General features: G+C 60.3%; 111 protein-coding genes, 1 pseudogene and 1 riboswitch (2 of these 113 cut by a window edge). Of the genes and pseudogenes, 47 read left to right on the forward strand and 65 right to left on the reverse strand.

What is annotated here, in order from left to right; genetic code table 11:
* A protein-coding gene (locus CQ002_RS05580) for a BON domain-containing protein (RefSeq protein WP_012722284.1) crosses the window boundary here: on the forward strand, positions 1–127 show its 3' portion. It extends 455 nt beyond the left edge of the window; 127 of the gene's 582 nt are visible here — the last part of the coding sequence; its start codon lies beyond the left edge, outside the window; it ends in the stop codon at positions 125–127.
* Between the two features lie 58 nt (positions 128–185).
* On the opposite strand, the gene CQ002_RS05585 is transcribed toward CQ002_RS05580, so the two are convergent.
* On the reverse strand, positions 186–959 hold the full coding sequence (locus tag CQ002_RS05585) for an OmpA family protein (RefSeq protein WP_021491873.1): 774 nt from the start codon (positions 957–959) through the stop codon (positions 186–188).
* A gap of 193 nt (positions 960–1,152) precedes the next feature.
* A complete protein-coding gene (locus CQ002_RS05590) occupies positions 1,153–1,797 on the reverse strand; it encodes an MBL fold metallo-hydrolase (RefSeq protein WP_034102243.1) in 645 nt (214 codons plus the stop codon).
* A gap of 210 nt (positions 1,798–2,007) precedes the next feature.
* Between CQ002_RS05590 and CQ002_RS28720 the strand changes: the two genes are divergently transcribed.
* Positions 2,008–2,172, forward strand: a complete 165-nt coding sequence (locus tag CQ002_RS28720) for a hypothetical protein (RefSeq protein ID WP_177431150.1) — start codon at positions 2,008–2,010, stop codon at positions 2,170–2,172.
* 85 nt (positions 2,173–2,257) lie between these two features.
* Here CQ002_RS28720 and CQ002_RS05605 read toward each other — a convergent pair whose 3' ends face one another.
* The 5 genes from CQ002_RS05605 to CQ002_RS05625 form a co-directional block, all read right to left on the reverse strand.
* Positions 2,258–4,987: a LuxR C-terminal-related transcriptional regulator gene (locus CQ002_RS05605; RefSeq protein WP_105161664.1), complete on the reverse strand. Its 2,730-nt coding sequence runs from the start codon at positions 4,985–4,987 to the stop codon at positions 2,258–2,260.
* 239 nt (positions 4,988–5,226) lie between these two features.
* Positions 5,227–6,591 carry a DUF1329 domain-containing protein gene (locus CQ002_RS05610; protein WP_034102240.1) on the reverse strand — a complete coding sequence of 455 codons (1,365 nt, stop codon included), beginning with the start codon at positions 6,589–6,591 and terminating at the stop codon, positions 5,227–5,229.
* A gap of 30 nt (positions 6,592–6,621) precedes the next feature.
* Complete coding sequence (locus CQ002_RS05615; RefSeq protein ID WP_034102239.1) at positions 6,622–8,484, reverse strand: DUF1302 domain-containing protein; 1,863 nt, start codon at positions 8,482–8,484, stop codon at positions 6,622–6,624.
* A 330-nt stretch (positions 8,485–8,814) separates the two neighbouring features.
* Positions 8,815–10,497, reverse strand: coding sequence for a fatty acid--CoA ligase (locus tag CQ002_RS05620; protein WP_034102238.1), 1,683 nt, complete (start codon positions 10,495–10,497; stop codon positions 8,815–8,817).
* A 132-nt stretch (positions 10,498–10,629) separates the two neighbouring features.
* Positions 10,630–11,262 (reverse strand): LysE family translocator, encoded by a 633-nt coding sequence (locus CQ002_RS05625; RefSeq protein WP_010213066.1) that lies wholly within the window; start codon positions 11,260–11,262, stop codon positions 10,630–10,632.
* Between the two features lie 85 nt (positions 11,263–11,347).
* On the opposite strand from CQ002_RS05625, the gene CQ002_RS05630 reads away from it, so the two are divergent.
* The 3 genes from CQ002_RS05630 to CQ002_RS05640 all read left to right on the forward strand — a co-directional run bounded on the left by CQ002_RS05630 (position 11,348) and on the right by CQ002_RS05640 (position 14,187).
* Positions 11,348–12,313: a 2-hydroxyacid dehydrogenase gene (locus CQ002_RS05630; RefSeq protein ID WP_034102236.1), complete on the forward strand. Its 966-nt coding sequence runs from the start codon at positions 11,348–11,350 to the stop codon at positions 12,311–12,313.
* 30 nt (positions 12,314–12,343) lie between these two features.
* Positions 12,344–13,342, forward strand: coding sequence for a class I SAM-dependent methyltransferase (locus CQ002_RS05635; RefSeq protein ID WP_034102235.1), 999 nt, complete (start codon positions 12,344–12,346; stop codon positions 13,340–13,342).
* Positions 13,343–13,393: 51 nt separating this feature from the next.
* Positions 13,394–13,513: riboswitch (yybP-ykoY riboswitch) on the forward strand.
* A gap of 89 nt (positions 13,514–13,602) precedes the next feature.
* On the forward strand, positions 13,603–14,187 hold the full coding sequence (locus CQ002_RS05640) for a TMEM165/GDT1 family protein (RefSeq protein WP_004372026.1): 585 nt from the start codon (positions 13,603–13,605) through the stop codon (positions 14,185–14,187).
* A gap of 143 nt (positions 14,188–14,330) precedes the next feature.
* Here the strand turns inward: CQ002_RS05640 and CQ002_RS05645 are convergent, their stop codons facing one another.
* Positions 14,331–15,149, reverse strand: coding sequence for a M48 family metallopeptidase (locus CQ002_RS05645; RefSeq protein ID WP_105163099.1), 819 nt, complete (start codon positions 15,147–15,149; stop codon positions 14,331–14,333).
* 1,326 nt (positions 15,150–16,475) lie between these two features.
* Between CQ002_RS05645 and CQ002_RS28725 the strand changes: the two are divergent.
* Positions 16,476–16,676 (forward strand): annotated as a pseudogene (locus CQ002_RS28725) (HAMP domain-containing protein); the annotation flags it as partial.
* Between the two features lie 153 nt (positions 16,677–16,829).
* Positions 16,830–17,534, forward strand: a complete 705-nt coding sequence (locus tag CQ002_RS28730; protein ID WP_371919440.1) for a methyl-accepting chemotaxis protein — start codon at positions 16,830–16,832, stop codon at positions 17,532–17,534.
* Between the two features lie 111 nt (positions 17,535–17,645).
* On the opposite strand, the gene CQ002_RS05655 is transcribed toward CQ002_RS28730, so the two are convergent.
* The 3 genes from CQ002_RS05655 to CQ002_RS05665 are packed head-to-tail and all read right to left on the reverse strand — an operon-like array spanning position 17,646 to position 18,758.
* Complete coding sequence (locus CQ002_RS05655; RefSeq protein WP_034102233.1) at positions 17,646–18,266, reverse strand: SOS response-associated peptidase; 621 nt, start codon at positions 18,264–18,266, stop codon at positions 17,646–17,648.
* Positions 18,267–18,302: 36 nt separating this feature from the next.
* Positions 18,303–18,563: a putative signal transducing protein gene (locus tag CQ002_RS05660; protein ID WP_034102232.1), complete on the reverse strand. Its 261-nt coding sequence runs from the start codon at positions 18,561–18,563 to the stop codon at positions 18,303–18,305.
* A gap of 12 nt (positions 18,564–18,575) precedes the next feature.
* Positions 18,576–18,758 (reverse strand): CPXCG motif-containing cysteine-rich protein, encoded by a 183-nt coding sequence (locus CQ002_RS05665; protein ID WP_034102231.1) that lies wholly within the window; start codon positions 18,756–18,758, stop codon positions 18,576–18,578.
* A gap of 132 nt (positions 18,759–18,890) precedes the next feature.
* Here CQ002_RS05665 and CQ002_RS05670 point away from each other — a divergent pair, with 132 nt between their 5' ends.
* Positions 18,891–20,054, forward strand: coding sequence for a 1-acyl-sn-glycerol-3-phosphate acyltransferase (locus tag CQ002_RS05670; protein WP_177431151.1), 1,164 nt, complete (start codon positions 18,891–18,893; stop codon positions 20,052–20,054).
* A gap of 135 nt (positions 20,055–20,189) precedes the next feature.
* On the opposite strand, the gene CQ002_RS05675 is transcribed toward CQ002_RS05670, so the two are convergent.
* Entirely contained in the window at positions 20,190–20,447 is a 258-nt protein-coding gene (locus tag CQ002_RS05675) for a hypothetical protein (protein WP_034102229.1), read from the reverse strand.
* Positions 20,448–20,630: 183 nt separating this feature from the next.
* On the opposite strand from CQ002_RS05675, the gene CQ002_RS05680 reads away from it, so the two are divergent.
* Positions 20,631–20,840 (forward strand): hypothetical protein, encoded by a 210-nt coding sequence (locus tag CQ002_RS05680; RefSeq protein WP_034102228.1) that lies wholly within the window; start codon positions 20,631–20,633, stop codon positions 20,838–20,840.
* 56 nt (positions 20,841–20,896) lie between these two features.
* Here CQ002_RS05680 and CQ002_RS05685 read toward each other — a convergent pair whose 3' ends face one another.
* Positions 20,897–21,484, reverse strand: coding sequence for a YajG family lipoprotein (locus CQ002_RS05685; protein ID WP_034102227.1), 588 nt, complete (start codon positions 21,482–21,484; stop codon positions 20,897–20,899).
* 194 nt (positions 21,485–21,678) lie between these two features.
* Here CQ002_RS05685 and CQ002_RS05690 point away from each other — a divergent pair, with 194 nt between their 5' ends.
* Positions 21,679–21,912, forward strand: a complete 234-nt coding sequence (locus CQ002_RS05690) for a hypothetical protein (RefSeq protein ID WP_034102226.1) — start codon at positions 21,679–21,681, stop codon at positions 21,910–21,912.
* Positions 21,913–21,920: 8 nt separating this feature from the next.
* Here the strand turns inward: CQ002_RS05690 and CQ002_RS05695 are convergent, their stop codons facing one another.
* Positions 21,921–22,241, reverse strand: coding sequence for a hypothetical protein (locus tag CQ002_RS05695; RefSeq protein ID WP_069021785.1), 321 nt, complete (start codon positions 22,239–22,241; stop codon positions 21,921–21,923).
* 395 nt (positions 22,242–22,636) lie between these two features.
* Here CQ002_RS05695 and mqo point away from each other — a divergent pair, with 395 nt between their 5' ends.
* The gene (mqo, locus tag CQ002_RS05700) at positions 22,637–24,145 is read left to right on the forward strand and encodes a malate dehydrogenase (quinone) (protein WP_034102224.1); all 1,509 of its coding nucleotides are present in this window, start codon (positions 22,637–22,639) and stop codon (positions 24,143–24,145) included.
* Positions 24,146–24,214: 69 nt separating this feature from the next.
* On the opposite strand, the gene CQ002_RS05705 is transcribed toward mqo, so the two are convergent.
* The 4 genes from CQ002_RS05705 to CQ002_RS05720 all read right to left on the reverse strand — a co-directional run bounded on the left by CQ002_RS05705 (position 24,215) and on the right by CQ002_RS05720 (position 26,260).
* Complete coding sequence (locus tag CQ002_RS05705) at positions 24,215–24,502, reverse strand: PA4642 family protein (RefSeq protein ID WP_016976601.1); 288 nt, start codon at positions 24,500–24,502, stop codon at positions 24,215–24,217.
* Positions 24,503–24,710: 208 nt separating this feature from the next.
* On the reverse strand, positions 24,711–25,196 hold the full coding sequence (locus tag CQ002_RS05710; RefSeq protein WP_034102223.1) for a hypothetical protein: 486 nt from the start codon (positions 25,194–25,196) through the stop codon (positions 24,711–24,713).
* 35 nt (positions 25,197–25,231) lie between these two features.
* The gene (locus tag CQ002_RS05715; protein ID WP_034102222.1) at positions 25,232–25,699 is read right to left on the reverse strand and encodes a WbuC family cupin fold metalloprotein; all 468 of its coding nucleotides are present in this window, start codon (positions 25,697–25,699) and stop codon (positions 25,232–25,234) included.
* Between the two features lie 3 nt (positions 25,700–25,702).
* On the reverse strand, positions 25,703–26,260 hold the full coding sequence (locus CQ002_RS05720; protein ID WP_034102221.1) for a hypoxanthine-guanine phosphoribosyltransferase: 558 nt from the start codon (positions 26,258–26,260) through the stop codon (positions 25,703–25,705).
* A gap of 164 nt (positions 26,261–26,424) precedes the next feature.
* Between CQ002_RS05720 and upp the strand changes: the two genes are divergently transcribed.
* Positions 26,425–27,063 (forward strand): uracil phosphoribosyltransferase, encoded by a 639-nt coding sequence (upp, locus tag CQ002_RS05725; protein ID WP_025856322.1) that lies wholly within the window; start codon positions 26,425–26,427, stop codon positions 27,061–27,063.
* Between the two features lie 2 nt (positions 27,064–27,065).
* On the forward strand, positions 27,066–28,340 hold the full coding sequence (locus tag CQ002_RS05730) for a uracil-xanthine permease family protein (RefSeq protein ID WP_105161662.1): 1,275 nt from the start codon (positions 27,066–27,068) through the stop codon (positions 28,338–28,340).
* A gap of 75 nt (positions 28,341–28,415) precedes the next feature.
* Here CQ002_RS05730 and hisC read toward each other — a convergent pair whose 3' ends face one another.
* The 10 genes from hisC to CQ002_RS05780 form a co-directional block, all read right to left on the reverse strand.
* Positions 28,416–29,468 carry a histidinol-phosphate transaminase gene (hisC, locus tag CQ002_RS05735; protein ID WP_105161661.1) on the reverse strand — a complete coding sequence of 351 codons (1,053 nt, stop codon included), beginning with the start codon at positions 29,466–29,468 and terminating at the stop codon, positions 28,416–28,418.
* A gap of 3 nt (positions 29,469–29,471) precedes the next feature.
* Complete coding sequence (gene hisD / locus CQ002_RS05740) at positions 29,472–30,794, reverse strand: histidinol dehydrogenase (protein WP_034102218.1); 1,323 nt, start codon at positions 30,792–30,794, stop codon at positions 29,472–29,474.
* Between the two features lie 127 nt (positions 30,795–30,921).
* Positions 30,922–31,557, reverse strand: a complete 636-nt coding sequence (gene hisG / locus CQ002_RS05745) for an ATP phosphoribosyltransferase (protein WP_003188599.1) — start codon at positions 31,555–31,557, stop codon at positions 30,922–30,924.
* A gap of 185 nt (positions 31,558–31,742) precedes the next feature.
* On the reverse strand, positions 31,743–33,008 hold the full coding sequence (murA, locus tag CQ002_RS05750) for a UDP-N-acetylglucosamine 1-carboxyvinyltransferase (protein ID WP_034102217.1): 1,266 nt from the start codon (positions 33,006–33,008) through the stop codon (positions 31,743–31,745).
* 23 nt (positions 33,009–33,031) lie between these two features.
* Positions 33,032–33,271, reverse strand: a complete 240-nt coding sequence (locus CQ002_RS05755; protein ID WP_034102215.1) for a BolA family protein — start codon at positions 33,269–33,271, stop codon at positions 33,032–33,034.
* A gap of 114 nt (positions 33,272–33,385) precedes the next feature.
* A complete protein-coding gene (locus tag CQ002_RS05760; RefSeq protein WP_034102213.1) occupies positions 33,386–33,691 on the reverse strand; it encodes a lipid asymmetry maintenance protein MlaB in 306 nt (101 codons plus the stop codon).
* Entirely contained in the window at positions 33,688–34,335 is a 648-nt protein-coding gene (locus tag CQ002_RS05765) for a phospholipid-binding protein MlaC (RefSeq protein ID WP_034102210.1), read from the reverse strand. Before CQ002_RS05765 ends, CQ002_RS05760 begins: the two co-directional genes overlap by 4 nt.
* An 11-nt stretch (positions 34,336–34,346) precedes the next feature.
* Positions 34,347–34,814, reverse strand: a complete 468-nt coding sequence (mlaD, locus tag CQ002_RS05770) for an outer membrane lipid asymmetry maintenance protein MlaD (RefSeq protein WP_003171814.1) — start codon at positions 34,812–34,814, stop codon at positions 34,347–34,349.
* The gene (gene mlaE / locus CQ002_RS05775) at positions 34,814–35,611 is read right to left on the reverse strand and encodes a lipid asymmetry maintenance ABC transporter permease subunit MlaE (RefSeq protein WP_034102208.1); all 798 of its coding nucleotides are present in this window, start codon (positions 35,609–35,611) and stop codon (positions 34,814–34,816) included. Before mlaE ends, mlaD begins: the two co-directional genes overlap by 1 nt.
* Entirely contained in the window at positions 35,611–36,420 is an 810-nt protein-coding gene (locus CQ002_RS05780; protein ID WP_003171811.1) for an ATP-binding cassette domain-containing protein, read from the reverse strand. Before CQ002_RS05780 ends, mlaE begins: the two co-directional genes overlap by 1 nt.
* A gap of 324 nt (positions 36,421–36,744) precedes the next feature.
* Between CQ002_RS05780 and CQ002_RS05785 the strand changes: the two genes are divergently transcribed.
* The 10 genes from CQ002_RS05785 to CQ002_RS05830 all read left to right on the forward strand — a co-directional run bounded on the left by CQ002_RS05785 (position 36,745) and on the right by CQ002_RS05830 (position 43,754).
* Complete coding sequence (locus CQ002_RS05785) at positions 36,745–37,719, forward strand: KpsF/GutQ family sugar-phosphate isomerase (RefSeq protein ID WP_069021777.1); 975 nt, start codon at positions 36,745–36,747, stop codon at positions 37,717–37,719.
* Positions 37,720–38,244 carry an HAD family hydrolase gene (locus tag CQ002_RS05790; protein WP_034102204.1) on the forward strand — a complete coding sequence of 175 codons (525 nt, stop codon included), beginning with the start codon at positions 37,720–37,722 and terminating at the stop codon, positions 38,242–38,244.
* Between the two features lie 8 nt (positions 38,245–38,252).
* A complete protein-coding gene (lptC, locus tag CQ002_RS05795) occupies positions 38,253–38,825 on the forward strand; it encodes an LPS export ABC transporter periplasmic protein LptC (RefSeq protein WP_034102202.1) in 573 nt (190 codons plus the stop codon).
* The gene (lptA, locus tag CQ002_RS05800; RefSeq protein ID WP_034102200.1) at positions 38,812–39,345 is read left to right on the forward strand and encodes a lipopolysaccharide transport periplasmic protein LptA; all 534 of its coding nucleotides are present in this window, start codon (positions 38,812–38,814) and stop codon (positions 39,343–39,345) included. Before lptC ends, lptA begins: the two co-directional genes overlap by 14 nt.
* Positions 39,345–40,070 (forward strand): LPS export ABC transporter ATP-binding protein, encoded by a 726-nt coding sequence (gene lptB / locus CQ002_RS05805; RefSeq protein ID WP_003171806.1) that lies wholly within the window; start codon positions 39,345–39,347, stop codon positions 40,068–40,070. Before lptA ends, lptB begins: the two co-directional genes overlap by 1 nt.
* A gap of 185 nt (positions 40,071–40,255) precedes the next feature.
* Positions 40,256–41,749 carry an RNA polymerase factor sigma-54 gene (locus tag CQ002_RS05810; protein ID WP_105161660.1) on the forward strand — a complete coding sequence of 498 codons (1,494 nt, stop codon included), beginning with the start codon at positions 40,256–40,258 and terminating at the stop codon, positions 41,747–41,749.
* Between the two features lie 75 nt (positions 41,750–41,824).
* A complete protein-coding gene (hpf, locus tag CQ002_RS05815) occupies positions 41,825–42,130 on the forward strand; it encodes a ribosome hibernation-promoting factor, HPF/YfiA family (protein WP_034102196.1) in 306 nt (101 codons plus the stop codon).
* 10 nt (positions 42,131–42,140) lie between these two features.
* A complete protein-coding gene (gene ptsN / locus CQ002_RS05820) occupies positions 42,141–42,605 on the forward strand; it encodes a PTS IIA-like nitrogen regulatory protein PtsN (RefSeq protein ID WP_034102194.1) in 465 nt (154 codons plus the stop codon).
* 2 nt (positions 42,606–42,607) lie between these two features.
* On the forward strand, positions 42,608–43,465 hold the full coding sequence (gene rapZ / locus CQ002_RS05825; RefSeq protein WP_034102193.1) for an RNase adapter RapZ: 858 nt from the start codon (positions 42,608–42,610) through the stop codon (positions 43,463–43,465).
* Positions 43,466–43,481: 16 nt separating this feature from the next.
* On the forward strand, positions 43,482–43,754 hold the full coding sequence (locus CQ002_RS05830; RefSeq protein WP_012722237.1) for an HPr family phosphocarrier protein: 273 nt from the start codon (positions 43,482–43,484) through the stop codon (positions 43,752–43,754).
* A gap of 97 nt (positions 43,755–43,851) precedes the next feature.
* On the opposite strand, the gene CQ002_RS05835 is transcribed toward CQ002_RS05830, so the two are convergent.
* From CQ002_RS05835 to pmbA, 6 genes are all read right to left on the reverse strand, one after another.
* On the reverse strand, positions 43,852–44,745 hold the full coding sequence (locus CQ002_RS05835) for a ZIP family metal transporter (RefSeq protein WP_034102191.1): 894 nt from the start codon (positions 44,743–44,745) through the stop codon (positions 43,852–43,854).
* 33 nt (positions 44,746–44,778) lie between these two features.
* Positions 44,779–45,390 (reverse strand): superoxide dismutase, encoded by a 612-nt coding sequence (locus CQ002_RS05840; RefSeq protein ID WP_034102190.1) that lies wholly within the window; start codon positions 45,388–45,390, stop codon positions 44,779–44,781.
* A 1-nt stretch (position 45,391) separates the two neighbouring features.
* Positions 45,392–45,820, reverse strand: coding sequence for a hypothetical protein (locus tag CQ002_RS05845; protein WP_034102189.1), 429 nt, complete (start codon positions 45,818–45,820; stop codon positions 45,392–45,394).
* 27 nt (positions 45,821–45,847) lie between these two features.
* A complete protein-coding gene (locus CQ002_RS05850; RefSeq protein ID WP_034102188.1) occupies positions 45,848–47,224 on the reverse strand; it encodes a lyase family protein in 1,377 nt (458 codons plus the stop codon).
* Positions 47,217–47,612: a hypothetical protein gene (locus tag CQ002_RS05855; protein ID WP_034102187.1), complete on the reverse strand. Its 396-nt coding sequence runs from the start codon at positions 47,610–47,612 to the stop codon at positions 47,217–47,219. Before CQ002_RS05855 ends, CQ002_RS05850 begins: the two co-directional genes overlap by 8 nt.
* Before the next feature lie 152 nt (positions 47,613–47,764).
* Entirely contained in the window at positions 47,765–49,111 is a 1,347-nt protein-coding gene (pmbA, locus tag CQ002_RS05860) for a metalloprotease PmbA (protein WP_034102186.1), read from the reverse strand.
* A 108-nt stretch (positions 49,112–49,219) separates the two neighbouring features.
* On the opposite strand from pmbA, the gene yjgA reads away from it, so the two are divergent.
* The gene (gene yjgA / locus CQ002_RS05865; protein WP_025856302.1) at positions 49,220–49,741 is read left to right on the forward strand and encodes a ribosome biogenesis factor YjgA; all 522 of its coding nucleotides are present in this window, start codon (positions 49,220–49,222) and stop codon (positions 49,739–49,741) included.
* 45 nt (positions 49,742–49,786) lie between these two features.
* Here yjgA and tldD read toward each other — a convergent pair whose 3' ends face one another.
* The 8 genes from tldD to mreB all read right to left on the reverse strand — a co-directional run bounded on the left by tldD (position 49,787) and on the right by mreB (position 61,058).
* Entirely contained in the window at positions 49,787–51,229 is a 1,443-nt protein-coding gene (gene tldD, locus CQ002_RS05870; RefSeq protein WP_012722229.1) for a metalloprotease TldD, read from the reverse strand.
* A gap of 16 nt (positions 51,230–51,245) precedes the next feature.
* Positions 51,246–52,094, reverse strand: coding sequence for a carbon-nitrogen hydrolase family protein (locus CQ002_RS05875; protein WP_098465789.1), 849 nt, complete (start codon positions 52,092–52,094; stop codon positions 51,246–51,248).
* A 48-nt stretch (positions 52,095–52,142) separates the two neighbouring features.
* Positions 52,143–55,958 (reverse strand): YhdP family protein, encoded by a 3,816-nt coding sequence (locus CQ002_RS05880; RefSeq protein ID WP_105161659.1) that lies wholly within the window; start codon positions 55,956–55,958, stop codon positions 52,143–52,145.
* Positions 55,959–56,034: 76 nt separating this feature from the next.
* Complete coding sequence (rng, locus tag CQ002_RS05885) at positions 56,035–57,492, reverse strand: ribonuclease G (protein WP_010213134.1); 1,458 nt, start codon at positions 57,490–57,492, stop codon at positions 56,035–56,037.
* A 70-nt stretch (positions 57,493–57,562) separates the two neighbouring features.
* Complete coding sequence (locus CQ002_RS05890; RefSeq protein WP_105161658.1) at positions 57,563–58,159, reverse strand: nucleoside triphosphate pyrophosphatase; 597 nt, start codon at positions 58,157–58,159, stop codon at positions 57,563–57,565.
* A gap of 51 nt (positions 58,160–58,210) precedes the next feature.
* Complete coding sequence (gene mreD / locus CQ002_RS05895; protein ID WP_003171788.1) at positions 58,211–58,699, reverse strand: rod shape-determining protein MreD; 489 nt, start codon at positions 58,697–58,699, stop codon at positions 58,211–58,213.
* Positions 58,699–59,880 carry a rod shape-determining protein MreC gene (gene mreC / locus CQ002_RS05900; protein ID WP_080758216.1) on the reverse strand — a complete coding sequence of 394 codons (1,182 nt, stop codon included), beginning with the start codon at positions 59,878–59,880 and terminating at the stop codon, positions 58,699–58,701. Before mreC ends, mreD begins: the two co-directional genes overlap by 1 nt.
* Positions 59,881–60,020: 140 nt before the next feature.
* Positions 60,021–61,058: a rod shape-determining protein MreB gene (mreB, locus tag CQ002_RS05905; RefSeq protein WP_002555108.1), complete on the reverse strand. Its 1,038-nt coding sequence runs from the start codon at positions 61,056–61,058 to the stop codon at positions 60,021–60,023.
* 210 nt (positions 61,059–61,268) lie between these two features.
* Between mreB and gatC the strand changes: the two genes are divergently transcribed.
* The 6 genes from gatC (at position 61,269) to CQ002_RS05935 (ending at position 66,481) form a co-directional block, all read left to right on the forward strand.
* Positions 61,269–61,556 carry an Asp-tRNA(Asn)/Glu-tRNA(Gln) amidotransferase subunit GatC gene (gene gatC, locus CQ002_RS05910; RefSeq protein WP_034102181.1) on the forward strand — a complete coding sequence of 96 codons (288 nt, stop codon included), beginning with the start codon at positions 61,269–61,271 and terminating at the stop codon, positions 61,554–61,556.
* Positions 61,557–61,572: 16 nt separating this feature from the next.
* Positions 61,573–63,024, forward strand: coding sequence for an Asp-tRNA(Asn)/Glu-tRNA(Gln) amidotransferase subunit GatA (gene gatA / locus CQ002_RS05915; protein WP_105161657.1), 1,452 nt, complete (start codon positions 61,573–61,575; stop codon positions 63,022–63,024).
* A 10-nt stretch (positions 63,025–63,034) separates the two neighbouring features.
* Positions 63,035–64,480: an Asp-tRNA(Asn)/Glu-tRNA(Gln) amidotransferase subunit GatB gene (gene gatB / locus CQ002_RS05920; protein ID WP_034102179.1), complete on the forward strand. Its 1,446-nt coding sequence runs from the start codon at positions 63,035–63,037 to the stop codon at positions 64,478–64,480.
* Between the two features lie 144 nt (positions 64,481–64,624).
* A complete protein-coding gene (locus CQ002_RS05925) occupies positions 64,625–64,996 on the forward strand; it encodes a septal ring lytic transglycosylase RlpA family protein (protein ID WP_105161656.1) in 372 nt (123 codons plus the stop codon).
* Between the two features lie 58 nt (positions 64,997–65,054).
* On the forward strand, positions 65,055–66,101 hold the full coding sequence (locus CQ002_RS05930; protein WP_034102177.1) for a calcium/sodium antiporter: 1,047 nt from the start codon (positions 65,055–65,057) through the stop codon (positions 66,099–66,101).
* Positions 66,098–66,481, forward strand: a complete 384-nt coding sequence (locus CQ002_RS05935) for a carboxymuconolactone decarboxylase family protein (protein ID WP_105161655.1) — start codon at positions 66,098–66,100, stop codon at positions 66,479–66,481. Before CQ002_RS05930 ends, CQ002_RS05935 begins: the two co-directional genes overlap by 4 nt.
* 109 nt (positions 66,482–66,590) lie before the next feature.
* Here the strand turns inward: CQ002_RS05935 and CQ002_RS05940 are convergent, their stop codons facing one another.
* The 5 genes from CQ002_RS05940 to kdgD all read right to left on the reverse strand — a co-directional run bounded on the left by CQ002_RS05940 (position 66,591) and on the right by kdgD (position 73,178).
* Positions 66,591–67,532, reverse strand: a complete 942-nt coding sequence (locus tag CQ002_RS05940) for an AEC family transporter (protein WP_034102175.1) — start codon at positions 67,530–67,532, stop codon at positions 66,591–66,593.
* Between the two features lie 123 nt (positions 67,533–67,655).
* Positions 67,656–69,209 carry a galactarate dehydratase gene (gene garD, locus CQ002_RS05945; RefSeq protein WP_034102174.1) on the reverse strand — a complete coding sequence of 518 codons (1,554 nt, stop codon included), beginning with the start codon at positions 69,207–69,209 and terminating at the stop codon, positions 67,656–67,658.
* An 11-nt stretch (positions 69,210–69,220) separates the two neighbouring features.
* Positions 69,221–70,585, reverse strand: coding sequence for an MFS transporter (locus CQ002_RS05950; protein WP_034102173.1), 1,365 nt, complete (start codon positions 70,583–70,585; stop codon positions 69,221–69,223).
* Positions 70,586–70,766: 181 nt separating this feature from the next.
* Positions 70,767–72,212, reverse strand: a complete 1,446-nt coding sequence (locus CQ002_RS05955; RefSeq protein WP_034102172.1) for an aldehyde dehydrogenase family protein — start codon at positions 72,210–72,212, stop codon at positions 70,767–70,769.
* 54 nt (positions 72,213–72,266) lie between these two features.
* The gene (gene kdgD / locus CQ002_RS05960) at positions 72,267–73,178 is read right to left on the reverse strand and encodes a 5-dehydro-4-deoxyglucarate dehydratase (RefSeq protein ID WP_034102171.1); all 912 of its coding nucleotides are present in this window, start codon (positions 73,176–73,178) and stop codon (positions 72,267–72,269) included.
* A 234-nt stretch (positions 73,179–73,412) separates the two neighbouring features.
* Between kdgD and CQ002_RS05965 the strand changes: the two genes are divergently transcribed.
* Positions 73,413–74,567, forward strand: coding sequence for a phospholipase (locus CQ002_RS05965; RefSeq protein WP_105161654.1), 1,155 nt, complete (start codon positions 73,413–73,415; stop codon positions 74,565–74,567).
* A 132-nt stretch (positions 74,568–74,699) separates the two neighbouring features.
* The gene (locus CQ002_RS05970; RefSeq protein ID WP_144401124.1) at positions 74,700–75,074 is read left to right on the forward strand and encodes a hypothetical protein; all 375 of its coding nucleotides are present in this window, start codon (positions 74,700–74,702) and stop codon (positions 75,072–75,074) included.
* A gap of 1 nt (position 75,075) precedes the next feature.
* Here the strand turns inward: CQ002_RS05970 and CQ002_RS05975 are convergent, their stop codons facing one another.
* The 8 genes from CQ002_RS05975 to rplM form a co-directional block, all read right to left on the reverse strand.
* On the reverse strand, positions 75,076–75,825 hold the full coding sequence (locus CQ002_RS05975; RefSeq protein WP_034102166.1) for a FadR/GntR family transcriptional regulator: 750 nt from the start codon (positions 75,823–75,825) through the stop codon (positions 75,076–75,078).
* A 158-nt stretch (positions 75,826–75,983) separates the two neighbouring features.
* A complete protein-coding gene (locus CQ002_RS05980; protein WP_025856284.1) occupies positions 75,984–76,403 on the reverse strand; it encodes a ClpXP protease specificity-enhancing factor in 420 nt (139 codons plus the stop codon).
* A 17-nt stretch (positions 76,404–76,420) separates the two neighbouring features.
* Positions 76,421–77,038 (reverse strand): glutathione S-transferase N-terminal domain-containing protein, encoded by a 618-nt coding sequence (locus CQ002_RS05985; RefSeq protein ID WP_024073431.1) that lies wholly within the window; start codon positions 77,036–77,038, stop codon positions 76,421–76,423.
* 149 nt (positions 77,039–77,187) lie between these two features.
* Positions 77,188–77,967, reverse strand: coding sequence for a cytochrome c1 (locus tag CQ002_RS05990; RefSeq protein ID WP_034102164.1), 780 nt, complete (start codon positions 77,965–77,967; stop codon positions 77,188–77,190).
* Positions 77,967–79,178, reverse strand: a complete 1,212-nt coding sequence (locus tag CQ002_RS05995; RefSeq protein ID WP_034102162.1) for a cytochrome bc complex cytochrome b subunit — start codon at positions 79,176–79,178, stop codon at positions 77,967–77,969. The genes CQ002_RS05990 and CQ002_RS05995 overlap by 1 nt, the downstream gene beginning before the upstream one ends.
* Positions 79,178–79,771: a ubiquinol-cytochrome c reductase iron-sulfur subunit gene (petA, locus tag CQ002_RS06000; RefSeq protein ID WP_034102161.1), complete on the reverse strand. Its 594-nt coding sequence runs from the start codon at positions 79,769–79,771 to the stop codon at positions 79,178–79,180. Before petA ends, CQ002_RS05995 begins: the two co-directional genes overlap by 1 nt.
* Positions 79,772–80,037: 266 nt before the next feature.
* Positions 80,038–80,430, reverse strand: a complete 393-nt coding sequence (rpsI, locus tag CQ002_RS06005; protein WP_002555064.1) for a 30S ribosomal protein S9 — start codon at positions 80,428–80,430, stop codon at positions 80,038–80,040.
* 14 nt (positions 80,431–80,444) lie between these two features.
* The gene (rplM, locus tag CQ002_RS06010) at positions 80,445–80,873 is read right to left on the reverse strand and encodes a 50S ribosomal protein L13 (RefSeq protein WP_003188508.1); all 429 of its coding nucleotides are present in this window, start codon (positions 80,871–80,873) and stop codon (positions 80,445–80,447) included.
* Positions 80,874–81,121: 248 nt separating this feature from the next.
* Between rplM and CQ002_RS06015 the strand changes: the two genes are divergently transcribed.
* Entirely contained in the window at positions 81,122–82,162 is a 1,041-nt protein-coding gene (locus CQ002_RS06015) for an NADP(H)-dependent aldo-keto reductase (protein WP_034102159.1), read from the forward strand.
* A 112-nt stretch (positions 82,163–82,274) separates the two neighbouring features.
* On the opposite strand, the gene CQ002_RS06020 is transcribed toward CQ002_RS06015, so the two are convergent.
* Positions 82,275–83,411: an acyl-CoA dehydrogenase family protein gene (locus CQ002_RS06020; protein ID WP_034102157.1), complete on the reverse strand. Its 1,137-nt coding sequence runs from the start codon at positions 83,409–83,411 to the stop codon at positions 82,275–82,277.
* Positions 83,412–83,631: 220 nt separating this feature from the next.
* Between CQ002_RS06020 and CQ002_RS06025 the strand changes: the two genes are divergently transcribed.
* On the forward strand, positions 83,632–84,552 hold the full coding sequence (locus CQ002_RS06025) for a GlxA family transcriptional regulator (RefSeq protein ID WP_174555873.1): 921 nt from the start codon (positions 83,632–83,634) through the stop codon (positions 84,550–84,552).
* Between the two features lie 190 nt (positions 84,553–84,742).
* Here the strand turns inward: CQ002_RS06025 and zapE are convergent, their stop codons facing one another.
* The 3 genes from zapE to CQ002_RS06040 form a co-directional block, all read right to left on the reverse strand.
* Positions 84,743–85,837, reverse strand: a complete 1,095-nt coding sequence (gene zapE, locus CQ002_RS06030) for a cell division protein ZapE (RefSeq protein ID WP_034102154.1) — start codon at positions 85,835–85,837, stop codon at positions 84,743–84,745.
* Between the two features lie 79 nt (positions 85,838–85,916).
* Positions 85,917–87,272 (reverse strand): tryptophan--tRNA ligase, encoded by a 1,356-nt coding sequence (locus CQ002_RS06035; RefSeq protein ID WP_034102152.1) that lies wholly within the window; start codon positions 87,270–87,272, stop codon positions 85,917–85,919.
* Between the two features lie 24 nt (positions 87,273–87,296).
* Positions 87,297–87,926 (reverse strand): alpha/beta hydrolase, encoded by a 630-nt coding sequence (locus CQ002_RS06040; protein WP_105161653.1) that lies wholly within the window; start codon positions 87,924–87,926, stop codon positions 87,297–87,299.
* A gap of 147 nt (positions 87,927–88,073) precedes the next feature.
* On the opposite strand from CQ002_RS06040, the gene CQ002_RS06045 reads away from it, so the two are divergent.
* Positions 88,074–88,511: a YhcB family protein gene (locus tag CQ002_RS06045; protein ID WP_003171734.1), complete on the forward strand. Its 438-nt coding sequence runs from the start codon at positions 88,074–88,076 to the stop codon at positions 88,509–88,511.
* A 134-nt stretch (positions 88,512–88,645) separates the two neighbouring features.
* Here the strand turns inward: CQ002_RS06045 and CQ002_RS06050 are convergent, their stop codons facing one another.
* The 3 genes from CQ002_RS06050 to CQ002_RS06060 all read right to left on the reverse strand — a co-directional run bounded on the left by CQ002_RS06050 (position 88,646) and on the right by CQ002_RS06060 (position 92,286).
* Positions 88,646–90,370: an ABC transporter ATP-binding protein/permease gene (locus CQ002_RS06050; protein WP_105161652.1), complete on the reverse strand. Its 1,725-nt coding sequence runs from the start codon at positions 90,368–90,370 to the stop codon at positions 88,646–88,648.
* Between the two features lie 100 nt (positions 90,371–90,470).
* Positions 90,471–91,031, reverse strand: coding sequence for a response regulator transcription factor (locus CQ002_RS06055; RefSeq protein WP_003171731.1), 561 nt, complete (start codon positions 91,029–91,031; stop codon positions 90,471–90,473).
* Positions 91,024–92,286 (reverse strand): ATP-binding protein, encoded by a 1,263-nt coding sequence (locus CQ002_RS06060; protein WP_034102146.1) that lies wholly within the window; start codon positions 92,284–92,286, stop codon positions 91,024–91,026. Before CQ002_RS06060 ends, CQ002_RS06055 begins: the two co-directional genes overlap by 8 nt.
* Before the next feature lie 205 nt (positions 92,287–92,491).
* On the opposite strand from CQ002_RS06060, the gene CQ002_RS06065 reads away from it, so the two are divergent.
* The 11 genes from CQ002_RS06065 (at position 92,492) to CQ002_RS06115 (ending at position 110,007) form a co-directional block, all read left to right on the forward strand.
* Complete coding sequence (locus CQ002_RS06065) at positions 92,492–93,202, forward strand: SIMPL domain-containing protein (protein ID WP_034102144.1); 711 nt, start codon at positions 92,492–92,494, stop codon at positions 93,200–93,202.
* Between the two features lie 229 nt (positions 93,203–93,431).
* Positions 93,432–97,301, forward strand: a complete 3,870-nt coding sequence (locus CQ002_RS06070; protein ID WP_146117454.1) for a dermonecrotic toxin domain-containing protein — start codon at positions 93,432–93,434, stop codon at positions 97,299–97,301.
* A 108-nt stretch (positions 97,302–97,409) separates the two neighbouring features.
* A complete protein-coding gene (locus CQ002_RS06075; protein WP_105161651.1) occupies positions 97,410–99,011 on the forward strand; it encodes an ABC transporter substrate-binding protein in 1,602 nt (533 codons plus the stop codon).
* Between the two features lie 258 nt (positions 99,012–99,269).
* Positions 99,270–100,898 carry an ABC transporter substrate-binding protein gene (locus CQ002_RS06080; protein WP_034102141.1) on the forward strand — a complete coding sequence of 543 codons (1,629 nt, stop codon included), beginning with the start codon at positions 99,270–99,272 and terminating at the stop codon, positions 100,896–100,898.
* 304 nt (positions 100,899–101,202) lie between these two features.
* Positions 101,203–102,807, forward strand: a complete 1,605-nt coding sequence (locus CQ002_RS06085) for an ABC transporter substrate-binding protein (protein ID WP_105161650.1) — start codon at positions 101,203–101,205, stop codon at positions 102,805–102,807.
* A gap of 170 nt (positions 102,808–102,977) precedes the next feature.
* Positions 102,978–104,372, forward strand: coding sequence for an OprD family outer membrane porin (locus CQ002_RS06090; protein WP_105161649.1), 1,395 nt, complete (start codon positions 102,978–102,980; stop codon positions 104,370–104,372).
* Between the two features lie 80 nt (positions 104,373–104,452).
* Positions 104,453–106,048: an ABC transporter substrate-binding protein gene (locus tag CQ002_RS06095; RefSeq protein ID WP_034102135.1), complete on the forward strand. Its 1,596-nt coding sequence runs from the start codon at positions 104,453–104,455 to the stop codon at positions 106,046–106,048.
* Positions 106,049–106,124: 76 nt separating this feature from the next.
* The gene (locus tag CQ002_RS06100) at positions 106,125–107,135 is read left to right on the forward strand and encodes an ABC transporter permease subunit (RefSeq protein ID WP_034102486.1); all 1,011 of its coding nucleotides are present in this window, start codon (positions 106,125–106,127) and stop codon (positions 107,133–107,135) included.
* Positions 107,136–107,145: 10 nt separating this feature from the next.
* Entirely contained in the window at positions 107,146–108,057 is a 912-nt protein-coding gene (locus tag CQ002_RS06105; protein WP_105161648.1) for an ABC transporter permease subunit, read from the forward strand.
* 10 nt (positions 108,058–108,067) lie between these two features.
* Positions 108,068–109,036 (forward strand): ABC transporter ATP-binding protein, encoded by a 969-nt coding sequence (locus CQ002_RS06110; protein ID WP_034102134.1) that lies wholly within the window; start codon positions 108,068–108,070, stop codon positions 109,034–109,036.
* A complete protein-coding gene (locus CQ002_RS06115; RefSeq protein ID WP_034102132.1) occupies positions 109,036–110,007 on the forward strand; it encodes a peptide ABC transporter ATP-binding protein in 972 nt (323 codons plus the stop codon). Before CQ002_RS06110 ends, CQ002_RS06115 begins: the two co-directional genes overlap by 1 nt.
* Before the next feature lie 117 nt (positions 110,008–110,124).
* Here CQ002_RS06115 and CQ002_RS06120 read toward each other — a convergent pair whose 3' ends face one another.
* From CQ002_RS06120 to CQ002_RS06130, 3 genes are all read right to left on the reverse strand, one after another.
* Positions 110,125–110,388 (reverse strand): hypothetical protein, encoded by a 264-nt coding sequence (locus tag CQ002_RS06120; protein WP_034102130.1) that lies wholly within the window; start codon positions 110,386–110,388, stop codon positions 110,125–110,127.
* Between the two features lie 98 nt (positions 110,389–110,486).
* Complete coding sequence (locus CQ002_RS06125; protein ID WP_034102128.1) at positions 110,487–110,732, reverse strand: hypothetical protein; 246 nt, start codon at positions 110,730–110,732, stop codon at positions 110,487–110,489.
* Positions 110,733–110,867: 135 nt separating this feature from the next.
* Positions 110,868–112,451, reverse strand: a complete 1,584-nt coding sequence (locus CQ002_RS06130; RefSeq protein WP_034102126.1) for a peptide chain release factor 3 — start codon at positions 112,449–112,451, stop codon at positions 110,868–110,870.
* A gap of 295 nt (positions 112,452–112,746) precedes the next feature.
* Here CQ002_RS06130 and CQ002_RS06135 point away from each other — a divergent pair, with 295 nt between their 5' ends.
* On the forward strand, positions 112,747–113,002 hold the 5' portion of the coding sequence (locus CQ002_RS06135; protein ID WP_238339890.1) for an ABC transporter permease. 497 nt of this gene lie beyond the right edge of the window; 256 of the gene's 753 nt are visible here — the first part of the coding sequence; its start codon is at positions 112,747–112,749; its stop codon lies off the right edge, out of view.

Below are 113,002 nucleotides of genomic sequence, written 5' to 3' on the forward strand. Positions count from 1 at the left end.
CACCGACAACGGCATCGTCTACCTGATGGGCCTGCTCACCCAGGCGGAAGCCACTCGCGCCGCCAACCTGGTGCAGGGTGTGTCCGGCGTGCAGAAAATCGTGAAGGTCTTCGAGTACATCGATTGATGTAACCGACAGCCATAAAAAAGGGCGCCTTACGGCGCCCTTTTTTATGAACGAATATTTACTGGTACTGGGAGTACGGGTTGCCCTGGAACTGGTTGTTCTGTTGCGGCGCCTGTTGCTGGGCGCCTGGCTGGCCGTACTGCTGGCCCGGGATCGGACCGAGGTTCACTTCCACACGACGGTTCTGCGCACGGCCGTTGACGTCGGCGTTGCTGGCAATCGGGTTATCCGGCCCGGCGCCACGGGCGCTCAGGTTGGCACCGTTGACGCCCTGGGAAGTCAGGTAGTTGGCCACGCTCTGCGCACGACGCTGGGACAGGTCCATGTTCAACTGGCGGCTACCCGTGCTGTCGGTGTAACCGACGATCTGGATGGTGTTCTGGTTGAACTGCTTGAGGGAGTTGGCCAAGTTGTTCAGTGGCTGGTAGAAGCTGCTGGAGATCGCATCGGAGTTGGTCGCGAAGGTGATGTTGCCCGGCATGATCAGCTTGATCTGATCGCCCTGGCGCTGAACTTCAACACCGGTATTGGCCATGCTTTCACGCAGTTTCTTTTCCTGCTGGTCCGCGTAGTAGCCATAGCCGGCAGCGCCAGCACCCGCAACGACGGCACCGATCAGTGCGCCCTTGCCACGGTTGTTGTGATCGATGGCCGCGCCGGCCAAGGCACCAGCGAGGGCACCCAGCCCACCGTACTTGGCGGTCTTGCTCATCCCGCCGGACTCATTACTTGCCTGCCCCTGGCTGCTGCCGTCATAAGGGTTAGGGGATGCGCAGCCGGACAACAAAGCTACGCAGGTAGCGACAACAAGCAGACGACGCGAAGTGAACATGAAGGGAGCTCCTACTTTTGCATTCTATGGTGCAAAGGACATTGGCAATGGACCTGTGCCGAGTTTGGAACGCGATAAACGGTAAAAATTCCGTGGCTACAGAAACCGTAGCAGACGCTCGCTGAACACGACCTGAGTTTTTTGCTACAACGTTTGCCTGCCAGGCAAAAGCCCCTCCCCAGCCATTATTCCTTCACGCCCGCACGAAAGGATTCTCACGCATTTCATCACCCAAGCGGGTGTCCGGCCCGTGACCGGTGACCACGGTCGCGCCCTCGTCCAGGGTATACAGACGCTGCTTGATCGAACGCACGATGGTGGCCTGGTCGCCGCCCCATAGATCCGTACGCCCCACGCCTCGACGGAACAGTGTATCGCCGGCAATCAGCAGCTTGGCATCGGCAAACCAGAAGCTCATCGAACCCGGCGTATGCCCTGGCGTGTGCAACGCCACGCCGCAGCCGCACGCCAGCTCTTCATCATCTTCCAGCCAGCGGTCCGGAGCAGGCACCGGGGTATAGGGCACACGAAACATCTGGCACTGCATTTCCAGGTTATCCCAAAGGAATTGATCCTCTTTGTGCAGGTGCAACGTGGCGCCGGTCTTCTCTTTCAACTGGCCAGACGCCAGGAAGTGATCCAGGTGGGCATGGGTGTGGATGATGCTCACCACCTTGAGCCCCAGGGCATCGAGCCGCGCCAGGATAAGTTCATGGTTGCCGCCCGGATCGACGACGATGGCTTGCTTGCTAATGGGGTCGCCGATGATGGTGCAGTTGCACTGCAACGGGCCAACGGGGAAGGTTTCGCGAATGAGCGTGGGGGGCGTTAGCGTCATGGGAGGAGTCTCTGAGTCGTACTAAATGCAATTAAACTATAATTTGATGAAGCGACGCCTGGAACGCGAACTACACGACGGGTTATATGACGCGAACACTCAGCTCGGCGAGTCAGACTATTTGCTGGGCGCCCGTCACCTCTTTCGTGCTGGCGCCATGCCCCTCCTGGCCGGGCCGACGATGACGACGCGAGTTCAGGAGCCCGCTACATGGAGCTGGCAGAAGTGCTGATGCGCAACGGCTCGAATACCGAGCGGGGTCTGCAGGAACTGTGGACACGCAGCGTCTTCAATATCTCGGTTTCAACCACCGACGACACTTGCGCAACCAGGGCTATATCCTGGAGCCAGGCAATGGACCGCGCCTTTCGGTGAGCCACTGGCGGACCGTGGCTGAAGTAGCGGGTGGTTCACCCCGAGAACAAGGCTGCATGGCTGCGGGTTTCGCAACAGCCCAGGCTTAACCAATCAGCCTCAACTCCTGCGCCCGCGCCACCGCTTGCGTACGTCGTTCGACACCCAACTTGCTGTTGATATGGCTCGCGTGGGTCTTGACCGTGTGTAAAGAGATGAACAGCCGGTTACTGATCTCCTGGTTGGAACAGCCCTGAGCGATCAGTTGCAGTACCGCCAGCTCGCGCGTGCTCAGGGTTTCGTGGGTCGACGCAATCTCCGCCACCACGACCGCCGGCAACAGCGCCAGCAGGCTCTGGTTCAGCAGGCCATGGGGGTCCTTGGCGAGCTGCTCGCGCATCCACTCCGGGTGGGTTTCCAGCAAACGCTGGAAGGGTTGCAACGCGCCACCGGCGCCCGCCTCAAGTGCCTGGGCCAGTACCGGACGCGCCTTGGCTTCCTGGCCGCCTTCCAGCAGCAACTGCGCCTGTTGCGTCAGGGCCATGAGGGCGATCATCTGGCGCCCGTCGTCATGGGCCTGTTGTGCCAGTTCTTCGAGGCGTTGCAACGCCGCGGCGGGTTGATGGCGAGTAGCATCCAGCGCTGCCTGCTGCAGCCCGATGTGCTGAGGCAGGTGCGGGTGGAATTCCGGTGCGGCGGCGGCATGCTCACCGTTGTAGGTCTGCCCCAGGCGGGTCAGCCAGGCGTCGGCCAGGTCGGTACGGCCCTGGGCCAGCCAGAGTTCGCATTTGATCAGGGTGATCATCGCCAGGTAGTAGATCGGCGGCACGTCCCAGATATGCATGAGGCGCTCGGCCTCGGCGAGTTCGGCAAAGGCCTTGGCGAACTCGCCCCGGCGCCCTTCGAAACTGGCGATCACACAATGGCCGATCAACACGCTGATGTCGCGGCAAGCACGGGCTTCGGCAAGGCCGGCGCGCAAACGGGTAAGCCCGGCTTCGGGCTGGAACCGCACCAGCAGCAGATAACCCTCATAGAGCGATAAGCGCGCACGCACCGCGTACAAGCGCTGGGGCGCCAGCCCGTGCAGGCGCTGCAGGCCCTGGCGCACTTCATCCAGGGAACGCAGGATTTCACCGCGCGCCTGCAGCACCCGTGCCCGGTCGTAATGGGCCAAGGCCTCGAACAATGGGTTGCCGACGCGTTGCGCCAGCTCCAGGGACTCGCGATTCAAGCCACGCGCACGCCACAGGTCGGCATCGACAATGGCCAGGTTGGACAAGGTCGACAGGCACATCAACCGCTGGCCATAACGCCGTTGCGGCAAGCTTTCCAAGGCTTCGCTGCAATAGCGCTGGGTCAGTTCGCGGTCCCCCCGGCCCCGGGCGATGATGCCGCTCAACGCCAGCCATTGGGCCAACATCGACTTTTGCGCGGTGGCCGACGGTGCCGGCAGGAAGCGGCTGAGGTAGCTGGACAGTTCTTCGGCCGCATCCAACTGGCAGGCCAGGCCCAGCGCCCAGCTGTAGAGCACGATCAAGCGCGGCGTACTGATCAGCAGGCTGTCGGGCAAGTCCATTTTCCAGCGCAGCAGCATGCCGACATTCTGCTCGGCCAACAGCTGTTCTTCGGACAGGTTCTGCACCAGGTTGGCCGCGACATCCAGGTGGCCGGCGCGCAATGCTTGCTCCACCGCCTCATCGATCAAGCCCTGGGCATTGAACCAGCGGCACGCGCGCAGGTGCAGGCTGGCCGCCGGCAGTACATTACTGCTGGCTCGACGGGTGCGCAGCAGGTCGGAAAACAGGTGGTGATAACGGTACCAATGGCCCTGCTCGTCCAGTGGCACCAGGAACACTTGGTGAGCTTGCAGGTAGCGCAGGATGTCGGCGCTGTCATGGGCCTCACGCACCGCGTCGCAGAGTTCGCTGCAAAAACGATCCTGCGGGGCCGTGTCGTACAGAAACGCCTGGACTTCGGCCGGCAGGCAGTCGATGACTTCTTCCAGCAAGTAATCGCGAATCAGCCCTTCGCCGCCGTGCAGGCTCTGTGGCAAGGCGCCGTCACTGCCGGCTTCGGAGGCGGCCAGCAACCAGAAACGCAGGCCGGCGACCCAGCCTTCGCTTCGGCGGATCAGGTTATCGAGGGCTTCGCCGCGCAACGAGCTGCTGTGGCGATCCAGCACTGCCAGCGATTCGCCGTGCGTCAGGCGCAGGTCCTGCTCATGCAGCTCCAGCAGGTGACGCGACAACCGCAACCGTGCCAGATGCAAGTCCGGGCGTTGGCGGCTGGTGACCAGCACCACCAGGCCGTCGGGCAGATGGTTGAGGAAAAACTGCAGGCAGCGGTCGAGCACCGGCCCCTGGGCCAGATGGTAGTCATCCAGCACCAGCAACAGGGGGGCGCGGGTAGACAGGTGCACGGTCAGCTCATCGAGCAGGCCATCCAGCCATTCTTCGAAGGCAAAGGGTTGGTGACGCTGGCGCATTTTCAGCAGGCCCAACGATTGGGCGCCAATTTGCGGGAAGAATTGCTGCAAACCGTCGAGCAGGCGCTCGAGGAAACGCCCGGGGTCGTTGTCCCGAGGGCTCAGGCCCAGCCACAGGCTTTGCCAATGCGCCGGCAGGCTCTGGCAGAACTCCACCGCCAACGAACTCTTGCCGAACCCCGCCGGTGCGCTGACCAGCAACAACCGCCCTTCCAGGCCGGCACTCAGGCGTTCGCACAGGCGTGGACGCAGCACATAGCCGTCAGGTAGGGGTGGCCTGTAGAAGCGACCTTCCAGGGTTGGGATTACCGCACTGGCAGGCCCTTGGATTCGGGACAGATCAGTCATCGCCGGGCTCTTGTAGAAGGCTGTTGTCGGCATTGCAGATGTCCGCAGACTAGCGGTAAAAGCGGCAGGTTTGTAGATCTTTGCAGGATTTGCCTGAAAAAGAACTGAGACAAGACATATCGCGACAAACAAAAATGGGAGGGCACTTGCTCCCGATAGCGGTGGCTCAGTCAATACGCGCTGACTGTCACACCGCTATCGGGGGCAAGCCCCCTCCCACATTGAGTGACGCGTGCAGCTTAGCGGACACCATCCTGGCGCAGGGCCGCCGGGGTGAAGTCGCTGGTGGTGGCGGTGAAGCCGAAGTCATACGCCTGCTTCTCTTCGTTCTTCATGCCCAAGGCCAGGTAGCGGCCGGACTGCAGGTCGTAAAGAGTTTCCAGGGCGTACCACGGGACTTGTTTGTCGTAGTAGTTCTCGGCATGCGCTTCGGCGACGCGCCACAGTTGGCCACGGCCGTCGTAGTGGTCGATGACCGCCGCTTGCCAAGTGTCTTCGTCGATGAAGAAGTCACGCTTGGCGTAGATGTGGCGCTGGCCTTCCTTCAAGGTGGCCACGACGTGCCAGACGCGGCGCAGCTCGTAGCGAGCCAGGTCCTGGTTGATATGGCCGGCCTTGATGATGTCGGCGTATTTGAGCTTCGGATCGTCGATCTTGTAGCTGTTGGACGCGATGTAGATCTCCTTCTTGCCTTCCAGCTTCCAGTCGTAGCGATCCGGTGCACCGTTGTACATATCGAGGTTGTCGGAGGTACGCAGGCCGTCGGCGGCGGTACCCGGGCCGTCATAGGACACTTGTGGCGCCCGACGCACGCGGCGCTGGCCGGCGTTGTAGACCCACGCCGAACGCGGCTCCTTCACCTGGTCCAGGGTTTCGTGCACCAGCAGCACACCACCGGCCAGGCGCGCTGGAGCGGTCACTTGTTGCTTGAAGTAGAACAGCACGTTGCCCGGGTTCTTCGGGTCGAAGTCTTTCATTTTGTCGCGGAACACGAACTGGTCTTTGAAATACACCAGGCTGAACGAGCCGTTGGTTTGCGGGGTGGCCTGGGTGACCAGGCGGGTCACGCTGCCGCCGCGATAACGGGTGATGTGGTTCCAGATCACCTCGACGCCGCTTTTTGGAATCGGGAACGGCACGGCGGTTTCAAAGTTTTCCAGGCCGTTGCCGCCAGACACCAGGTTGGTGGTGGTGGCGTTCTTCTTGATGGCCGCAAACACATCGGCCGGCACGGTAGCGCCGCGATGGGTCGGGTAGACCGGCATCTTGAAGGTCTCCGGGTAACGCTTGAACATCGCGTACTGCCCCGGCGCCAGCTTGTCTTTGTACTGCTCGACGTTTGCCGCAGTGATGGTGAATTGCGGTTGTTCACTGGCGTAGGGGTTGGCCAGGAACCCACGGGCATCGACGGCACCGGCGTTGGTTGGCAGCGGCGACCATTTTGGAATGGTGCCGGCGGCGTTGCCGGCCATCTCGGCGCCCATCGGAGTCAGGGTCGTGCCCAGCTTGGCGGCTTCATCCGCCGAGACTGCCGCCATGACGTTGCTCGCCAGGATCGACAGCCCAAGCACACCCACGTGCAACAGACTTTTGGTTATTTTCATGTTGTTGTTCTTCCTGAAAATACAGTGTGCTTAGAAGTTGGCGCCGAAGCTCAAGGCGACGAAGTCGCGATCATCCACCGTACTGAACTTGCCACCAAAGAAGTTGGTGTAGGCCAGGCTGGCGGTATAAGTGTTCTGATACTCGGCATCTAGGCCCAGGCTGACCGCCTTGCGACCTTCTTCGAAGTTACCGCCAGGGCCTGGCGAGTAACCTTTGACGTCGTGGGACCACGCCACGTTTGGCTTGAGGTTGACGCCTGCGAACACGTCCGGGTATTCCCAGATGGCGCGAGCGCGGTAGCCCCAGGATGTGGCGGTGGTGTAACCGTCGTTGTTGCAGTTGGTGTTCAAGCTGGCAGCATTAGGCAGGCCACCCCCTTGCGCTGTGGAGTTGTTGAGCGTGTTGCAGAACCCCCCTGGCAGCGAACCCGGACCAAAGACCGGATCACGGCCATAACGCGCTTCGGATTTACTTTCCAGCCCACCGACATGGGTAACGCCGATTTCACCGACAGTGGTCAAACGGCTCGCGCCCATGACTTGATCGAAGAAGTGCGTGAAGGTGGTTTGGAACTGGGTGACTTCCTTGCGGTTGTAGCCGTGCAGGTCCTGGCCCGGACTCCCCTTCAACACAGACGCATTGTTGAAGGGGGCAAGTGGCGTTACACCGGCAAAAAGAATGTCTGTCGTGCTCAGTTGTACAGGGGCATTAGGGCGGTAGCTCAACTCCCCGCTCCAGGCTGTACCGGTGGGGAGTGTGGTGGAGAAACTCAAGCCATAGAGACGAATGTCCTCCGGGTATTCAACGTAGTAGTTGGAGTTACCCGCGACCACCAACGGACGCAGTTGGGCTGGCACACCAGGGGTTGCACCGGTGTATTTGGATTGCGGTGCACCCTGGGCACTGAAGATCGGCGCACGACTGTGGTAGTTCATGAAGTAAGCGCCGAACTCTGTGTCCAGCGGCTCGAAGTTGTAATGGAACGCAACACCGAACTGCCCGCTGTCGCGCGCATCGCGATCGGGGCCGCGACGCACCAATACGCCTTCGTTATTGACGTCGACGCCATTTGCGGCAAGCCCTGGCAGTACTGCGGCAGGCAGGAAGCGACGGCTGTTCAACACCCGCAAGTTGTCACTGCAGCCATCGGAAATAACATCAGGCTGAGAGAAGAAAGTGCCGCAGTTATCGGTAACGGTCTGGTCCCACTCCAACTGATAGAACGCTTCCGCCGACAGGTTATCGGTCAATGTTTGCGATACATAGAACATGTTGACTGGAATCAAGCCTTCCTTGATTTCAGCCCCCGGACGACGGAATGCCGACACGTCGATCGGGTTGATGGAGTTGATGCCACCACCGATGAAAGTACTCTCACCCCAGCTGACAACCTGCTTGCCCAGCCGCACCGACCCTGGCTGATCGGCAATCGCATAATTGTGATAGACGAAGGCATCAAGAATCTGCCCGCCCGAAGACTTGGCGCCTTCTTTACGGTTGTTGTCGCTGATGTCCTTGAACAGACGGCTTTCGTCCTTGAGCTCAAAGTCATACCAGTACTTGCCACGCACAAACACACCGGTGTCGCCGTACTTCAGTTCCAGGTCATGAATACCCTTGAAGATCTTCGAGAACGTTTCACCGCGCTTGAAGTTCAAGTGGCCGTCGTCGGAGGTCTGCGACAAGCCTCTGCCGCCGTTGTTGACACCGATCAGATCCCGATTGGCCTTGGCTGTCGACCAACTGGCACCCACGGAAAGCGACGAGTCAAAACTCCCCTCGATTTCACCGATATTGAAACTGACGCCGAATGCGGGCCCGGCGAGCGTAGAAGCGAGACTGACGGCCAGGGGCAGTCTTGCCCGGCGCCAGAACTGGTTTACTGAGGTCATCGACGCTACTCCATGTGCATTATTGTTATGGCAGTGAGTTCTTTCCCTGATGCGTGTAACGGCCGGAATACAACGACTCCAATGCCGCTCGGCAGCCGAGCCCCCATGGCCCGAAGCGGAACATCCTTGAAAAACTCTGGATGGGACTATAGCCAGCAGGGGGTACCGCTTGATCCCTCTAAAGTGTGATTTGCATCACCAACCCGTCTGCCACAGTCCTTTCGCCATGTCGGCGAGGGCCGACGCGGCAAGGATGGCTGAAAATCGGCAAATCACAAGTGAAGGCGCGATATAGAGCACTGCCGTGCCACAACGGCACGGCAAATCAGCTCAGAGGGTGGACAGGAACGTGCTGTTGTTGGCTTGCCATTCAATGATGTCGATACGGATACGTTTTTTGTCGAGTTTTCCTACGCTGGTCTTGGGAATTTCCGTAACAACGGCGATCTGGCTTGGAATCGCCCACTTGCTCAAGTGGCCCAGTTCCACGAACGGCTTGAGGTGTTCCTTCAGCTCGCGGGCCCCTATCACATGGCCATCACGCACCACCAGCAAGGCAAACGGACGCTCGCCCCACTGCGGGTCGGCGATGCCCACCACCGCTACTTCGCGTACCGCCGGGTGACGGCTGACCAGGTCTTCGAGGGCCAGGGAAGAGATCCACTCGCCGCCAGTCTTGATCACATCCTTGATGCGGTCGCGGATATCGATCACGCCGAAGGCATCCAGCGTGGCCACATCGCCGGTGTGCATCCAGCCGCCAGCCCACAGCTCGGCGCCCTTTTGCGGCTCGTTGAAATAGCCTTCGCTGAGCCACGGTGCGCGCAGCACCAGCTCGCCCTGGGACTCGCCGTCGGCGGGCAGGAAGTTACCGTCAGCGTCGATGATCGCCGCTTCCACCAATGGCCCGGGCACGCCAGCCTTGATGCGGTAAGTGGTGCGTTCATCCTCGGTGCCGGCCATCAGTTCTTCGTTGAGGTGGGCGCAGGACACCAGCGGCCCGGTCTCGGACATGCCGTAGGCGGCGGTCAACTGAATGCCACGCGCCTTGGACGCTTCATACAGAGAACGGTTGAGTGCACTGCCGCCGATGACGATTTTCCAACCACCAAAATCCACGCCCTGGGCAGCCTTGGCGTTGAGCAGCATTTGCAGGATGGTCGGTACGCAGTGGGAGAACGTGACCTTTTCCTTGCGCCACAGCTCCACCAGGTATTCCGGGTCGTAGCGACCGGGATACACCTGCTTGAGGCCCAGCATGGTCGCCACATACGGCAGGCCCCAGGCGTGTACGTGGAACATCGGCGTGATCGGCATGTACACATCGTTGGTACCGAGCAGCCGCACGCTGTCGACGCTGCCCATGATGGTCGCCACGCCGATGGTGTGCAGCACCAGCTGGCGATGGGTGAAGTACACGCCCTTGGGGTTACCGGTCGTGCCGGTGGTGTAGAACGTGGTGGCAACGGAGTGTTCGTCGAAGTCCTGGAAGTCGTACTTCGGGCTGGCGGCGGCCAGCAGGGTTTCATATTCGCCTACCAGGTTGGGCAGCTCGGCGGTCGTGGAGTCACCATCGGTGAGCAGCAGGGTCTTGTCGACGGTGGTGAGCTGGCCGGCGATGGCCTGGTAGAGGCCCACGAACTCACTGTTGACCAGCACGAAGCGGTCCTCGGCATGGTTCATGGTGTACAGGATCTGTTCCGGAGACAGGCGCACATTGATGGTGTGGATCACAGCGCCAATCATCGGAATGGCAAACATGCATTCCAGGTAACGGTGACTGTCCCAGTCCATCACCGCCACCGTATCACCGGCCTTGACGCCCGCTTCGGTCAACACGTTGGCCAGGCGCGCGACGCGCTCGATCAGGGTCGGGTAGGTATAGCGCAGCTTGTCGCGGTAGATGATCTCCCGGGTTTTCTCGTAACGGGCGCCGGACATCAATAGGCGTTTGATCAACAGCGGGTATTGGTACGCACCTTCGGCGGGCGGGATAACACGGGTCTGCAACATACGAATCCCTTTTTATGACTGCACAGTCTTGGCTTGAAGATCTGCACTGTAGAGACCTTATGTTTCAGCCAAATCAGCCAAAGGAATGATTTGCAGACCCCAATGAATGCTAGCTTTGCGCCAGCATTCGGCTCATTTCATGCTGGTGAAGGCCAGCTTTACCCCGATGGCAATCAGCACGGCGCCCATGGTCCGATCAAACCAATGCCCCATCCGCGCAAACCCGGCTCGCACCCGTTGCTGGCTGAACAGCATGGCCACCAGGCAGAACCACAGCGCTGTCGCCACCGCCAGGTACACGCCGTAACCGGCCTGGATTGCCAGCGGCGTGTGCGGGTTGATCACCACGGTGAACAGCGACAGGAAAAACAGCGTGGCCTTGGGGTTCAAGCCGTTGGTCACGAAACCGGCGGTAAACGCGCCGCGCGGAGTGCGCTCGCCAGCTTCGCGGTGCAACTCGCCCTCGGCGGCAGGCTTGGCCGGCTGCGCGCGCAGAGCCTTGAAGCCGATGTACAACAGGTAGGCCGCCGCCGCCCACTTGAGCGCGTTGAACAGCACGATGGACTGGGACACGATCAAGCCGATTCCCAGCAACGAATAACCCACGTGCAGGAAAATCGCCGACCCCACGCCCAGCGCGGTCCAGGTCCCGGCGCGGCGGCCGTGGGTAACACTTTCACGCACCACCACCGCGAAATCCGGGCCTGGGCTGGCCACCGCCAATAAGTGAATCAGGGCTACGGTCAAGAACTCGGCGGCGTACATGCTCACTCCAATTAAGTAACTGATTATTTCATCTGATAGGCTCGGAAGATTACGCCTTCGAACCCTGTCGCAAAAGGTACAGTTGATGACGAACAATCGCCGCGCCGTCTTCCTTGATCACCCGTCCCTGGACCTGGGGGACCTTGACCTCAGCGACTTGCGCAACAGTTTCAGCGAGTTGCAGCTGTTTTCGGACACCACGCCGCAGAACCTGGTTGAACGCCTGCAGGGCGCCCAAGTGGTGATCAGCAACAAGATCGCCCTGAACAGTGAAACCTTGGCGGCCTGCCCGGAACTCAAGCTGATCCTGGTGTCGGCTACCGGCACCAACAATGTTGACCTTGAAGCCGCTCGCGCCCATGGCATCACCGTGAGCAACTGCCAGGGCTACGGCACGCCATCGGTGGCGCAGCACACGATCATGCTGCTGCTCAACCTGGCGACGCGCTTGAAGGACTACCAACGGGACGTGAGCGCCGGCAAGTGGCAGGAGGCCAAGCAGTTCTGCCTGTTGGACCACCCTATCATCGAGCTGGAAGGCAAGACCCTCGGCCTGCTCGGTCATGGCGAGTTGGGTGGCGCCGTGGCACGCCTGGCCGAAGCCTTCGGCATGCGCGTGATACTCGGCGCAATTCCAGGACGCCCCGCGCGCGCCGACCGTGTGCCGCTGGATGAACTGCTGAAGCAGGTCGACGCGCTCACCTTGCACTGCCCGCTCAACGAACATACCCGTGACTTAATCGGCGCTCGCGAACTGGCGCTGCTCAAGCCCGGCGCGTTGGTGGTCAACACCGCACGCGGTGGGTTGATCAACGAGCAAGCGCTGGCCGATGCGTTGCGCAACGGCCACCTGGGTGGTGCGGCGACCGATGTGCTGAGCGTGGAACCCCCAGTCAACGGCAACCCGTTGTTGGCCGGCGATATCCCTCGCCTGATCGTTACGCCGCACAATGCCTGGGGCAGCCGTGAGGCGCGCCAGCGCATCGTCGGCCAATTGGCGGAAAACGCCCGGGGCTTTTTCAGCGACACCCCGCTGCGCGTTGTGAGTTGATAAACTGCGCCCCTTTTCAAGGAGCAGACCATGGATCCGCGCAGTGAAGTACTGCTTCGTCAGGCCGAACTTTTTCAAGGCAACCTGCTGTTGGTGGGCTTGCCTGCCGACGACTTGCTCGGCCGCCTGCCCAACGCACACGGCTGGAGCTGGCATGCTGGCGACCAGGCGGCGCTTGATGCACGCTTCGCCGAGCGCAGCCACTTCGGCGTGAACGTACCTGAGCGTGCGTTTGATGCAGCCGTGATCTTCCTGCCCAAGTCCAAGGACCTTACCGATTACCTGCTCAACGCCGTGGCTGCACGCTTGCCCGGCGCCGAACTGTTTCTGGTCGGCGAGAAAAAAGCCGGTATCGAAAGCGCCGCCAAGCAGATGATCCCCTTCGGCAAACCGCGCAAGCTCGACAATGCACGGCATTGCCAGTTGTGGCAGGTCACCGTGGCCAACGCACCGCAAGCGATCGAGCTGGAGAGCCTGGCACAGTTCTTCGAAGTGCCACTGGCCGAAGGTCCGCTGAAGGTGGTGAGCCTGCCGGGCGTGTTCAGCCACGGTCGCCTGGACCGCGGCACGGAGTTGCTGCTGGCGCACCTGGACAAGCTGCCGAGCGGTCATCTGCTGGATTTCGGTTGCGGCGCTGGCGTACTGGGGGCTGCGGTAAAACGTCGCTACCCGCACAACGCCGTGACGATGCTGGATGTGGACGCCTTTGCCGCCGCCAGCAGCCGCCTGACCCTGACCGCAAACGGCCTGGAGGCCGAGGTGTTGACCGGTGATGGCATCGACGCCGCACCGATGGGTTTGAACGCGATTTTGAGCAACCCGCCGTTCCACGTCGGGGTGCATACCGACTATTTCGCCACTGAGAACCTGCTGCGAAAAGCAGCCAAACATCTGGCAAAAGGCGGCGAACTCCGCTTGGTTGCCAACAGCTTCCTGAAGTATCAACCGCTGATCGAAGAGCATCTGGGCGTGTGCGCGGTGAAGGCCGAAGGCAATGGTTTTCGCATCTACCGCGCCAAGCGTGGCTGACGGGCGTTTGAAAAAGAAGGCTTGCCGAATGGGTTTTGCCTAGGCAGAATCCGCTCCGTCCTAGGGGAGTAGTCTCCCACGAGCGCCACGCTCGTCCGGCATACGTCAACATACTTGGTCAGCAGACCATGGCGTATGCGACCCAGGAGTCCGCACAGACGGACCGGGGTTTGACAAGACCTATGACACGCACACCTTACCCGGGGCGGGAAGGCTGTACGTGTCATAGCCGTGTCGACCCGCCCCTGGAAACCTACCTGATGCTGGATTCACTGCTCGTTCCTACCGCAATCGTTGCCTTGGCCGAAATCGGCGACAAGACCCAACTGCTCGCGCTCATTCTTGCTGCCCGCTTTCGCAAACCCTGGCCCATCATCGCCGGCATCGTTGCCGCGACCCTGGCCAACCACGCGGCTGCCGGTGCAGTCGGGGCTTGGTTCGGGAGCTTCTTCTCGGATGCGGTGTTGCACTGGATCCTGGCGGCGAGCTTCTGCGCCACGGCGTTGTGGACCTTGGTGCCGGATAAACTCGACGATGACGAAGCCAGCACCACGCGAAAATTCGGGCCGTTCCTGACCACGCTGATCGCGTTCTTCCTGGCGGAAATCGGTGACAAGACACAGATCGCCACGGTGATGTTGGCGGCGCAGTACCCAGAACTGTGGCTGGTGATTATCGGGACGACCTTGGGCATGCTGATTGCCAACGTGCCGGTGGTATTGGCGGGGAATTTTGCGGCGGAAAAACTACCGTTGACCTTGATTCGTCGACTGGCGGCAACAGCGTTCTTCATCCTGGCTATCGTCGCCGTGTACAAAGCCATGCAAAGCAGCGGTTGGATCTAAGGGTTCAAGACGGTAAACCCGATCCAATGTGGGAGCAGGCTTGCTCGCGAAGGCGGCGTGTCAGACAACAGGTATATTGACTGACCTGACGCTTTGACGAGCAAGCCCGCTCCCACAGTTGGATGTTCACCGGCCCTGGAATATCAAGATTTCTTGGCCTGCTGGTACAACGGCGTCACTTTCGGAATCGCCGCCTGCAACGAGGCGATCCGGCTGTCGGACGCCGGGTGAGTGCTCATGAACTCTGGCGGCGCGCCTTCCGAAGCCTTGGCCATCTTGTTCCACAGCGTGATGGCGGCATTCGGGTTGTAACCCGCACGGGCCGACAGTTCCAGACCGATCAGGTCAGCTTCGTTTTCATTGCTGCGGCTGTTGGGCAAGGTCATGCCGTAGTTCGCCACGGTATCGGCCAATGCCAGGCTGTCCTGGCCGAGGCCGAACAATGCACCAGCCCCCTGCTTAGCCATCTCGATCCCGTAGGCCTTGGACATGGCTTCACGACCGTGTTCACGCAAGGCGTGGGCAATTTCATGGCCCATCACGGCAGCCAGTTCATCATCGGTGAGCTTGAGATTGTCGATCAATGCGCTGTACACGAAGATCTTGCCGCCAGGCCCGCAGTTGGCGTTCATTTCGTCGCTCTTGATCAGGTTCACTTCCCACTTCCACTGCGCCGCATCGGCGCGGAAGGTAGGCGCCTGTGCGATCAAGCGGTTAGCGATGGCCTGCACACGCTTGGCGTTGGCGCTGGTTTTGTCGACCAGGCCCTTGCCACTGGCTTCACCCAGGGTCTGTTGGTAGGACTGGGCGTACATCTGGTCGACTTCCTGGCTCGACAGCATGCTGAACATGTACTGCTTGCGCTCAACCCCGACGGCGCCGCCGCTGGTGGTGTTGACCGACTGACACCCGGCCAGCAGCATCGCTGCAACCAACCCGCTGACGACCAACGACTTCTTCATACCTTTCATATTCATGCGCCTGCTCCCTGAAAACATGGCGCGTATCGTAGGCGTACATTTGTATCTGCGCCAGATACACCAGACGTGTAACCACCGATTTTCAGATACATCCCACCAATACCCGTAACGGCGGCGGGCATTCCATTCGCGACACCCCGAACAATTTTGCAGGGCGCCCCCTCATGCCCAGCACGCCCGTGGCCGATACAAAAAGGCGGACCGTCCCCCCCTGTGCCCGGAGCTTTCATGAAATTCAAGTCGATTCAGTTTTCTGTCGCGGCCTTGGCCGGGGCCATTGTCCTGAGTGTGGTCGCGGTGCTGGTGCTCTACGCGTTGTTTGCCGGCGCGCGGACCCAAGAGATGGTGCAAACGCGCACCCAGGTGCAGTTCGAACAGATTATCGAGCAACGCCTCACCACCCTGGCGCACACCCAGGCCACCTTGATCCAGCGTGAATTGGAAGCGCCACTGGTGACCGCCAAGGGCCTGGCCACCGCCAACGCCCTGCTCGGCATGAAAGACGCCAAGGGCGATCCGGCCCTGCAAGTCGGCCGCGAACAACTGATCAACCTGCTGCACGAAACCGTGGTACGCAACCCGAAGATCCTCGGCGCCTACATTGGCTGGGAGCCCAACGCCATCGATCACAACGACGCGGCCTACGTGAACAGCCCTATTGTCGGCATAGGCGCCGACGGACGTTTCCTGCCGTGGTGGTACCGCAACGCGGATGGCAGCCTGGGCCTGGATAAACTCGCTGACGTCAACGACCAGAACATCCTGTCCACCGGTGTACGCGCCAGTGAGTACTACCTGTGTTCCAAGGAAAGCAAGAAAGCCTGCGCCATCGACCCGGCTCCCTACAAGGTCGGCAATGCAATGGTGATGCTGGCTTCGTTTATCGAGCCGATCATGATCGACGGCACATTTGAGGGGATCGTCGGTGCCGACCTGTCGGTGAATTTCATTCAGGACATGCTCACCAGCGCCGACCAGAAACTCTACAACGGCGCCGGCGAGCTGGCGCTGATCTCCAGCAACGGCCGCTTGGTGGCCTACACCAAGGACGCGAGCAAACTCGGCGAAAAAGCCGGCGACCTGCTCGACAGCAACGAATTGACCAACCTGAACCAGCTGAAAGTCGGTGAAGTGCGCTACGACATCGACAAGGAACACGGGCATATCGAGTTGTTCCTGCCGTTCAATATCGGCCAGACCGACGCACGCTGGACCCTGATGGTGCAACTGCCCCTGAGCGCAGTGATGGCCGACTTGCAGAAACTGCAAAGCGACCTGGAAGCCCAGCGCAAGACCGACATCCTGGGCATGACCGTCGCCGGCCTGGTGATCGCCGGTATCGGCCTGCTGGTGATCTGGCTGGTCGGCCACGGCATCGCCCGCCCGCTCAAGCAAATGGTGGCCATGCTCAATGACATCGCGCAGGGCGAAGGTGACCTGACACGGCGCCTGACCAGTAATCGCGCCGATGAGCTGGGCGCGATCGCCACGGGCTTCAATACCTTCCTGATCAAGCTGCAAGGCATGATCACTCAGGTGGTGAGTTCAGTGCAGAAGGTCAGCGACTCATCGGAGCACACGGCTGATATTGCGATCCGCACTAACCAGGGTGTGCATAAGCAAATGGTGGAGATCGATCAAGTGGCCACCGCTGTGCATGAGATGACCGCCACTGCGCAAGACGTTGCGCGCAACGCCACCCAAGCCGCACAAGCCGCCAGCCATGCCGACCAGGCCGCGAGCCAAGGCATGCGCATTGTGCGCGATACCTCCCTCTCCATCGGTGCGCTCGCGGAGGAAATCGGCAAGGCGGTCAGCGTGGTGCAAACCCTGGCCAAGGACAGCGAGAACATCAACGCTATCCTCACGGCGATTCGCGGGATCGCGGAACAGACCAACCTCTTGGCCCTCAACGCCGCCATCGAGGCGGCGCGTGCCGGCGAACAAGGCCGTGGCTTCGCGGTAGTGGCTGACGAAGTGCGCAACTTGGCGCAGAAAACCCAGAAGGCCACCGAAGAAATCCAGGCCATGATCCAGCAACTGCAGCAAGGCACGCGGGATGTGGTGCGGGTAATGGAAGACAGCCAGAACCGCACCGATGAAAGCGTGCAGCACGCCGCCCAGGCGGCTGAAGCGTTGGAGACAATCACCCAGGCGGTGTCGGTGATCAACGACATGAACACCCAGATCGCCAGCGCGGCCGAGGAGCAGAGCGCGGTAGCCGAGGACATCAATCGCAACGTGATCAATATCGGCCAGGTGGCCAACGAGGTGGCGGGCGGCGCGGATGAGTCCAGCGCGGCCAGTGCGGATTTGACCAAGTTGGCGGAGCAGCAGCGCCGGCTGATCAATCAGTTCAAGGTGTAAGACCGCCATCGCAGGCAAGCTTGCCCCACACTTGGACGTGTAAATACAGTCCAATGTGGGAGCTGCCTTGCCTGCGATGAGGCCCGCACATACACCGCGTAGCGCCCAGCGTCACGCCGGGGTCAGGCACTCCGGCCCATTGAGCTTCGGATCATTGACCATGTTGGCCAATACACGCTCGCGCAATGCGGTGGGCTCACCGGCCAATAGCCCTTGCAACACGTGCAACGGCGTCTCGGGATCAAGCCAGGCTTCCTGCCCCGCGGCATCCAGAATCAGCGGCCGGCGCTGAGCCTGCGCAGCCTGGGTCACCACCGCCGTGCTCAGCCACACCTGTTCCTGCACGGGGTACGCTTCCCAGATCGCGGCAAAAAACAACGTGGAGCCCTCCCCCGGCGTCAGCCAGTACGGGCGTTTGCGTTGGGTGCCGCGCCATTCGTAGAACCCATTGGCCGGCAGCAGGCAACGGCGCTGCCGGAATGCTTCGCGAAACATTGGTTGCTCGGCCAGGGTTTCCGCGCGGGCATGCGCGGGTGTGCGAGAGAGGTCTGTCAGCCACGGCGGCGTCAGCCCCCAGCGCGCGCGCGCCAGGGTGCGCTGGCCGTCGCTCAGGCGCTGGATCAGCACCGAATCATTCGGGGAGATGTTCCACTGGGCCTGCTGGTCGGCGGGGAAGCCTGGCAAAGCAGCAAAAGCAGGGGTCCAGCGAAACAGGGCATAACGTCCACACATGGGGCAACACGACTCTTGGGTAAACCGAACGACAGCCTAACAGACCAGCACGTCGGGGTAGCTGTCAGGTTCGTCTCCGGGCAAGGGTTGCGCGCCCATGTAGGCGGTAATCAGCTCGCGCGCGTCCACGGCGCGGTCATTGTCTACCTCAAGGCCCAACAGGCCAAAGATCGGCAGTTCGCCGGTGCCACCGAGCAAATGGCGGCCAACCAGGTGCGCCTCGATGCCCTCGCTGGCGAGCATCTGTTGCAGCAACTCGCCTTCCATCAGGTTTTCCGGTTCGTAGATTCGCTGCATGGGGCACCCCCGTCATTCATTTTCGCTACGGGTTTCCAGCATCCATTCTTCACCATGAACCTGCAGATGGAAAATGATCGGTCGGCAACACACCTGGCAGTCTTCTATATAGGTCTGATCCCCCCCGGACAAATCCACGGTTGTCTCGACCTCTTCACCACAATAAGGACAATCGTACGTCGCGGTTTCCAGCATCGCAGCCTCCAAGGTGACTTGTGCGTATAATCGCCGGTCTATTTACAGGGCTATTTCCGGCCGAGCCCATTACTCGGTCCGTACCCTGGTATTTCCTATACTTACCCTAGCCGTTTCTAACAAGAGAGCATGATGGGCGAATTCGATACCATCCGACCTTACAACGACAGCGAAGTCCCGGCAGTGCTGGCACGTCTGTTCCGTGACAAGGCCTTTCTGGACATCCTGACCCACTTCCGCTTCCCGCGCTTTGCCGGCGCCCTGGGCTGGCTGCTCAAGCCGATGATCGCCCGCAAACTGCGCCGTGAGTTTGCCGGCGTCACTACCGTGGCCACGCTGCAGGACAAAGTCGAGTACTACGTCGACCACACCATTGACCGCGCGACCGACGGCGTGACCTACACCGGCGTCGAGCAACTCAAGTCCGGCACCGCCTACCTGTTCCTGGCCAACCACCGCGATATCGTGATGGACCCGGCGTTCGTCAACTATGCCGTCTACCACGCCGGGCTGCCGACGCCACGCATCGCCATTGGCGACAACCTGCTGCAAAAGCCGTTTGTCAGCGACCTGATGCGCCTGAACAAGAGCTTCATCGTGCACCGCTCGATCACCGGACGAAAGGAGAAAATGGCGGCCTACAACCTGTTGTCGGCCTACATCAACCATTCGATCCGCAACGATTGCCAATCCATCTGGATCGCACAGGCCGAAGGGCGCGCCAAGGATGGGGACGATCGCACCGAGTCGGCGATCCTCAAGATGTTCCACGTCAGCCGCAAGGACGAGCCGTTCGCCGAGGTGATCCAGTCGCTGAACCTGACGCCGGTGTCGATCAGCTACGAGTACGACCCATGCGACACCGCCAAGGCTCGCGAGTTGTACATCCGCGCCACCACCGGCACCTACACCAAGGCGCCGGGTGAAGACGACGTGAGCATCGCCCTTGGCATCACAGGCTACAAGGGCCGGGTCCACATCAATTTCGCACCGCCGATCACCGAGCGTTTCGAAGACACCAAGTTGCTGGCGGTGGAAATGGACCGGCAGATTCTGGGCGGTTACCGGTTGTTCCCGGTGCACTACCTGGCGTATCAGCAATGGAGCGACGCCGACCCGCAATTGCAGGTGCCGACGGCCGCCGAAGTGTTCCCGGCGGATGAATTGGCCAAGGCCAAGGCTGAATGGGAGCGCCGCCTGAACGAATGCCCGGCCGAGCACCGGCCATACCTGGTGCTGCAATATGCAACGCCGGTGCGCAATCAGTATCGGGTCAAGGCTGGAATCGCGCTGTAAACAACGCGTGGGAGCTGGGCTTGCCCGCGATGCAGGCACCTAGGTGTGTCAGTCACACCGAGGTGATGCTATTCGCAGGCAAGCCAGCTCCCACACAAGCCCAGCTTCCATATCCGTTTCTGTTTCGCGGTATTTTTAGAGGCGGGTGCTCAGCCAGGAAATCGTGAGTGCCAGCCCCAGGCAGGCGAACCCGATGCGGTAAGCCAGGCGATGCGCCCGTTCAGTGCGCACATCCAGAAACAACATCGGTTGGTCGATCGCGCGCTCTTCGCTTTGCGCGGTCAGGTCGGCCATCGCGCGCTGTTCGCGCAGGCGAGTGATGAACAGCAGCGCCGCCCCGGGGCAGGCCACCAATAAAGCCACAGCATTGATCAATAGTGCGGGCAGCGCCATCGCAAACCTCAGTAGAACAGTGTCTTGGTATCAGCTCAGATACAAACCTGAACGATAGCGGCCTCCGGCGCCTGAAATGCTCCCTCCCCCATTGACGGCTAATGTATCCAGTAATTTACAACGTCACCTGAACGTCACCTTAACAGGCCACTCTGTTGCCCTTCGACGCTTTAGGAGCTTGTCATGTTGCACGCCCAGAACCAGGATCGGCTGTACCTGATCACCCAAAGCGATGAGCAGGAGGCGCTGATCGGCAGCCTGGCCTTCAACGTCCAGGACCGCCACTGGCTGGTGTATTGCGCCCTTGGTGGGCACCAGCATGCGGACTTGCCGGAGACCGATCTGCTGACGGGGGTGAGCATGCTGGACTTCTGTATCGACACCGCCGCGTGAAACTGGAGGCGAAAAAAAACCGGGCGCCTCAAGGCGCCCGGTTTTTGAAGGATCGATTATTGCGAGCTGAGCAATGAACCGATGCTTGGGTCCTTGAACAGGCGGGTCAAGGCGTCGCTCAGGACGTCGCTGACCAGCTTGGTGTTGGTTTCCTGATTCGGCGACATACCGAAGCGCTGGTTCAGGGACGCGCCGTAGCGACCGCTATAGCGACGAGTGCCGGCGGTGACGTCAGACTTGAAGGTTGCGCCAATGGAAGCTTCAGTCACGTACAGGCCGTCTTTAGGCGACTGATACTTCAATTCGGCCAGGGTGATGGTCAACTGCGGAGCGCCCGGCGCGTTGGGGCTCGGGGTGAAACCCAGCAGGCGCACAGCCGCTTCGGCCTGGGCCTGCAGCTTGGGCAGCACGTCCTGGGCGTTCACCGACACCAGCGCGGTTTCCGGGTACAGGCCACCGCGCGAGCCGAGTGTCGGCGATGGGCGGCCATCGACCACACGCACCGACACCGCCTGGCCGTGGCCCACTGGGGCCAGCTGCGTGGTGATCTTCGGTTCCGGGGTCAGTTGTTGCGGGCTGTTGGCGCAGCCAACCAGGGTCAAACTGGTCACAGTGATCAAACCGAACAACAGGCGTTGCAACATGCTCTTCTCTCCAGAAATCGGGTACCGACAGGCGGGCAGTATAGCGGTGCGCCGGCGCCGGGAACTAGCGCCAGTTACAACCTGAGACCTGCGTGGCCCGGAGCGGTTCGCTGTCACTGATATGTCACGACCGATACACAGCCCCGTCATGCCCGACAGGCAAGCTTGGCCCCAATCTCAGGAGGTCAACCGCCATGCATTTTCTCTGGTCGCTGTTCACGCGCAAACCCACCCTTCGCCAGTTCGCCCTGCTGGATGCGCAGGGGCGCTGCCAGGCCTTCAAGGAGTGCAGCCAGCCTCCCGTAGGCGACGGCTGGGTGGAAATCGATGAAATCCGCCTGAGCTGGATGCACCACCCGCTGCCGGCCCGCGCGCGCGTCAGCCCACGTCCAGCGCGGTCGCCCCGGCACCAGCCGTTGGCCGCCTGACCGAACACCTAATAAAAGTCATAAAACACGCCCATTTCCATAGCGTTCTTCGCTACAATCTCCCCCCGATTATAAGGACGTCTCCTGATCGGGCCTCGCAGCATCGTTAATGCCTCGGCATTAACCCCAAGAATCGCCCACAGAGAGCCGCCCACACAGATCGAGTGAAGCTGGCGCGCTTGCTGTTTTCCGTGCAAACCACCCACCTTTACCGAATCTGCCAGAGCTGCCATTGCGCTCGGCCACTTGAGTTTTTGCCCGTTTTGCCGCGTGTCGGCAAGGTATCCGGGCCAGGTGCCAGGCTGGGGCAGCCCTTTTTTGAGGTTCACGTCTTCAAAAGAGCGTGAAAAAACGGGTTTTCACAACTTCACAAGAGTGTGGCGAGCAAATGAATAGTTTGGCGTTTGTACAAGCACCATCAGCGTCTGGAACAGCCCAACCACACAGGACCGAGCACGCCTCAAAAACCGGAGCTTGAGCCTGTCCGCTACGGATTGGTTGCACGAATCACACGCTTTGACCATAAGTCGAATTGCCACGGGCGCCCATGAATGCGTTCATAGGCAGATTAGCCCGGCAGGAAGCGTGTGCTGAAGTTGCAAAGAATTGCGAATCGGACATGGCGATCCTGGCCATGGGTAACCTGGGGCAACACGTGAACCGCCCCGTCACTCCTGGCAGCCATGCCGTCAATTTGGTGCTGCAGATTTTGGAGACGCGTTAAATGGCGCATAACGAAGCAGTCGACGTAGTACTGGTAGGGGCCGGCATCATGAGTGCCACCTTGGCCGTACTGCTCAAAGAGCTCGACCCCGGCCTCAAGCTGGAAGTCGTTGAGCTGATGGATTCGGGTGCCGCGGAAAGTTCCAACCCGTGGAACAACGCCGGTACCGGCCACGCCGGCCTGTGTGAGCTGAACTACACGCCGCAGGCTGCCGATGGTTCCATCGACATCAAGAAAGCCGTGCACATCAACACCCAGTTCGAGGTGTCGAAGCAGTTCTGGGCGTACCTGACCAAAAAGGGCACCTTTGGCTCGTCCAAGTCCTTTATCAGCCCGGTGCCGCACCTGAGCTTCGTGCAAGGCGAAAAAGGCGTGTCCTTCCTCAAGAAGCGCTTTGAAACCCTCAGCCAGCATCACGCGTTTTCGGACATGCACTACACCGAAGACCGCAGCGAGATGGCCGAGTGGATGCCACTGATGATGCCGGGCCGTCCGCTCGACGAAAAAATCGCGGCCACCCGTGTGATGAACGGCACCGACGTCAACTTTGGCGCACTGACCAATCAGCTGCTGAACCACCTGACCAGTTCGCCGGACGCCCAGGTCAAGTACAGCAAGCGTGTCACCGGCCTCAAGCGCAATGGCGCGGGCTGGACCGTGAGCATCAAGGACGTCAACAGCGGCAACAGCCGTGAAGTGGACGCCAAGTTCGTGTTCCTCGGCGCCGGTGGCGCGGCCCTGCCGCTGCTGCAAGCCTCGGGTATCGAAGAAAGCAAAGGCTTTGGCGGCTTCCCGGTCAGCGGCCAATGGCTGCGTTGCGACAACCCGGAAGTGGTCAAGCATCACCAGGCCAAGGTCTACAGCCAAGCCGCCGTGGGTTCGCCGCCGATGTCCGTGCCGCATCTGGACACCCGCGTGGTGGAGGGCAAGAAGTCCCTGCTGTTCGGGCCATACGCCGGCTTCACCACCAAGTTCCTCAAGCACGGCTCGTTCCTCGACCTGCCAATGTCGATTCGCGCCGGCAACATCGGCCCGATGCTGGCAGTGGCGCGAGACAACATGGACCTGACCAAGTACCTGGTCAGCGAAGTGCGCCAATCGATGGAGCAGCGCCTGGAATCCCTGCGCCGCTTCTACCCCGAGGCGAAAGCCGAAGACTGGCGCCTGGAAGTGGCCGGCCAACGGGTGCAGATCATCAAGAAAGACCCGAAGAAAGGCGGCGTGCTGCAATTCGGCACCGAGCTGGTGGCCGCCAAGGATGGTTCGCTGGCAGCCCTGCTGGGCGCATCCCCGGGCGCTTCGGTGACTGTTTCGATCATGCTGGAACTGATCGAGCGCTGCTTCCCGGCCAAAGCTGCCGGTGAGTGGGCATCCAAACTGCACGAGATCTTCCCCGCACGGGAAAAGGTTCTCGAGACGGATGCCGAGCTGTACCGCAAGATCAACACCCAGAACAACATCAGCTTGGAGCTGGTGGAACCTGCCGCCGAGACCGAAAGCTACGCGTGAGGTCATGACGCAATAAAAAACGCCCCGTTCTCGTGATGAGAACGGGGCGTTTTTTTAGGTGTCGGATAATCAGCCGCGAGCGTTTTCGATCAGTTCGATGTACTCGTCCGCGTTACGCTGGTCCTTGATCAGGTCGACGAAGGTCTGGCCGTGCTCATCCTTGCCGTCGAGGTCCAGGCCAGCTTCCTTGAAGAAGCCCAGGAACCGTTCGAAATCGTCGATACGCAGGCCACGGTAGGCCTTGATCAGCTTGTGCAAGGACGGTGAAGTCGCGTCGACCGGCTCGAAGTCCAGGAACAACTTGATCTGGTCGTCACCGATCTCGTCACCAATCACCTGTTTCTTATCTTTACGCATTACCGACTCCAGCCTGCAGACATTTACACGGGAAAGGAAGTCTACCTGCCAGACACCCCCTTCGAAAACAACCAAACATGCCTGCGGGCGCTGGCCTGCCTGCAATAGCGGTGCGTCAAGCGGCCCCTCTGTCACTGATATAACGCTATCGCAGGCAAGCCAGCGCCCACATCAATTGCATCCACATAGCGGAATCTGCGTCGCCTGACTACTTTGCGCGCACCGCACCGGTATGCAAATCCGCCCATATATGCCCATTGGCATAACTGAGGAACTGCACATACACCGTGTCATTGCGCAGCAGGTCGATAATCACCCGATACTGAGCCACCGGGTAGGACAAGGTCAGGACCTTGCTCTTGTCGTCATACACCGGCTTTTTCAGGCTTTTGCTTTCAGCATCGAAGTTGAGCACCACCTGGTTGATGCTCGCGCCTTTGTTCAGGGGCTTACCCTTGAGGCGGATCATCAACGGGGAGGTCACCGGAATCGGCTGCTGGCTGGATTGGCGCTGGTTGCCTGCCACCACCGTGTACTCGGTGACTTGCAGCAGTTGCTGCTGGTCCGGCGCTTCGGCACGCAGGGTGAGGTCATCCGAGGGCAGGAACTGGCTGTGCATCGGTGCAGGCGCGGCGGCCAGGGGCAAACTGAGGGTCAGCGCCAGGACGGCGCCGATACGTGTCAACAAGCTCATGGGCTGCTCCGGCAAGATGAGCCCAGCACTGTAGCTCAATCGAACTGGGCAAGCATCCAGCGTTGGTACTCGGCCACGCCGGCGTCACCTTCGCGGGGCGCCCAGTCGGCCAGTTCGCCCTCACTCACCGGACGGTAGGGTCCGGCCTTGCACTCGAACATGACCGTGTCGGGCTCCAGCACCACCAGGCCATGGAACACGCCCGGTGGCAGATCGACGCCCGCACACTCGCCACCGGCCTGCATGACGCGCTTGGCGAGCACCTCGCCGGTTTCGCTGAAGACCAGCAAGCCCAAGCGGCCCTGGAGCACCAACAACGTTTCCGCCTTATCCGCGCTCAGGTGCCGATGAGGCGGCACATACGTCTCAGGTTGCAGGCCCACCGCCAGCCGATGGCAAGGCTCTTCCATCTGATGAAAGTTGTGGTGGTGTCGACCGCGAGGGCTGGCGGCCGCTTTCTCGGCCAGGTCGGCAAACAGCGTCTGATCAAGAAAGCGGACCATGGCTTACATCCCTTTGACGGCGAAAATCCCATTGGCATTGCGCCAGTAGCCTTTGTAGTCCATGCCGTAACCGAAGATGTAGCGGTCAATGCACGGCAGCCCCACGTAATCGGCTTTCAGGTCCGGACGGGCCTTGCGGTCGTGGTCTTTGTCGATCAGCACGGCGGTGTGCACTTTGCGCGCACCGGCGTGTTTGCAGAAGTCGATGATCGCGCCCAGGGTGTGACCTTCGTCGAGGATGTCATCGATGATCAGCACGTCGCGATCGATGAAGGAGACTTCCGGCTTGGCTTTCCAGAACAGGTCGCCGCCGGTGGTTTCATTGCGATAGCGAGTGGCGTGCAGGTACGACGCCTCCAATGGGAATTGCAGGTGGGTGAGCAATTTGCCGGCGAAGATCAGGCCACCGTTCATGACGCAGAAAACCACCGGGTTGGTGTCGGCCATTTCGCGGGTGATATGTGCGCCGACCTTGGCGATCGCTTCTTCGACTTGCGCTTCGGTGTACAGGCAGTCAGCCTCGCGCATGATTTGACGGATATGCTCGAGATCAGCGGACATGGCGCTCTCCAAGGGGGTGCTGTGGCAAGAAAAGCGGGCGAAGGTACGCTTCTCGTGCGCTCCGAGCAAGCCTTAATGGACTAACGTACTAGATGTCTATAGGACAACACCCTCGGATAGATTAATCTAGGCCGGTTTTTTTGCCCGCCGCCGGAGCCTTTCCCATGCCCACTCGCGAGATCCGCCACCCGCTGATCCGACACAAGCTCGGCCTTATGCGCCGCGCCGACATTAGCACGAAGAACTTCCGTGAGCTTGCTCAGGAAGTCGGAGCGTTGCTCACCTACGAAGCGACCAAGGATTTGCCCTTGGAGAGCTACGAGATTCCTGGTTGGGCCGGTCCCGTCCAGGTCGAGAAAATCGCCGGTAAGAAAATCACTGTGGTGCCGATCCTGCGCGCCGGTATCGGCATGCTCGAAGGCGTCCTCAGCCTGATCCCGGGCGCCAAGGTCAGCGCCGTGGGCGTGGCCCGCAATGAAGAAACCTTGCAGGCCCACACCTACCTGGAAAAACTCGTCCCGGAAATCAACGAGCGCCTGGCGATGATCATCGACCCGATGCTCGCCACCGGCAGCTCCATGGTTGCCACCATCGACCTGCTGAAAAAAGCCGGTTGCCGTGACATCCGCGCCATGGTCCTCGTCGCTGCCCCAGAAGGCATTGCTGCCGTCGAGAAGGCTCACCCGGATGTGCAGATCTACACCGCATCCATCGATGAGCGCCTGAACGAACACGGCTACATCATTCCAGGCCTGGGCGATGCCGGTGACAAGATCTTCGGCACCAAGCAGAAGGACGCGTGAACATGCAGGATGAATTCAACGACCCGCTTTGGCGCCAGATCCTGTCTGGCGCACAAATGCTCTTCGTAGCATTTGGCGCGTTGGTGTTGATGCCACTGATCACAGGTCTTGATCCAAACGTCGCACTGTTCACCGCAGGCCTGGGCACATTGCTGTTCCAGGTGGTGACAGGGCGACAGGTGCCGGTCTTCCTGGCATCGAGCTTTGCCTTCATTACCCCGATCATTCTCGCAAAGGGCCAGTTCGGCCTCGCGGCGACCATGGGCGGGGTGATGGCGGCCGGTTTCGTCTATACCTTCCTGGGCCTGGCGGTGAAGATCAAGGGCACCGGGTTTATCGACCGGTTGCTGCCGCCCGTGGTGATCGGGCCGGTGATTATCTCCATCGGCCTGGCCATGGCACCGATCGCCGCCAACATGGCGATGTGTAAGGCCGGTGACGGCACCGAGCTGATTCATTACCAGACGGCGATGATGATCTCGATGCCAGCGCTGCTGACCACCTTGATCGTGGCGGTGTTCGGCAAGGGCATCTTCCGCCTGGTGCCGATCATCTCCGGCGTGCTGGTGGGCTTTGCCATGTCGTTCTATTTTGGCGTGGTCGACACGGCGAAGATTGCCGCAGCCCCCTGGTTCGCCCTGCCCCACTTCACCGCGCCGGAATTCAACTGGCAAGCGATCCTGTTCATCGTCCCGGTGGCCCTGGCCCCGGCGATCGAACATATCGGCGGTGTGATTGCAGTGGGCAGCGTGACCGGTCGCGACTACCTGAAGAAGCCCGGCCTGCACCGCACCTTGCTGGGTGACGGCATTGCCACCACCGCCGCCGGCCTGTTTGGCGGCCCGCCGAACACCACTTACGCCGAAGTGACGGGCGCAGTGATGCTGACCAAGAACTACAACCCGAAGATCATGACCTGGGCAGCGGTGTTTGCCATCAGCCTGGCGTTCATCGGCAAGTTCGGCGCATTGCTGCAGAGCATTCCGGTGCCCGTGATGGGCGGGATTCTGTGCCTGTTGTTCGGCTCGATTGCCGCGGTGGGGATGAACACGCTGATCCGCCACAAGATCGACCTGGGCGAAGCACGCAACCTGGTGATCGTGTCGGTGACCCTGGTGTTCGGGATTGGCGGTGTACTGGTCGGTACCGGCACCGGCCCGGATGACTTCGGCCTCAAGGGCATCGCCCTGTGCGCGGTGGTAGCGATCGGTTTGAACCTGTTGCTGCCGGGCAATGATGGCTGGAAGAACAAGAAGCCGGATGAGCCGCTGCTGTAGGGCTGTCGGCTTTCTGGATTGCTGATGGCCCCATCGCCGGCAAGGCCGGCGATGGGGCCATTCAGTCAATGAAGCCTAGAGCTCACCCAACCCATCGATCAGCGCCTGGTTCTGCTCCGGCGTGCCGATGCTGATCCGCAGGAACTGGGCAATCCGCTCCTGCTTGAAGTGACGCACGATCACCCCTTGCTCACGCAACGTGGCCGCCAGGCCCGCAGCATCATGCTGTGGGTGACGCGCAAAGATGAAGTTCGCGGCCGACGGCAACACTTCAAAACCCTTGCCTTCCAATTGCGCGACCAGCGTGTTGCGGCTGTCGATCACCCACTGGCACGTCTTCTCGAAGTACTCACGGTCCTCGAACGCCGCCGCCGCGCCGGCAATCGCCAGGCGATCCAGCGGGTAGGAGTTAAAGCTGTTCTTGACGCGCTCCAGCGCTTCGATCAGGTCCGGGTGCCCCACGGCCAGGCCCACGCGCAAACCGGCCAGTGAGCGCGATTTGGACAGGGTCTGGGTCACCAGCAGGTTCGGGTAGCGATCCACCAGGCTGATGGCGGTTTCGCCGCCGAAGTCGATATAGGCTTCATCGACCACCACTACCGAGTCCGGGCTGGCCTTGAGGATCTGCTCCACCGCGTCCAGCGCCAGCACACAGCCGGTGGGCGCGTTCGGGTTGGGGAAGATAATCCCGCCGTTGGGCTTGGCGTAGTCGGCTGCTCGGATCTGGAATTGCGCATCCAGTGGTACCGGGTCGGACTTGATGCCATAAAGGCCGCAGTAAACCGGGTAGAAGCTGTAGCTGATGTCCGGGAACAACAGCGGCAGATCGTGCTGGAACAGGCCGTGGAAAATGTGCGCCAGGACTTCATCGGAACCGTTACCGAGGAACACTTTGGCGGCATCGATCCCGTAATACTTGGCCACGGCCTGCTTGAGCAGGTCGCTGTTGGGGTCCGGGTACAGGCGCAGGTTGTCGTTCAACTCGGCCTGCATCGCCGCCAACGCCTTGGGCGATGGGCCGTAGGGGTTTTCATTGGTGTTGAGCTTGACCAGCTTGGTCAGCTTGGGTTGTTCGCCGGGCACGTAAGGCACGAGGTCCTTGACGAAGGGGCTCCAGAATTTGCTCATGTGTCAGTTCCCCTTCTCTTCAAGGATGCGGTATTCGGCGCTACGGGCATGGGCGCTCAGGGATTCACCGCGGGCGAGCACCGAGGCAGTCTTGCCCAGTTCGGAAGCGCCCTGCGGCGAGCAGAAGATGATCGACGAACGCTTCTGGAAGTCATACACCCCCAGCGGCGAAGAGAAACGCGCGGTGCCAGAGGTAGGCAGAACGTGGTTCGGGCCCGCGCAGTAGTCACCCAGGGCTTCGCTGGTGTGACGGCCCATGAAGATCGCGCCTGCGTGGCGAATCGACGGCAGCCAGGCTTGTGGGTCGGCTACGGACAACTCCAAGTGCTCCGGCGCGATGCGGTTGGCCACTTCGATGGCCTGCTCCATGTCGCGCACGAGGATCAGCGCGCCACGGCCATTGATCGATTTCTCGATGATCTCGGCGCGCTCCATGGTCGGCAGCAGCTTATTGATACTGGCGGCAACCTTGTCGAGGAACTCGGCGTCCGGGCTGACCAGGATCGCCTGGGCGTCCTCGTCGTGCTCGGCCTGGGAGAACAGGTCCATGGCGATCCAGTCCGGATCGGTCTGGCCGTCGCACACCACGAGGATTTCCGAAGGTCCGGCGATCATGTCGATGCCCACCTGGCCAAACACGTGGCGCTTGGCGGTGGCGACGTAGATGTTGCCAGGGCCGACCACTTTGTCGACCTTAGGCACGCTTTCAGTGCCATAGGCCAGGGCGGCAACGGCTTGGGCACCGCCGATGGTGAACACGCGATCGACACCGGCGATGCAGGCTGCAGCCAGCACCAGCTCGTTGATTTCACCGCGCGGGGTCGGTACCACCATGACCACTTCGGTCACGCCCGCCACTTTGGCCGGGATTGCGTTCATCAGTACCGACGACGGGTACGACGCCTTGCCGCCCGGCACGTACAGGCCAGCGCGGTCGAGTGGCGTGACTTTCTGGCCCAGCACAGTGCCGTCGGCCTCGGTGTAGCTCCAGGAGTCCTGTTTCTGTTTTTCGTGGTAGCTGCGCACGCGCGCCGCCGCGATTTCCAGGGCTTCGCGCTGAGGTGCAGTAATGCGCGTCAGGGCCAGCTCCAAGCGTTCACGGGGCAGAATCAGGTCGGCCATCGACGCGACGTCCAGGCCATCGAACTGGCGGGTGAAGTCCACCAGCGCCGCATCACCGCGCTCGCGCACGGCCTTGATGATATCGAGTACTCGCCCGTTGACCGAATCGTCGGACACGCTTTCCCAGCTCAGCAGATGATCCAGATGATGGGCGAAATCCGGGTCGGCAGCGTTGAGTCGGGCAATTGCAGTGGACGTGGTCATAGCGAGGGCCTCATAGGATTGGCAAAAATGCTCAGGCGCCGAAAGTTAGCAGTCGATCCGCTTGGGCACCTGAGAATTCTGGCTATGAGGCGGATAGACGGGCGCGACCTAGGGCCGCGCAGGTGAGTCAACCGCGGTGTCGCGACTCCACTGCCTTGCGCAGGGTGTCGATCAACGCCTGGATACGGGCGTGCTGCATCTTCATCGATGCTTTGTTGACGATCAGGCGGGAGCTGATGTCGGCAATGAAATCCTGGGGCTCGAGGCCATTGGCGCGCAGGGTGTTGCCGGTGTCGACCACGTCGATGATCTTGTCGGCCAAGCCAATCAGCGGCGCCAGCTCCATGGAGCCGTAGAGCTTGATGATATCGACCTGGCGGCCTTGCTCGGCGTAATAGCGCTTGGCGACGTTGACGAACTTGGTCGCCACGCGCAGGCGGCCCTTGGGCTCGACGTCACCGACACGGCCAGCGGTCATCAGCTTGCACAGGGCGATACGCAGGTCCAATGGCTCGTACAGGCCCTGGCCGCCGTATTCCATCAGCACGTCCTTGCCGGCGACACCGAGGTCGGCTGCGCCATGTTCAACGTAGGTCGGCACGTCGGTAGCCCGCACGATCAACAGGCGCACGTCGTCCTGGGTAGTGGGGATGATCAGCTTGCGGCTCTTGTCCGGATTCTCGGTCGGCACGATGCCCGCTTCAGCCAGAAGCGGCAAAGTGTCGTCAAGGATGCGGCCCTTGGACAGTGCGATGGTCAACATGGAAACGTCAGTCCTTCATCAGGCTATTGCTGTCCGGTCGCAAACGGCGCCAGACACAGATCGAGGCCATTACAGCCTCGATTTGGAACACATTCAGCATACCGCCTATTCAACGGCAAGCACCTTTTTGGGGTGAGCGGGCTTGCCCCCGCTCATCCCAATGAAGGCGCTCTCAGCAGCAGGGACTAGCCCGGTACGCGGCGGATTTTCGCGCCGAGCATCTGCAGTTTTTCTTCGATGCACTCGTAACCACGGTCTATGTGATAGATGCGGTCGATCAAGGTGTCGCCTTCGGCGATCAGCGCCGAGATCACCAGGCTGGCCGAAGCACGCAGGTCGGTCGCCATGACCGGCGCGCCCTTGAGTTTCTCGGTACCGGTGACAATAGCGGTGTTGCCTTCGACCTGGATCTTCGCGCCCATGCGGTGCAGCTCGTACACGTGCATGAAGCGGTTTTCGAAAATGGTCTCGATCACGGCACCGGTGCCTTCGGCAATGGCGTTCAAGGAAATGAACTGCGCTTGCATGTCGGTCGGGAACGCCGGGTACGGAGCGGTACGCACGTTGACGGCTTTAGGACGCTTGCCGTGCATGTTCAATTCGATCCAGTCTTCGCCGGTGGTGATTTCGGCACCGGCCTCACGCAGTTTTTCCAGGACCGCTTCCAGGATGGTCGGATCGGTGTCCTTGACCTTGACGCGACCACCGGTGACGGCGGCGGCAACCAGGTAGGTACCGGTCTCGATGCGGTCCGGCATCACTTTGTAGGTAGCCGGGTGCAGGCGCTTCACACCGTCGATGGTGATGGTGTCAGTGCCGGCGCCAGTGATGTTGGCACCCATGGCGATCAGGAAGTTGGCCAGGTCGACCACTTCCGGCTCGCGCGCGGCGTTTTGCAGGACGCTGCGGCCGTTGGCCAGGGCAGCGGCCATCATGATGTTCTCAGTACCGGTCACGCTGACGGTGTCAAAGAAGAAGTTGGCGCCACGCAGACCGCCTTCCGGCGCCTTGGCCTTGATGTAGCCGCCTTCGACGTCGATGGTCGCGCCCATGGCTTCAAGGCCACGGATGTGCAGGTCAACTGGACGCGAGCCGATGGCGCAACCGCCAGGCAGAGCGACTTCGGCTTCGCCGAAACGAGCAACCATCGGGCCCAATACCAGGATCGACGCACGCATGGTTTTCACCAGCTCGTACGGGGCGATCAGGGTCTTGATGGTGCGCGGGTCGATTTCGACGGCCAGCTTCTCGTCGATCACCGGCTCGATGCCCATGCGACCGAACAACTCGATCATGGTGGTGATGTCGTGCAGGTGCGGCAGGTTGGCCACGGTGACCGGGCCATCGCACAGCAGGGTCGCTGCCAGGATCGGCAAGGCAGAGTTTTTTGCACCGGAGATGCGAATCTCGCCATCAAGGCGGGCACCGCCGGTAATAATCAATTTATCCATAAGAATCTCGACGCCTTGGGGGCTCAGGTGCGCTCGGCCCAGGCCGCGCGGCTGAAAAATTTCATAGTGACCGCATGGATGCTGCCATCGGTGATCCACGGGTTCAAATGGGCATAGATCTGCTGCTGACGCTTGACCGGGCTGAGTGCCGCCAGTTCATCGCTAATCACGTTCAGCTGGAAGTTGCAGCCTTCGCCTTCAACTTCTACGGTCGTTTCCGGCAGCTTTCCTTCAAGAAAGCGCTTAACTTCTAGGGCCTGCATGCTCAACCTCTATCGGCGCCCAGTGCGCGCGGGTCGCACATCATACAAAAAAGCCCCGCGCCTGCGAACCCCGCATAGCAGGACTCTGACGGGGGGCTTCTCTAATAATGTGTATTAAGGATGCGCCAACAGCTCGGTCAGACCGGAAACTTCGGCAATTTCACGCATGTCTTCGGGCAATGCCCGGATGCTGACCGTTTTTTTGACGGCTTCGGCATCACGCATGAAGCACAGCAGCAGCGATAGGCCGACGCTGCTGGACTTGGTCACGGACGAACAATCCAGCACCAACGCGGGCGCGGTGCTGGTCTTGATCAGTGCCTGGCCCTGCTTGCGCAAGTCAGGCCCGGTGCGGTAATCCAGCACGCCGCTGAGGAACAGCTCGCCGGCATCGCCGAGACGAACAGCCGACTCGGTCATTGCGCAGGCTTCCCGGCAGCTTTATCGGTTTCTTCCTTGGCTTTGGCGACTTCACCAGCCCAACCATTGATGGTTTTGTCCAGGTCGTTGCCATTGCGCTGCATGGCATCGGCGAACTGGTCACGGAACAGCTTGCCAATGTTGATGCCGTTGATGATCACGTTACGCAGCTTCCACTCGCCGTTGACCTTCTCGAGCGTGTACTGCACAGGGTAGACGGCGCCGTTGTTGCCCTTGACGCTCATGTTCACGCTGGTGCGATCGCCCGACTCATCGCCGGCTGGAGCAACGGTAATGCCCTGGTTGTTGTACTCAAGCAGTGCATTGCCGTAGAACTGGAACAGGCCTTTCTTGAAGTTTTCCTGGAAAGCCTGCATCTGCGCCGGGGTAGCCTTGCGCGAATACTTGACGGTCATGATGCTGCGGGAGATGCCTTCGGCATCGACCACCGGACCGACAATGGTATTGAGCGCGTTGTAGAACTGACTTGGATCTTGCTTGTACTTTTCCTTGTTGGCCGACAGGTCAGCCAACATCTTGTTAGTCGTGTCCTGCACCAGCTCGTGGGCAGAACCTGCTGCGTTGGCCATCAACGGCAGCGCTGCAAGCAGTACCAGGAGGCCACGTCGCAAGGTAGAGATCATGTACAGATTCCTCATTTGGCGTCTTTATTGACCGTATTGAGCAGGAATTTACCGATCAGGTCTTCAAGTACCAGCGACGACTGTGTGTCGTGGATTGTCGAGCCATCCTTGAGCAGGGCTGTTTCCCCGCCCACGCTGACACCGATGTACTTCTCGCCCAGCAGACCCGCAGTGAGGATAGATGCAGTGGAGTCGGTCGGCAGATTATCTACCTTCTTGTCCAATTGCATCGTCACTCGGCCGGTGAAGCTGTCGCGATCCAGATCGATTGCCGTGACCTTGCCGATCGTCACACCGGCCATGGTCACTTTAGCTCTGACAGTCAAACCGGCGATATTGTCGAAGTACGCGTAAAGTTTATAGGTGTCGGCGGTGGGGCTGGCCGACAGGCCGCTGACTCGCAGGGCCAACAACAGTAAAGCCAGGATGCCAGCCAGCAAGAAAAGGCCGACACCGATTTCCACAGTGCGGTTTTGCATCAGAAATCTCCAAACATCAAGGCGGTCAAAATGAAGTCAAGGCCCAGTACCGCCAGCGAGGCGTACACAACGGTCTTGGTGGTGGCGCGACTGATCCCTTCTGAGGTGGGCTCGCAGTCGTAGCCTTGGAATACGGCGATCCAGGTGACAACAAAGGCGAAGACGATGCTCTTTATGATGCCGTTGAGCACGTCGCCAGTGAACGTCACGCTGTTTTGCATGTTGGACCAGTAGGAGCCGTCGTAGACGCCCAGCCAGTCCACCGCCACCCACGAACCGCCCCAGATACCGACCACGCTGAAGATCATTGCCAGCAGTGGCAGGGAAATGAAGCCGGCCCACAGGCGCGGGGCAACAATGTACTTGAGCGGATCCACGCCAATCATCTCCAGGCTGGACAGCTGCTCGGTGGACTTCATGTTGCCGATTTCAGCGGTCAGTGCAGATCCTGCGCGCCCGGCGAACAGCAAGGCGGTGACCACCGGCCCCAGTTCACGCAACAGCGTGAGGGCAACCATCTGCCCCACGGCCTGCTCCGAACCGTAGCTGGAAAGAATGTTGAAGCCCTGCAGCGCCAGCACCATGCCGATGAACACCCCGGAGACCACGATGATCACCAGGGACATAACGCCCACGGAATGCAGTTGCTTGACCAGCAGGCCAAAGCCGCCGCCAATGCCACCGCGGCCGAGCAAGGCGTGGAACAGGAAAATCGTCGAGCGGCCCAGCACTTCGACAATGTCGATGCCCGAGCGACCGAAAAGGCGAACCTTCTCGATGAGAGATGTCTTGCGCATCAGCGCTTCCCCAGAAGATCTGAGCGGTAGTCCGCTGCCGGAAAATGAAAAGGCACCGGGCCATCAGGATCGCCGGTCATGAATTGGCGAATGCGCGGGTTATCCGCGTTCATCAGCTCTTCGGGCGTGCCCTGCCCCAGCACCTGGCCATCGCCCACTACATAGAGGTAGTCGGCAATGCTCGCGGTTTCTGCAAGATCATGGGAAACCACGATGCTGGTGATGCCTAGCGCATCGTTGAGCAAGCGGATAAGGCGCACCAGCACGCCCATGGCGATGGGGTCCTGGCCGACGAAGGGTTCGTCGTACATGAGGATCTGCGGGTCGAGGGCGATGGCACGCGCCAGGGCCACACGACGCTTCATGCCACCGGACAACTCGTCTGGCATGAGATCGATGGCACCGCGAAGGCCTACCGCCTGCAGTTTCAGCAATACAATGTCACGAATCATTTCGTCGGACAGCTGGGTATGCACCCGCAGCGGGAACGCCACGTTCTCGAAAACATCGAGGTCGGTGAACAATGCACCGCTCTGGAACAGCACACCCATGTGCTTGCGCGCATCGAACAGATCGCTGCGCGACAGGGTCGGCAGGTTCTGGCCGTTGACCCACACTTCGCCGGCGCTGGGGCGCAGCTGCATGCCCATCAGGCGTAACAGGGTGGTCTTACCGCAACCGGAAGGCCCCATGATGCCCGTGACCTTGCCGCGCGGAATGCGGATATCGACGTTATTGAAGATGCTGCGCGTCCCGCGCTTGAAGGTCAGTCCCTTCAGCTCGACCGCGTAGGCGTTATCGGCACTCATCTAAACTCCTTGGGATGCAGCCTCTCACTCAGACACCACGCGTGCGACAAACGTTTGCAACCGTTGCGCAATAGTTGGCCACGTGGGCTGGGCGGACCGAACTGGCGGCGAACTATATCACTGCTGGTACAAGGCGCCCAAGGCCGGAACAGCGCTTGTTCAGATTGAGGACAGGGAAAAAACGTTGCCGGCTATGTTACCAAGGAGGGTTGCCGAAGATGGAATCTCAACCGCATCGTGAACAAACCCTGACGAACTTGCGTGAGGGAATTGATCATTACCGCTATAATCGCCGACTTTTCGTCAGGCTATACGATTTCAGACATGAGCCAATCCAGCGACCTTATTCAATCCGCACAACGCACCATCCGCCTCGAGCTTGAAGCCGTGGAAGGCTTGCTGGCGCATATCGACGCAGATTTCGTACGCGCCTGCGAGATGATTCTGGCCAGCAAGGGCCGCGTTGTCGTGGTCGGCATGGGCAAATCGGGCCACGTCGGCAACAAGATCGCCGCCACCCTGGCCAGCACCGGGACCACCGCGTTTTTCGTGCACCCTGCCGAAGCCAGCCACGGCGACATGGGCATGATCACCAAGGATGACGTCATCCTGGCACTGTCCAACTCCGGCACCACCAACGAAATCGTGACCCTGTTGCCGCTGATCAAGCGCCTGGGCATCCAGATGATCAGCATCACCGGCAACCCGGAGTCGACGCTGGCCAAGGCCGCCGAAGTGAACCTGAATGTTCACGTGGCCCACGAGGCTTGCCCGCTGAACCTGGCACCCACCTCCTCCACCACCGCCGCGCTGGTCATGGGCGATGCCCTGGCCGTAGCGCTGCTGGAAGCCCGCGGGTTTACCGCCGAGGACTTCGCATTTTCTCACCCAGGGGGCGCACTGGGCCGCCGCCTGCTGCTGAAAGTGGAAAATGTCATGCACTCGGGCGATGAATTGCCCCACGTCCAACGCGGCACCTTGCTGAAGGACGCGTTGATGGAGATGACCCGCAAGGGCCTGGGCATGACCGTGATCCTGGAAGCCGACGGCCGCCTGGCCGGGGTCTTCACCGACGGCGACCTGCGCCGCACCCTGGACCGCACCATCGATATCCATACCGCGACCATTGACGCGGTGATGACACCTCACGGCAAGACCGCGCGCCCTGAAATGCTGGCAGCCGAAGCCTTGAAGATCATGGAAGACCACAAGATCGGCGCACTGGTGGTGGTCGATGGCGACGACCACCCGATTGGCGCCCTGAACATGCACGACTTGCTGCGTGCGGGAGTGATGTAAATGACCAGCGACCTGCTGCAACGCGGCAAGCACATCAAACTGGCGATTTTCGACGTTGACGGCGTGCTGACCGATGGCCGCCTGTACTTCCTTGAAGACGGCAGTGAATTCAAGACGTTCAACACCCTCGATGGCCAGGGCATCAAGATGCTGATGGCGTCGGGCGTGCAAACGGCGATTATCAGCGGCCGAAAAACGCCGGTAGTGGAACGCCGCGCACAAAACCTGGGGATTCCTCACCTGTATCAGGGCCGCGAGGATAAACTGGTGGTTCTGGACGAGCTTCTTGGCCAACTCAACCTAAGCTATGAGCAGGTCGCCTACTTGGGCGATGACCTGCCAGACCTGCCGGTGATCCGCCGAGTGGGCCTGGGCATGGCCGTCGCCAATGCGGCAGCCTTTGTTCGCGAGCACGCCCATGGCATTACCACCGCCCGCGGCGGTGAAGGTGCCGCCCGCGAGTTCTGCGAGCTGATCCTGCGTGCCCAGGGTAGCCTTGAAGCGGCCCACGCCGCCTACTTATAGAGCGTTTTATGCTGAGCAAAAAGATTCGCAACTTCCTGCTATTCGGGGTCATCGCCGCGCTGTTCCTGGCGGTGGGCTACTGGAATATCAGCCCGGAGCGCTTTCTCGACCAGCCTGCTGCGCAGGTTGACGAGAGCGCTATCGACTATTACGCCACCAATGCCAAGAGCGTGCAGTTCCTGCCAGATGGCAAGGTGCAGTACGAAATGACTTCGGACAAGGTTGAGCATGTCAAGGCCAGCGAAGTCACCCTGCTGACCAACCCGGACATGAATATCTACCGGGGTACCGAGTTTCCATGGCACGTCACCAGCAAGCGTGGCGAGGTCAACCCGGACGGTACCGAGGTGGAACTGATCGACTCGGTGCGCGTTGCGCGTACCGACGATAAAAAGCGTGAGACCGTGATTACCACCAGTCGAATGACCGTATTCCCGCAGAAGCAATATGCGCAGACCGAGCAAGACGTTAGAATCGACGGCGCTGGCGGTGTATCGACTGGCAAAGGAATGAAAGCGTATTTGAAAGAAAGCAGGATACACCTGCTATCGAACGTAAGAGGACAGTATGAGGCTCGTTAAAACTCTCCCTATTTTGCTCGGTCTGGGCGCAGCACTGGGAAGCGTGAGCGCCTGGGCTCTGCCGAACGATAGCCAGCAACCGATCCACATCTCGGCTGACGACGCGCAGCTCGATGACAAGCAAGGCGTCGCCACCTACACCGGCGGCGTGATCATCACCCAGGGTTCGATGAAGATCACCGGCAACACGGTGACACTGACGCGCACCCAATCGGGCGATATCGACGTGGTGACGTCGGTAGGCAACCTGGCTTACTTCGAACAGAAGCAGTCTGCTACCGATACCGGCCCCATGAAGGGCTACGGCAAGACCATCCAGTACCACGCCCAGCAGAACCGCATTGTCCTGATCGACCAGGCGAAGGTACTCAGCCCCGATGGCAACTCTACGGAAGGTGAAAAAATCACCTATGACACCGTGAAACAGGTTGCCAACGCCGGCCGCGCGACTGGCAGCAAGCTCAGCGCGCCGCGCCCACGCATCGATATGGTTATCCAGCCGAAGAAGAAGGCCGAGTAATGGCAACCCTGAAAGCCCAGCATCTGGCCAAGGCCTATAAAAGCCGTCAGGTCGTGCGCGACGTCAGCCTGTCGATCGACAGCGGCCAGATCGTCGGCTTGCTCGGCCCCAACGGCGCCGGCAAGACCACCTGTTTCTACATGATCGTCGGCCTGGTCCAGGCGGATCAGGGCCGCGTACTGATCGACGATCTGGACGTGAGCCACCAGCCGATGCACGGCCGCGCCCGCGCCGGTATCGGCTATCTCCCGCAGGAGGCGTCCATCTTCCGCAAACTGTCGGTCGCCGATAACATCATGGCCATCCTCGAGACCCGCAAGGAGCTCGACCGAGACGGCCGCCGCAAGGAGCTGGAAAGCCTGCTGCAGGAGTTCCACATCAACCATATCCGCGACAACCTCGGCATGAGCCTGTCCGGTGGTGAGCGTCGCCGTGTGGAAATCGCCCGCGCCCTGGCCACTGCGCCCAAGTTCATCCTGCTGGACGAACCGTTTGCCGGCGTCGACCCGATCTCGGTGGGCGACATCAAGCAGATCATCCATCACCTCAAGGCCAAGGGCATTGGTGTGCTGATCACTGACCACAACGTCCGTGAGACCCTCGATATCTGCGAGACCGCTTATATCGTCAACGATGGCCAGCTAATCGCCGAAGGTGATTCCGCCACGATCCTGGCCAACGAACTGGTCAAGGAAGTGTACCTGGGTCACGAGTTCCGCCTGTAAACACCGTGGTGTCACGGCCGTTCGCCAAGGTGCGCGGGAGTCAATCAAAACCTCCGGATTTTTATTGTTACCGCGCTCTAGGCAAAGCCCCCGACATCAGGCATATAATTTGCTTATGTTTGGCGCTCACGCGCCCTGTCGTGGATGGCGCATTGCGCCGGCGAATAAGGTGTTAAGCCCCTGCCATGAAACCATCGCTAGTCCTGAGAATGGGCCAGCAGCTGACGATGACACCGCAGCTGCAACAGGCCATCCGCCTGCTCCAATTGTCGACCCTGGACCTGCAACAGGAAATCCAGGAGGCCCTGGAGTCCAATCCGATGCTCGAACGCCAGGAAGAAGGCGACGACTTCGATAACGCAGACCCGCTGGCCGATAACATCGAGCAAAAACCCAATTCCGACGTGCAGGAACCCTCCTACCAGGAATCCTCCCCTACGGTGGACAACCTCGAGGAAGGCGAATGGAACGAACGCATCCCCAACGAGCTTCCGGTCGACACCGCCTGGGAAGACGTCTACCAGACCAGCGCCAGCAGCCTGCCCAGCAGTGACGATGACGAATGGGACTTCACCACCCGCACCTCCGCCGGCGAGAGCTTGCAGAGCCACCTGCTGTGGCAACTGAACCTTGCGCCGATGTCGGACACCGATCGCCTGATCGCCGTGACCCTGATCGACTGCATCAATAACCAGGGTTATCTAGACGAGACGCTTGAAGAGATTCTTGAAGCCTTCGACCCTGAACTGGATATCGAGCTGGACGAGATCGAAGCCGTCCTGCACCGCATCCAGCAGTTCGAACCTGCCGGTATCGGCGCGCGCTCCCTCAGCGAATGCCTGCTGCTGCAATTGCGCCAACTGCCAGCCAAGACCCCTTGGCTCGCCGAGGCCCAGCGCCTGGTTACCGATTACATCGACCTGTTGGGCAGCCGCGACTACAGCCAGTTGATGCGCCGCATGAAGCTCAAGGAAGACGACCTGCGCCAGGTCATCGAGCTGGTGCAGAGCCTCAACCCGCGTCCCGGCTCACAAATCGAGTCCAGCGAAGCCGAATACGTGGTTCCGGATGTGATCGTACGCAAGGACAACGAGCGCTGGCTGGTAGAGCTGAACCAGGAATCGGTGCCGCGCCTGCGGGTCAACCCGCAATACGCCGGCTTTGTGCGTCGCGCCGACACCAGCGCCGATAACACCTTCATGCGCAACCAATTGCAGGAAGCCCGCTGGTTCATCAAGAGCCTGCAAAGCCGCAACGAAACCCTGATGAAAGTGGCCACCCAGATCGTCGAGCACCAGCGCGGCTTCCTGGAGTACGGCGACGAAGCGATGAAGCCGCTGGTACTGCATGACATCGCCGAAGCGGTAGGCATGCATGAATCGACCATTTCGCGGGTGACCACGCAGAAATTCATGCATACCCCACGGGGCATTTATGAACTGAAATACTTTTTCTCCAGCCATGTCAGCACCTCAGAAGGCGGTGAATGCTCGTCCACGGCGATCCGCGCGATCATCAAAAAACTGGTTGCCGCGGAAAATCAGAAAAAGCCATTGAGTGACAGTAAGATCGCTGGTTTACTGGAGGCACAAGGCATTCAGGTCGCCCGTCGAACCGTCGCCAAGTACCGCGAGTCCCTCGGGATCGCGCCTTCCAGCGAGCGTAAGCGTTTGATGTGACGGGCGGGCCACAGCGTTCCAGTGGCAGGTATTCCTACCTGCCGCTTTATGCACTGGCAACGAAGGAGAAGCTGTATGCAAGTCAACATCAGTGGACACCATGTAGAAGTCACCCCTCCACTACGCGACTATGTCGAGCTGAAGCTGAGGAAGCTTGAGGGACATTTCGACAAGATCACCAACGTGCAGGTCATCATGAAGGTCGACAAGCTTCAGCAGAAAATTGAAGCGACCCTCCAGATACCCGGTGGTGAAGTGGTCGCCAATGCCGAACATGAAGACATGTATGCATCAATCGACTTGCTCACAGACAAGCTTGACCGCCAACTTAAAAAGCATAAGGAAAAGAATCTGAGCCTGCTTCAGGGCACAGGTCGTTAACTCTCCCCCCATGATCCGACTTGAAACCATCCTGACCCCCGGCCGTTCCCTCGTGAACGCGCCGGGCGGCAGCAAGAAGAAAGCCCTTGAGCAAATTGCCAACCTGATCAGCCGCGAAGTGCCTGAACTGGAAATGCAAGATGTCTACGAGGCTCTGATTGCCCGTGAAAAACTCGGTTCCACCGGTTTTGGCAACGGCATCGCCATTCCCCACTGCCGCCTCAAAGGCTGCGAGACCCCAGTCAGCGCCCTGCTTCACCTGGACGCTCCCATCGATTTCGACGCTATCGACGGTGCCCCGGTCGACCTGCTGTTTGTACTGCTGGTCCCGCAGGCTGCCACCGATGCGCACCTGGAACTGCTTCGGCAGATCGCCAGCATGCTCGACCGCAAGGAAGTACGCGACAAACTGCGCAGTGCCAACAGCAACGAGGCGCTGTACCAGGTTGTCCTGGATGAACAGAACGGGCAGTAATCATGCGTTTGATCATCGTCAGCGGCCGCTCCGGCTCGGGTAAAAGCACCGCCCTCAACGTTCTTGAGGACAGCGGTTTCTATTGCATTGATAACCTGCCCGCCGGCCTGCTGCCGGAATTGGCGGAACGCGCGTTGATCCATACTGAACTGGCGCAACCCCTGGTCGCCGTATCGATTGATGCCCGCAACTTGCCCAGCCACCTTGAGCGATTCCCGCAATTGCTAGAGGAAGTGCGGGCCAAGCACATCCATTGCGACGTGCTGTACCTGGATGCCGACGAGGAGACGCTGCTCAAGCGTTTCTCCGAAACCCGCCGGCGCCACCCCCTCAGCAGCCCTCACCGCTCCCTGGCCGAAGCCATCGAGGACGAGACCACGCTGCTGGGGCCGATCATTGACCTCGCCGACCTCAAGATCAACACCACCAGCCTCAACCTGTATCAATTGCGCGACGCCATCAAGCTGCGCCTGCTGAACCAGCCGGAGCCAGGCACGGCGTTTCTCGTGGAGTCGTTTGGCTTCAAGCGGGGCATGCCGGTCGATGCCGACCTGGTGTTTGACGTGCGCTGCCTGCCCAACCCGTATTGGAAGCCGGAACTGCGCGATCAGTCCGGGCTGGATCAGCCCGTGGCCGATTACCTGGCTGCGCAACCGGATGTCGAGGAAATGTTCCAGGACATTTCCAGCTACTTGCTCAAATGGTTGCCACGCTTTGCTGCAAGCAACCGGGCCTATGTGACCATTGCCATCGGCTGCACCGGCGGTCACCACCGCTCCGTCTACCTGACCGAGCGCCTGGGCCATGTGCTGCAACAAACCCTCAAGAATGTCCAGGTCCGCCACCGCGACCTTAGCTGAAAGGAACACCTCCGCGATGCCCGCTCTGGAAATTGAAATCATCAACAAGTTGGGCTTGCACGCCCGGGCATCTGCCAAATTCGTTGGCGTTGCCGGGCAGTTCCCTTGCCAGATCCGCGCCGGGCGCACACCAGAATCGATGGTCGACGGCAAAAGCATCATGGCCATGATGATGCTGGCCGCCGGCAAGGGCACCAAGATTCACTTGAAGACCGAAGGTGAGCAAGAGCAGGAAGCGATGGATGCCCTGGTGGCGTTGATCAACAACTACTTCGATGAAGGTGAATAACCCCCTGTAGGAGCCCGGCTCGCCGGCAGTGGCGTCGCCAAGCCCGCAAGTCTCGGGATTGAACGCCGGCGAGCCGGCTCCTACAAGGGAGCGGCTGTTACCCCAGGGCCGTGTCCATCACCATCATTAAACAGAACCCGATGCACAACCCCAGGCTGGCGAGCTTTTCGTGACCATTGCGCCGCGATTCGGGGATGACCTCGTGGGTCACCACTAAAAGCATCGCGCCCGCCGCCAGGGCCAGCCCCAGAGGCAAGAGCACCTCGGCCAGGCTGACCAACCAGGCACAAAGCACAGCAAACACGGGCTCGACCAGACCTGATGCCGCTCCGATCAGGAACGCCTTGATTCGCGACATCCCCGCCCCGGCCAATACCAAGGCAATCACCAAGCCTTCGGGCACGTCTTGCAAGGCAATGCCCATCGCCAGGCTGTCGGCATCCGGCATACCGCCGCCGGCCGAGACACCCACCGCCATGCCTTCAGGGATGTTGTGGGCGATAATGGCAAACACGAACAGCCAGATGCGTGGCGGAATCACCGGTTTGTCCGGGGTGCCCACCAGCATTTCCGGGCTCGCGCCGGAGACCTTGCGGTCAACCAGATACAGTCCGAACGCCCCCAGCATAATGCCAAAGCTGATCAGGCCACTGGCGCCCCAGGGCGAAAGCCCCAGGCCTTCAGCCGCGGCAATGCCCGGGACGATCAGCGAAAACGCCGTCGCCGCCAGCATCACCCCGGCACCAAAGCCCAGCAATGTATCGCTCAATGCCACCGGCATGCGGCGGATCACCAGCACAGGCACCGCACCGAGCGCCGTGCCAAGCGCGCAGATAGAGCCACCCTGTAGGGCGCGCAGAATGCGCGGTTCAAGGTTCAGCCAGGCCAGCCCGTGGGCCACCAGCAATGCAGTACCTGCCAATAGCAGCAACGAACCAAGCGCATAACGAAACATTCGCCCGCTGCTGATCGCCAGTGTTTCAGTACCCATAGTCGGCCTTAGATCTTGTTATGAAGGTGATTGTCAGGCCACAGCGGCCTGATAGCGGGCGGCGACTTCTGGCCAGTTAATGACACTGTAGAAGGCATTGATGTATTCCGGGCGGCGGTTCTGGTACAGCAAGTAGTAGGCGTGCTCCCACACGTCGAGGCCGAGGATCGGCGTGTTGCCGTTCATCAGTGGGCTGTCCTGGTTGCCACTGCTTTCCACTACCAAGGTCTTTTGCGGGGTGACACTCAGCCACGCCCAGCCGCTGCCAAAGCGCGTCAACGCGGCTTTGGTGAAGGCCTCCTTGAAACTGTCGAAGCCGCCCAACTGCTCGTCGATGGCCTTGCCCAGCACGCCCTCGGGCTTCCCGCCGCCTTTGGGCGACATCACCGCCCAGAACAGCGAGTGGTTGGCATGCCCGCCGCCCTGGTTGATCACCGCTGCACGCAGTTTTTCCGGCAGCTGCTGCACGCTGGCCACCAGCCTCTCGATCGGCCAACCCGCAAACTCGGTGCCTTCGACCGCAGCGTTGAGGTTGTTGATGTAAGTCTGATGGTGCTTGGTGTAGTGGATCTCCATGGTTTGCGCATCGATATGCGGTTCCAGGGCGTCGTACGCGTAAGGCAGGGCAGGCAAGGTATAAGTCATATCAATGGGCTCCGTATTGAGACGTGGTCGGCTGCGCCGCAGTGCCACCCAGCAAGCGATGGGTTCGAGGGTACTCGCCGTGATCGCTGATGAAATTCAACAGCTCGACGTAGGTTTTGCTGCTCTGGCGCAGGGCCGCTTCCCGCAGCTGCGGGCTCAGGCGTGGGTCCTGCATGGTCTGCAACAGACGTTGGTGAATAGCACAGAGGTATTCCGCACTTTCCTCCGGTTGGTTCAGGCGCAGGTGCAGATCCGCCAGGTTGTGATGGGAAATGACGCAAGCCGCCACTGCTTCGTCGGCATCCGCCCAGCGTTCGAACAACACTTGAGCCAGGGCAAGGGCTTGCAAATAGGCCTCGCGAGCGTCAACCAATTCGCCCGCCATAAAGCAGCGATTGGCCCGTTCGATCGTGCGTTTCCAGTGCTCCATGGTGAGCCTCCAAAGCAGGGTCGGTGATTACACGCCGCCGGCCGTGAGCTTTTCCGGGTCCAGCAGGATCTCCAGTTGGCTACGCGGCAAGTCGGTATGCTCGAGGGCGACATCGATCACCGGGCGGCCCTGCTGATAGGCCTTTTTGGCGATTTCAGCGGCCTTTTGATAACCGATGATCGGGTTGAGTGCGGTGACCAGGATCGGGTTGCGCGACAGCGCTTCCTTGAGCTTGGCTTCGTTGACCTTGAAACTGGCGACAGCCTTGTCCGCCAGCAATCGGCTGGAATTGGCCAGCAACTCGAGGCTGGCGATCAGGTTCTGCGCGATGATTGGCAGCATTACGTTCAGCTCGAAGTTGCCCGACTGGCCGGCGACGGTGATCACCGTGTCATTGCCGATGACCTGCGCCGCCACCATCGCCGTCGCTTCCGGGATCACCGGATTGACTTTGCCAGGCATGATCGAAGAGCCAGGCTGCAGGCCTTCCAGCTCAATTTCACCCAGGCCGGCGAGCGGACCGGAGTTCATCCAGCGCAGGTCATTGGCGATTTTCATCAGCGACACGGCGGTGGCTTTCAACTGACCGGACACGGCAACGGCGGTGTCCTGGGAGCCAATCAGGGCGAACAGGTTCTTTCCGGGCGTGAATGTCACGCCGGTGAGGCTGCTCAGTTGCCGGCTGAAACGCGCGGCGAACTCAGGGTGTGCGTTGATCCCCGTCCCTACTGCAGTACCGCCCTGAGCCAGCGCCTGCAAACTCGGCAGGAGGTCCTGCAGATGCCCGATATTGGCCTTGAGCTGCTGCGCCCAGCCATTGAGCACCTGGCTCATGCGCACCGGCATGGCGTCCATCAGGTGCGTGCGGCCAGTCTTGATGAACGGGTGAACCTCTTCGGCCTTTTGCTCGATCACCTGCACCAGGTGCAACAGGGCCGGCAGCGTTTGCTCGTGCAGGACCAGCGCAGCGCTGACGTGGATTGTGGTCGGAATGATGTCATTGCTGCTTTGACCGCAGTTCACGTGGTCGTTGGGGTTGACCGCCTCGCCCAGTAAACGGCTCGCGAGGGTGGCAATCACTTCGTTGGCGTTCATATTGGAACTGGTGCCGGAGCCGGTCTGGAAGATATCCACCGGGAAGTGCCGCATGAAATCGCCTTCCAGCAAACCTTGGGCAGCGTCGACGATCGCCTTGCCCTGCCCTTCGCTGATTTGCTTGAGGTCAACATTGACCTTGGCCGCCGCAACCTTGGCCAAAATCAAGGCGCGAATGAATTGCGCCGGCATGCGCTGGTTGCTGATCGGGAAGTTATTCACCGCGCGCTGGGTTTGTGCGCCGTACAAGGCCTCTGCGGGGACTTGCAGTTCGCCCATGCTGTCGCGTTCGATACGGGTGTTACTCATCGTTAGATCCTTGCACCAGGTCGGAGTGAGAAATGGAAGGCAGCAATTGGCAGGTCGCCAGTTGCCAGGCGAACGCCTGCCAGCGCTTGAGGCGGCAGGCACAGTGCGAGAGTTTTTCCAGGTCGCGCAGCGGGCGCCAGGCCTGGTCCAGGCACAGGGAGCGCCAGTGCCAGGGCAGCGCGATATCGCTGGCGGTGTCGAGCAACAGGCGAAATGAGGTTTCAGCGATCGTCCACGGATGGGTCGCGGTGCAGCACGCCAAGTATCGACCTTCATTGAGGTAGTGTTCGATCAGGCGTGGCTCGTTGGGGTCGAGGCCGCAGCGAATCTGACGACTCATCCAGCGCCAGCTCTCGAGGTAAGGATCCTCATGCAGGACAGAACTCATGATCCACACTCATTCGGTAATGATATTTATTATTAAATGATATTGAGAATCAAAACAAGAGTGGCAAATCAATCACCGCTGACACGCGACCACAAAAAAAGGCGCGCCATCTTTAAGATGGCGCGCCTTTTGGTTGAAGCGTGTCGGAAGGATCAGCTACCGGCGACGGTCATCCGTTCGATCAACACCGAGCCCGTGCGGATGTTGCTGCGCAGTTCCAGGTCATTGCCGACCGCCACAATCTGCTTGAACATATCGCGCATGTTGCCGGCGATAGTCACTTCCTGGACGGCAAACTGAATCTCGCCGTTTTCCACCCAGAAACCCGCCGCGCCACGGGAATAGTCGCCCGTGACCATATTCAGGCCATGCCCCATCAACTCAGTCACCAGCAGGCCGCGGCCCATACGCCGCAACAGCGCCGCCTGGTCTTCGTCGCCGTGGGTCACAAACAGGTTGTGCACGCCGCCGGAGTTGGCGGTACTTGGCAGGCCAAGCTTGCGACCGGCATAAGTGCCGAGCACGTAGGACACCAGCTCACCGTTCTCGACAAACGGCTTGGCGTACGTTGCAAGGCCATCACCGTCAAACGCCGAACTGCCCATGGCGCGCATCAGGTGTGGACGCTCATCGATGGTCAGCCATTCAGGAAACAGCTTTTGGCCAATCGCCCCCTCCAGGAATGAGGACTTGCGGTACAGATTGCCGCCGGAAATCGCTCCCAGGAAACTGCCGAACAGGCCCCCGGCCAATTCCGCCGAAAACAGCACCGGCACCTCACAGGTCGGCACCGGGCGCGCGCCCAATCGGCTCGCCGCACGCTGCGCAGCACGTTGACCGATGCTGACCGGATCTGCCAGCAAATCGCCCTGGCGGTTCACGTCATACCAGTAATCGCGCTGCATCTGGCCGTTGGCTTCGGCGATCATCACGCAGCTCAGGCTATGACGCGTGGAGGCATAACCCCCAATAAAACCATGACTATTGCCATACACACGACAGCCCTGATGGGTGCTCAACGTGGTGCCATCTGCATTCTTGATGCGGGGATCGGCGTCGAACGCGGCGGCTTCACACGTCAGCGCCTGTTCTATGGCCTGCTCAGGCGTGATGTCCCAGGCGTGGAACAGGTCAAAGTCTTTCAAGTCCTTGGCCATCAACGCCTTGTCGGCCAGGCCCGAGCTTTCATCCTCGGAGGTGTGCTTGGCAATCGCCAGCGCCGCTGCCACGGTCTCGCGAATCGCCTCGGGGCCACTGGCCGAGGTACTGGCCGAACCTTTGCGTTGCCCCATATACAAGGTGATACCAAAACCTTGGTCGCGGTTGAACTCTACAGTTTCCACTTCCCGCTGGCGCACCGACGTCGACAGCCCCTGCTCCAGCGACACCGCCACTTCACAGGCACTGGCCCCCTGGCGCTTGGCCTCGGCAAGGATCTGCTCGACTTGTTCCTGCAGTGCCGGTAACGCTTGCGGACCGACGCTTTGGGCTGCACTCATGGTTTTCTCCACTCAAATTCTGCTTTCGGTTAAGGCCATCGAGCGACCGGGCCGGACAAGCGGCCCCCGACTGGTTATCATGGCGGCGTTTCTTTGCGGACTGCCACCATGGTTGATTCTTACGACGACTCCCTCGATGGGGAGAAAAGCAAAACCCAGGTCAAACGTGAGCTGCATGCTCTGGTTGACCTCGGCGAGCGCCTTACAACGCTCAAGAAGGATTTGATTGCAAAACTGCCATTGACCGACGAAATGCGCCGGGCCTTGGCGGATGCGCCCAAGCACACCGCGAATATCGCGCGTAAACGGCACATCATGTTTATCGGCAAACTCATGCGCGATCAGGACACTGACGCCATTCTGGCCTTGCTCGATCAAACCGATGCCTCCACTCGCCAGTACAACGAACGCTTCCATAACCTGGAACGTTGGCGTGACCGCCTGATCTCGGGCGATGACGCCGTGCTGGAAAAATTCGTACTGGACTACCCGGACGCGGACCGCCAGCAACTGCGCTCCCTGATCCGTCAGGCCCAGCACGAGCTGGCGCATAACAAGGCGCCGGCCACCAGCCGTAAAATCTTCAAGTACATCCGTGAGCTGGACGAGACTCAACGCGGCCTGCGCTGATCCTCTTCCCCGGGTGGCGGTCTTCGCCACCCGAAGCTCCCGCGCTTACGACCCCGTGCCACCCACGGTGATCGCATCAATCTTCAGCGTTGGCTGGCCAACACCTACCGGCACCGACTGCCCATCTTTCCCGCACGTGCCCACGCCGCTGTCCAGCGACAGGTCGTTACCGACCATCGACACCTTGCTCATGGCTTCCGGACCGTTACCGATCAACGTCGCACCTTTGACCGGGGCGGTAATCTTGCCGTCTTCGATCAAGTACGCCTCGCTGGTGGAGAACACAAACTTGCCGCTGGTGATATCCACCTGGCCACCACCGAGGTTGGCGCAGTAGATACCGCGCTTCACCGACGCGATGATCTCGGCCGGGTCGCTTTCGCCACCGAGCATGTAGGTATTGGTCATGCGGGGCATTGGCAAGTGCGCGTAGGACTCACGACGGCCGTTACCGGTGCGCGCCACGCCCATCAGGCGAGCGTTGAGCTTGTCTTGCATGTAGCCCTTGAGCACGCCATTTTCGATCAGGGTGGTGCATTCGGTCGGCGTGCCTTCGTCATCGACGCTCAACGAGCCGCGGCGCCCAGCCAGGGTGCCATCATCGACGATGGTGCAGAGCTTGGACGCGACCATCTCGCCCATGCGGCCGCTGTAGGCCGAACTGCCCTTGCGGTTGAAGTCACCTTCCAGGCCGTGGCCAACGGCTTCGTGCAGCAGCACGCCGGACCAACCTGAGCCCAGTACCACCGGCAAAGTACCGGCCGGCGCCGGAATGGCTTCCAGGTTGACCAGTGCCTGGCGCAGCGCTTCACGGGCATATCCCATGGCACGGTCATCGGTGAGGAAATAGCGGTAGTCGGTACGCCCGCCACCACCATGGCCACCGCGTTCGCGACGGCCGTTCTGTTCGACGATCACACTCACGTTGAAACGCACCAGCGGCCGCACATCTGCCGCCAGGCCGCCGTCAGTCGACGCCACCAGGATGCGTTCCCACACACCGGCCATGCTGACGGTAACCTGCTGGATACGCGGGTCCAGGGCGCGGGTAGCGGCGTCGATACGCTTGAGCAGCTCGACTTTTTCCGCGCGACTGATCACTTCCAGGGGGTTATCCGGCGCGTACAACTGCGCGACGTCCTGGGTGCTGAACGCCTGCACCGTGCCATTTTGCCCGGCGCGAGAGATGGAACGTGCGGCGCGTGCGGCCAGGCCCAAGGCCTCCAGGGTGATCGCATTACTGTAGGCAAAACCGGTTTTCTCGCCGGATTGCGCACGTACACCAACCCCTTGATCAAGGTTGAAACTGCCTTCCTTGACGATGCCGTCTTCCAGGGCCCAGGACTCGGAAATCTGCCCCTGGAAATACAGGTCGGCCGCATCGATGCCCGGCCCGGCGAGATCGCCCAGCACGGTTTGCAAGCTTTCGATGGTCACGCCACCGGGTGCCAGGAGGTGTTCACTGACTGAGGACAACAACTCGCTCATAGGTATGGCCTTAAATTCATCGTTCCGAAGCAGGTCGCTGTGCGCCCTGCGAGAAAAAGCGCCGATGGTTGACCACCGGCATGCGCGCCCTTATCGACGCCTGTTCACTGCTATCGCGTTCGGCCAGCAACACCGCCTCGCCTTGATCCTGTTGTGCCAGCACGCGTCCCCAGGGGTCGACGATCGCTGCATGGCCATGCGTTTCCCGTGGCCCCGGATGCACACCACCCTGGGCGGACGCCAGCAGGTAGCACTGGGTCTCGATGGCCCGCGCGCGAATCAGCACGTCCCAGTGTGCAGCACCGGTCACTGCCGTAAACGCCGAAGGCGCCGTAATCAATTCGGCCCCCGCCGCGCGCAATTCGCTATACAGCTCGGGGAAGCGCAGGTCATAACACACCGTCAGGCCCAAACGACCGACGGGCGTGTCCGCTACCACCACGTCGCCCCCGAAAGCATAGTCGTCGGATTCGCGATAACGACCGCGAGCATCGGCGACATCCACATCGAACAGGTGCAGCTTGTCGTATCGAGCAACGATTTCGCCCTGATCATTCACCAGCAGCGAGCAGGCGTTAGGCTTGGCGTGCGGTTGGTCCTTGGGTGGCAACGGCAAAGTACCCGCCACTATCCATAAGGTGAGGTCGCGAGCGGTCTGTTTCAACCATGGCAGGATCGGGCCCTTGCCCAGCGCTTCGGCACGGCCGATATCGGCCACGTCACGGCGGCCCATGGCAGCGAAGTTTTCCGGCAGCACCGCCAGCTTCGCACCGCCTGCCGCCGCTTCTTCCAGCAGGCGACGGGCCTGGGCCAGGTTGGCCAGCACGTCACTCTGGCTGACCATTTGAATTACCGCAAAGGACATGGGCCGACACTCCGTAATGGGCATGCGGCCATGCTACTCCACAGGCTCTCAGTTTGGCTTTTCAAATGGCTTGTCGAAGGTGATTTTCGGGTCCTTCCACGGCCCTTCGACCTTGTATTGCACGCTGGCGAAGCGCGCAACACGATCACCGATCAGCTTGTCGATCAGGAACAACGCGCCACCAATGGCCGGCGCCCCGACGATCAGCGCGGCGATCGGCAGGTTGTTGGTGACCGGCAGGGTCACCAGCAGCTTGGCGTCGACACGGTCAGCCACCAGGTCCAGGGTGCCATTAAGCTCCAGATTGGTGGAAGGACCGGTCATGGTGATCGGCTCACGCGTCACGAACACGCCATTACTGGCCGCGAGCAAGCCTTTGACCCGGTCATAACTCAGGCCCTTGCCGAGCAAGTCCGAGAAGTCCAGTCGCAGCCGGCGCCCAATGGAATTGAAGTTGAGCAGCCCGAATACCCGCAGGGCCTGGGCGCCGCCTTCCACTTCCACGAACTGACCGTTGCGGAACGCCGCATCCAGGCTGCCGGAGAAGCGCTTGGGCCCCACATAGGCCGGCGAGCCTGGCCAACGCCCGTCCACATCCAAATGGAAATCCTGGCTCGTGACGGTGGGGGCATAACCCCAGCCCTTGAGTACATCGCCAATATTCTTGCCGTCCAGGCGGCCCTTGTACCAACTGCTGCTGTCACCCGCCGCACCTTCCCATCCACCGGCCCCCTTGAGCTGCATGCCTTTGAGACCCAGGTCCAGGTTGTTGAAGGCCAGGCCCTTGGCCGTCGGACGGATTTTCAACGACCAGGCGCCTATCAGGTCCGGGCCCTGGAACAGCTGGCCAATGGCAATATCCAGCGCCGGGATATCCTTGGGGTCGATGCTCGCCAGCGGGTCCGGCGCGTTTTCGTCAGCCTGAACTGTTGGGTCCACCGCCGGCAGTTTCACGTATTGCAGGTTGATCGCAATCGGCGCGCCCTTGGCGTCTGGAAGGTTCACCGTGCCCTTGGCCTGCTGGCTGTCAAGCTGCAAGCCCCACGCCGCAGGCTTGCGGTCCAGTTGCAAATTGACCTGATCGAACTGAGTGCCAAGACCGGTCAGCTTACCCACCTTGAAATCGGCGCCGCTGAGCAATTGCTTGGCACTGCCGCCCGGATCGTTGCCCGCATAGCGGTCCACCAGTTTCTTCCAGGGATCGATATCGAGTTCCGACAACACCCCACGAATGCGCAACCCCTTGGCCCCCGGTAGCACGGCATCGCCATCACCAAGGAACAGTTCACCGCGACCGTCATTGAATTTGTCCGGCGGCGCAGCAAAGGTAAAGTTCGCCAGCTCACCATAATCGAACCAATAGCGGCGCTCGGCGCCCTGCAAGGTCATACGGAAGACACTGTCACGCCCCTGGCTGGCGGGCATGCCAAACGGCGCTGGCAGGTCCACTGCCACACCCTTGAGGTTGGAGCTGACCATCAGTTGGCTGTCGGCGCCGTCCAGGGTCAGTTGCAGCTGGTAAGGAATATCGCCCGACACCGGCAACGGCTGGGTGATTTTCAGCCAATCCGTCAGCCGCTTGACCGTGACCTGGCCCTTGGCAGTCACGCGAGTGCTGATATTGCCCGGCTTGCCGTCGGCAAAGATCTGCGCGCTGATCGGCCGGTCAAACGCCTGGGCCGTGATGTTCTGGCCGCTGAGCCCCTTGGCACTGTCGAACCGGAAATCGCCCTTGAGTTGCGTCAGGTCCAGGGAGGGTTCAGCCAGTTGCAGGCGTGCCTTATCGGTCTTGAAGTCCACCACGATTTTCGGCTCGGTGCCCTTGGCCAGCGGAATATCCAGGTCCAGGCTGCCTTGCAGGTCGCCCTCGCCCTTCCAGCCGGCAAAGGTCGAGGCGGTGCCAATCGGTGCCTCCTGGAGGATTTTCAGACCATCGCCCAAGCCACCGGCAAAACCACCGGTGAGCAGCAGATGGCTGTCCTTGCCTTCAGGGGCGTGGGGAATATTGACGTAGACATCCTTGACCTTGGTGTCGAGCAACTGGCCTTTGCTGGCGAGGATGCGCACGCCGCTCTCCTCGACAAACACTTCGCCATTGACCTTGCTCACATGCGGCCAGCCCGGCTGGAACGCCAGTTCGGCATCATGCACCTTGAAGAACAGGCTGATATTGCGCGAAGCCGGCAACGCGTCGTGGTTCAGCGAACCCTGATACTGGAAGAAACCCTGGTCCACCGCGCCTTTGAGGATCGCGGTGCGCAGCCACTCATCCAGCGCAGGACTCAACACCGCCGGCAGGTACTTGGGTGTGAAGCGCCCATCGCCATCGACCATGCCGACCCGCAGGTCCATGTAGTCTTCCTGGCTGTGGTCGAAATGCAGGCGAATCAGGAAGTCGGCAGCCACTTTACCCTCTTCGCCCAACACCTTGATGTACGGCGCGATCAGGGTGAAGCCCTCTTTGTCCAACTTCCATGTCAGGCGCGCATTGGCCTGGATGTACTGCCAGGGCTTGGCAAAGATTGGATCGAGGTGCAGCGAGAAGTCCTTGCTGTCCATGCGCAACTCGCCACGGCCAAGGTCACCGCTGATGCTGCCGGACACATTGCGCGCGGCCGGCGCGCCGAAGTAGGCATCAAAACCGATGCGCTCGAGATTGGCGGCGAAGCTGACTTTTTGATCCGTGGTGTCTTGAGGGCGGAAATCCACCAGCACATTGCGCAGCAGGCCTGTGGCCTTGAGGTGCTGGACAGTCTTGGCCACGCCTTCCGGCAGCGGCGCCAGTGCATTGAGCAGTGGCGTGATCGGGGTCAGGTCCAGGCGGTCGGCCTGGAGCTTCCAGACTTCCTGGCCCTTATCGGTGGCCAGGGCCTGCTGCAATTGCAGGCGAGATTCCCAGCGGGTCTCGCCCAGGTTCATCGCCAGCGAGTCGAACAGCACCTTGAGGCCGGTGTCACTGCGTTGCAGGTAGGCGGTGAGGGCGAGGTTCTCAATATGCACCGGCTTGCGATCGGCGTAGCTGCCCTTCACCTGCGGCGCATTGAGCCGCGCCACTGCGCTTTGTACGGTACCGTTGGCCCAGGTCAGCCAGAACTCGCCGCCCGCCTTGAATTGGGTGAGCTTCCACTGCTGGGTGAGCTTGGCCGGGATCCACTTGGCCCAGTCGCTCTGCGGCAGGCTCAGGTAAGCCTGGACTTCAGCGTCCTTCCACTGGCTCGCCCGGATACGGGTGCGCAGATTGACGGCCAGCGGCTGCCCGTCAGGCAGCGTCAAGCGTGCGTCCAGACGCTGGCGAGTTGCGCCGGTATGCAGGCTCAGGCCGACATACGTCAGGGTCACCGGCGCATGGTCAAACGGCTGCAATGTCACCTGGCTGTCGAGCAGCGAAACGCGCTTGACCATTTGCATGCGCTTGAGCACTTGCGCCGGGTCCAGCGGCTGCTCGTCCTGGACGGGCAAGCCCTGCAGGGCCCATTTACCGTCCTTGTCTTCCTTGACGCTGAGTTGCAGGCCGCTGACTTGCAGGTGCGCGATTCGGACTTCGCGGGCCATCAGGCTGGCCCAGATGTCCGGCACCACTTCGACCTGGTCCAGGCGCAAGGCACTGCTGCCCTCGCCCACCATCACATCATGGGCCAGCAATACCGGCGCAAAGCCGCTCCAGCGGCCTTCGAGGCTGCCGATGTGCAATGGCATGCCCACCGCAGCCTGCGCCTTGGCCTCGACTTCTGCACGGTACTCGGCCACCAGCGGCGTCAATTCACGACCCAGGCTCACATACACTGCCGCCAATACCAGCAGCAAGGCACAGAGGCCCAGGCCCCAACGGGTCAAAGCGGCAAAAAAGCGTATCAGACGCTCCATGTCAGGCGACCCTCAAGGCGGTAATCGGACGGCAGGTCAAGGCCTGCCTGTCTCATAAAGGGAAAACGATTGGGGATCAGAGCAGCACCACGTCGTATTGTTCCTGGGAATACATGGTTTCGACCTGGAAGCGTATCGTGCGCCCGATAAACCCCTCCAGCTCGGCGACGTTACCGGATTCTTCGTCCAGCAGCCGATCGACCACTTTCTGGTTGGCGAGCACCCTGTAGCCTTCGGCCTGGTAGGCCCGCGCCTCCCGCAGGATTTCTCGGAAAATCTCGTAGCAAACCGTTTCCGGCGTCTTCAATTTACCGCGGCCCTGGCAACTGCTGCACGGCTCGCACAGCACCTGCTCGAGGCTTTCTCGGGTGCGTTTGCGGGTCATCTGCACCAAGCCAAGCTCGGTAATGCCGATGATGTTGGTCTTGGCGTGATCGCGCTCCAGTTGCTTCTCGAGGGTGCGTAGCACCTGGCGCTGATGCTCTTCATCTTCCATGTCGATGAAGTCGATGATGATGATGCCGCCCAGGTTGCGCAGGCGCAGTTGGCGGGCAATCGCGGTGGCCGCTTCGAGGTTGGTCTTGAAGATGGTCTCTTCGAGGTTGCGATGACCGACGAACGCGCCGGTGTTGACGTCGATGGTGGTCATGGCTTCCGCCGGGTCCACCACCAGATAGCCGCCGGACTTGAGCGGCACCTTGCGCTCCAGGGCTTTCTGGATTTCGTCTTCGACGCCATACAGGTCAAAGATCGGCCGCTCGCCGGGGTAGTGTTCCAGGCGGTCGGCAATTTCCGGCATCAACTCGGCAACAAATTGCGTGGTGCGCTGGAAGGTTTCCCGCGAGTCGATGCGAATTTTCTCGATCTTCGGGCTGACCAGGTCGCGCAATGTGCGCAGGGCCAGGCCCAGGTCCTCGTAGATCACGCTCGGCGCGCCAATGGTCTTGATCTGTGCGCCAATCTGGTCCCACAGGCGCCGCAGGTAGCGGATGTCCATGAGGATCTCATCGGCGCCAGCGCCCTCGGCAGCGGTGCGCAGGATAAAGCCGCCGGCTTCCTTGATGCCCTCGGCGGCCACGCAGTCGCTGACCACCTTCTTCAGGCGCTCGCGCTCGGCTTCATCCTCGATCTTCAAGGAAATGCCGACATGCGCGGTACGTGGCATGTACACCAGGTAACGCGACGGGATCGACAGCTGGGTGGTCAGGCGTGCGCCCTTGGAGCCAATGGGGTCCTTGGTGACTTGCACCACCAGGCTCTGCCCTTCATGCACCAGGGCGCTGATGCTTTCTACCGCCGGGCCTTCGCGCAGGGAAATTTCCGAAGCATGGATAAACGCGGCACGGTCGAGGCCGATGTCGACGAATGCGGCCTGCATCCCCGGTAATACGCGCACCACCTTGCCTTTGTAGATATTGCCGACAATCCCGCGCTTCTGGGTGCGCTCGACATGCACTTCTTGCAGAACACCGTTCTCTACCACCGCCACGCGCGATTCCATCGGCGTGATATTGATCAGAATCTCTTCGCTCATGGCTGGGTCTCGTTCAGGCGTTTTCACAATAGTGACCGGTCGCTTAAGGCTGGGCGCTGGAATACGACGCTCAGCGCACGGTAAGGTTTTGCCAACAGGGTATGCCGAATTGGTCGAGCAGTTGCGCGGTTTCGCACACCGGCAGGCCTACCACGGCGGAATAACTGCCATTGAGCCCGGCGACGAATACCGAGCCCAGGCCTTGAATAGCATAGCCGCCCGCCTTGTCCTGGGGTTCGCCACTGTGCCAGTAGGTTGTCGCTTCCTCGACAGAAATACCGCGAAAACGTACACGACTGCTTACACATCGGGTTGCGCTGCGCTGACCGTCGGTGAGGGCAATGGCCGTGAGCACTTCATGCTCACGCCCCGCCAAGGCCATCAACATCGCCAGGGCGTCGGCCTGGTCCACGGGCTTGCCGAGGATCTTGCCATCGACGATCACGGCGGTATCGGCCCCCAATACACAGGCGCCCAAGGTTTTCCCGAGCACGGCAAAACCCGCCGCGGCCTTGCCGCGCGCAAGGCGCTCGACGTAGGCAACGGCGGGTTCGTTTGTGAGAGGCGTTTCATCAATGGCGGCACTGACCACGGTGAAGGGCACACCGATCTGGGTCAGCAGTTCACGCCGCCTCGGAGAGCCCGAGGCCAGGTAAAGCGAATTCATTGCAGACTCTCCCTGTAGGGTTCGATAACCAGGCAGAGCCTCGCAATCCATTCAATTGATTTTATAGCGACGGCGCAACCCACGCAGACCGAAGCTGATCCATGGCCACAGCAACGCACTGACCAGGGCTGGCAGCACCAGCGCCAGGGTCGGCTGACGGTTGCCGGTCAACGCGCTGAGCCACAGCTGGACAAGCTGCGCCAGGCCGAAGATCACCAGGATCACCAGGCACTGCTGCCACATCGGGAACATGCGCAGGCGCTGCTGTAAGGACAGCACCAGGAAAGTGATCAGGGTCAGGATCAACGCGTTCTGGCCCAGCAAGGTGCCATAGAGCACATCTTCCGCCAAGCCCAGGAACATCGCCGTGACCATGCCGACTTTGTGCGGCAGGTTCAGCGACCAGAACGCCAGCAGCAGCGCCAGCCAAAGCGGACGCAGGATTTCCATGAACTGGGGCAGCGGCGAAACGCTGAGCAGCAAGCCGATGGCGAAGGTCAGCCAGACGATCCAGCCGTTGCGGGAATGAGTACCGGCCATTATTCCTCCCTCTGCCGCGTGGTTGCCGGGGCGCTGGCCGCTGGGCGTGCGGCCGGGGTAGCAGCAGGCGGTTTGGCCGCCGGAGTGGTGGTGGCCGGCGTCGACGCAGGAGGCTTGGCCGCCGGAGTAGTAGTGGCCGGCGTCGATGCAGGAGGCTTGGTCGCGGCCGGTTTAACCGCGTGCGCGGCGGGCTTCACGGGTGTAGCCACGGGCGCCGCCGTTGCCGGTGCAGCCGCAGGCGTAGCCGGTGTCGCAGCGGCAGGCTTTGGCACCGTGGCAGGAACGATCGGCGTGGTGCCGTTCTTCTTGTCTTCGGCTTCCTGGGCCTGGGCGGCGTCGTTGGCGCGCTCTTCCGGGGTGCGGTTGTCGCTGAACACCAACAGCAGGTAGCGACTGCGGTTCAACGCAGCAGTGGGCACGGCACGCACAATGGCAAACGGCTGGCCGGAGTCGTGGATCACTTCCTTGACCGTGGCCACCGGGTAACCGGCCGGGAAACGCTGACCCAGGCCGGAGCTGACCAACAGGTCGCCTTCCTTGATATCGGCGGTATCGGCCACATGCCGCAACTCAAGGCGCTCGGGGTTACCGGTACCGCTGGCAATCGCGCGCAGCCCGTTGCGGTTCACCTGTACCGGAATACTGTGGGTGGTGTCGGTCAGCAGCAACACTCGCGAGGTATAGGGCATCAGTTCAACCACCTGGCCCATCAGGCCACGGGCGTCAAGCACAGGCTGGCCGAGGACAACGCCGTCGCGCTCACCCTTGTTGATGATGATCCGGTGGGTGAAGGGGTTGGGGTCCATGCCGATCAACTCGGCCACTTCGACCTTTTCGTTGACCAGTGCCGAGGAATTGAGCAACTCGCGCAGCCGAACGTTCTGCTCGGTGAGGGCCGCCAGCTTTTGCATGCGCCCCTGCAACAGCAGGTTTTCGGTCTTGAGTTTTTCGTTCTCGGCGACCAGCTCGGTGCGGCTGCCGAATTGGCTGGCCACGCCCTGATACAGACGTTGCGGCAGGTCGGTGATCCAGTAGGTCTGCATCAACACCAGCGACATCTGGCTACGCACGGGCTTGAGCAGTGCAAAGCGGGCATCGACCACCATCAGCGCGACCGAAAGCACGACCAGCACCAACAGGCGCACGCCCAATGAGGGGCCTTTGGCGAAAAGCGGTTTAATAAGCCGCTCCTCCCAGGCAAATGTTCTCTTTATTCATACGGCATCTAACCGGCCTGGATGCAGATTGAAGAAGATAAACGCCAACAGGCAGCACTGCAAAGTGCTGCCTGCGGGCGAAACATGGGCAAACCAGCAACCACTTATTCGCTGGAGAGCAGGTCCATGGTGTGTTTATCCATCATTTCCAGTGCACGGCCACCACCACGGGCGACGCAGGTCAGCGGGTCTTCGGCGACGATCACCGGCAGGCCGGTTTCCTGGGCCAGCAGCTTGTCGAGGTCGCGCAGCAGGGCGCCACCACCGGTCAGCACCAGACCACGCTCGGCGATATCGGAAGCCAGTTCCGGCGGCGATTGCTCCAGGGCGCTCTTCACAGCCTGAACGATGGTGGCCAGGGACTCTTGCAGAGCTTCCAGCACTTCATTGGAGTTCAGGGTGAAGGCCCGTGGGACGCCTTCGGCCAGGTTGCGACCGCGCACATCGACTTCGCGCACTTCGCCGCCAGGGTAAGCGGTACCGATTTCCTGCTTGATGCGCTCGGCGGTGGATTCGCCGATCAGGCTGCCGTAGTTACGACGCACATAAGTGATGATCGCTTCGTCGAAGCGGTCGCCGCCGACGCGTACGGATTCGGCATACACCACACCGTTCAGGGAAATCAGGGCGATTTCAGTGGTACCACCACCGATATCCACCACCATCGAACCACGGGCTTCTTCAACCGGCAGGCCGGCACCGATCGCAGCGGCCATTGGCTCTTCGATCAGGAACACTTCGCGGGCACCGGCACCGAGGGCCGATTCACGGATGGCACGACGCTCAACCTGGGTGGACTTGCAGGGAACGCAGATCAGCACGCGAGGGCTGGGCTGCAGGAAACTGTTTTCGTGAACCTTGTTGATGAAGTACTGCAGCATCTTCTCGCAGACACTGAAGTCGGCGATCACGCCGTCTTTCATCGGACGAATGGCGGCAATATTGCCTGGTGTACGGCCGAGCATGCGCTTGGCCTCGGTGCCGACGGCAACGACACTTTTCTGATTACCATGGGTCCGAATGGCCACAACCGATGGCTCATTCAGGACGATACCGCGCTCGCGCACGTAAATAAGGGTGTTGGCAGTGCCCAGGTCAATGGAAAGATCGCTGGAAAACATGCCACGCAGTTTCTTGAACATGGGAAAGGGACCCTAGGCAACGCGTGGGTAAAAAAGTGCGGCAAACTCTAACAACGACAGGGATTTTGGGCAAGGCGCCAATGTGCTAAATTGGCCGACTTTCTGTGCACCAACCCCCACAATCGCGGCCGTAAGACCGTAGAAATGCGGTAGTGTTCCGACAATCTAACACACGGACAGCCTCCGTTCTGTTTTCCACTGGAGATTCCCATGACGCTTGAACGCTCCGACGTGGAAAAAATCGCGCATCTGGCCTCGCTTGGCCTGAATGAAGGCGATCTTCCACAGACCACCGCAGCCCTGAACAGCATTCTCGGGCTGGTCGACCAAATGCAGGCCGTGAATACCGACGGCATCGAGCCCCTGGCTCACCCGCTGGAAGCCAGCCAGCGCCTGCGCGCAGACGTCGTGACCGAGAGTAATAATCGCGAGGCCTACCAGTCCATCGCGCCAGCGGTCGAAAACGGCCTGTACCTGGTTCCGAAAGTCATCGACTAAAGGGAAAGAGCCTGCAATGCATCACATGACTCTGGCCGAGATCGCCCGCGGTCTCGCCGACAAAAAGTTTTCTTCCGAAGAGCTGACCAAGACCCTGCTGGCGCGCATCGCCAAGCACGATCCAAAGGTCAACAGCTTCATCAGCCTCACCGAAGAGCTGGCCTTGAGCCAGGCCAAGGCCGCCGACGCACGTCGCGCCAACGGTGAAAATGGCGCACTGCTGGGCGCACCGATCGCCCACAAGGACCTGTTCTGCACCCAGGGCGTTCGCACCAGCTGCGGCTCGAAGATGCTCGACAACTTCAAGGCACCCTACGACGCCACCGTGGTGTCCAAGCTGGCCGCAGCCGGGGCCGTGACCCTGGGCAAGACCAACATGGACGAATTCGCCATGGGCTCGGCCAACGAGTCGAGCTACTACGGCGCGGTGAAAAACCCGTGGAACCTGGACCACGTGCCCGGCGGTTCGTCGGGTGGCTCGGCTGCCGCGGTTGCCGCGCGCTTCCTGCCGGCCGCCACCGCCACCGACACCGGGGGTTCGATCCGCCAGCCAGCGGCCTTCACCAACCTCACCGGCCTGAAGCCGACCTACGGTCGCGTTTCCCGCTGGGGCATGATCGCCTACGCCTCCAGCCTTGATCAGGGCGGCCCTCTGGCCCGCACTGCCGAAGACTGCGCGATTTTGTTACAAGGCATGGCAGGCTTCGACAAACAGGACTCCACCAGCATCGATGAGCCCGTGCCGGACTACAGCGCCAGCCTGAATACCTCGATCAAGGGCCTGCGCATCGGCGTGCCGAAGGAATACTTCAGCGCCGGCCTCGACCCACGCATTGCTGAACTGGTGCACAACAGCGTCAAGGCGCTGGAGAAGCTCGGCGCGGTGATCAAGGAAATCAGCCTGCCGAACAACCAGCACGCGATTCCTGCTTACTACGTGATCGCACCGGCAGAGGCTTCTTCCAACCTGTCGCGCTTCGATGGCGTGCGTTTCGGCTACCGCTGCGAAAACCCGAAAGACCTCACCGACCTGTACAAGCGCTCCCGTGGCGAAGGCTTCGGCGCCGAAGTACAACGCCGGATCATGGTCGGTGCCTATGCCCTGTCGGCGGGTTACTACGACGCGTACTACCTCAAGGCGCAGAAAATCCGTCGCCTGGTGAAGAACGACTTCATGGCCGCCTTTGAACAGGTCGACGTGATCCTTGGCCCAACCACGCCGAACCCGGCCTGGAAGCTCGGCGCCAAGAACGGCGACCCGGTGGCAGCGTACCTTGAAGACCTGTACACCATTACCGCCAACCTCGCGGGCCTGCCGGGCTTGTCCATGCCTGCCGGTTTCGTCGATGGCCTGCCGGTCGGCGTGCAATTGCTCGCCCCGTATTTCCAGGAAGGCCGCCTGCTCAATGTGGCGCACCAGTACCAGTTGAACACTGACTGGCACACTCGCACCCCTACCGGCTTCTGAGGAGAACACTATGCAATGGGAAGTCGTGATCGGGCTGGAGATTCATACCCAGCTCGCCACCCAATCGAAGATTTTCTCCGGTAGCGCCACCACGTTCGGCTCCGAGCCCAACACCCAGGCCAGCCTGGTAGACCTGGGCATGCCCGGCGTACTGCCGGTGCTGAACCAGGAAGCGGTGCGCATGGCGGTGATGTTCGGCCTGGCGATTGACGCCGAGATCGGCCAGCACAACGTGTTCGCGCGCAAGAACTACTTCTATCCGGACCTGCCCAAGGGCTACCAGATCAGCCAGATGGAACTGCCGATCGTCGGCAAAGGCCACCTGGACATCCCCCTGGAAGACGGCACCATCAAGCGCGTCGGCGTCACTCGCGCCCACCTGGAAGAAGACGCCGGCAAAAGCCTGCACGAAGAATTCCCGGGCGCTACCGGTATCGACCTGAACCGTGCCGGCACGCCGTTGCTGGAGATCGTCTCCGAGCCGGACATGCGCAGCGCCAAGGAAGCCGTGGCCTACGTCAAGACCATCCACGCACTGGTGCGTTACCTGGGTATCTGCGACGGCAACATGGCCGAAGGCTCGCTGCGGTGCGACTGCAACGTGTCGATTCGCCCAAAAGGCCAAGTCGAGTTCGGTACTCGCTGCGAGATCAAGAACGTCAACTCGTTCCGTTTCATCGAGAAGGCGATCAACAGCGAAGTGCGTCGCCAGATCGAGCTGATCGAAGACGGCGGCAAGGTCATCCAGCAAACCCGCCTGTACGACCCGAACAAAGACGAAACCCGCGCCATGCGCAGCAAAGAGGAAGCCAACGACTACCGTTACTTCCCCGACCCGGACCTGTTGCCGGTCGTGCTTGAGGACTCTTTCCTCAACGACATCCGCGCCACCCTGCCGGAATTGCCGCAGCAGAAGCGCGAGCGATTCCAGGAGCAGTTCGGCTTGTCGGTCTACGATGCCAGCGTGCTGGCCTCCAGCCGTGAGCAAGCCAACTACTTCGAAAAAGTCGTGAGCATTGCCGGTGACGCCAAGCTGGCGGCCAACTGGGTGATGGTGGAGCTGGGCAGCCTGCTGAACAAGCAAGGCCTGGAAATCGACGAAGCCCCGGTCACCGCCGAGCAATTGGGCGGCATGCTGCTGCGCATCAAGGACAACACCATCTCCGGCAAAATCGCCAAGACCGTGTTCGAAGCCATGGCCAGCGGTGAAGGCAGCGCCGACGAGATCATCGAGAAGCGCGGCCTCAAGCAAGTCACCGACAGCGGCGCGATCTCGGCCGTGCTCGATGAAATGCTCGCGGCCAACGCCGAGCAGGTCGAGCAGTACCGCGCGGCAGACGAAGCCAAGCGCGGCAAGATGTTCGGCTTCTTTGTGGGCCAGGCGATGAAAGCCTCCAAAGGCAAGGCCAACCCGCAACAGGTGAACGAACTGCTGAAAAGCAAGCTCGAAGGCTGACACGTGTAGGACCCGGCTTCTGTGGGAGCCGGGCTTGCCCGCGATGCAGGCGCCTCGGTGCATCAGTTACACCGAGGTGAAGCCATCGCAGGCAAGCCAGCTCCCACACAAGCCAACGCCAACATTTGTAATGGGACTCCTTGCATGAAGCGTCTATTCGGCCTGCTGGCCCTGTTCTCCCTACTGGCCGGTTGTGCCAGCGGCATCATCAACCCCAACGGCTACGACGAAACCGGCACCGCCTCCTATTACGGCGCCAAGCACCATGGCAACAAGACCGCCAGCGGTGAACCCTTCAACCAGAACGCCCTGACCGCCGCCCACCGGCAATTGCCGTTCGGCACCCAGGTCAAGGTCACCAATCTCGACAACGACAAATCCGTGGTTGTCCGCATCAATGATCGCGGCCCGCATACCCGTGGGCGCTTGATTGATCTTTCGCGCAAGGCTGCAGAGCAACTGGGTATGATGAGCAGCGGAACCGCACGGGTTCGCGTGCAAGCCTTGAGCAACTGAAGACGGAGCCCTGGCCATTTTCGGATTAACCGCCCTTTCGCCCTGGAGCCTGCTGGAATTGGTCAGCGGCCTGGTGCTGCTGATCATCGGTGCCGAAATCCTGGTACGCGCCGCCGTGCGCCTGGCCGCGAGCCTCAAGGTGCGGCCGCTGATCATTGGCCTGACAATCGTCGCCTTCGGCAGCAGCGCGCCGCAGATGACCGTCAGCCTGCAAGCCACCTTGGCCGGCAACACCGATATCGCCGTGGGCAGCGTGATCGGCAGCAGCATCTTCAACATCCTGGTGACCCTGGGCCTGTCGGCATTGATTATTCCCCTGCGAGTCTCACGCCAGCTGGTGCGCCTGGACATTCCGGTGATGATCCTGGCCGGGCTGCTGGTGTTCACCCTCGCGGCCAATGAAGAACTCACGCCCATCGACGGCCTGGTGCTGCTCGTTGCCCTGCTTGCCTACCTGGGCGTGTTGCATTACCAGACGCGCCATTCCCGCCGCCCACGCACACTGGACACCGTCGCCCGCGCCCCCTGGTTGAGCAGTGTGCTGCTGATATTCGGCGGGTTGTTGGTCTTGGTGCTGGCCGGGCATTTGCTGCTGGGAGCGGCGGTGGATGTGGCTGGCGACCTGGGCCTGTCGGAGCGCGTGATCGGCCTGACCCTGATCGGTGTCGGCACCTCGTTGCCGTGCCTGGCGACGTCACTGATTGCAGCCCTGCGCGGCGAACGTGAAATTGCCGTGGGCAACGTGATCGGCAGCAACCTGTTCAACCTGCTCGGTGTACTGGGCCTGACCGCCCTGCTCGCGCCCTCCCCCCTGTCGGTGTCGCCCAACGCCCTGGATTTCGACCTGCCGGTGATGCTCGGCGTGGTGGTGCTGTGCCTGCCGGTGTTCTACACCGGCTACCGCGTCACCCGCGCCGAAGGCCTGGTGCTGCTGGGCTTGTACCTGGCGTACGGCCTGCATGTGATGGCATTCACCACTGGCATGCCCCTGGCGAACAAGCTTGAACAACTGATGCTGTACTACGTCCTGCCAGTGCTGGTGGCTTTCCTGTTGTTCAGCACGCTGCGAGCCTGGCGCCGCCAACACAAGAGGGAATCGCAATGACCGATCAGAAAAAGCCTGGGGTTGAAATGCGTCGCCAGGTCATGGGCGACGTGTTCGTCGACCGCGCCCTGGGCAACGCCACCGAGTTCAGCCAGCCGCTGCAGGATTTCGTCAACGAACACGCCTGGGGCAGTGTGTGGAACCGCGAAGGGTTACCGCTGAAGACCCGCAGCCTGATCACCCTCGCCGCCCTCACCGCGCTCAAGTGCCCGCAAGAGCTCAAGGGCCACGTGCGCGGCGCGCTGAACAACGGGTGTACGGTGGAAGAGATCCGCGAAGCGCTGTTGCATTGCGCGGTATATGCCGGGGTGCCGGCGGCGATTGATGCGTTTCGGGCGGCGCAGGAAGTGATCGATGCCTACCAGGCCAATAAGCAGTGACGGTTAGCGAGCGATCACAGGCAAGGCAGCTCCCACTGGGTTGATGTTTAGTACGCTTAAATGTGGGAGCTGGCTCGCCTGCGATTGGCCCTCACACACACCGGGAAAATCAGATCCAACCACCCGCCTGCAACACAAAGATCCCGATATTCGTGGTCACCGCCGCCATCAAGGTGGTGATCACGATAATCGCCGCCGCCAGCTCATGATTGCCCTCGGCCGCCCGCGCCATGACAAAGCTGGCCGCTGCAGTCGGTGCACCGAAGTACAGGAACAGAATCCCCAGCTCCGGCCCCCGGAACCCCAGCAGCCAGGCGCCCAACGTCGCGACCAGCGGCAGGCCGATCATCTTCACCAGGCTGGCGCTGAGGGCCATGCTCCCGCTTTTGCGCAGAGCCGCCAGTGACAGGGTGCCACCGATGCAGATCAACGCGAGCGGCAAGGTCATGTCCGCCAGGTACTGGCCCGAAGACTCCAGCCAACCCGGCAAGCCAATCTGGAACACCGCGAACGGCGTGGCCGCAATCACGCTGATGATCAGCGGGTTGGCCACCACGCTCTTGCAGATGCTCCACGGGTCGGACTTGATCACCGGGCTGTACACCGCCAGCACGATGGTCGACAGGGTGTTGTAGAACAGAATCACCAGCGCGGCGAGAATCGCGCCGAGGGAAATCCCGTAGTCGCCGTACATGCTGGCGGCCAGCGCCAGCCCGATCACGCCGTTATTGCCGCGAAATGCACCCTGGGTATAAATGCCGCGGTCTTCACGTGGGCAACGCAAGATCGCCCAGCCCCAGGCCAAGGCAAAGCTGAGCAACGTGGCGACGGCAAAATAAATCAGCAAGCCCGGCTTGAGCGCCGAGTGCAGGTCGGCATGCAGAATGCCAAGGAACAACAACGCCGGCATGGTGACGTTGAACACCAAGGACGACGCCGTGTGGATAAAGTTGTCGTTGATCCAGTTGATGCGCTTGAGCAGCACACCCAGGAACAGCATGGCAAACACCGGCGCGGTGATGGTGAGGGTGGTAAGGAAAATTGCCAGCATGCCGGTGAACCTTGGTGAGCGTCGTTAGGTGGCTAATGATAAGCCATGCAGCCCGATTCGTCCGGGCAACGCTGATCAAATGTGGGAGCTGGCTTGCCGGCCCCCACAAGGTCCGCGACGGTCTCAGGTGATGGGCGCCGGGTTGAACAAGGTGATGTCGTTATGCAGTTTATGGTGCTCCGCCCACGTCTGCTTCTTGCCGCTCGCCACATCCAGGTAAAAGTGAAACAACTCCCAGCCGAGCTCCTCGATGGTCGCGCGCCCGGTGGCAATGCGCCCGGCGTCGATATCGATCAGGTCCGGCCAGCGCTGCGCCAGTTCCGTTCGGGTAGAGACCTTCACCACCGGCGCCATTGCCAGCCCGTAAGGCGTGCCGCGCCCGGTGGTGAACACATGCAGGTTCATCCCCGCCGCCAGTTGCAGGGTACCGCACACAAAGTCACTGGCGGGTGTGGCACAAAAGATCAGGCCCTTGCGCTTGAAGCGCTCGCCAGGCCCCAGCACCCCATTGATCGCGCTGCTGCCGGACTTGACGATAGAGCCCAGGGACTTCTCGACGATATTCGACAAGCCACCCTTCTTGTTACCCGGCGTGGTGTTGGCACTGCGGTCCGCTTCACCCTTGGCCAGGTAGCGGTCGTACCAGTCCATTTCCCGGACCAACTCCTGGGCAACGGCCTCGCTTTCAGCGCGAGACGTCAGCAGGTATATCGCATCGCGAACTTCCGTTACTTCGGAAAACATCACCGTCGCCCCGGCCCGCAGCAACAAATCCGAGGCATACCCCAGCGCGGGGTTGGCGGTGATGCCGGAAAACGCATCACTGCCGCCACACTGCATGCCCAGGATCAACTCGGACGCCGGCACGGTTTCGCGGCGGCGCTGGTCGAGTTTCTTCAAGCGCGTCTCGGCCAGCGCCATGATCTGCTCGATCATTTCAGTAAAGCCGTGGCTGGAATCCTGCAACCGATACAGCCACGGCTCACTCAGGTCGACCGAGCTGTCGTTGTCGTGCATCACTTGCCCGGCCTGCAATTTCTCGCAGCCCAGGCTGATCACCAGGGCCTCGCCCCCCAGGTTCGGGTTGCGCGCCAGGTTGCGCACGGTGCGAATCGGGATGTAGGCATCCGTCGCAGTGATCGCCACGCCGCAGCCGTAGCTGTGGGTCAGCGCTACCACGTCGTCGACATGCGGGTACTTCGGCAGCAATTCGTCCTTGATGCGCTTGACCGCGTGGTCGAGCACGCCCGTGACGCACTGCACCGTGGTGGTGATACCGAGGATATTGCGCGTGCCCACGGTGCCGTCGGCGTTGCGATAGCCCTCGAAGGTAAAGCCTTCCAGCGGTGCCTGGGTGTCAGGCACCTCGGTGGACAGCGGCAAGCTGTCCAGCGGCGGCGCGGTGGGCATGCGCAGTTGATCTTCCTGCACCCAACTGCCGCGCGGAATCGGCGCCAGGGCGTAACCGATGGTCTGGCCGTAGCGAATGATCTGACCGCCTTCAGGGATATCTTCCAGGGTCACCTTGTGGCTCTGCGGGATGAAATCCACGGTCACCAGGCCGTCCGGGAACTCGGTCCCGGCCGGTACGCCCTGGTCATTGACCACGATCACCACATTGTCGCGCTCGTGAAGACGAATCGAGCGCGGTGAGTCGGCATGTTCAATCAACTGCATCACACGGCCCCTCAGGAATGCGCTTCGGTTAGGTTGGTCAACTCAGGTCCCTTGGTGGGCGGCTCTTTGAGTACTACACGTTTGATCGGGCCAACGATGACCAGGTAACTGAACACCGCCACCAGCGCATTGGCGCCGACGAACACCAAGGCCCACTTGAACGAACCGGTGGTGCTGATGATGTAGCCGATGACGATCGGCGTAGTGATCGATGCGAGGTTACCGAAGGTGTTGAACAAGCCGCCACTGAGGCCGGCGATTTGTTTCGGCGACGTGTCGGACACCACCGCCCACCCCAGTGCGCCAACGCCTTTACCGAAGAAGGCCAGGGCCATAAAGCCCACCACCATCCATTCGATATCCACATAGTTGCAGGCCACGATGCTGCTGGAGATCAACAGGCCACCAATGATCGGCGCCTTGCGTGCAAAGGTCAGGGAGTGACCCTTGCGCAGCAGGTAATCGGAAATCACCCCGCCGAGCACGCCGCCGATAAACCCGCAGATCGCCGGCAACGACGCAATGAAACCCGCCTTGAGGATAGTCATGCCCCGGTCCTGCACCAGGTACACCGGGAACCAGGTGAGAAAGAAGTAGGTGATGCCATTGATGCAGTACTGGCCCAGGTAAACGCCGAGCATCATGCGGTTGGTCAACAACTGGCGGATGTAGTCCCACTTCGGACCGTCGGTTTTCTTGCCCTTGCCTTTGTCCTGGTCCATATCGACCATCGCACCATTGGCGGCGATATGGTTGAACTCGGCCTCGTTGATCATCGGATGCTGGCGCGGACTGTGGATGACTTTCAGCCAGATCAGCGAGAAGAGGATGCCGATCACGCCCATCACGATAAACACGTGCTGCCAGCCGAAGCTGTAGACGATCCAGCCCATCAACGGTGCAAACAACACGGTGGCGAAGTATTGCGCCGAGTTGAAGATCGCCGACGCCGTACCGCGTTCAGCGGTCGGGAACCAGGCGGCCACGATCCGTGCGTTACCGGGAAAGGACGGCGCTTCGGCCAGGCCCACCATGAAGCGCAGCATGAACAGCGCAACAACCGCGGTAGAGACGCCAAACTCACCGACGTAGCCTTGCAGCACGGTAAACAGTGACCACGTGAAGATGCTCAGGGCATAGACTTTTTTCGAACCGAACCGGTCCAGCAGCCAGCCGCCGGGAATTTGCCCGGCCACGTAGGCCCAACCGAAAGCAGAGAAGATGTAACCCAGGGTGACCGCGTCGATGCCGAGGTCTTTTTGCAGGCTGGAGCCCGCGATGGCGATGGTGGCCCGGTCGGCGTAGTTGATCGTGGTCACCAGGAACAGCATGAGCAGGATCAAATAGCGGACGTGGGTCGGCTTGGTCGCTTGCATGTAGAAGTACTCCCACTAATTATTTTTTTTGCGGGTAATTGCCTAGTTGTCGATGAGGACCGCTTTTAGGTGAGAGCCGGGCGTGCCCGCGATACAGGCAACTCGGTGTGTCAGGCGCACACCGATGATGCTATCGCAGGCACGCCAGCCACTAACAAGCAGGCGCCTCGGGTACTGCGTATTACGAACCGATGTAGCTGGTCTTCACCACGGTGTAGAACTCTTGCGCATAGCGACCTTGCTCGCGTGAACCGTAGGAGGAGCCCTTACGGCCACCGAATGGAACGTGATAGTCCACGCCGGCAGTCGGCAGGTTGACCATCACCATCCCGGCCTGGGAATGGCGCTTGAAATGGTTGGCGTACTTGAGCGACGTGGTGGCAATGCCCGCCGACAGGCCAAACTCAGTGTCGTTGGCCATCGCCAGCGCTGCCTCGTAGTCCGCCACGCGCACGACGTTGGCGACCGGGCCGAAGATCTCTTCACGGCTGATACGCATGGCGGCTTCGCTGTCGGCAAACAGCGTCGGTGCCAGGTAGTAGCCTTCGGTGTCACAGGTGACCAGGCCGCCACCGCTGACCAGCCGCGCACCTTCGCTCTGGCCGATGTCGATGTACTTGAGGTCCTGGTCCAACTGGGCCTGGGAAACCACCGGGCCGATGTCAGTGCCGCTTTTGAGGGCGTGGCCGACCTTGATCGACTTCATGCGCTCAGCCATCGCCGCAACGAACTGGTCGTGGATACCGGCGGTGACGATCAGGCGGCTGGACGCCGTGCAACGCTGGCCGGTGGAGTAGAACGCGCTCTGTACCGACAGCTCGACGGCCTGCTTGAGGTCCGCGTCGTCGAGGATGATCTGCGGGTTCTTGCCGCCCATTTCCAACTGGACCTTGGCCTGGCGCGACACGCAACTGACGGCGATCTGACGACCGACACCGACAGAGCCGGTAAAACTGATGCCATCGACCTTCGGGCTGTTGACCAGCACATCACCCACGACGCGGCCGCTGCCCATCACCAGGTTGAACACACCGGCAGGGAAACCGGCGCGAGAAATGATTTCGGCCAGGGCCCAGGCACAGCCCGGTACCAACTCGGCAGGCTTGATCACCACGCAGTTACCGTAGGCAAGGGCTGGGGCGATCTTCCAGGCGGGGATGGCGATCGGGAAGTTCCACGGCGTGATCAGGCCAACCACACCCAGGGCTTCACGCGTGACTTCAACGTTAACGCCAGGGCGTACCGACGGCACGTAGTCACCAGACAAGCGCAGGCATTCACCGGCGAAGAACTTGAAGATATTGCCAGCGCGGGTCACTTCGCCAATGGCTTCGGGCAAGGTCTTGCCCTCTTCACGGGCCAGCAGGGTGCCGAGTTCTTCGCGGCGCGCGAGGATTTCGCTGCCGACTTTGTCCAGGGAGTCGTGTCGAGCCTGGATGCCAGAAGTGGACCAGGCCGGAAATGCCGCACGGGCAGCGTCGATGGCGGTGTTGACCTGGGCAACATCAGCCTTGGCGTATTCACCGATGACATCGGACAACTCCGACGGGTTGAGGTTGACGCAGTAATCGGCACCGGCCACCCATTGGCCGTTGATGTAGTTGTCAAAACGTTGGGCTTGGGACACAAATCTTCTCCTGACGCAAAAGGCCGCTGATCACTCAGCGGCCTTGTAGATGGGTTATTGCGCGCCTTGCTTGTCGATCAGCGCGGCCAGTGCTTCATATTCTTCTGGCAGCAGGTCGGTCAGCGGCGTACGCACCGGGCCGGCGTCATAGCCTGCGATTTTTGCACCGGCCTTGACGATGCTCACCGCATAGCCGGCCTTGCGGTTACGGATGTCCAGGTACGGCAGGAAGAAGTCGTCGATGATCTTGGCGACGGTGGCGTGATCGTCCTTGGCAATCGCGTGGTAGAAGTCCATCGCGGTTTTCGGGATGAAGTTGAACACCGCCGAGGAGTACACCGGCACGCCCAGGGCCTTGTAGGCAGCGGCGTAAACCTCTGCAGTCGGCAGGCCGCCGAGGTAGCTGAAACGATCACCCAGGCGACGGCGGATCGAGACCATCAACTCGATGTCACCCAGGCCATCCTTGTAGCCGATCAGGTTCGGGCAGCGCTCGGCCAGGCGTTCCAGCAGCGGCGCGGTCAGGCGGCAGACGTTGCGGTTGTACACCACCACGCCGATCTTGACCGATTTGCACACCGCCTCAACGTGGGCGGCGACGCCGTCCTGGCTGGCTTCGGTGAGGTAGTGCGGCAGCAGCAGCAGACCCTTGGCACCGAGGCGCTCGGCTTCCTGGGCGTACTCGATGGCCTGGCGGGTCGAACCGCCGACACCGGCAAGGATCGGCACGCTGGTGGCGCAGGTATCAACAGCGGTTTTCACCACCTGGGAGTATTCGCTGGCGGCGAGGGAGAAAAACTCACCGGTACCACCGGCAGCGAACAGGGCAGTGGCGCCGTAAGGGGCGAGCCATTCCAGACGCTTGATGTAGCCCGCCTGGTGGAAGTCACCCTGGGCGTTGAAATCGGTCACCGGAAAAGACAGCAGACCGTGGGAGAGGATGGACTTCAGTTCTTGTGGATTCATTATTCGAACACCCTGGGCGAAGACTTTCTGTCGAAAGGTTGTTGTTGGTTTTGGTGATGTCGTACGTCATCGTACAACTATAAAAAGATTCGTCAACAGCAATTCATCAGACTTCATCCTTCGCCGAGTTGAAGCGTGAGTTCTTGACGTAGGAAGTTTTTCCTCTATGCTCGCATTAACTGTATATACATACAGTTATTACGGAAGATTCCTACGACATAGCAAGGAGCTAACATGTCAGGCCTAGAACTCGCGGCACCCGAAAAGAACCCGCCCACCCTGCGTTTCGAAGGGGGTGAACACACCGCCATTGGCGACGACACGCTGTTGCGTTTCGTCAAGGAAGCCCCGGCGATCCCCGCACGCCAAGTCGAACTGCACCTGCCCAACGGACTGGCGCTGACGTATGGCCAAGTGATCGCACTGGGCGGCGACTTCTATGGCATCCCAGGCCAGCCCATCAGCGACGGTGCCTCGCCTGCGGAACGCGTGCAACGCTTTAACGCCGCCTTCAACAGCCTGGCGGTGCTGCCTGCCTCGCGGGAAGAAGCGCACAAGATCCTCGCGGTGATGCAAAAGGAGATCAATGCGGTCAAGCAGGCGATCAAGGACGGCAAGCAAGCCCATGAGGCTTATGACGCGCTGGGCGATTCGTTGTCTGAAGAGTGGAACCGCATCACCGGAGGAGGCAGCGCCGTTTCGGCACTGATTCCATTGGGACGCTACCTGAAATTGGCGGCGGACAATGCCGACCACTTCGGCGAATGGGCACTGTCGGCCTACCTTGCCGGCCATACGGCGGCGTTGCAGCAGGCAGTGGTGGCGCATCAAACAGGCACCGACCAGGCACTGGAACTGGCGTATGCCATGAACAGTTTTGCTGATCACTTCTTGACCGACCTGTTCTCCGCCGGCCACCTGCGCGTACCGCGCAAGCAGTTGGCTGCAGTCGTGACACCCGGCGAATTGGGTTCGCTGATCAGCCGTTTCATGCACGACGAAGACAGCAAGTTCGGGCTCAAGGTACGCAATGCCCACGGAGACGAATGGCATGCCTATGGGGATAAACGCTACTTCGACGCCATCGACGCGGACAACCGGGAGCAGGTCAAACGCGCGGTGCAAGCATCGGCGGATGAGATCTTCGATACCTTTATCAAGGGTGTTGCCCCCTCCCCGGCCGAATTCCAGGCGCCCCTGTATGTGCCGGATCTGAATGCCGCGCAAAACTCGGCAAATAATTTCTCGCCGCTGTTCAAGATGGAGGGAAACAAAGTGTTGCGCCGCAAGGACGTGAATGACTTGAACGACAAGCACTGGACCAATGATTGGTGGGGATGGAGTACGTATTTGCTGCTCAAGGATTACAAACCGAATACTCCTACGTGAGGAATACCGTTTATCGAAACTGTGATTTCTAACAGTTTCATACAGCGCCGCTGCGGTGGATAAGGTGGCTCAGGAGCCAGGAATCTGAATCCTGGGTTGACCTACCACCGCAATGGCATCGGAGCGCTCATCATGGAGAACCCAGTCCCTGGCCTCACTATCACTGTCACTGGCCCCTTTGACCAAGCGGAGATCAGCCTGTCCACGTTCACAGGCCCTTTGGTGGTCTTCATTCCAGAAGACGCTCGCCTCTTTCCAGAGGGGACGGTGTACGCGATTCTGGGCGCTGATCCGGAAGAGCCTGCCTGGTCGGGGGACAAGATCAGCGCAGGTGAATGTCCGGAGGATGCGCAAGACTATCAACAGCTTCCGAACCTGACAGTGGAGGTTCCCAAATCAGCCTTGGAGCGATTTGCAGACCAGACCACACTGCTGCGCTATCAAACCATCGGTGAATCCAGCGTACCGCTGAGCTCTGCGCCGATTTCGCTGACCATCAACAGATAGCTCACCCGCGCTGCGCTTGCGCCTCTTCATGGGCATGGCGCAGCCGCTCCCGGCTGTTGGTCAAATGCAACCGCATGGCCGCCCGCGCCGCATCCGAATCCTGGCGGGCAATCGCCTCATAGATCTCTTCATGCTCACGACTCAGGCGCCCCATGTAGTGCTGCTGGTCATCATGGGCCAGCCGCGCCGAATTGAGGCGGGTACGCGGGATGATGCTGGTGCCCAGGTGGGTCATGATGTCGGTGAAGTAGCGGTTGCCGGTGGACAGGGCAATTTCCAAGTGGAACGCGAAGTCTGAGGCCACAGCATCGCCGGCATGGGCGGCACTTTCATTCAAGGCATCGAGTGCCGCACGCATGGCGGCCAACTGTTCGTCACTACGACGTAACGCCGCGAGGCCTGCCGACTCCACTTCCAGGCTGATCCGCAGTTCCAGAATCGCCAGTACATCACGCAGGGTCACCACCGTGGCCGGGTCGATGCGAAAGCCACTCGGGCTCGGTGTGTCCAGCACGAAGGTACCGATACCGTGACGGGTTTCGACCTGCCCCGCTGCCTGCAAGCGTGAGATCGCCTCGCGCACCACGGTGCGGCTGACCCCATGGGCGTCCATGATCGCCGACTCGGTGGGCAGTTTGTCGCCACGCTTGAGTTGGCCGTCGCGGATCTGCTCGGACAACACCGTGACCAATTCCTGGGCAAGGCTACGGCGCTTGCGGGGAAGACGAGGGGCGGTGTTAGCGTTTTCCATGATGAATCATCTTTCTCGGTGAGCTTGAGCACGCATCATAGCCCATGGTGGTTGTACGATCACCGTCTGGCCGCGACTTTCATCCTTATCGTGCGCGCAAAAAAATGCCCCGACGCAGGTCGAGGCATTTTTTCAGCTAACCCCAAGGGGACAGCTCGCTACTTCACGACTTTCAGGCTCGGCCGGCCACTCGGGCGCGGTGGCTCGGAATCCGGTGGCGGCAGATCATCGCCCTCTTCGGTCTCGATCGATTCGTCATCCTCGAAAGGTGATTCCAGATCGAACACCATGCCTTGGCCGTTCTCCCGGGCGTAAATGCCGAGGATGGCGCCAATGGGCACGTACAGCGTATGCGGCACACCGCCGAAACGCCCTTCGAAGCTTACCGCTTCATTGTCCATGTGCAGGTGGCGCACGGCGCTGGGTGATACGTTCAGCACAATCTGCCCGTCGCTGGCAAAACCCTGCGGTACCTGAACCGCAGGAAATTCGGAATTGACCAGCATGTGCGGGGTGCAATCGTTGTCCACAATCCACTCATAGAGCGCGCGGACCAGGTAGGGTCGACTGGAGTTCATCAGCGGCTCCTTAAGCCTTAGCGCATATCGCGTTCGACGCCAGACAGACTCGCCTGGAAAGCCTCACGCGCAAACTGGCGCTCCATGTAATCAAGCAGCGGCTTGGCCGGCCGCGGCAGTTCAATACCGAGAATCGGCAAACGCCAGAGTATCGGTAATAGGCAGCAATCCACCAAACTTTGTTCCTCACTGAGGAAAAAAGGTTTATCGGCGAACAACGGCGAAACGCCGGTCAGGCTCTCGCGCAATTCCTTACGCGCCTGTACACGTGCCGCTTCTTTGCTGCGGGTATCCAGAATCACATCCACCAAGCCGCACCAGTCACGCTGGATCCGATGGATCAGCAGCCGGCTGTTGGCACGCGCCACCGGGTACACCGGCAGCAAGGGTGGATGCGGATAACGCTCATCCAGGTATTCCATCACGACGGTCGACTCCCACAACGCCAGGTCACGATCGACCAGGGTGGGCAAGCTGCCGTAAGGGTTCACTTCGATCAGTTTGGGTGGATGACGACCTGCTTCCACACTGATGATCTCGGCGCTGACACCCTTCTCTGCGAGCACGATACGTACTCGGTGGGAATAGTGGTCGGCGGGGTCGGAGTAACAGGCCAACCGGTTGGTCACGCCCATGGCGGTCCTCCTCGCTTGTTGAAATTATCGAAAGCTCAAAAACGAGCGCGCCCAGAGAGCATCCCTGTAACGCCTGGTACAACCAGACCGCTACGTATTCAGAGATGCCGCTGGGCGCGCAAGATTAACAGCAATTGCTTACGGTTGGATCAATGCACATCCTTCCAGTATTCGCGTTTGAGCAGATAGGCGAATACGAAGAAGAAGGCCAGGTACAGCAACACATACGTACCGATGCGCTGATGCTGCAGTTTGACCGGGTTGGCCGAGTAGGCCAGGAAGGTCACCAGGTTCTTGACCTTCTCGTCGAACTGTTCGTCTGTCAACGAACCTGGGGTTTCTATCTTCAGTTGATCGCACGCTTCATGAGTCAAAGGTGTGCCGGTCAACGGATCGTATTGCTTCTTGCCGTCTTCAACGACCTGAATCTGCTTGCATCCTACCACTTGCTTGCCTTGCAGGCCGACCAGAACGTTAGGCATGCCGACGTTCGGGAACACGCGGTTGTTCACGCCGTAAGGGCGCGCCGGGTCTTCGTAGAAGGACTTCAGGTAGCCGTAGAGCCAGTCGGTACCGCGCACACGCGCCACCAGGGTCAGGTCAGGCGGTGCTGCGCCGAACCAGGTCTTGGCGTCTGCAGGCTTCATGCCGATGGTCATGTGATCGCCGATCTTGGCACCGGTGAACACCAGCTTCTCGAGCATCATTTCATGGGGGATACCGAGGTCATCGGCCACGCGCTCGTAACGCTGGAACTTGGCGCTGTGGCAGCCCATGCAGTAGTTGGCGAACGTACGCGCGCCGTCTTGCATGGCCGCCTTGTCAGACACGTCGATATCGACTTTTTCCAGCTCCGGGCCGCCGTGTTCGGCAGCGAAGGACAGGAGCGGCAGGGCCGCAAGCATCAAAGCAACGAATAACTTTTTCATCAGCCAGTCACCCTTTCCGGAACCGGTTTGGTCTTCTCGAGCCGGGTGTAGAACGGCATCAGAATGAAGTAGGCGAAGTACAGGAAGGTGCAGACCTGCGACAGCAACGTACGCTCAGGGGTCGGCGCCAACACGCCCAGTACACCCAGGATCACGAACGCAATGCAGAACACCCATAGCCAGATCTTGCTCAGCCAACCCTTGTAGCGCATGGACCTGACCGGACTGCGGTCGAGCCAAGGCAGCACGAACAGCACCGCGATGGCCGCGCCCATGGCGATCACGCCCATGAGTTTGTCGGGGATCGCGCGCAAGATCGCGTAGAACGGCGTGAAGTACCAGACCGGTGCAATGTGCTCAGGCGTCTTGAAGGCGTTGGCCTGTTCAAAGTTAGGCTTCTCCAGGAAATAACCGCCCATCTCCGGGAAAAAGAACACGATCGAGCAGAACACGAACAGGAACACCACTACGCCGACAATGTCCTTCACGGTGTAGTAAGGGTGGAACGGAATACCATCCAGCGGGATGCCGTTTTCGTCCTTGTGCTTCTTGATGTCCACGCCATCCGGGTTGTTGGAACCGACTTCGTGCAGCGCCAGGATGTGCAACACCACCAGGCCCAGGATCACAATCGGCAAGGCCACCACGTGCAAGGCGAAGAAGCGGTTCAGGGTGATGCCCGAGATCAGGTAGTCACCACGGATCCACTGGGTCAGGTCGTTGCCAATCACTGGGATCGCACCGAACAGCGAGATGATCACCTGGGCACCCCAGTACGACATCTGGCCCCACGGCAGCAGGTAGCCCATGAAGGCTTCGGCCATCAGCGCCAGGTAGATGAGCATGCCGAAGACCCACACCAGCTCACGGGGCTTCTGGTACGAACCGTAGAGCAGGCCACGGAACATGTGCAGGTAGACGACGATGAAGAACGCCGAAGCGCCGGTAGAGTGCAACAGGCGCAGGATCGAGCCGTACTCGACGTCGCGCATGATGTACTCGACGGAGGCGAATGCCTCTTCCGCCGACGGGGTGTAGCTCATCGTCAGCCAGACGCCGGTGACGATCTGGTTGACCAGCACCAGCAGTGCCAGGGAACCGAAGAAGTAGAAGAAGTTGAAGTTTTTTGGCGCGTAATATTTGCTGAGATGGTCTTCCCACATTTTAGTGGCGGGGAAGCGCGCATCCACCCAATCCATGAACTTGCTCATCACGCGTTCTCCTTATCGAGGCCAATGACAATGAGGTCGTCAGTTTCGTAGGTATGCGGAGGCACGGGCAGGTTCAAGGGAGCAGGCTGGGACTTGTAGACGCGGCCAGCGAGGTCGTAATGGGAGCCGTGGCAGGGGCAGAAATAACCACCGACCCAGTCCTTGCCCAGGTCGACTGGGGCTACTTCCGGGCGGAAGGTTGGCGAGCATCCGAGGTGGGTACAGAGACCGACCAGCAGCAGGATCTCTGGCTTGATCGAACGCACTTCGTTCTTGGCGTAGGCGGGTTGGTCGGAATTCTCGGATTTTGGGTCAGATAACTGGCCTTCGATCTTCTTCAGATTCCCCAGGATTTCCTCGGTACGACGAACAATGAACACCGGCTGGCCGCGCCACTCAGCAATCATCTGCTGTCCTGGCTCGATCTTGCTGATATTCACCTTCACCGGTGCACCTGCGGCTTTCGCCTTGGCACTGGGAAACCATGACCCCACGAACGGGACCGCAGCCCCCACCGCTCCTGCAGCACCCACCACGGATGTGGCTGCTACCAAGAAGCGACGCCGGCCTGCATTCACGCCGTCATTGCTCATTCAGTCCTCTCCCATCAGCTTTTTGGCCTGTTAAATCAGGCGTCTACTAAGTATTAAATCTGAACTTATAAAAATTTTGCCGAATGGTAATGAAAAGCCCCACGTATGACAAGGGAATTGCCCGGGGCTCCGCCTCCAGGCCTTGTAGTATAGGGGGTCTACGGATGTGGCAAGTTGTCACGGCGATTTTTATGCATAAATCGCAGGCAATAAAAAACGCCCAGCTCCGTGAGGAGGCTGGGCGTTTTTGTGGAACGTAAAGCGAATTAACGCTTCGAGTACTGCGGACGCTTACGCGCTTTACGCAGACCGACTTTCTTACGTTCAACTTCACGGGCATCGCGAGTCACGAAGCCAGCTTTGCGCAGAGCGCCACGCAGGGTTTCGTCGTACTGCATCAGAGCGCGAGTGATACCGTGGCGGATTGCGCCAGCTTGACCACTTACACCGCCACCGATAACGGTGACGTAGATGTCGAACTTTTCAACAGTCTCGGTCAGTTCCAGCGGCTGACGAACTACCATGCGGGCAGTTTCGCGGCCGAAGAAGTTGTCCAGGGAGCGGTTGTTGATCGAGATGTTGCCAGTGCCCGGACGCAGGAAAACGCGTGCGGTTGCGGTTTTGCGACGGCCAGTGCCGTAATTTTGAGTCGCCGACATAATGAACTATTCCGTTAAAACTTCAGTTCTTGGGGCTGCTGAGCAGCATGAGGGTGTACAGCGCCCGCATAGACTTTCAGCTTGCGAAACATATCGCGACCCAGTGGGCCCTTAGGCAGCATGCCTTTGACCGCGATTTCGATCGGGGCTTCAGGCTTCTTGGCAATCAGGCCTTCGAAGTTGGAAGACTTGATACCGCCTGGGAAACCGGAGTGACGGTAGTACATTTTGTCGCTTGCTTTGTTGCCGGTTACACGAACCTGCTCAGCGTTGATGATCACGATGTAGTCACCGGTGTCAACGTGAGGGGTGTACTCAGGCTTGTGCTTGCCACGCAGACGGCTGGCGACTTCAGTGGCCAGACGACCCAGGGTCTGACCAGCGGCGTCGACGACAAACCAGTCGCGCTGAACTGTTTCCGGTTTTGCAGTAAAAGTTGTCATTCTTTAATAGCCTCAGGGGCCGCCCTGTAAATTAGACGGCGGATCTTACTGAATAGTGCGTACTTTGACAAGTCAAAGGCAGCCGGATACAGACGCTATCGGGGGCTCGGGTCGGCGCGTCCGTTCAACGGCAAGATTCTTCGGCAGGCGGCGCATCACTTCCACTGCAGAAAGAGGTGGGCAATTATGCAGATTGCGAAAAAAAATTCAACCTGCTTTTATGATTGTTTTCCCCGAAGGAGTACCCGATGGATTATCGACAGCTGGGCCGTACGGATCTGAACGTGAGCGCGATAGCCCTGGGCACCATGACCTGGGGCGAGCAGAACAGCGAGGCAGAGGCCTTCGCACAGATCGAGCGGGCCAAGGCCGCAGGGATCAACTTCCTCGACACGGCCGAAATGTACCCGGTGCCGCCCAAGGCCGACACCTATGCCACCACCGAGCGCTACATCGGTAATTACTTCAAGAGCCGTGGCGACCGCGCCGACTGGATCCTCGCCAGCAAGATCGCCGGTCCCGGCAACACCATCGATTACATCCGCGATGGCCACCTGCGCCACAACCGCAAACACATCGTCGACGCCCTGGACGCCAGCCTCAAGCGCCTGCAGACCGACTGGATCGACCTCTACCAGTTGCACTGGCCGGAACGCAGCACCAACTTCTTCGGCCAACTGAGCTACAAGCACAAGGACGAAGACGACCTCACGCCACTGGAAGAAACCCTCGAAGCGCTGGACGAGCAGGTCAAGGCCGGCAAGATCCGCCACATCGGCCTGTCCAACGAAACCCCGTGGGGCACCATGAAATTCCTGGCCCTGGCCGAAGCCCGTGGCTGGACCCGTGCGGTGTCGATCCAGAACCCCTACAACCTGCTCAACCGCAGCTTTGAAGTGGGCCTGGCGGAAGTCGCGATTCGCGAACAGTGCGGCCTGCTGGCCTATTCGCCCCTGGCGTTCGGCATGCTCAGCGGCAAGTATGAAAACGGTGCGCGCCCGGCCAAGGCCCGCCTGACGGAATACAGTCGCTTCAGCCGCTATTTCAACCCGCAGTCGGAAGCGGCGTGCAGCCGTTACGTCGCATTGGCACGGCAGCATGGCCTGGACCCGGCGCAGATGGCGCTGGCGTTTGTGACGCAACAACCGTTCGTGACCAGCAACATCATTGGCGCCACCAGCCTGGAGCAACTGGACAGCAACATTGCCAGCGCCGACCTGACACTGTCGAAGGACGTATTGGAAGGGATTGAGGCAATTCAGAAGGATCATCCGAACCCAGCGCCTTGATTGATCCTTAAGCCGCCTTCGCGGGCAAGCCCGCTTCCACATTTGAATGTATTCACACATCAAAGTGTGGGAGCGGGCTTGCCCGCGAAGAGGCCTTCAGCAACACCAAAGGTCAAAGCGCCCGCGCAATGATCTCCTTCATGATCTCGTTGGTCCCCGCATAGATCCGCTGCACCCGCGCATCCGCCCACGCCCGTGCGATCGGGTACTCCCACATGAAGCCGTAGCCACCGTGCAACTGCACGCACTCATCGAGCACCTTGCATTGCAGGTCCGTGGCCCAGTACTTGGCCATCGCCGCCGTGGGCACATCCAGCTTGCCCTCCAGGTGCAACGCCAGGCACTTGTCGACGAACACACGACCGATCTGAATCTCGGTGGCCATCTCAGCCAGTTTGAAGCGCGTGTTCTGGAAGTCGGCAATCGCCTTGCCGAACGCCTTGCGCTCGCGGGTGTATTCCAGGGTCCATTGCAACGCCGCCTCGGCTGACGACAGCGCGCCGATCGCTACCGTCAGGCGCTCCTGAGGCAACTCCTGCATCAAGTAGGCGAAGCCCATGCCTGCCTGGCCCAGCAGGTTTTCCTTGGGCACCCGCACATCCTGGAAGAACAGCTCAGAGGTGTCCTGAGCCTTCATGCCCACCTTCTCCAGGCGCTTGCCCTTGTCGAAGCCCGGCGTATCGGCTTCCACCAGGAACAGGCTGGTGCCTTTGGCGCCGGCCTTGGGATCGGTCTTGGCGACGACGATCACCAGTTCGGCAAGGTAGCCATTGGTGATAAAGGTCTTGGAGCCGTTGATCACGTAGTCATCGCCGTCCAGCACGGCGGTGGTCTTGACGCCTTGCAGGTCGGAACCGGCACCCGGCTCGGTCATGGCAATGGCCGTGACCATTTCGCCGGAGATCAATTTGGGCAGGTATTTGTGCTTCAGCGCCTCACTGCCGTAATGCAGGATGTACGGCGCAACAATGTCCGAGTGCAGGGAAAACCCGATGCCGGTCAAACCCATCCGGCCGATCTCTTCGATCACTACCGCGCTGTATAGAAAGTCCGCGCCCAGCCCGCCATATTCCTCCGGCAGGTGGGAGCACAGCATGCCCGCCTCCCCTGCCTTGCTCCACACACTGCGGTCGATGTAGCCCTGTTTCTCCCATTGCCCATGGAACGGCGCCGCATGTTTTTCGAGGAAGGTGCGCACGCTCTCACGGAAGAGTTCGTGTTCCGGGCTGAACAAGGTTCTGGGAATCATGGGTCACCTGCGTGGATTGTCGGACAAAGACGAACCCACAGAGACTATGCCGCGAAGGCATCACGGGACACTGGACACATGCGACAAAAAATAAGACGATCCAGCCGTCTGGTGACCACTTTCCCCTATAAGAATAAATGAAATTATGTCTAACCAAATCTCCACGCCGTTGCGGCGCGTCAGCATTTTGGCCATTGATCGGGTATTTGCTTCAACCCTCATGCAAGCCAAGGATTTCTTCCACCTCGCCAGCCTGCGTTACGGCAAACAGCAAGGCCTGGGCCTGACCCCCGCGTTTGAAACGCGCCTGGTCAGCCCCGACGGGCAATCGGTACGCAGCTTCAGTGACGTGATCATGCCAGTGGACGGCGGCCTGGAAGACGCCGACATCATCGTGCTGCCGGCCTTCTGGGATGACTTCGACGCCCTGTGCACGCGCTACCCGCAGGTGCTGCCATGGTTGCGCGAACAACACGCACGCGGTGCGGTGCTGTGCGGTGAAGCCACCGGGGTGTTCTGGCTGGCCGAAGCCGGCCTGCTCGATGGCAAGGAGGCGACCACCTATTGGCGCTTCTTCAACGCGTTCAGCGAACGCTTCCCCAAGGTTCAGCTCAACCAGGACAAGCACCTCACCGACGCCGACAACCTGTATTGCGCGGGCGGCACCACCTCGGCGTGCGACCTGTACATCTACCTGATCGAGCGCTTCTGCGGCGCCAACATCGCCCAGGCCGTGGCCCGCGACATCCTCTACGAAGTGCAGCGCAGCTATTCGCCGGGCCGCATTGGGTTTGGCGGGCAAAAACTGCATCAGGACGTGATCATCCTGCAGATCCAGCACTGGCTCGAAGAACACTTCGCCGACAAATTCCGCTTCGAAGACGTCGCCCGGGAACACGGCATGAGCATTCGCAACTTCATGCGCCGCTTCCAGACCGCCACCGGTGACAAGCCGCTGCATTACCTGCAGCGGCTGCGTATCGAGACCGCCAAGGGCCTGCTCTCGGGCAGCCGCAAGAGCATCAAGACCATCAGTTACGAGGTGGGTTACGACGATGCGAGTTTCTTTGCGCGACTGTTCAGGCAGCACACCGAGTTGTCGCCGAACCAGTATCGCCAGCAGTTCCAGCAGGCCGCATGACCCCGGTTGAACACGGCCCACTGTTGGCGCTGGCTTGCCTGCGATAGCGGTGTATCAGCGAATACATCGGCTGTTGACCCACCGCCATCGCGGACAAGCCCGGCTCCCACATTGATCTTCAGTGCTGTGGAATCCATCGATAAAAAAAGGCCCGCATCACTGCGGGCCTTTTCATTTCAAGCACATCACTTCAAGGCTTGTGCCCGCGCGACAGGAACTCGTGGGACTGCATTTCCAGCAAGCGGCTCAGGGTGCGCTGGAATTCGAAGTTCAGGCGACCGCCGGTATACAGGTCCTTGAGCTCGACTTCCGCCGAGATGATCAGCTTGACGTTACGGTCGTAGAACTCGTCGACCATGTTGATGAAACGTCGCGCGATGTCGTCGGTGGTGACGCTCATCTGCTCCACGCCGCTCAGGATCACCGCGTGGAAGATCTTGCCCAGTTCGATGTAGTCGTTCTGGCTACGCGGGCCATCGCACAGCTGGCGGAACTCGAACCAGGCCACGTCATCGCAGGTACGCAGCGCGATGATTTCGCGGTTCTCGATCATCAGCTTGTCGTTTTCAACTGCCTGGGTGCATTCCGGCGTGAGCGCGCGGAAGCTCTTTTTCAGGCTCTCGTGGGCCGCTTCGTTCAGCGGGAAGTGGAACAGCTCCGCTTGCTCCAGGTGACGCAGGCGGTAGTCGACGCCGCTGTCGACGTTGACGATCTCGGTGTTCTGCTTGATCAGCGCGATGGCCGGCAGGAAGCGCGCGCGCTGCAGGCCGTCCTTGTACAAGCCGTCGGGCACGATGTTCGAGGTGGCAACCAGGGTCACGCCGTTCTTGAACAGCTCTTCCATCAGGGTGCCGAGGATCATGGCATCGGTGATGTCGGAGACGAAGAACTCATCGAAGCAGATCACCCGCGCTTCTTCGGAGAAGCGCTTGGCAATGATGGTCAGCGGGTTTTTCTCGCCCGGCAGGGTCTTCATCTCTTCGTGCACGCGCTTCATGAAGCGGTGGAAGTGCGTCCGTACCTTCTCCTTGAACGGCAGCGCCTCGAAGAACGTGTCGACCAGGTAGGTCTTGCCACGGCCTACGCCGCCCCAGAAGTACAGGCCTTTGACCGGCGTGTGGTCCTTTTTGCCAAACAGCTTGCTGAACATCCCTGGCTTGTTCTGCGAGGCCGCGATCAGGTCGTCGTACAGGCGCTGCAAATGACGCACCGCATTTTCCTGGGCCGCGTCATGGAAGAATTCAGGGCGTTTCAGATCAGCTTGATATCGTTCTAGGGGCGTCATAATTTCGTTAGCAAGGCAACAAAAACGGGCCGTCACTGTAACGACGGCCCTGGATAATGGCAATCAACCCTTGGTCGGGTTAATCCTCGATGGGGGTCAACGCGACGCGCAGAGCGGCGATGGCAGCATCACGGGACGCTTCGTCGGCGAACTCGGCACTGTCAGCGACAGCGGCGCCGTCCAGCCAAACGCTGAAGCCCAGGGCCTCGGTGCGCAGGTCCAGCGCGTCGCCGCTTTGCAGTTGCTTGGTCACCGCGCCCGCCGCCTTGCCATCGGCAAAGTTGCGCGACAACAGCAGTTGCTCGCCATCGGCCGCCAGCAGGCGGAAGCGGAAGCTGCCGTCGTCTTCGCGGAAACTGACGAAGCGCGCGGCTTTCGCGGCTTTCTTCTTGGTCGCCACCGGCGCTGCAGCCTGGTTGACGAACGAGCGCAGGCCAACGGCCTCACGCAGTTCAGCCAGGAACGGTGCCGCCACGGCACGGGCCTTCTTGGCACCGATCAGCAGCAGGTCTTCCATGTCGGAAGGGCGCGACATCAATTGGTGGTAGCGCTCACGGGCTTCGCCCAGTTGGCCATCCAGCAGTTGGAACAGACGGTTCTTCGCCTCGCCCCAGCCCAGCCCTTGCAGCAGCTCGGCACGGAATTCTGCTTCCTGGTCCTTGGTGGCAAACGCCTGGTACAGGGTGAACAGGTGCGAATTGTCCGGGTCCTTGGCCTCGCCGGGCGCGCGGGAGTCGGTGACGATCCGCGAGATCGCGTCCTTCATGTCCTTGGCGCTGGTGAACAGCGGGATGGTGTTGTCGTAGCTCTTCGACATCTTGCGGCCATCCAGGCCCGGCAAGGTGGCGACGCTTTCTTCGATCAACGCCTCGGGCATGGTGAAGAATTCTTTACCGTTGCCGAACAGATGGTTGAAGCGCTGGCCGATGTCGCGGGCCATTTCCACGTGCTGGATCTGGTCGCGGCCCACCGGCACCTTGTGCGCGTTGAACATCAGGATGTCCGCCGCCATCAGCACCGGGTAGCTGTACAGGCCCATGCTGATGCCCGCATCCGGGTCTTCGCCGGCTTCCACGTTCTTGTCCACCGACGCCTTGTAGGCATGGGCGCGGTTGAGCAGGCCCTTGGCGGCAACGCAGGTCAGCAGCCAGGTCAGCTCGGGAATTTCCGGGATGTCCGACTGGCGATAGAACGTCACCCGGTTCACATCCAGGCCACCGGCCAGCCAGGTCGCGGCGATTTCCATGCGCGAGCGCTGGATGCGCTGCGGGTCATCGCATTTGATCAGGGCGTGGTAGTCGGCCAGGAAGTAGAAGGAATCGGCATTGGCGTCCTGGCTGGCGATGATCGCCGGGCGGATCGCACCGGCGTAGTTGCCCAGGTGCGGCGTGCCGGTGGTGGTGATGCCGGTGAGGATACGGGTACGAGTCGTCATGGGTAATCGCTTATCAGACTGCTATCAATTCGAGAGGCGCGGCAGTACCAGATCCTTGAGATCGGTCAGCTTGCCGTGAAAAAAGTGTCCGCATTCTGCCACTTTCAGCAGCTCATGGGGGCGTTTCAGGGCGGCGGACCAGTCATAGACCACTTGCGGGTCGACCACTTCGTCGGTTTCCGGCTGGATCAGGGTCAGCGGGCAGCCGTGTGGCAACGCGTCGGTATCGCGCAGGCGCATCACCGCAGCGGCGACCATGAACAGATGCGAGAGTTTTTCCCCCTTGGCTTCCAGGCGGCCGCCGAGGCTGGCGGCCACGTAGCCGCCGAAGGAAAAGCCGAGCAAGGTGATCGGCAGCCCGGGGTGTTTTTCCCGCAGCCAGGTGGCGGCCGCTTCGGCATCGTCCACTTCACCGGTGGCCATGTCATGGGTGCCGGCGCTGGCACCGACGCCGCGGTAATTGAAACGTAAAGTAATCAAACCGGCATCACGGGCGGTGCGTTGCAGGGTCGACACAACTTTATTGAGCATGGTCCCACCCTGCACCGGGTTGGGGTGGCAGATCAGCGCTAGGCCACGTGGCTCGGGGTGATCCAGGTACAGGGCTTCCAATTGGCCTACCGGGCCATCGATCAAAACGGGGGTTTCACGCATGAGCAAGGAATGAACTCCGTGACCTCTCAAAGGGTCGACTCGTCTAGCTAAAAGTCTGTGCATGGCATCATTGCGAGCTTAATCGCGGTATACAGCGCAGGTCCGAGCCGTTAACGTAAAGCAAAGCCGTTTATAGAGGAAGGACTCGTGGAACACTCGCTCTTAGTTTGGTTGTTGCCGACTCTTGCCCTGGTTGCCGGTGTCGCCATTGGTTTCCTGGTTGCTCGCTTGCTGCCGAATGCCGCGCCTAACCGCACGCAGCGTCAGCTGGATGACATTCAGGAACGTTTTGACAGTTATCAGAACGAGGTTGTTACCCACTTCAACAGCACCGCGACCCTGGTCAAGAAGCTCACCCAGAGCTACCAGGAAGTACAGGATCACCTCGCCGATGGCGCCAATCGCCTGGCCCTCGACGACATCACCCGTCAGCGCCTGCTGGCCGCGCTGCATTCCGATGCACCGCAAACCCCACGGGAACGCCTGACCCCGCCCCGGGAAAACCAGGAACCACCACGGGACTACGCGCCAAAAACGCCGAACGCCCCAGGCATGCTGGATGAGCATTACGGTTTGAAGAAGTAAGTCCTCTTCAAGCAATCAAAAAGCCCGGCTGATCGATGATCAGCCGGGCTTTTTGTTGGGTGCTCAATCCATCAGGCAACGCTGATCACCTGTTGGAGCAGGCAAGCCAGCGCCCACAGTGACCGAGTATCGCTTCAAGCAGGTTGTTGTTCTTGCAACCGCCCCCCCTCGATACGCACATGCCGCCCATGGAAACGCTTGAGGCTGCTGCGGTGGCCGACACTGACGATACTCAGCCCCGGCAACTCATCGATCAACGCCTGATACAACGTCGCCTCATCCTCTTCATCCATGGCCGAGGTCGCTTCGTCCATGTACAGCCATTGCGGTGCGAACAGCAACGCACGGGCGAACGCCAAGCGTTGCTGTTCACCGGGTGAGAGCATGCGCTGCCAGTGATTGGCCTCATCCAGCTGTCCAACCAGGTGCGGCAGGCGGCAAGTATCAAGGACCTGTGCATAACGCTCTGCCGAATACACGCTGTCGTCCTGTGGATAACTCAACACCGCCTTCAACGTGCCAATCGGCAAGTAGGGCTTCTGCGGCAGGAACAGATAACGCTTGGCCGGCAGGCGAATGCTGCCGTGACCGGCAGGCCAGAGATGACCCATCGCGCGCAACAAGGTACTTTTGCCGCTGCCGGAACGGCCGCTGAGCATCACGCGCTGACCCGGCTCAACGACCATGTCGGCGTCGGCCAGCAGGTGGCGACCATCGCCCAGGTCCATGCCCAGCCCTTGCACCACAAGGCGTTCGCCCTCGGCGCTCACATCGATGGCCGCGGGACGCTGCTCGTTGTCGCGCATGGCCTGCTGGAAGCTCAATAGACGGTCGCTGGTCGCACGCCAGGTCGCCAGGTCGGCGTACGCGCTGATAAACCAGCTGAAGTTACCTTGCACGTTGCCGAACGCCGAGTTGATTTGCATCAGTTCGCCCAGCTCGATCTTGCCCGCGAAGTAGCGCGGAGCGGCCACGATAAACGCAAACACCATAGCGATCTGTTCGTAGCCGGCGGTGAAGAACGTCAGGCGCTTGGACACCTTCATGATGTCCCAGTAGTTATGCCAGACCTTCCCAAAGCGCGCGCTCAAGCGTTGATTCTCGTTGGGCTCGCCGTTGTACAGGGCGATGCTCTCGGCATTCTCCCGCACCCGCACCATGGAAAAACGCAGGTCCGCTTCGAAACGTTGTTGCTGGTTGCTCAAACCGATCAAACGGCGACCGATCAGGTGGGTCAACCAACTGCCGACGACGGCGTACACCAATGCACACCAGAACATGTAGCCAGGGACCGTGATACCGAAGACCTCGATGCTGCCCGACACGCCCCACAGGATGATCGAGAACGACACCAGGCTGACCACGTTGCGCAGCAGGCCCAGGCCGAGGCTCAAGGTGTTCGAGGTAAAGCTGTTGAGGTCTTCGGAAATCCGCTGGTCCGGGTTATCGGTGTAGCCGCCCTGCTCCAGCTGGTAGTAGTTCTTGTGGCCAAGCCAGCGCGCAAAATGCTTTTCAGTGAGCCACGCCCGCCAGCGGATCGTCAGCATCTGGGTCAAGTAGAGGCGGTATACCGCGCCGAGAATGGCCACCGTGGCGATGCCGCAGAAATAGCCGATCTGTTGCCAGAAGGCGGCGGTGTCCTTGTTCTCCAGGGCGTTGTAGAAGTCCTTGTACCAGTGGTTGAGCCACACGGAAATCGCCACGCTGAACAGCGACAGGCCGATCACCACCGCCAGCAACAACCAGGCCTTGCCCTTCTCTTCACTGCGCCAATAGGGCGTGATCATCGCCCAGGTGCGGCGAAAGAATTGCCCACGCACCGCGTCGTTGACCGCGGAGTACTCAGCGTTCTGATTCATCGTTCAGGCTCGGTAGGGAAAAGGTGACAGGCATTCGAACCGATCATAGTTGATCGGTTCGCAGCTCCGTGCGGCCTGAAGCAGATTGTTCAGCCGGCGTTCAGCGACGTACCGGGCGCTTCTGCAGCTTGCGCTGCAAGGTGCGGCGGTGCATGCCCAGGGCGCGGGCCGTGGCGGAGATGTTGCCTTCATGCTCGGTGAGCACGCGCTGGATGTGCTCCCACTGCAGGCGGTCCACCGACATCGGGTTTTCCGGCACCAGGGTGTCCAGGTCAGCGTGCTCGGACAGCAACGCTGCCAGCACATCATCAGCATCCGCGGGCTTGCACAGGTAGTTGCAGGCACCGCGCTTGATCGCCTCGACGGCGGTGGCAATGCTGGAATAACCGGTGAGGATCACCACGCGCATTTCCGGGTCGAGTTCCAGCAGCTTGGGCAACAGCACCAGGCCGGAGTCGCCATCCATTTTCAGGTCGAGCGCGGCGTAGTCCGGCAGGTCGGCCTGGGCGATGGTCAGGCCTTCCTCGGCAGACCCGGCGGTGCTGACCCGGAAACCGCGACGGCTCATGGCGCGCGCCATCACGCGGGTAAAGGTGGCGTCGTCATCTACCAGCAGCAAGTGCGGCAGTTCTTCGCCTTCGACTTGGATCTCGTCACTCATCGATATCTCCTCGTGCGACACGGGGCAGGCGCAGCTCGGTAAGCGTGCCGCCTTCCTCATGACTATAGAGCTTCACTGAGCCGCCCGCGCGGGTCACGCTGGCCTTGCTCAAGAATAGGCCCAGGCCGAAGCCCTTGCCCTTGGTGGTAAAGAAAGGTTTGCCGATCTGCTCGGCAATGGCCAGCGGCACGCCCGCGCCGTGGTCACGAATACTGATGGTGACGTTTTCCGCGTCCCAGTCCAGCTGCACGCCCAGGCCTTCGGGGCAGGCGTCGGCGGCATTGTTCAACAGGTTGAGCAGCGCCTGGGTCAAATCCGGAGGCGGTGCCATGCGTGGCACGGTGCCCTGCCCTAACAGATGAAAACGGTAACTCGCTTCAGGACGCATCAGGTGCCAGCGGTTCAAGGCTTCGTCGAGCCACTGGGTCACGTCCTGCATCTCCACCGCCAGTCGGCGATTGGCTTCGGCGGCGCGCACCAGTTGCTGCAAGGTCTGCTTGCACTGCTTGACCTGTTCCTGCAGCACACTCAGGTCATCCTGCAGCGCCGGGTCGTGATGGTCCTGGGTCATTTCCTTGAGCAACACGCTCATGGTGGCCAACGGCGTACCCAATTCATGGGCCGCCCCCGCTGCCTGGGTGGCAACGGCCAGCAGTTGCTGATCGCGCAAACCTTCTTCACGGCGAATGGCGCGCAGTTCTTCCTGGCGCCGCAGTTCTTCGGCCATGCGTGCGGCGAAAAAGGTGATGACCGCGGCGGACAGGGCAAAACTCAGCCACATCCCGTAGATCTGCAGGTTTTCCCGGGCGATGGGAAAGGTCTGCAGCGGGTAGAAGCGCGCCAGCAGCAGGGTATACAGGGTCAGGGCGATGCCCGACAGCACCACCGAATAGCGCCACGGCAGGGTCACGGCGGCGATGGTCAGTGGCACCAGGTAGTACGAAACGAACGGGTTGGTGGAGCCACCGGAGAAATACAGCAACACGCTGTGGATAAACAGGTCGCAGGCCAATTGCAGGGCGTATTCCAGCTCGGTCACCGGCCAGGTTGTGCGCAACCGGATGGCGGTGAACACACAGAGCACCGTGGAGAAACCCAGGGTCACGGCCAGTTGCAGCCACGGCAGCGGCAACAGGTCGAACCAATAGGCGAGCCCGACGGAGCCGGCCTGTGCGGCCAGGACCAGGGTACGGATGAACGTCAGGCGCCAGAGGTTCTGGCGGGTGGCGGAAGTCAGTTTTACGGCGGCGAGCATGAGCTCTCCCGGTGAGCGCTGCAGGCGGATCGGCAGGAGTATAAACGAAGCAGGCGCGCTGGCACGGCGCGTGTGGCTCTTTGCCGCAGGCCGGGCAAATGACCGTTCGTCGGCATCCCCCTCACTTGTAGGTAATGTGTAAACCCGAAGAACCCAGTGCCAGCGTCTACAGTCATACCGAACACGAACACCCCAAGGAGCTTCCATGTCTCGTTTCATTCGCAGTGCCGCCCTCATCACCCTCAGCGCGAGCGCCCTGGCCAGCCTGCCGGCTACGGCCGCCGACGCACTGAACTACAACCAGATTTCCCTGCGCGCCGAGGTCAGCCAGGAGGTGGCCCGGGACAAGATGATCGTCACCCTCTACACCGAATCCCAGAACAGCGACCCGGCCAAACTGGCTGCAGAAATCACGACCACCCTGAACACGGCCCTGGGCCAGGCCCGCGAAGTCAAAGGCGTGACCCTGCGCCAGGGCAGCCGCAACAGCTACCCGATCTACGACAACAAGAACCAGAAGATCACCGGCTGGCGCGAGCGCGCTGAACTGCGCCTGGAAAGCGCAGACTTCCCGGCGCTGTCCAAACTCACCGGCGAGCTGTTGAACACGCTGAAAATGGAGAACATGGACTTCGCCATCGCCGACGCCACGCGCAAGTCCAGCGAAGACGCGTTGCTCAAGGACGCGGTCGCCGCGTTCAAAGCACGCGCGCAACTGGCCACCGATGCGCTGGGCGGCAAGGGCTACAAGATCGTCAACCTGAACTTCAACACCAACGGCTACCCAATGCCGTATGCCCGTGGCGGCATGATGATGAAGGCAGCCATGGCGGATTCGGCGCCAACGCCTGAAGTGGAAGCGGGCACCAGCCAAGTATCCATGTCGGCAGATGGCGTGATTGAAGTCATCCAGTAAGGCCTGTCCCCATCCTGAAACGGCACGGCCTAAAAAACCGTGCCGTTTTTTTGCGTAAAGCAATCCCAATACGACACGCGTCGCGTCAGCCTTTTCGTAACATTCCGCCATCAATCAGCACTGTCGTTGTGGAATTGGTCATCCGGTTCTGGACACTCACCTACACCCTCCCAGACTAGCAAGGAGAGCACGGCGGGCAGGTATCCAAACCACAGCGAGAACTGAATTAATGACCATCACAGCACCCCGTTCGTCCGTCCTTGCGCCTCACAGCCCAGCGCTCGCCATTCAGCAAGACTCCACCGCCCCAAGTGTGATTAATGTACCGCCCAGCAGCCGCGCCGAGGGCGACCGCCAATTGGCACAAAACCTGGTCGGCGCACTGCAAAAGACGAAGGATGATGGGCAGGCACCTGTTCAGGTTCCCCCCTCTTCTACGCTGGGTCAGTGGCGAACCCAATTGGTGATCGCACTGAGGAACCCTGAGTTTCAAAACTGGATAAAGGCCAAGGGGATCAGGCCTGAAAGCATTGTGATTTTTCCAGACTCCGGCGCCATCATGGTCACGATCAACCATCAGCGCAGCACGTTCACCCTCAACGACAACTCCGGATGGTCCACCGTAGCCGGCCCTATTGTGTCGGCAAGCAAAGTGATAGGGAGCGGCAGTGGTGACTCCATTCACTACCCTGAGGTTTTTCGCGATACCGCTGAACTGAAAAACGTGGCGTCATTCTATGGGGTGCCAGCCCTGGAAGATGCGACGGTCAAAGAAATCGAGCGCACTCGCGCGTTCCCTCCGATTGAACCGACAGATGCGCAAAGGTCGCCGTCAGTACGCGGAGACAACGCATTGGGTGAACAACAGCAGGTCCTGGCTGCCATTTATCAGCGCAACAGCGCCAGCCTTGCCCCGCCCGGCGATGCGCAGTTGGTGCAGCGCTTCACCGGCGAATGGCAAAAAAAGATGGAGGGTGGCACCGCTGGCCTGGTCACCGTCCCGGCTCAAACCACATTAGGCCAATGGCTGGCACTCTATGGCGCCCTGCTGGAAACGCCAGTGGTAAAAAACTGGATGCGCGATCAGAACATCGATCCAGGCACCCTGAAAATCGTTCCATCCACCGGCGCCATGTCGGCGACGGTCGCCGGTAACACCAAAAACTTCTCACTGACCGACAATTCGGGCTGGCGGCAAATTGCGGGGCCGTTGCTGGAAGCAGGCAAGGTGATCGCCCCCTCTGCGAAACAGTCCTTGAGCGTGTCCTTTGACCAAGGCGTCGCAGCCGTTTCCCTGAAAGTGGTTGCCAAGTTCTATGGAGAATCTACCCCTGCCAACGTGGCTGCGTGCATGCCGCGTATAGAACAGTTGAATAGGCAGAAAAGCTTTGACGCCGTGCCAGATGAACGCCAATCGGCATACGCCCTTGAGGCACTCAGGCGCAATGCCGCCAAAGCTTACGCAGTGGCGCCTGCCAAGCTCGCCTACACACGCCTGGCAACCGGCGTGGCAAAGGCTGTTCCCGAACCGCGTGCGCAAGCGAAACAATTGGCGGAAAAAATACTCCGGGAAAACCTGTCGACAGAGCAACTGGCCAAGCTTGAACCGCTGGATGCAGACAAGCTGTACCTGAACCGTTTTCAGGGAGGTGTTGCACCGTCGACGGCACGATCCGGGTGGGACCATCCGGGCGAGGAGCCTAAACGCTCACTCACACTGACCGAGGCGGTGCTGAGTAACTTTACCGAACACGATTGGCTTCCGGGAGAGCTCGATAATAACGCCGGCATTTATGTGGATGGCCCAGGGCAAAGTAAAAAGCAGGGCTACGGGGCCCACAACGAAGTGGCTATCGACCCTTCAACCTTTATGCGCGCCGTCTGGAAAGCCGACTTCCAGGGCGAGATGACCCAAAAAATAGACGCGTTCTGGGCCGAGCACGGTACTGACTACCGCACGGCTTCAAAGGGGGAGTTCGTCAATCAAGCGCGCCAGCAGCTCAAGGCGCAAGACGCAAAAAGCGCCTCTGAACGTGCATCACAGGCAGGCGAACACCAATTTACCCGGTCTGACTACCAACTGGTGATGAAGGCCGTTTCCAACGTCCCTGCGGACCCAAAAGCCCCTGCCACGCTTGAGCAGTTGCAGGCTGAAGCGCCAACAGAAGGCAAAGTGCGCGCGCATGTCTTCGATATCAACGGTTGGCCCAGCAATATCATCCGTTTTGCTGACGCGGATGACGGCCAGTACAACTACGAAAATAACCGTCGAGACGGCCGACAAATCCTCTATCTGCCTGGCGCTACACCTGCGTTCTTGCGGTTTGATTCGCTCAAGAAAATGGACGATTGGGTGGTCGAGCAGGCCAAGGACCCGAAAAAACGCGAAGCCCTGGCCTCGCACTTTTCTCTGTACAACCGCCAGGACGGTGGGAGTTTTGGCAAGTATGGCGTCGATTCGGCACTCGCCCACCTGGCCACTGGCGACTGGGAGAACTGGGAGGGAAAAACCATCGACCGTCGCGATATTAAAATCGCGGGTGATGTCTTCACGCACCTGCGTGACAACGCCAGGGAGCGCATGACGAGTGACGCCGATACCGTGATCAAGTCCAACAGCGAGGTCACCCGGGACACTTGGCTCAATGATATTACCGCGGGCGCAGGCCTCTTGGCCAAACTGGCACCCCTGGGTTTGCCTGTCGCCCTGGCAGGGATTGGCACCGGCCTCACCCAAATGGCGCTGGGAACGGAGAAATCCTATTCGGGCGACGCACAGGCCGAGCGCAAAGAAGGCGCCTGGAAGATTTTCGATGGTGCCCTCAATACCTTGTTTTCGGCACTCCCCGGTGCAGAGAAAGCAAATGATCCGTTCGATTTATCGGAAGAAGAGCTTTCATCATCTCCCGTTTCAAACACTGATGACACACCAAGATCCACTCCCGACGGTTCAGATGACATACCGCTGCGCAAGGGTGCGCGCAGCGCAACGCCACCACGCCAATCCTCAAGCAGCCTCATTAAAATGAGCGCGCACGCAGTGTCCGATGGAGAGGCATCAATCAAAAATGTCACGCCTGATGCGTTGGGTGTTTATAGGGTCCAGGATGCCGACGGCCTGTACCGCGCGTTCGTTCGTTTTACCGATGAAACAGGCAGCAGCAAGGTATTTGAACTCAAGGGGCATTACAAAACAGGCGATATGTTTGCGTCGATCATCAACCCCAAAACCGGCAAGGCCGTGATGAGGGTCAACCCCGGCCGCAATCGTGAGTGGGCCCGGGCGCCCGCAGATGGCGGGGTAAAATGGCCATGGGAGCGCACGCCATCGCCTACGCTGAGTGACGACATGAAGTCCACCTCCACCTTCTCCAACCAATTCCGCGATCTCGACGGCAAGAAATTGTCCGCCGGTAAACGAGCGGATGAATTCTTGAAATTCAGCGAAGGAAGCCATTACGAATTCGCCAGCAACAACTACGAGGACAATGGCGTCATCAAGGCAAACGCCAGGGTGTCCTGGAACCTCGACGAAACCGGATTCGCCGTGGAGGCTGGCGAAAAAGCACAAATCACAGAGCACAGTTCCAGTGAGTACTCCCCCAACTTTGTCTTGGATATAAATCGTAACCCCTACACCGTCACCACGACAGAAAACAGGCTGCTAAATACTCAGCGACTGAATGCCGAGGCAGACTCGGCCGAGGGCATCCGGCAAGCACGATTGAAGCAGTTTGAGCAAGCCGTCCCCGATGCCGATCTGCGCGCCCGTATCTCCGAAGTGGCGCATCAGGGCTCCATTGCACCCGCGACCATCAATTTGAACGGGGGCTCGGTGCTGCAGGACGGCTACTACTTCGGCGCTGACGATACCCAGTTTCATATCGAGCATGTCCCTGCCAAGGACGTGACCACGGTACGGATCACATCCAGAGGGCACCTCTCCAATCCGGAGCAGGATATCAACCACGTTCCTGGCGTGGAGGTCACCATCACCAGGACATTTACAATACGCGCGAGCAACGAACTGGACGCGCCCTATGTGATCGATAAAAACGCGCCAACCAATATCGAGGTGTCCGTCGCACCCGGTCCGTAAGGCGGGTCGATAACTGCCCTCTTACCTGGTCCCCCTGAACGGCGTTACCCTCGGTAGCGCCGTTTTCGTTTGAGCAGCTCATATATGCCTGCCACTTCAGGGGTCTCCATGGAAAGAATCACCTTAAAACCGCTGCTCCTCGCCGCCGGCCTGTTGGCTTTTATGCCGATGGCCCATGCGGCCACCACCCTGGTCTACTGCTCCGAAGCCAGCCCCGCCGGATTCGATCCCAGCCAGTACACCAGCGGCACCGATTTTGATGCTTCCGCTGAAACCGTGTTCAACCGCCTGACCCAGTTCAAGCGCGGCGGCACCGAAGTGGAGCCCGGCCTGGCGACGAGCTGGGAGGTCTCCAAAGACGGCCTGACCTACACCTTCCACCTGCGCGATGGCGTCAAGTTCCACACCACCGATTTCTTCACCCCTACCCGCGATTTCAACGCGGATGATGTGCTGTTCACCTTCAATCGGCTGCTGGATGCACAGAGCCCCTTCCGCCAGGCCTACCCCTCCGAATCGCCGTACTTCACCGACATGGGTTTGAACACCATGATCAAGAGCGTCGACAAACTTGACGAACACACCGTGCGCTTCAACCTGAATAACGTCGATGCGTCATTTGTGCAGAACCTGGCCATGAGCTTCGCCTCGGTGCAGTCCGCCGAGTACGCCGCCCAACTGTTGAAACAAGGCACAGCCTCGGACATTAACCAGAAGCCCGTGGGCACCGGGCCGTTTGTGTTCAAGCGCTATCAGAAGGACTCGCAGATCCGCTACGTGGCCAACAAACAGTATTGGAAGCCCGAGGACGTGAAGCTCGACAACCTGGTGTTCGCGATCACCCCGGATGCTGCATCGCGCCTGCAAAAGCTCAAGGCTGGCGAATGCCAGGTCAGTGGTTACCCACGCCCTGCCGACATTGAAGTGATGAAGCAGGACCCGAACCTGCGCGTGCTGCAACAGGCCGGGTTCAACCTGGGCTTCCTGGCCTACAACGTGACCCACCCGCCGTTGGACCAGCTCAAGGTGCGCCAGGCGCTGGACATGGCCATCGACAAGCCGGCGATTATCAAGGCCGTGTACCAGAGCGCCGGGCAATTGGCGCAGAACGCGCTGCCGCCTGCGCAGTGGTCTTATGACCCCAGCATCAAGGATGCACCTCACGACCCGGCCAAAGCCCGTGCGCTACTAAAAGAAGCAGGGGTTGCACCTGGTACCACCATCAACCTCTGGGCAATGACCGTACAACGTGCGTCCAACCCCAACGCGCGCATGTCGGCACAAATGATCCAACAGGATTGGGAGAAAATTGGCATCAAGGCCAATATCGTCAGCTATGAGTGGGGCGAGTACATCAAGCGCGCTAAAAACGGTGAGCATGACGCGATGATCTACGGCTGGACTGGCGACAATGGCGATCCGGATAACTGGTTGGGCGTGCTCTACAGTTGTGCCGCAGTCAAGGGCAGCAACTACGCCAAATGGTGTAACCCGGCCTACGACAAACTCGTGCAACAAGCCAAGGTCAGCAACGACCGCGAGCAGCGCATCAAGTGGTATCAACAGGCACAGAAAATCCTTAAGGAACAAGTACCTATAACGCCCATTGCAAACTCGACGGTTTTCCAACCACTGCGCAAGGAAGTGAAGGACTTCAAGATCAGCCCCTTCGGACTGACCCCGTTCTATGGCGTGAGTCTAGATAAGTAACAGCGACGCCCCAACCGAGTGCGCTAGACGCCTCGGTTGGTCATTTTTGGTGCGCCTGCTGCACCGAAAAAACCCTCAAAATATGCGCAAATATGTACAAACTTTCATAATTGCGACATTCCTGTACGTTCGTACCACTGTTTCACCCTCGTAACGGTTCAGCATCTTGCATTGGGTATGGCGCCTGCATAAGTATCCGCAGGCCGACTCACGAGGTCGCCCTCACCACCAAAAATGACAACAAATCATGAGGCCAACATGCTTAAACACGCAGTCATTCCGTTAATTGTTAGCGCTGGCCTTATGGCCGCAGCTCCTTTCGCCCAAGCGGCGACTAACCTGGTGTTCTGCTCCGAAGGGAGCCCGGCCGGTTTTGACCCAGGCCAGTACACCACCGGAACAGACTTCGATGCCTCGGCCGAAACCATGTTCAACCGCCTGACCCAGTTCGAACGCGGCGGCACCGCTGTGATTCCTGGCCTGGCTACCAGCTGGGACGTTTCCCCGGATGGCTTGACCTACACCTTCCACCTGCGCGACGGCGTCAAGTTCCACACCACCTCGTACTTCAAGCCGACCCGTACCTTCAATGCCGATGACGTGCTGTTCACGTTCAACCGCATGATCAACAAGGACGATCCGTTCCGCAAAGCCTACCCCACCGAGTTCCCGTACTTCACGGACATGGGGATGGACACCAACATCAAGAACATCGAGAAGGTCGATGAACACACCGTCAAGTTCACCCTTGGCACCGTGGACGCCGCCTTCATCCAGAACCTGGCAATGAGCTTCGCTTCGATCCAGTCGGCTGAATACGCCGCACAACTGCTGAAAGAAGGCAAGGCCGCGGACATCAACCAGAAGCCAATCGGCACTGGCCCGTTCGTGTTCAAGAGCTACCAGAAAGACTCGAACATCCGCTACACCGGCAACAAGGACTACTGGAAACCTGAAGACGTGAAGATCGACAACCTGATCTTCGCCATCACCACTGACCCGTCGGTGCGTATCCAGAAGCTCAAGAAAAACGAATGCCAGATCACCTTGTTCCCACGTCCGGCCGACCTCAAGGCGCTGGAAGCTGACAAGGACCTGAAACTGCCGAACCAGGCCGGTTTCAACCTGGGCTACATCGCCTACAACGTCATGGACAAGGTCAAGGGCAGCGACCAGCCGAACCCGCTGGCTGACCTGCGCGTACGCCAGGCGCTGGACATGTCGGTGAACAAGCAGCAGATCATCGACTCCGTGTACCAGGGCGCCGGCCAATTGGCCGTCAACGCCATGCCGCCGACCCAATGGTCGTATGACACCACCATCAAGGACGCCAAGTACGATCCGGAGAAAGCCAAGTCGCTGCTCAAGGAAGCCGGCGTCAAGGAAGGGACTGAAATCGTCCTGTGGGCCATGCCGGTTCAGCGTCCGTACAACCCGAACGCCAAGCTGATGGCAGAAATGCTGCAAAACGACTGGAAGAAGATCGGTCTCAACGTGAAGATCACCAGCTACGAGTGGGGCGAGTACATCAAGCGCTCCAAAGGTGGCGAGAACCAGGCCATGATCATTGGCTGGAGCGGTGACAATGGTGACCCGGACAACTGGCTGAACGTGCTGTTCGGCTGCGACTCGCTGTCCGGTAACAACTTCTCCAAATGGTGCGACAAGAAATTCGATGGCATCGTGAAAGAAGCCAAGGCCACATCGGATGTCGCCAAACGCACCGAGCTGTACAAGCAGGCGCAACATATCCTCAAAGATGCAGTCCCGATGACACCTATCGCGCACTCGACGGTGTATCAACCCATGCGCAACACCGTGCAGGACTTCAAGATCAGCCCGTTTGGCTTGAACTCCTTCTACGGCGTGAGCGTAAGCGGCAAGTAAGGAGCCTTGACGGCGACGTTTCATAACGTCGCCGTTATTGCATCCGCCAGGCCCGTAGGAAACAAACCACGCTCGCAGTCGTTGCGTCCTACAGCAATGAACTGCGATGCGCGGCGCCGTTGCCTACAAGGTCAATCCGATTTGGCGCATTTACTGTGAAGTCCGCGACCCATAACGTCGTAGGACGGCAGAAGCTCCATATTCGGAAAGGCACTTGCTGAGTGTGGGATCAGTGATGTTTCCCTGGCCGTACGCCAGGGTGATTGCTCACTGATGACAATTACAAACAAGGATCGGGATCGTCATGCGCCATACCACCGTTCTATCCGCAATTTTTGGCACCAGCCTGCTGGCTGTGGCCACGATGGGCCAGGCCGCCGACAAGAAGAGCCTGGTGTTCTGCTCGGAAGGCAGCCCGGCTGGCTTTGACACCGCGCAATACACCACCGCCACCGATAACGATGCGGCCGAGCCGCTGTACAACCGTCTGGTTGAGTTTGAAAAGGGCGAGACAGGTGTCGTACCCGCGCTGGCTACCAAGTGGGATATTTCGCCAGATGGCCTGACCTACACCTTTCACCTGCGTGAAGGGGTGAAATTCCACAGCAACAAGGAATTCAAGCCGACGCGGGACTTCAATGCCGACGACGTGCTGTTCACCTTCAATCGCATGCTTGACCCCGACCACCCGTTCCGCAAGGCCTACCCCACCGAGTTTCCGTACTTCAACGGGATGAGCCTGAACAAGAATATTGCCAAGGTCGAGAAAACCGACCTGCACACGGTGGTGATCACCCTGAACACGGTCGACGCCGCGTTCATCCAGAACATCGCCATGAGCTTCGCCGCTATCCTGTCGGCTGAATACGCCGAGCAATTGCTCAAGTCCGGCAAACCCAGCGACATCAACCAGAAGCCGATCGGCACTGGCCCCTTCGCGTTCCAGCGCTATCAGAAAGATTCGCAGATCCGTTACGTGGCCAACAAACAGTACTGGGACCCGAGCAAGGTCAAGCTGGACCAGTTGATTTTCGCCATCAACACCGACCCGTCGGTGCGGGTGCAAAAACTCAAGGCCGGCGAATGTCAGGTGACCCTGCATCCACGCCCGGCTGACGTCGACGCCCTCAAGGCGGACCCCAAGCTGCAACTGCTGACCAAACCAGGGTTCAACCTCGGCTACATCGCCTACAACGTGCGCCATAAGCCGTTCGACCAGCTTGAAGTGCGCCAGGCGCTGGACATGGCGGTGAACAAGCAGAGCATCCTGAATGCGGTGTACCAGGGCGCAGGGCAACTGGCGGTCAACGCCATGCCGCCGACGCAATGGTCCTACGACGACAGCATCAAGGACGCCGCCTACAACCCGGAAAAAGCCAAGGAACTGCTCAAGGCTGCAGGCGTGAAGGAAGGCACCGAAATCACCCTGTGGGCGATGCCCGTACAACGCCCCTACAACCCCAACGCCAAGCTGATGGCCGAGATGCTGCAAAGCGACTGGGCCAAGATCGGCCTCAAGGTCAAGATCGTCAGCTATGAGTGGGGCGAGTACATCAAGCGCACCAAGAACGGTGAGCACGATGTGAGCCTGATCGGCTGGACCGGCGACAATGGTGACCCGGACAACTGGCTGGGCACCCTCTACAGCTGCGACGCCATCGGCGGGAACAACTACTCCATGTGGTGTGACCCGGCGTACGACAAGCTGATCAAGCAAGCCAAGGTCGTGACCGACCGCGAACAAAGGACTGTTCTCTACAAACAGGCGCAGCAACTGCTCAAGCAGCAGGTGCCGATCACGCCAGTCGCCCACTCGACGGTCAACCAGCCGTTAAGCGCCAACGTCGAAGGGTTCAAAGTCAGCCCCTTCGGCCGCAACGTGTTCTCGGGCGTCAGTATCACCCCATAAGAAAATAACCGGATTGCGCAGGGCGAAACCCGCCTTGCTGCAAACGCGCGGCCTTTTGTTGGGATTTTTCCTACGCCAAACGTTTGCCATGGCTTGAACGAGTTACACACCCAATAGCCGGATCACCAAAAAAGACCGGCATTAAAAAGAGAACCAAAGGAGCTTCATCAATGAAACTGAGCAGCAAAGCGCTTCTGGCCCTGGCCATCAGCAGCATCACGGCCACCGCCTACGCTGAATCCACCAGCCAGGACTTCGTTCCCACCACATTGGCCGGCACCAGCGCCCAAAGCGAAGCCAAGGGCTTTATCGAAGACTTCAGCCTGGGTGGCACCACGCGTAACTGGTACTCCCACGAGAGCAAGTACCGTGGCGGCAACTTCGAATACCAGAAGCACGGTCAAACCCGTACCGACCGTAACCGTACCAACTGGGTACAGGGCACCATCATCAACGCCAGCTCGGGTTTCACCCAAGGCACCGTAGGCGTCAAGACCGAATTGGCGGTCTACAACGCGTTGGTCCTGGACCGCAGCAAGCGTGACATCAAGGGCGGTTCCAACCGTACACTGGCTGACTCCGACGGTGATGCAGTAGGCCAGTGGAGCAAACTGGGCCTGGCCAACGTGCAGTTCCGCGTATCGAACACCACCTTGACCGCCGGTCGTCAGAACTTCAGCAGCGGCATCGTCGACACCATCGGCAACCGTGCACTGCCATCGAGCTTCGAAGGTGTGAGCTTCAACAGCGAAGAGTTCAGCAACCTGTCGTTCCAGGGCGGCGTGTTTGACCGCGTTTCGCCACGTACCGAACAGAGCCTGTCGAAATTCCGTAGCGAATACGGCAATGGCGCGGAGACCGACAAGGTGTCCACCCTGGGCCTGAACTACCAGCCGCTGAAAAGCCTGAAAGTCAGCGTCTTCGGCGCTAACGTGAAGGACTTCTGGAACCAGTACTACTTCGGCGCTACCCACGAGTTGGGTGATGCCCAGCAACTGGCGCTGACCACCGGTTTCAACTACTACAAAACGGTCGATGAAGGCAAAAAAGAGATGGGGGAAATCGACAACGATACCTTCTCCCTGTCCCTGGGCCTGGCGCACCAGGCTCACAGCCTGACGTTCTCCTACCAGCAAGTGAACGGTAACGAGTACTTCGACTACCTGCACGAAACCAACGGCATCTACCTGGCCAACTCCCTGACCTCTGACTTCAACGGTCCGAACGAGAAATCCTTCCAGATCGCCTACGGCATCAACATGGCCGAATACGGCGTGCCAGGCCTGAAGTTCAACGCCTACTCGGCGCGCGGCTGGGACATCGACGGTACTCACTACACCGGCAACAACGGCCGGGCCAAGTTCGCCTACGACGGCATCCAGAATCAAGACGGCGAAAAACACCAGGAATACGGTGTAGGCGCCTCTTACGCCATCCAGAGCGGCGCGCTCAAGGCCACCACCGTGCGTGCAACCTACGTTGAGCACCGCGGTAGCGAGTTCCAATCTGACGGCAGCATCAAAGAGTTCCGTCTGGTGACCACCATTCCGTTCAACATTCTTTAATTAGCGCCAGGTAGACGGCGGGCTCAGGACGAGCCCGCCGTCTACGCTTGTCTGGTCCCATCGATTGCAGAGGGCTATGAATGAAAATGCTTCCGCTACAAGCCACCATGGCCGCCGCGCTGTTGAGCGTGGCGATCGGCGTTTCGGCCAAACCACTGGTTGTCTGCACCGAAGCCAGCCCGGAAGGTTTCGACCCGGTCCTGTACACCACGGCCGTGACCGCAGACGCCGCCGCTGAAACCATGTTCAACCGTCTGGTGGACTTCAAGCCAGGCACCACTGAAATCGTTCCCGCGCTCGCCAAGACCTGGGAAATCAGTGACGACGGCCTGACCTATACGTTCCACCTGCGCGATGACGTCAAGTTCCACACCACCGACTACTTCAAGCCCACGCGCAACTTGAATGCCGATGACGTGCTCTGGAGCTTCCAACGCCAGTTGGACCCGAAACACCCTTGGCATAACAAATCCGCCACAGGTTTCCCCTATTTCGAAAGCATGGGCTTCAAGGAACTGCTCAAAAGCGTCGAGAAGACTGATGACCACACGGTGGTCTTCACCCTGACGCGCCCTGAAGCACCGTTCCTGGCCGATGTCGCGATGCCGTTTACCGCCATCCACTCCGCTGAATACGCCGACAAACTGCTCGCCGCCGGTAAGACCGATGAGCTCAATAGCAAGCCGATCGGCACCGGCCCGTTCATCTTCATCCGCTATCAGAAAGATGCTCAGGTACGCTTCAAGGCCAACCCGGAATACTTCCGTGGCAAGCCGCCGGCCGACCCGTTGATCCTGGCCATTGCCGTCGACAACAACGTGCGCCTGCAGAAGCTCAAGGCCAACGAATGCCAGGTCGCGCTATATCCCAAGCCCGATGACCTGCCCAGCATCAAAAAAGACCCGAACCTGAAGGTCGATGAACTGGCGGCGATGACCACCGCCTACACCGCACTGAACACTACCCACAAGTACATGAGCGACGCGCGGGTGCGTCATGCGATCAACATCGCATTCGACAAAAAAGGCTACAACGAATCGCTGTACGGCAAAGGCAACGCTGTCGATGCCACCGGCCCGTTTCCACCCACGCTGCTGGGATTCAACGACAAGCTGAAAAACCCACCGCGCGACCTCGATAAGGCCCGCGCCCTGCTCAAGGAAGCCGGCGTGCCGGAAGGCACCGAGTTCACCCTGTTCACCCGTAACGGCGGCGGCCCGACCAACCCTAACCCGATGCTCGGCGCACAGCGCATGCAGGCGGATCTGGCGCAGATTGGCCTGAAGGTGAATATCAAAGTCATGGAATGGGGCGAAATGCTCAAGCGTGCTAAAAACGGCGAGCACGACATGGTGTCCGCCGGTTGGGCGGGGGATAACGGCGACCCGGATAACTTCCTCACGCCGAACCTGAGTTGCGATGCAGCGAAAAACGGCGAAAACTACGCGCGCTGGTGTAACAAGGAGTTTCAAGACTTGATCGACAAGGCGCGCGCTATCGCTGAACCCGCACAACGCGCTGCACTCTATGAACAAGCAATGGACGTTTTCGACAAGGACCAACCGTGGATTCCCATGGCTTACCCGAAAATGTTCACCGCCATGCGCAAGAACGTCGAGGGATATACCCAAAGCCCTCTGACGAACAATAACTTCGCCACTACCCAGGTGAAGTAAATAAGAAAAACGCTCGGCACCGTCGACACTGACGGTGCCGGACCTGCCTAACCGGCTGATTGAGGTAAACGACAAGATGTTTAGTTTTATTGCCCGCCGACTGGGGTTATTGATCCCCACGTTTTTCGGCATAACGTTGCTCACGTTTGCGTTGATTCGCATGATCCCTGGCGACCCCGTTGAAGTCATGATGGGCGAGCGGCGCGTCGACCCCGAGATGCACGCACAGGCAATGGAACGCCTTGGCCTTAACAAGCCGTTGTATGCGCAATACCTGGATTACGTCGGCAAGCTCGCCCAGGGCGACCTTGGCGAATCGCTGCGCACCCGCACCAGCGTGTGGACCGAATTCACCGCGCTCTTCCCGGCGACCCTGGAACTGTCCATGGCTGCCCTGTTGTTCGCCGGTATCCTGGGCCTGTTGGCCGGGGTGATCGCGGCGCTGAAGCGAGGATCCCTGTTCGACCATGGGGTAATGGGCATCTCCCTGGCGGGATATTCGATGCCGATCTTCTGGTGGGGCCTGATCCTGATCATGTTCTTCTCGGTAAGCCTGGGCTGGACCCCGGTTTCCGGGCGTATCGACCTGCTCTACGACATCGAGCCGCGCACCGGCTTCATGCTGATCGACACCCTGCTGGCTGACGAGCCGGACGCCTTCTTCGACGCCCTGCACCACCTGATCCTGCCGGCCATCGTGCTCGGCACCATCCCGCTGGCGGTGATCGCGCGGATGACCCGTTCGTCGATGCTCGAAGTCCTGCGTGAAGACTACATTCGCACCGCCAAGGCCAAGGGCCTGTCGCCGGCACGCGTGGTGTTCGTGCACGGCCTGCGCAACGCACTGATCCCGGTGCTGACCGTGGTCGGCCTGCAAGTCGGCACGCTGCTGGCCGGTGCGGTCCTGACCGAAACCATCTTCTCCTGGCCCGGCATCGGCAAATGGCTGATCGAAGCCATTGGCGCGCGGGACTACCCGGTGGTGCAGAACGGCATCCTGCTGATCGCCTGCCTGGTGATCCTGGTGAACTTCGTAGTGGATGTCCTCTACGGCTTCGCCAACCCACGCATCCGTCACCAGCGCTGAGATCATGACCATGACCACACCTACTCAAGTGTCAGCAGTCGATCAAAGCCTGCTGTACCCGTCCCCGTACAAAGAATTCTGGCAAGCCTTCTCCAAGAACAAAGGCGCAGTTGCCGGCCTGCTGTTCATGTTGCTGATCGTGTTCTGCGCGATTTTCGCCCCATGGGTTGCACCGCATAACCCGAGCGAGCAATACCGCGACTTCCTGCTGGCCCCACCGGCCTGGCTGGAAGGCGGGCAGATGCAGTTCCTGCTCGGCACCGACGAACTGGGCCGTGACTTGCTCTCGCGCCTGATCCAGGGCTCGCGCCTGTCCTTGCTGATCGGTTTGTCGTCGGTGGTGATGTCGCTGATCCCGGGCATCCTGCTGGGCCTGTTCGCCGGCTTCTTCCCGCGCCTGCTCGGCCCGACCATCATGCGCCTGATGGACATCATGCTGGCCCTGCCGTCGCTGCTGCTGGCCGTTGCCATTGTCGCGATCCTCGGCCCTGGCCTGATCAACACCGTGATTGCGATCGCTATCGTGTCGCTGCCGTCCTACGTCCGCCTGACCCGCGCTGCGGTCATGGGCGAACTGAACCGCGACTACGTGACCGCCGCCCGCCTCGCCGGCGCAGGCCTGCCGCGCCTGATGTTCATCACCGTGCTGCCTAACTGCATGGCGCCGCTGATCGTCCAGGCCACCCTGAGTTTCTCCTCGGCGATCCTCGATGCCGCGGCCCTGGGCTTCCTTGGTCTTGGCGTACAACCGCCAACCCCCGAGTGGGGCACCATGCTGGCTTCGGCCCGTGACTACATCGAACGCGCCTGGTGGGTCGTGAGCCTGCCTGGTTTGACCATTTTGCTCAGCGTGCTGGCAATCAACTTGATGGGTGACGGCCTGCGCGATGCGCTGGACCCGAAACTCAAGAACGCCGCCTGAGGAGATTCCCATGTCACTGTTAGAAATCAAGAATCTCAACGTCCGCTTCGGCGACAAGACCGCCGTACCGGTGGTCGATGGCCTCGACATTTCCGTCGACAAAGGCGAAGTACTGGCGATCGTTGGCGAGTCGGGGTCGGGTAAATCCGTGACCATGATGGCGCTGATGGGCCTGATCGAGCATCCCGGCATCGTCACCGCCGACGCGCTGAACTTTGACGGCAAGGACATGCTCAAGTTGAGCAACCGCCAGCGCCGCCAGATCGTCGGCAAAGACCTGGCGATGGTGTTCCAGGACCCTATGACCGCCCTGAACCCCAGCTACACCGTGGGGTTCCAGATTGAAGAAGTGCTGCGCCTGCACCTGAAAATGTCCGGCAAGCAAGCGCGCAAGCGTGCCATCGAGCTGTTGGAGAAGGTTGAAATCCCGGGCGCTGCCAGCCGTATGGATGCATACCCGCACCAACTCTCCGGAGGCATGAGCCAGCGGGTGGCAATCGCCATGGCGATTGCTGGCGAGCCAAAACTGCTGATCGCCGACGAACCGACCACCGCTCTGGACGTCACCATTCAAGCGCAGATCATGGACCTGCTACTGGCCCTGCAGAAAGAGCAGAACATGGGCCTGGTGCTGATCACCCACGACCTCGCGGTCGTGGCGGAAACCGCCCAGCGCGTGTGCGTGATGTATGCAGGGCAAGCAGTCGAGGTCGGCCAGGTGCCGCAACTGTTCGATATCCCAGCGCACCCGTACAGCGAAGCCCTGCTCAAGGCGATCCCCGAGCATAGCCTCGGCGCCACGCGTCTGGCCACGCTGCCGGGTATCGTGCCCGGTCGTTATGACCGTCCGCAGGGTTGCCTGCTGTCGCCGCGCTGCCCGTACGTGCAGGAAAACTGCCGCACCCAGCGTCCCGGCCTTGACCCGAAAAGCAACAGCCTCGCGCGCTGCTTCTACCCCTTGAACCAGGAGGTGGCGTAATGGCCGTCGTTCTTACCGCCCGCGACCTGACCCGTCACTACGAAGTGTCCCGTGGCCTGTTCAAGGGCCATGCCACTGTGCGTGCCCTCAATGGCGTGTCCTTCGAGCTGGAAGCCGGCAAGACCCTCGCCGTTGTGGGCGAGTCGGGTTGCGGCAAATCCACCCTGGCCCGTGCACTGACGCTGATTGAAGAACCGTCCTCGGGCTCGTTGAAAATCGCCGGCCAGGAAGTCGCCGGCGCCGACAAGGCTCAGCGCAAGCAATTGCGCAAAGACGTGCAGATGGTGTTCCAGAGCCCGTACGCCTCGCTGAACCCTCGGCAGAAAGTCGGTGATCAACTGGGTGAGCCGCTGTTGATCAACACCAACCTGTCCGCCGCCGAACGCCGCGAGAAAGTGCAGGCGATGATGAAGCAAGTGGGCCTGCGCCCTGAGCATTATCAGCGTTACCCGCACATGTTCTCCGGTGGTCAACGCCAGCGGATCGCCCTCGCCCGCGCCATGATGCTGCAACCGAAAGTGCTGGTTGCCGATGAGCCAACCTCCGCACTGGACGTATCGATCCAGGCCCAGGTGCTCAACCTGTTCATGGACCTGCAGCAGGAGTTCAACACGGCCTACGTGTTCATCTCCCACAACCTCGCGGTGGTGCAACACGTTGCCGACGACGTGATGGTGATGTACCTCGGCCGCCCGGTTGAAGTGGGCCCCAAGGAAGACATCTACGCCCGCCCGCTGCACCCGTATACCCAGGCACTGCTGTCGGCCACCCCGACCATCCACCCGGACCCGAACAAGCCGAAGATCAAGATCGTCGGCGAGCTGCCCAACCCGCTGAACCCGCCACCTGGCTGCGCGTTCCACAAGCGTTGCCCGTATGCGACAGCGCGTTGCAGCAGTGAGGAGCCGTTGTTGCGGCCGCTGGACAACCGCCAGGTGGCTTGCCACTACGCGGAGCAGTTCGTGGCCTGAGCCTGCGTGCAACAAAAATGCCCTGGCGATAAAGCCAGGGCATGACAGGTGTTCTACAAGCCCTTTCCATCAGGTTGCGCATCAGCCTGTTGGGAGGGGCTTTTTTTTGATCAGCGCCTACGTTTGGCTGTCGCCATCATCGTCGTCTGGGTCGTCACTGTCCGGCTCGTTAGTGGTGGAGTCATCATCGTCCTTGCTGCCACCCTGGTCCTGGTCCCCAGGCTCGGCTTCGGACTTGGCCAGTTGCAGGCCCTTGTCATGCGACGCCGACACGCTCGCCTGACCGCTCTGCACCGGGTTATGTGCCCAGGCCGTCGACATCCCCAACGACAACAGCACCAGCACTTTGATCAACAGCACCACACGTTGAAAAATACTCATGGTCGATTTCCGTCCCGTCAGTAGGTGAATCCGACACGACAGCACTTTACCGTCGCCTGTCCTTGAAGCTAGTTGTGATACAGGGTTTGCGCCAGCTATCAGGTGTCACCGTCATCATAGGTTTCGCTGTCTTCCCCTTCGTTATAGGGGTTTTCTGCATCCTCCTTGGGCGCAGGCTGGGCCTGGGGCTGCCAACTGCCGGAGTTGACCTCCTGCTGCTTTTTCTTGGTAACCGGGCCGGTGTCTTTCCACTGCGGCGCCCCTGCGCCCGCCAGGGCTGGAAGGGCCGTCAGCCCTAGGGCGGCCAGCAACACCAGGGGGATGGCGCGTTGAGTATTTCGCACGATTGTCTCCTTTACAGTCGGTGGGTAAACGCTAGACCCGATGCAGGGTTATCGCCAATCCCACGCTTGATGGAGACAAAAAAATGTGGGAGGGGGCAAGCCCCCTCCCACATTTTGTTTTGCAGCGCTCAGGAATTAGTGGTGCTCACGCGTCGCACGGAATTTCACATCCGGCCAGCGCTCTTCCATCAACGCCAGGTTCACCCGGGTCGGAGCCAGGTAGGTCAGGTGACCACCACCGTCCACCGCCAGGTTTTCCACAGCCTTGTTGGAGAACTCTTCCAGCTTCTTCTTATCGCTGCAATCGATCCAGCGCGCGGAGTACACGGTGATTGGCTCGTAGGAGCATTCGACCTTGTATTCCTCTTTCAGGCGGCTGGCGACCACGTCGAACTGCAGCACGCCGACGGCGCCGAGGATGATGTCGTTGCTGCGCTCGGGGAAGAACACCTGGGTGGCGCCCTCTTCCGCCAATTGCTGCAGGCCCTGGCGCAGTTGCTTGGATTTCAGCGGGTCACGCAGGCGTACGCGGCGGAACAGTTCCGGGGCGAAGTGCGGGATGCCGGTAAAGCCCAGCGCTTCGCCTTCGGTGAAGGTGTCGCCGATCTGGATGGTGCCATGGTTGTGCAGGCCGATGATGTCGCCGGCGTAGGCTTCTTCGAGCTGTTCACGCTCGGAGGAGAAGAACGTCAGGGCATCGCCGATGCGCACGTCTTTGCCGGTGCGCACGTGGCGCATCTTCATGCCTTTTTCGTATTTGCCGGAGCAGATGCGCATGAAGGCGATACGGTCGCGGTGCTTGGGGTCCATGTTCGCCTGGATCTTGAACACGAAGCCCGAGAACTTCTCTTCCACCGGCTCCACGGTGCGCTCGTTGGCCACGCGTGCCAGTGGGCGCGGCGCCCAGTCGACGACAGCATCGAGTACGTGGTCGACACCGAAGTTGCCCAGGGCGGTCCCGAAGAACACCGGGGTCAGTTGGCCATCGAGGAACTCCTGCTGGTTGAACTCATGGCAGGCGCCCTGCACCAGTTCCAGCTGATCGACAAAGCGGTCGTACTCGTCGCCCAGGTGGGCGCGGGCTTCGTCCGAGTCGAGTTTCTCGATGATCTTGGTTTCGGTGCGCTCGTGACCATGGCCGGCGGTGTAGACAATGATGTAGTCGTCGGCCAGGTGGTACACGCCCTTGAAGTCGCGGTAGCAACCGATCGGCCAGGTAATCGGCGCGGCCTTGATCTTCAGGACGGCTTCGATTTCATCGAGCAACTCGATCGGGTCGCGGATATCGCGGTCGAGTTTGTTGATGAAGCTGACGATCGGCGTGTCACGCAGACGGCACACGTCCATCAGCGCGATGGTACGTGGCTCTACGCCCTTACCGCCGTCGAGGACCATCAACGCCGAGTCCACTGCAGTCAGGGTGCGGTAGGTGTCTTCGGAGAAGTCTTCGTGGCCCGGGGTGTCGAGCAGGTTGACCATGTGGTCGCGATACGGGAACTGCATGACCGACGTGGTAATGGAGATACCCCGTTGTTTTTCCATTTCCATCCAGTCGGAGGTGGCATGGCGGTCGGATTTGCGGGATTTCACCGTGCCGGCCACTGCGATTGCCTTGCCCATCAGCAAGAGCTTCTCGGTGATGGTGGTTTTACCGGCATCGGGGTGGGAAATAATGGCGAAAGTGCGGCGTTTCGCGACTTCGGCGGCCTGGTGGGTCATGGGAAATCGCCTGGCAGGTGAGTCAAAAAAGGGCGGCGAGTATAGCGCAAACCCCAGGTGCCGGACCACCGTTCACCCGATTGGGGGTGGCTAAATGCTGCCAAGTGTGGAACCTTTTAAAAGGTAGAGACGTCCACTCCCCTGCTGCCGCACTCGGAACAGGGGCTGATAAATCAGCAAGTTAGCCTGACGAGGCTGCGCTCATGGCTCGATCGCATACCGCGTTGCCGGTATCGGCGAGCTGCATTTCGCGACCACATTCGCCGACAGCCAGGAATGGCATTGCCGCTAGGAAATGTGTTCGCCGACAAAAGAAAAAAGGAGTCCGCCTGTGGCTATTCGCTATGGCAAAGGGCTGATAGGAGGAGCGGTTGTCGTCGCTCTCCTGGCCCTGCTGGTCCACTGGATCGGCATCAACACGATCGAACTGTACCGCGACGATTTGTTGTTTTACCTGCAAGCACACCTGATCCTCGTTCTTGTCTCCATGCTGGCAGCCCTCGTTGTAGGGATCCCCGCCGGTATCCTGCTCAGCCGACCGAACATGGTCG

Source organism: Pseudomonas sp. MYb13, assembly GCF_002980075.1.
Lineage (GTDB): Bacteria > Pseudomonadota > Gammaproteobacteria > Pseudomonadales > Pseudomonadaceae > Aquipseudomonas > Aquipseudomonas lurida.

Coding starts and splice junctions, on each gene's coding strand:
- CQ002_RS05585 (WP_021491873.1), bottom strand. CDS start 959: ATGTTCACTTCGCGTCGTCTGCTTGTTGTCGCTACCTGCGTAGCTTTG.
- CQ002_RS05590 (WP_034102243.1), bottom strand. CDS start 1,797: ATGACGCTAACGCCCCCCACGCTCATTCGCGAAACCTTCCCCGTTGGC.
- CQ002_RS28720 (WP_177431150.1), top strand. CDS start 2,008: ATGGAGCTGGCAGAAGTGCTGATGCGCAACGGCTCGAATACCGAGCGG.
- CQ002_RS05605 (WP_105161664.1), bottom strand. CDS start 4,987: ATGACTGATCTGTCCCGAATCCAAGGGCCTGCCAGTGCGGTAATCCCA.
- CQ002_RS05610 (WP_034102240.1), bottom strand. CDS start 6,591: ATGAAAATAACCAAAAGTCTGTTGCACGTGGGTGTGCTTGGGCTGTCG.
- CQ002_RS05615 (WP_034102239.1), bottom strand. CDS start 8,484: ATGACCTCAGTAAACCAGTTCTGGCGCCGGGCAAGACTGCCCCTGGCC.
- CQ002_RS05620 (WP_034102238.1), bottom strand. CDS start 10,497: ATGTTGCAGACCCGTGTTATCCCGCCCGCCGAAGGTGCGTACCAATAC.
- CQ002_RS05625 (WP_010213066.1), bottom strand. CDS start 11,262: ATGTACGCCGCCGAGTTCTTGACCGTAGCCCTGATTCACTTATTGGCG.
- CQ002_RS05630 (WP_034102236.1), top strand. CDS start 11,348: ATGACGAACAATCGCCGCGCCGTCTTCCTTGATCACCCGTCCCTGGAC.
- CQ002_RS05635 (WP_034102235.1), top strand. CDS start 12,344: ATGGATCCGCGCAGTGAAGTACTGCTTCGTCAGGCCGAACTTTTTCAA.
- CQ002_RS05640 (WP_004372026.1), top strand. CDS start 13,603: ATGCTGGATTCACTGCTCGTTCCTACCGCAATCGTTGCCTTGGCCGAA.
- CQ002_RS05645 (WP_105163099.1), bottom strand. CDS start 15,149: ATGAAGAAGTCGTTGGTCGTCAGCGGGTTGGTTGCAGCGATGCTGCTG.
- CQ002_RS28730 (WP_371919440.1), top strand. CDS start 16,830: ATGACCGCCACTGCGCAAGACGTTGCGCGCAACGCCACCCAAGCCGCA.
- CQ002_RS05655 (WP_034102233.1), bottom strand. CDS start 18,266: ATGTGTGGACGTTATGCCCTGTTTCGCTGGACCCCTGCTTTTGCTGCT.
- CQ002_RS05660 (WP_034102232.1), bottom strand. CDS start 18,563: ATGCAGCGAATCTACGAACCGGAAAACCTGATGGAAGGCGAGTTGCTG.
- CQ002_RS05665 (WP_034102231.1), bottom strand. CDS start 18,758: ATGCTGGAAACCGCGACGTACGATTGTCCTTATTGTGGTGAAGAGGTC.
- CQ002_RS05670 (WP_177431151.1), top strand. CDS start 18,891: ATGGGCGAATTCGATACCATCCGACCTTACAACGACAGCGAAGTCCCG.
- CQ002_RS05675 (WP_034102229.1), bottom strand. CDS start 20,447: ATGGCGCTGCCCGCACTATTGATCAATGCTGTGGCTTTATTGGTGGCC.
- CQ002_RS05680 (WP_034102228.1), top strand. CDS start 20,631: ATGTTGCACGCCCAGAACCAGGATCGGCTGTACCTGATCACCCAAAGC.
- CQ002_RS05685 (WP_034102227.1), bottom strand. CDS start 21,484: ATGTTGCAACGCCTGTTGTTCGGTTTGATCACTGTGACCAGTTTGACC.
- CQ002_RS05690 (WP_034102226.1), top strand. CDS start 21,679: ATGCATTTTCTCTGGTCGCTGTTCACGCGCAAACCCACCCTTCGCCAG.
- mqo (WP_034102224.1), top strand. CDS start 22,637: ATGGCGCATAACGAAGCAGTCGACGTAGTACTGGTAGGGGCCGGCATC.
- CQ002_RS05705 (WP_016976601.1), bottom strand. CDS start 24,502: ATGCGTAAAGATAAGAAACAGGTGATTGGTGACGAGATCGGTGACGAC.
- CQ002_RS05710 (WP_034102223.1), bottom strand. CDS start 25,196: ATGAGCTTGTTGACACGTATCGGCGCCGTCCTGGCGCTGACCCTCAGT.
- CQ002_RS05715 (WP_034102222.1), bottom strand. CDS start 25,699: ATGGTCCGCTTTCTTGATCAGACGCTGTTTGCCGACCTGGCCGAGAAA.
- CQ002_RS05720 (WP_034102221.1), bottom strand. CDS start 26,260: ATGTCCGCTGATCTCGAGCATATCCGTCAAATCATGCGCGAGGCTGAC.
- upp (WP_025856322.1), top strand. CDS start 26,425: ATGCCCACTCGCGAGATCCGCCACCCGCTGATCCGACACAAGCTCGGC.
- CQ002_RS05730 (WP_105161662.1), top strand. CDS start 27,066: ATGCAGGATGAATTCAACGACCCGCTTTGGCGCCAGATCCTGTCTGGC.
- hisC (WP_105161661.1), bottom strand. CDS start 29,468: ATGAGCAAATTCTGGAGCCCCTTCGTCAAGGACCTCGTGCCTTACGTG.
- hisD (WP_034102218.1), bottom strand. CDS start 30,794: ATGACCACGTCCACTGCAATTGCCCGACTCAACGCTGCCGACCCGGAT.
- hisG (WP_003188599.1), bottom strand. CDS start 31,557: ATGTTGACCATCGCACTGTCCAAGGGCCGCATCCTTGACGACACTTTG.
- murA (WP_034102217.1), bottom strand. CDS start 33,008: ATGGATAAATTGATTATTACCGGCGGTGCCCGCCTTGATGGCGAGATT.
- CQ002_RS05755 (WP_034102215.1), bottom strand. CDS start 33,271: ATGCAGGCCCTAGAAGTTAAGCGCTTTCTTGAAGGAAAGCTGCCGGAA.
- CQ002_RS05760 (WP_034102213.1), bottom strand. CDS start 33,691: ATGACCGAGTCGGCTGTTCGTCTCGGCGATGCCGGCGAGCTGTTCCTC.
- CQ002_RS05765 (WP_034102210.1), bottom strand. CDS start 34,335: ATGATCTCTACCTTGCGACGTGGCCTCCTGGTACTGCTTGCAGCGCTG.
- mlaD (WP_003171814.1), bottom strand. CDS start 34,814: ATGCAAAACCGCACTGTGGAAATCGGTGTCGGCCTTTTCTTGCTGGCT.
- mlaE (WP_034102208.1), bottom strand. CDS start 35,611: ATGCGCAAGACATCTCTCATCGAGAAGGTTCGCCTTTTCGGTCGCTCG.
- CQ002_RS05780 (WP_003171811.1), bottom strand. CDS start 36,420: ATGAGTGCCGATAACGCCTACGCGGTCGAGCTGAAGGGACTGACCTTC.
- CQ002_RS05785 (WP_069021777.1), top strand. CDS start 36,745: ATGAGCCAATCCAGCGACCTTATTCAATCCGCACAACGCACCATCCGC.
- CQ002_RS05790 (WP_034102204.1), top strand. CDS start 37,720: ATGACCAGCGACCTGCTGCAACGCGGCAAGCACATCAAACTGGCGATT.
- lptC (WP_034102202.1), top strand. CDS start 38,253: ATGCTGAGCAAAAAGATTCGCAACTTCCTGCTATTCGGGGTCATCGCC.
- lptA (WP_034102200.1), top strand. CDS start 38,812: ATGAGGCTCGTTAAAACTCTCCCTATTTTGCTCGGTCTGGGCGCAGCA.
- lptB (WP_003171806.1), top strand. CDS start 39,345: ATGGCAACCCTGAAAGCCCAGCATCTGGCCAAGGCCTATAAAAGCCGT.
- CQ002_RS05810 (WP_105161660.1), top strand. CDS start 40,256: ATGAAACCATCGCTAGTCCTGAGAATGGGCCAGCAGCTGACGATGACA.
- hpf (WP_034102196.1), top strand. CDS start 41,825: ATGCAAGTCAACATCAGTGGACACCATGTAGAAGTCACCCCTCCACTA.
- ptsN (WP_034102194.1), top strand. CDS start 42,141: ATGATCCGACTTGAAACCATCCTGACCCCCGGCCGTTCCCTCGTGAAC.
- rapZ (WP_034102193.1), top strand. CDS start 42,608: ATGCGTTTGATCATCGTCAGCGGCCGCTCCGGCTCGGGTAAAAGCACC.
- CQ002_RS05830 (WP_012722237.1), top strand. CDS start 43,482: ATGCCCGCTCTGGAAATTGAAATCATCAACAAGTTGGGCTTGCACGCC.
- CQ002_RS05835 (WP_034102191.1), bottom strand. CDS start 44,745: ATGGGTACTGAAACACTGGCGATCAGCAGCGGGCGAATGTTTCGTTAT.
- CQ002_RS05840 (WP_034102190.1), bottom strand. CDS start 45,390: ATGACTTATACCTTGCCTGCCCTGCCTTACGCGTACGACGCCCTGGAA.
- CQ002_RS05845 (WP_034102189.1), bottom strand. CDS start 45,820: ATGGAGCACTGGAAACGCACGATCGAACGGGCCAATCGCTGCTTTATG.
- CQ002_RS05850 (WP_034102188.1), bottom strand. CDS start 47,224: ATGAGTAACACCCGTATCGAACGCGACAGCATGGGCGAACTGCAAGTC.
- CQ002_RS05855 (WP_034102187.1), bottom strand. CDS start 47,612: ATGAGTTCTGTCCTGCATGAGGATCCTTACCTCGAGAGCTGGCGCTGG.
- pmbA (WP_034102186.1), bottom strand. CDS start 49,111: ATGAGTGCAGCCCAAAGCGTCGGTCCGCAAGCGTTACCGGCACTGCAG.
- yjgA (WP_025856302.1), top strand. CDS start 49,220: ATGGTTGATTCTTACGACGACTCCCTCGATGGGGAGAAAAGCAAAACC.
- tldD (WP_012722229.1), bottom strand. CDS start 51,229: ATGAGCGAGTTGTTGTCCTCAGTCAGTGAACACCTCCTGGCACCCGGT.
- CQ002_RS05875 (WP_098465789.1), bottom strand. CDS start 52,094: ATGTCCTTTGCGGTAATTCAAATGGTCAGCCAGAGTGACGTGCTGGCC.
- CQ002_RS05880 (WP_105161659.1), bottom strand. CDS start 55,958: ATGGAGCGTCTGATACGCTTTTTTGCCGCTTTGACCCGTTGGGGCCTG.
- rng (WP_010213134.1), bottom strand. CDS start 57,492: ATGAGCGAAGAGATTCTGATCAATATCACGCCGATGGAATCGCGCGTG.
- CQ002_RS05890 (WP_105161658.1), bottom strand. CDS start 58,159: ATGAATTCGCTTTACCTGGCCTCGGGCTCTCCGAGGCGGCGTGAACTG.
- mreD (WP_003171788.1), bottom strand. CDS start 58,699: ATGGCCGGTACTCATTCCCGCAACGGCTGGATCGTCTGGCTGACCTTC.
- mreB (WP_002555108.1), bottom strand. CDS start 61,058: ATGTTCAAGAAACTGCGTGGCATGTTTTCCAGCGATCTTTCCATTGAC.
- gatC (WP_034102181.1), top strand. CDS start 61,269: ATGACGCTTGAACGCTCCGACGTGGAAAAAATCGCGCATCTGGCCTCG.
- gatA (WP_105161657.1), top strand. CDS start 61,573: ATGCATCACATGACTCTGGCCGAGATCGCCCGCGGTCTCGCCGACAAA.
- gatB (WP_034102179.1), top strand. CDS start 63,035: ATGCAATGGGAAGTCGTGATCGGGCTGGAGATTCATACCCAGCTCGCC.
- CQ002_RS05925 (WP_105161656.1), top strand. CDS start 64,625: ATGAAGCGTCTATTCGGCCTGCTGGCCCTGTTCTCCCTACTGGCCGGT.
- CQ002_RS05935 (WP_105161655.1), top strand. CDS start 66,098: ATGACCGATCAGAAAAAGCCTGGGGTTGAAATGCGTCGCCAGGTCATG.
- CQ002_RS05940 (WP_034102175.1), bottom strand. CDS start 67,532: ATGCTGGCAATTTTCCTTACCACCCTCACCATCACCGCGCCGGTGTTT.
- garD (WP_034102174.1), bottom strand. CDS start 69,209: ATGCAGTTGATTGAACATGCCGACTCACCGCGCTCGATTCGTCTTCAC.
- CQ002_RS05950 (WP_034102173.1), bottom strand. CDS start 70,585: ATGCAAGCGACCAAGCCGACCCACGTCCGCTATTTGATCCTGCTCATG.
- kdgD (WP_034102171.1), bottom strand. CDS start 73,178: ATGAATCCACAAGAACTGAAGTCCATCCTCTCCCACGGTCTGCTGTCT.
- CQ002_RS05965 (WP_105161654.1), top strand. CDS start 73,413: ATGTCAGGCCTAGAACTCGCGGCACCCGAAAAGAACCCGCCCACCCTG.
- CQ002_RS05970 (WP_144401124.1), top strand. CDS start 74,700: ATGGAGAACCCAGTCCCTGGCCTCACTATCACTGTCACTGGCCCCTTT.
- CQ002_RS05975 (WP_034102166.1), bottom strand. CDS start 75,825: ATGGAAAACGCTAACACCGCCCCTCGTCTTCCCCGCAAGCGCCGTAGC.
- CQ002_RS05980 (WP_025856284.1), bottom strand. CDS start 76,403: ATGAACTCCAGTCGACCCTACCTGGTCCGCGCGCTCTATGAGTGGATT.
- CQ002_RS05985 (WP_024073431.1), bottom strand. CDS start 77,038: ATGGGCGTGACCAACCGGTTGGCCTGTTACTCCGACCCCGCCGACCAC.
- CQ002_RS05990 (WP_034102164.1), bottom strand. CDS start 77,967: ATGAAAAAGTTATTCGTTGCTTTGATGCTTGCGGCCCTGCCGCTCCTG.
- CQ002_RS05995 (WP_034102162.1), bottom strand. CDS start 79,178: ATGAGCAAGTTCATGGATTGGGTGGATGCGCGCTTCCCCGCCACTAAA.
- petA (WP_034102161.1), bottom strand. CDS start 79,771: ATGAGCAATGACGGCGTGAATGCAGGCCGGCGTCGCTTCTTGGTAGCA.
- rpsI (WP_002555064.1), bottom strand. CDS start 80,430: ATGTCGGCGACTCAAAATTACGGCACTGGCCGTCGCAAAACCGCAACC.
- rplM (WP_003188508.1), bottom strand. CDS start 80,873: ATGACAACTTTTACTGCAAAACCGGAAACAGTTCAGCGCGACTGGTTT.
- CQ002_RS06015 (WP_034102159.1), top strand. CDS start 81,122: ATGGATTATCGACAGCTGGGCCGTACGGATCTGAACGTGAGCGCGATA.
- CQ002_RS06020 (WP_034102157.1), bottom strand. CDS start 83,411: ATGATTCCCAGAACCTTGTTCAGCCCGGAACACGAACTCTTCCGTGAG.
- CQ002_RS06025 (WP_174555873.1), top strand. CDS start 83,632: ATGCAAGCCAAGGATTTCTTCCACCTCGCCAGCCTGCGTTACGGCAAA.
- zapE (WP_034102154.1), bottom strand. CDS start 85,837: ATGACGCCCCTAGAACGATATCAAGCTGATCTGAAACGCCCTGAATTC.
- CQ002_RS06035 (WP_034102152.1), bottom strand. CDS start 87,272: ATGACGACTCGTACCCGTATCCTCACCGGCATCACCACCACCGGCACG.
- CQ002_RS06040 (WP_105161653.1), bottom strand. CDS start 87,926: ATGCGTGAAACCCCCGTTTTGATCGATGGCCCGGTAGGCCAATTGGAA.
- CQ002_RS06050 (WP_105161652.1), bottom strand. CDS start 90,370: ATGAATCAGAACGCTGAGTACTCCGCGGTCAACGACGCGGTGCGTGGG.
- CQ002_RS06055 (WP_003171731.1), bottom strand. CDS start 91,031: ATGAGTGACGAGATCCAAGTCGAAGGCGAAGAACTGCCGCACTTGCTG.
- CQ002_RS06060 (WP_034102146.1), bottom strand. CDS start 92,286: ATGCTCGCCGCCGTAAAACTGACTTCCGCCACCCGCCAGAACCTCTGG.
- CQ002_RS06065 (WP_034102144.1), top strand. CDS start 92,492: ATGTCTCGTTTCATTCGCAGTGCCGCCCTCATCACCCTCAGCGCGAGC.
- CQ002_RS06070 (WP_146117454.1), top strand. CDS start 93,432: ATGACCATCACAGCACCCCGTTCGTCCGTCCTTGCGCCTCACAGCCCA.
- CQ002_RS06075 (WP_105161651.1), top strand. CDS start 97,410: ATGGAAAGAATCACCTTAAAACCGCTGCTCCTCGCCGCCGGCCTGTTG.
- CQ002_RS06080 (WP_034102141.1), top strand. CDS start 99,270: ATGCTTAAACACGCAGTCATTCCGTTAATTGTTAGCGCTGGCCTTATG.
- CQ002_RS06085 (WP_105161650.1), top strand. CDS start 101,203: ATGCGCCATACCACCGTTCTATCCGCAATTTTTGGCACCAGCCTGCTG.
- CQ002_RS06090 (WP_105161649.1), top strand. CDS start 102,978: ATGAAACTGAGCAGCAAAGCGCTTCTGGCCCTGGCCATCAGCAGCATC.
- CQ002_RS06095 (WP_034102135.1), top strand. CDS start 104,453: ATGAAAATGCTTCCGCTACAAGCCACCATGGCCGCCGCGCTGTTGAGC.
- CQ002_RS06100 (WP_034102486.1), top strand. CDS start 106,125: ATGTTTAGTTTTATTGCCCGCCGACTGGGGTTATTGATCCCCACGTTT.
- CQ002_RS06105 (WP_105161648.1), top strand. CDS start 107,146: ATGACCACACCTACTCAAGTGTCAGCAGTCGATCAAAGCCTGCTGTAC.
- CQ002_RS06110 (WP_034102134.1), top strand. CDS start 108,068: ATGTCACTGTTAGAAATCAAGAATCTCAACGTCCGCTTCGGCGACAAG.
- CQ002_RS06115 (WP_034102132.1), top strand. CDS start 109,036: ATGGCCGTCGTTCTTACCGCCCGCGACCTGACCCGTCACTACGAAGTG.
- CQ002_RS06120 (WP_034102130.1), bottom strand. CDS start 110,388: ATGAGTATTTTTCAACGTGTGGTGCTGTTGATCAAAGTGCTGGTGCTG.
- CQ002_RS06130 (WP_034102126.1), bottom strand. CDS start 112,451: ATGACCCACCAGGCCGCCGAAGTCGCGAAACGCCGCACTTTCGCCATT.